The organism is Microbulbifer sp. TB1203 (assembly GCF_030997045.1).
Lineage (GTDB): Bacteria > Pseudomonadota > Gammaproteobacteria > Pseudomonadales > Cellvibrionaceae > Microbulbifer.
The window spans coordinates 3,346,029-3,461,371 of record NZ_CP116899.1 but is presented as its reverse complement, the minus strand read 5'-3'; the positions used below and the strand labels follow the sequence as shown (position 1 = coordinate 3,461,371).

The 115,343-nt window shown below is 62.5% G+C and carries 102 protein-coding genes (2 of these 102 cut by a window edge); 69 read left to right on the top strand and 33 right to left on the bottom strand.

Annotated features, from left to right (window positions below; translation table 11 throughout):
- From PP263_RS14480 to PP263_RS14420, 13 genes are all read left to right on the top strand, one after another.
- Window positions 1-865 carry the 3' portion of a FecR domain-containing protein gene (locus tag PP263_RS14480; RefSeq protein WP_308364302.1) on the top strand. 203 nt of this gene lie to the left of the window's left edge, so the window shows 865 of its 1,068 coding nt (coding positions 204-1,068); its start codon lies beyond the left edge, outside the window; its stop codon occupies window positions 863-865.
- A gap of 364 nt (window positions 866-1,229) precedes the next feature.
- Window positions 1,230-4,370: a TonB-dependent receptor gene (locus tag PP263_RS14475; RefSeq protein WP_308364300.1), complete on the top strand. Its 3,141-nt coding sequence runs from the start codon at window positions 1,230-1,232 to the stop codon at window positions 4,368-4,370.
- A gap of 133 nt (window positions 4,371-4,503) precedes the next feature.
- On the top strand, window positions 4,504-6,051 hold the full coding sequence (locus tag PP263_RS14470; protein WP_308364299.1) for a tryptophan 7-halogenase: 1,548 nt from the start codon (window positions 4,504-4,506) through the stop codon (window positions 6,049-6,051).
- Window positions 6,052-6,080: 29 nt separating this feature from the next.
- Window positions 6,081-6,812: a SapC family protein gene (locus PP263_RS14465; RefSeq protein WP_308364297.1), complete on the top strand. Its 732-nt coding sequence runs from the start codon at window positions 6,081-6,083 to the stop codon at window positions 6,810-6,812.
- 16 nt (window positions 6,813-6,828) lie between these two features.
- Window positions 6,829-7,557: a DUF6445 family protein gene (locus tag PP263_RS14460; RefSeq protein WP_308364296.1), complete on the top strand. Its 729-nt coding sequence runs from the start codon at window positions 6,829-6,831 to the stop codon at window positions 7,555-7,557.
- A 203-nt stretch (window positions 7,558-7,760) separates the two neighbouring features.
- Window positions 7,761-7,988, top strand: coding sequence for a DUF3565 domain-containing protein (locus tag PP263_RS14455; protein WP_308364295.1), 228 nt, complete (start codon window positions 7,761-7,763; stop codon window positions 7,986-7,988).
- 7 nt (window positions 7,989-7,995) lie between these two features.
- Window positions 7,996-8,454, top strand: coding sequence for a YaiI/YqxD family protein (locus PP263_RS14450; protein WP_308364294.1), 459 nt, complete (start codon window positions 7,996-7,998; stop codon window positions 8,452-8,454).
- Window positions 8,455-8,574: 120 nt separating this feature from the next.
- On the top strand, window positions 8,575-9,063 hold the full coding sequence (locus PP263_RS14445; protein WP_308364292.1) for a GNAT family N-acetyltransferase: 489 nt from the start codon (window positions 8,575-8,577) through the stop codon (window positions 9,061-9,063).
- 61 nt (window positions 9,064-9,124) lie between these two features.
- On the top strand, window positions 9,125-9,694 hold the full coding sequence (locus PP263_RS14440) for a GNAT family N-acetyltransferase (RefSeq protein WP_308364290.1): 570 nt from the start codon (window positions 9,125-9,127) through the stop codon (window positions 9,692-9,694).
- 327 nt (window positions 9,695-10,021) lie between these two features.
- Window positions 10,022-10,897: a subclass B3 metallo-beta-lactamase gene (bla, locus tag PP263_RS14435; protein ID WP_308364289.1), complete on the top strand. Its 876-nt coding sequence runs from the start codon at window positions 10,022-10,024 to the stop codon at window positions 10,895-10,897.
- 526 nt (window positions 10,898-11,423) lie between these two features.
- Window positions 11,424-13,127 carry a hypothetical protein gene (locus tag PP263_RS14430; protein ID WP_308364287.1) on the top strand — a complete coding sequence of 568 codons (1,704 nt, stop codon included), beginning with the start codon at window positions 11,424-11,426 and terminating at the stop codon, window positions 13,125-13,127.
- Between the two features lie 145 nt (window positions 13,128-13,272).
- The gene (locus PP263_RS14425) at window positions 13,273-14,841 is read left to right on the top strand and encodes an alkaline phosphatase PhoX (RefSeq protein ID WP_308364286.1); all 1,569 of its coding nucleotides are present in this window, start codon (window positions 13,273-13,275) and stop codon (window positions 14,839-14,841) included.
- A gap of 55 nt (window positions 14,842-14,896) precedes the next feature.
- The gene (locus PP263_RS14420) at window positions 14,897-16,201 is read left to right on the top strand and encodes a glycerophosphodiester phosphodiesterase family protein (protein WP_308364285.1); all 1,305 of its coding nucleotides are present in this window, start codon (window positions 14,897-14,899) and stop codon (window positions 16,199-16,201) included.
- Window positions 16,202-16,426: 225 nt separating this feature from the next.
- Here the strand turns inward: PP263_RS14420 and PP263_RS14415 are convergent, their stop codons facing one another.
- From PP263_RS14415 to PP263_RS14400, 4 genes are all read right to left on the bottom strand, one after another.
- Window positions 16,427-16,723, bottom strand: coding sequence for a LamG domain-containing protein (locus PP263_RS14415; protein ID WP_308364284.1), 297 nt, complete (start codon window positions 16,721-16,723; stop codon window positions 16,427-16,429).
- Window positions 16,724-16,839: 116 nt separating this feature from the next.
- Entirely contained in the window at window positions 16,840-19,434 is a 2,595-nt protein-coding gene (locus tag PP263_RS14410; RefSeq protein WP_308364282.1) for an immunoglobulin-like domain-containing protein, read from the bottom strand.
- Window positions 19,435-19,680: 246 nt separating this feature from the next.
- Window positions 19,681-21,174, bottom strand: a complete 1,494-nt coding sequence (locus tag PP263_RS14405) for a YifB family Mg chelatase-like AAA ATPase (RefSeq protein WP_308364281.1) — start codon at window positions 21,172-21,174, stop codon at window positions 19,681-19,683.
- A gap of 29 nt (window positions 21,175-21,203) precedes the next feature.
- Window positions 21,204-21,452 (bottom strand): accessory factor UbiK family protein, encoded by a 249-nt coding sequence (locus PP263_RS14400; RefSeq protein ID WP_308364280.1) that lies wholly within the window; start codon window positions 21,450-21,452, stop codon window positions 21,204-21,206.
- Between the two features lie 443 nt (window positions 21,453-21,895).
- Between PP263_RS14400 and PP263_RS14395 the strand changes: the two genes are divergently transcribed.
- The 5 genes from PP263_RS14395 to PP263_RS14375 all read left to right on the top strand — a co-directional run bounded on the left by PP263_RS14395 (window position 21,896) and on the right by PP263_RS14375 (window position 25,296).
- Window positions 21,896-22,621: a TorF family putative porin gene (locus PP263_RS14395; protein ID WP_308364279.1), complete on the top strand. Its 726-nt coding sequence runs from the start codon at window positions 21,896-21,898 to the stop codon at window positions 22,619-22,621.
- A 42-nt stretch (window positions 22,622-22,663) separates the two neighbouring features.
- The gene (locus PP263_RS14390) at window positions 22,664-23,002 is read left to right on the top strand and encodes a P-II family nitrogen regulator (protein WP_308364277.1); all 339 of its coding nucleotides are present in this window, start codon (window positions 22,664-22,666) and stop codon (window positions 23,000-23,002) included.
- An 82-nt stretch (window positions 23,003-23,084) separates the two neighbouring features.
- Window positions 23,085-24,344, top strand: coding sequence for an ammonium transporter (locus tag PP263_RS14385; RefSeq protein WP_308364275.1), 1,260 nt, complete (start codon window positions 23,085-23,087; stop codon window positions 24,342-24,344).
- A 79-nt stretch (window positions 24,345-24,423) separates the two neighbouring features.
- A complete protein-coding gene (locus tag PP263_RS14380; protein ID WP_183459087.1) occupies window positions 24,424-24,762 on the top strand; it encodes a P-II family nitrogen regulator in 339 nt (112 codons plus the stop codon).
- A gap of 309 nt (window positions 24,763-25,071) precedes the next feature.
- Complete coding sequence (locus PP263_RS14375; RefSeq protein WP_183459085.1) at window positions 25,072-25,296, top strand: hypothetical protein; 225 nt, start codon at window positions 25,072-25,074, stop codon at window positions 25,294-25,296.
- 121 nt (window positions 25,297-25,417) lie between these two features.
- On the opposite strand, the gene PP263_RS14370 is transcribed toward PP263_RS14375, so the two are convergent.
- Genes PP263_RS14370 through PP263_RS14355 form a run of 4 tightly spaced genes read right to left on the bottom strand, consistent with a single transcriptional unit; the run spans window position 25,418 to window position 28,524 of the window.
- On the bottom strand, window positions 25,418-26,146 hold the full coding sequence (locus tag PP263_RS14370; RefSeq protein ID WP_308364274.1) for a DUF484 family protein: 729 nt from the start codon (window positions 26,144-26,146) through the stop codon (window positions 25,418-25,420).
- A 23-nt stretch (window positions 26,147-26,169) separates the two neighbouring features.
- Entirely contained in the window at window positions 26,170-27,000 is an 831-nt protein-coding gene (gene dapF / locus PP263_RS14365) for a diaminopimelate epimerase (protein WP_308364273.1), read from the bottom strand.
- Between the two features lies 1 nt (window position 27,001).
- Window positions 27,002-28,264: a diaminopimelate decarboxylase gene (gene lysA / locus PP263_RS14360; RefSeq protein WP_308364272.1), complete on the bottom strand. Its 1,263-nt coding sequence runs from the start codon at window positions 28,262-28,264 to the stop codon at window positions 27,002-27,004.
- Window positions 28,261-28,524, bottom strand: a complete 264-nt coding sequence (locus PP263_RS14355; RefSeq protein ID WP_308364270.1) for a lipoprotein — start codon at window positions 28,522-28,524, stop codon at window positions 28,261-28,263. Before PP263_RS14355 ends, lysA begins: the two co-directional genes overlap by 4 nt.
- A gap of 85 nt (window positions 28,525-28,609) precedes the next feature.
- Between PP263_RS14355 and cyaY the strand changes: the two genes are divergently transcribed.
- Window positions 28,610-28,945 carry an iron donor protein CyaY gene (gene cyaY, locus PP263_RS14350; RefSeq protein WP_308364269.1) on the top strand — a complete coding sequence of 112 codons (336 nt, stop codon included), beginning with the start codon at window positions 28,610-28,612 and terminating at the stop codon, window positions 28,943-28,945.
- Between the two features lie 13 nt (window positions 28,946-28,958).
- On the opposite strand, the gene PP263_RS14345 is transcribed toward cyaY, so the two are convergent.
- Entirely contained in the window at window positions 28,959-29,960 is a 1,002-nt protein-coding gene (locus tag PP263_RS14345) for a glycerophosphodiester phosphodiesterase family protein (protein ID WP_308364268.1), read from the bottom strand.
- A gap of 238 nt (window positions 29,961-30,198) precedes the next feature.
- Complete coding sequence (gene argH, locus PP263_RS14340; protein WP_308364266.1) at window positions 30,199-31,608, bottom strand: argininosuccinate lyase; 1,410 nt, start codon at window positions 31,606-31,608, stop codon at window positions 30,199-30,201.
- 91 nt (window positions 31,609-31,699) lie between these two features.
- Here argH and PP263_RS14335 point away from each other — a divergent pair, with 91 nt between their 5' ends.
- Window positions 31,700-32,851 (top strand): histidine kinase, encoded by a 1,152-nt coding sequence (locus PP263_RS14335; protein WP_308364265.1) that lies wholly within the window; start codon window positions 31,700-31,702, stop codon window positions 32,849-32,851.
- The gene (locus tag PP263_RS14330; protein ID WP_308364264.1) at window positions 32,848-33,597 is read left to right on the top strand and encodes a LytTR family DNA-binding domain-containing protein; all 750 of its coding nucleotides are present in this window, start codon (window positions 32,848-32,850) and stop codon (window positions 33,595-33,597) included. Before PP263_RS14335 ends, PP263_RS14330 begins: the two co-directional genes overlap by 4 nt.
- 453 nt (window positions 33,598-34,050) lie before the next feature.
- On the opposite strand, the gene PP263_RS14325 is transcribed toward PP263_RS14330, so the two are convergent.
- From PP263_RS14325 to PP263_RS14300, 6 genes are all read right to left on the bottom strand, one after another.
- Window positions 34,051-34,869, bottom strand: a complete 819-nt coding sequence (locus tag PP263_RS14325; protein WP_308364263.1) for a hypothetical protein — start codon at window positions 34,867-34,869, stop codon at window positions 34,051-34,053.
- 129 nt (window positions 34,870-34,998) lie between these two features.
- Complete coding sequence (locus tag PP263_RS14320) at window positions 34,999-35,613, bottom strand: LysE family translocator (protein ID WP_308364261.1); 615 nt, start codon at window positions 35,611-35,613, stop codon at window positions 34,999-35,001.
- 32 nt (window positions 35,614-35,645) lie between these two features.
- The gene (locus tag PP263_RS14315; RefSeq protein ID WP_308364260.1) at window positions 35,646-36,395 is read right to left on the bottom strand and encodes an SDR family oxidoreductase; all 750 of its coding nucleotides are present in this window, start codon (window positions 36,393-36,395) and stop codon (window positions 35,646-35,648) included.
- Window positions 36,396-36,457: 62 nt separating this feature from the next.
- Entirely contained in the window at window positions 36,458-37,063 is a 606-nt protein-coding gene (locus tag PP263_RS14310) for a hypothetical protein (protein ID WP_308364258.1), read from the bottom strand.
- A 197-nt stretch (window positions 37,064-37,260) separates the two neighbouring features.
- Window positions 37,261-38,412: a PilT/PilU family type 4a pilus ATPase gene (locus tag PP263_RS14305; protein ID WP_308364257.1), complete on the bottom strand. Its 1,152-nt coding sequence runs from the start codon at window positions 38,410-38,412 to the stop codon at window positions 37,261-37,263.
- Between the two features lie 110 nt (window positions 38,413-38,522).
- The gene (locus PP263_RS14300) at window positions 38,523-39,557 is read right to left on the bottom strand and encodes a type IV pilus twitching motility protein PilT (RefSeq protein ID WP_183459060.1); all 1,035 of its coding nucleotides are present in this window, start codon (window positions 39,555-39,557) and stop codon (window positions 38,523-38,525) included.
- An 86-nt stretch (window positions 39,558-39,643) separates the two neighbouring features.
- On the opposite strand from PP263_RS14300, the gene PP263_RS14295 reads away from it, so the two are divergent.
- The 14 genes from PP263_RS14295 to PP263_RS14230 all read left to right on the top strand — a co-directional run bounded on the left by PP263_RS14295 (window position 39,644) and on the right by PP263_RS14230 (window position 53,165).
- Window positions 39,644-40,351, top strand: coding sequence for a YggS family pyridoxal phosphate-dependent enzyme (locus PP263_RS14295; RefSeq protein ID WP_308364256.1), 708 nt, complete (start codon window positions 39,644-39,646; stop codon window positions 40,349-40,351).
- Window positions 40,344-41,171 (top strand): pyrroline-5-carboxylate reductase, encoded by an 828-nt coding sequence (proC, locus tag PP263_RS14290; RefSeq protein ID WP_308364255.1) that lies wholly within the window; start codon window positions 40,344-40,346, stop codon window positions 41,169-41,171. The genes PP263_RS14295 and proC overlap by 8 nt, the downstream gene beginning before the upstream one ends.
- Window positions 41,172-41,324: 153 nt before the next feature.
- Window positions 41,325-41,933, top strand: a complete 609-nt coding sequence (locus PP263_RS14285) for a YggT family protein (protein WP_308364254.1) — start codon at window positions 41,325-41,327, stop codon at window positions 41,931-41,933.
- A gap of 137 nt (window positions 41,934-42,070) precedes the next feature.
- Window positions 42,071-44,038 (top strand): dynamin family protein, encoded by a 1,968-nt coding sequence (locus tag PP263_RS14280; protein WP_308364253.1) that lies wholly within the window; start codon window positions 42,071-42,073, stop codon window positions 44,036-44,038.
- An 88-nt stretch (window positions 44,039-44,126) separates the two neighbouring features.
- Complete coding sequence (locus tag PP263_RS14275) at window positions 44,127-45,305, top strand: homoserine O-acetyltransferase (RefSeq protein ID WP_308364252.1); 1,179 nt, start codon at window positions 44,127-44,129, stop codon at window positions 45,303-45,305.
- Window positions 45,305-45,895 (top strand): methionine biosynthesis protein MetW, encoded by a 591-nt coding sequence (gene metW, locus PP263_RS14270; protein WP_308368617.1) that lies wholly within the window; start codon window positions 45,305-45,307, stop codon window positions 45,893-45,895. The genes PP263_RS14275 and metW overlap by 1 nt, the downstream gene beginning before the upstream one ends.
- Window positions 45,896-45,963: 68 nt before the next feature.
- Complete coding sequence (locus PP263_RS14265; RefSeq protein WP_308364251.1) at window positions 45,964-46,416, top strand: DUF4426 domain-containing protein; 453 nt, start codon at window positions 45,964-45,966, stop codon at window positions 46,414-46,416.
- Window positions 46,417-46,490: 74 nt separating this feature from the next.
- Window positions 46,491-47,105 (top strand): RdgB/HAM1 family non-canonical purine NTP pyrophosphatase, encoded by a 615-nt coding sequence (rdgB, locus tag PP263_RS14260; protein WP_308364250.1) that lies wholly within the window; start codon window positions 46,491-46,493, stop codon window positions 47,103-47,105.
- Window positions 47,098-48,324, top strand: a complete 1,227-nt coding sequence (hemW, locus tag PP263_RS14255; RefSeq protein ID WP_308364249.1) for a radical SAM family heme chaperone HemW — start codon at window positions 47,098-47,100, stop codon at window positions 48,322-48,324. Before rdgB ends, hemW begins: the two co-directional genes overlap by 8 nt.
- Before the next feature lie 100 nt (window positions 48,325-48,424).
- On the top strand, window positions 48,425-48,754 hold the full coding sequence (gene trxA / locus PP263_RS14250; RefSeq protein ID WP_308364248.1) for a thioredoxin TrxA: 330 nt from the start codon (window positions 48,425-48,427) through the stop codon (window positions 48,752-48,754).
- A 375-nt stretch (window positions 48,755-49,129) separates the two neighbouring features.
- Complete coding sequence (gene rho / locus PP263_RS14245; protein WP_183459040.1) at window positions 49,130-50,389, top strand: transcription termination factor Rho; 1,260 nt, start codon at window positions 49,130-49,132, stop codon at window positions 50,387-50,389.
- 218 nt (window positions 50,390-50,607) lie between these two features.
- Window positions 50,608-50,886, top strand: coding sequence for an RNA-binding protein (locus PP263_RS14240; protein WP_183459038.1), 279 nt, complete (start codon window positions 50,608-50,610; stop codon window positions 50,884-50,886).
- A 237-nt stretch (window positions 50,887-51,123) separates the two neighbouring features.
- A complete protein-coding gene (ubiD, locus tag PP263_RS14235) occupies window positions 51,124-52,587 on the top strand; it encodes a 4-hydroxy-3-polyprenylbenzoate decarboxylase (RefSeq protein WP_308364244.1) in 1,464 nt (487 codons plus the stop codon).
- Between the two features lie 92 nt (window positions 52,588-52,679).
- Window positions 52,680-53,165, top strand: coding sequence for a GNAT family N-acetyltransferase (locus PP263_RS14230; protein WP_308364242.1), 486 nt, complete (start codon window positions 52,680-52,682; stop codon window positions 53,163-53,165).
- A gap of 274 nt (window positions 53,166-53,439) precedes the next feature.
- On the opposite strand, the gene PP263_RS14225 is transcribed toward PP263_RS14230, so the two are convergent.
- The 9 genes from PP263_RS14225 to gshB form a co-directional block, all read right to left on the bottom strand.
- On the bottom strand, window positions 53,440-54,450 hold the full coding sequence (locus PP263_RS14225) for an alpha/beta hydrolase (protein ID WP_308364241.1): 1,011 nt from the start codon (window positions 54,448-54,450) through the stop codon (window positions 53,440-53,442).
- A gap of 13 nt (window positions 54,451-54,463) precedes the next feature.
- A complete protein-coding gene (locus tag PP263_RS14220; protein WP_308364240.1) occupies window positions 54,464-55,705 on the bottom strand; it encodes a heme biosynthesis HemY N-terminal domain-containing protein in 1,242 nt (413 codons plus the stop codon).
- Window positions 55,702-57,021 carry a uroporphyrinogen-III C-methyltransferase gene (locus PP263_RS14215; protein WP_308364239.1) on the bottom strand — a complete coding sequence of 440 codons (1,320 nt, stop codon included), beginning with the start codon at window positions 57,019-57,021 and terminating at the stop codon, window positions 55,702-55,704. Before PP263_RS14215 ends, PP263_RS14220 begins: the two co-directional genes overlap by 4 nt.
- Window positions 57,022-57,107: 86 nt before the next feature.
- A complete protein-coding gene (locus PP263_RS14210) occupies window positions 57,108-57,890 on the bottom strand; it encodes a uroporphyrinogen-III synthase (protein ID WP_308364238.1) in 783 nt (260 codons plus the stop codon).
- Window positions 57,887-58,804 (bottom strand): hydroxymethylbilane synthase, encoded by a 918-nt coding sequence (gene hemC, locus PP263_RS14205; RefSeq protein WP_308364236.1) that lies wholly within the window; start codon window positions 58,802-58,804, stop codon window positions 57,887-57,889. Before hemC ends, PP263_RS14210 begins: the two co-directional genes overlap by 4 nt.
- Before the next feature lie 69 nt (window positions 58,805-58,873).
- Window positions 58,874-59,314, bottom strand: a complete 441-nt coding sequence (gene ruvX / locus PP263_RS14200; RefSeq protein WP_308364235.1) for a Holliday junction resolvase RuvX — start codon at window positions 59,312-59,314, stop codon at window positions 58,874-58,876.
- Window positions 59,314-59,898, bottom strand: a complete 585-nt coding sequence (locus tag PP263_RS14195; RefSeq protein WP_308364234.1) for a YqgE/AlgH family protein — start codon at window positions 59,896-59,898, stop codon at window positions 59,314-59,316. The genes ruvX and PP263_RS14195 overlap by 1 nt, the downstream gene beginning before the upstream one ends.
- 25 nt (window positions 59,899-59,923) lie before the next feature.
- On the bottom strand, window positions 59,924-60,832 hold the full coding sequence (locus PP263_RS14190; RefSeq protein WP_308364233.1) for a TonB family protein: 909 nt from the start codon (window positions 60,830-60,832) through the stop codon (window positions 59,924-59,926).
- A 117-nt stretch (window positions 60,833-60,949) separates the two neighbouring features.
- Window positions 60,950-61,906: a glutathione synthase gene (gene gshB, locus PP263_RS14185; protein WP_308364232.1), complete on the bottom strand. Its 957-nt coding sequence runs from the start codon at window positions 61,904-61,906 to the stop codon at window positions 60,950-60,952.
- Between the two features lie 272 nt (window positions 61,907-62,178).
- On the opposite strand from gshB, the gene pilG reads away from it, so the two are divergent.
- From pilG to PP263_RS14155, 6 genes are all read left to right on the top strand, one after another.
- Window positions 62,179-62,574, top strand: a complete 396-nt coding sequence (pilG, locus tag PP263_RS14180; RefSeq protein ID WP_067084389.1) for a twitching motility response regulator PilG — start codon at window positions 62,179-62,181, stop codon at window positions 62,572-62,574.
- Between the two features lie 258 nt (window positions 62,575-62,832).
- A complete protein-coding gene (gene pilH, locus PP263_RS14175) occupies window positions 62,833-63,195 on the top strand; it encodes a twitching motility response regulator PilH (RefSeq protein WP_183459011.1) in 363 nt (120 codons plus the stop codon).
- A gap of 16 nt (window positions 63,196-63,211) precedes the next feature.
- Window positions 63,212-63,754 (top strand): chemotaxis protein CheW, encoded by a 543-nt coding sequence (locus PP263_RS14170; protein ID WP_308364230.1) that lies wholly within the window; start codon window positions 63,212-63,214, stop codon window positions 63,752-63,754.
- Between the two features lie 133 nt (window positions 63,755-63,887).
- Window positions 63,888-66,029, top strand: a complete 2,142-nt coding sequence (locus tag PP263_RS14165) for a methyl-accepting chemotaxis protein (RefSeq protein ID WP_308364229.1) — start codon at window positions 63,888-63,890, stop codon at window positions 66,027-66,029.
- An 88-nt stretch (window positions 66,030-66,117) separates the two neighbouring features.
- Window positions 66,118-72,186 carry an Hpt domain-containing protein gene (locus PP263_RS14160; protein WP_308364227.1) on the top strand — a complete coding sequence of 2,023 codons (6,069 nt, stop codon included), beginning with the start codon at window positions 66,118-66,120 and terminating at the stop codon, window positions 72,184-72,186.
- Between the two features lie 28 nt (window positions 72,187-72,214).
- On the top strand, window positions 72,215-72,697 hold the full coding sequence (locus PP263_RS14155; protein ID WP_308364226.1) for a chemotaxis protein CheW: 483 nt from the start codon (window positions 72,215-72,217) through the stop codon (window positions 72,695-72,697).
- A gap of 58 nt (window positions 72,698-72,755) precedes the next feature.
- On the opposite strand, the gene PP263_RS14150 is transcribed toward PP263_RS14155, so the two are convergent.
- Entirely contained in the window at window positions 72,756-75,407 is a 2,652-nt protein-coding gene (locus PP263_RS14150) for a penicillin-binding protein 1A (protein WP_308364225.1), read from the bottom strand.
- A gap of 146 nt (window positions 75,408-75,553) precedes the next feature.
- Here PP263_RS14150 and PP263_RS14145 point away from each other — a divergent pair, with 146 nt between their 5' ends.
- The 11 genes from PP263_RS14145 (at window position 75,554) to PP263_RS14095 (ending at window position 91,301) form a co-directional block, all read left to right on the top strand.
- Complete coding sequence (locus tag PP263_RS14145) at window positions 75,554-76,630, top strand: pilus assembly protein PilM (protein ID WP_308364224.1); 1,077 nt, start codon at window positions 75,554-75,556, stop codon at window positions 76,628-76,630.
- 1 nt (window position 76,631) lies between these two features.
- Window positions 76,632-77,210, top strand: a complete 579-nt coding sequence (locus tag PP263_RS14140; protein ID WP_308364223.1) for a PilN domain-containing protein — start codon at window positions 76,632-76,634, stop codon at window positions 77,208-77,210.
- Window positions 77,211-77,221: 11 nt separating this feature from the next.
- Window positions 77,222-77,842, top strand: a complete 621-nt coding sequence (locus PP263_RS14135; protein ID WP_308364222.1) for a type 4a pilus biogenesis protein PilO — start codon at window positions 77,222-77,224, stop codon at window positions 77,840-77,842.
- Window positions 77,839-78,366 carry a pilus assembly protein PilP gene (locus PP263_RS14130; protein WP_308364221.1) on the top strand — a complete coding sequence of 176 codons (528 nt, stop codon included), beginning with the start codon at window positions 77,839-77,841 and terminating at the stop codon, window positions 78,364-78,366. Before PP263_RS14135 ends, PP263_RS14130 begins: the two co-directional genes overlap by 4 nt.
- Before the next feature lie 2 nt (window positions 78,367-78,368).
- Window positions 78,369-80,588 (top strand): type IV pilus secretin PilQ, encoded by a 2,220-nt coding sequence (pilQ, locus tag PP263_RS14125; protein ID WP_308364220.1) that lies wholly within the window; start codon window positions 78,369-78,371, stop codon window positions 80,586-80,588.
- On the top strand, window positions 80,588-81,112 hold the full coding sequence (aroK, locus tag PP263_RS14120; protein ID WP_308368616.1) for a shikimate kinase AroK: 525 nt from the start codon (window positions 80,588-80,590) through the stop codon (window positions 81,110-81,112). The genes pilQ and aroK overlap by 1 nt, the downstream gene beginning before the upstream one ends.
- A 52-nt stretch (window positions 81,113-81,164) precedes the next feature.
- Window positions 81,165-82,250 (top strand): 3-dehydroquinate synthase, encoded by a 1,086-nt coding sequence (gene aroB / locus PP263_RS14115; RefSeq protein ID WP_308364219.1) that lies wholly within the window; start codon window positions 81,165-81,167, stop codon window positions 82,248-82,250.
- A gap of 220 nt (window positions 82,251-82,470) precedes the next feature.
- Window positions 82,471-86,922, top strand: a complete 4,452-nt coding sequence (gene gltB, locus PP263_RS14110; RefSeq protein WP_308364217.1) for a glutamate synthase large subunit — start codon at window positions 82,471-82,473, stop codon at window positions 86,920-86,922.
- 57 nt (window positions 86,923-86,979) lie between these two features.
- Window positions 86,980-88,398: an FAD-dependent oxidoreductase gene (locus PP263_RS14105; protein ID WP_308364214.1), complete on the top strand. Its 1,419-nt coding sequence runs from the start codon at window positions 86,980-86,982 to the stop codon at window positions 88,396-88,398.
- A gap of 314 nt (window positions 88,399-88,712) precedes the next feature.
- Window positions 88,713-89,795, top strand: a complete 1,083-nt coding sequence (gene hemE / locus PP263_RS14100; protein WP_308364212.1) for a uroporphyrinogen decarboxylase — start codon at window positions 88,713-88,715, stop codon at window positions 89,793-89,795.
- A gap of 138 nt (window positions 89,796-89,933) precedes the next feature.
- Window positions 89,934-91,301: an HD domain-containing phosphohydrolase gene (locus PP263_RS14095; RefSeq protein ID WP_308364211.1), complete on the top strand. Its 1,368-nt coding sequence runs from the start codon at window positions 89,934-89,936 to the stop codon at window positions 91,299-91,301.
- On the opposite strand, the gene PP263_RS14090 is transcribed toward PP263_RS14095, so the two are convergent.
- On the bottom strand, window positions 91,252-91,659 hold the full coding sequence (locus tag PP263_RS14090) for a hypothetical protein (protein WP_308364209.1): 408 nt from the start codon (window positions 91,657-91,659) through the stop codon (window positions 91,252-91,254). The two genes, PP263_RS14095 and PP263_RS14090, sit on opposite strands and share 50 nt — an antisense overlap.
- 12 nt (window positions 91,660-91,671) lie before the next feature.
- Here PP263_RS14090 and PP263_RS14085 point away from each other — a divergent pair, with 12 nt between their 5' ends.
- A complete protein-coding gene (locus PP263_RS14085) occupies window positions 91,672-91,806 on the top strand; it encodes a hypothetical protein (protein WP_308364207.1) in 135 nt (44 codons plus the stop codon).
- A 301-nt stretch (window positions 91,807-92,107) separates the two neighbouring features.
- On the opposite strand, the gene asd is transcribed toward PP263_RS14085, so the two are convergent.
- The 3 genes from asd to rsgA form a co-directional block, all read right to left on the bottom strand.
- Window positions 92,108-92,959, bottom strand: a complete 852-nt coding sequence (gene asd / locus PP263_RS14080; RefSeq protein ID WP_308364206.1) for an archaetidylserine decarboxylase — start codon at window positions 92,957-92,959, stop codon at window positions 92,108-92,110.
- A gap of 177 nt (window positions 92,960-93,136) precedes the next feature.
- Window positions 93,137-93,940, bottom strand: a complete 804-nt coding sequence (locus PP263_RS14075; protein WP_374693662.1) for a sulfurtransferase — start codon at window positions 93,938-93,940, stop codon at window positions 93,137-93,139.
- A 234-nt stretch (window positions 93,941-94,174) separates the two neighbouring features.
- Window positions 94,175-95,209, bottom strand: a complete 1,035-nt coding sequence (rsgA, locus tag PP263_RS14070; protein WP_308364204.1) for a small ribosomal subunit biogenesis GTPase RsgA — start codon at window positions 95,207-95,209, stop codon at window positions 94,175-94,177.
- Between the two features lie 59 nt (window positions 95,210-95,268).
- Between rsgA and orn the strand changes: the two genes are divergently transcribed.
- The gene (gene orn, locus PP263_RS14065) at window positions 95,269-95,808 is read left to right on the top strand and encodes an oligoribonuclease (RefSeq protein WP_308364202.1); all 540 of its coding nucleotides are present in this window, start codon (window positions 95,269-95,271) and stop codon (window positions 95,806-95,808) included.
- 101 nt (window positions 95,809-95,909) lie between these two features.
- Here the strand turns inward: orn and queG are convergent, their stop codons facing one another.
- Window positions 95,910-97,019 carry a tRNA epoxyqueuosine(34) reductase QueG gene (gene queG, locus PP263_RS14060; RefSeq protein WP_308364201.1) on the bottom strand — a complete coding sequence of 370 codons (1,110 nt, stop codon included), beginning with the start codon at window positions 97,017-97,019 and terminating at the stop codon, window positions 95,910-95,912.
- Window positions 97,020-97,094: 75 nt separating this feature from the next.
- Here queG and PP263_RS14055 point away from each other — a divergent pair, with 75 nt between their 5' ends.
- The 14 genes from PP263_RS14055 to PP263_RS13990 all read left to right on the top strand — a co-directional run bounded on the left by PP263_RS14055 (window position 97,095) and on the right by PP263_RS13990 (window position 112,691).
- Entirely contained in the window at window positions 97,095-98,591 is a 1,497-nt protein-coding gene (locus PP263_RS14055) for an NAD(P)H-hydrate dehydratase (RefSeq protein WP_308364200.1), read from the top strand.
- Window positions 98,591-99,076: a tRNA (adenosine(37)-N6)-threonylcarbamoyltransferase complex ATPase subunit type 1 TsaE gene (gene tsaE, locus PP263_RS14050; protein ID WP_308364199.1), complete on the top strand. Its 486-nt coding sequence runs from the start codon at window positions 98,591-98,593 to the stop codon at window positions 99,074-99,076. Before PP263_RS14055 ends, tsaE begins: the two co-directional genes overlap by 1 nt.
- Before the next feature lie 40 nt (window positions 99,077-99,116).
- Window positions 99,117-100,418 carry an N-acetylmuramoyl-L-alanine amidase gene (locus PP263_RS14045; protein ID WP_308364198.1) on the top strand — a complete coding sequence of 434 codons (1,302 nt, stop codon included), beginning with the start codon at window positions 99,117-99,119 and terminating at the stop codon, window positions 100,416-100,418.
- Between the two features lie 120 nt (window positions 100,419-100,538).
- Window positions 100,539-102,413, top strand: a complete 1,875-nt coding sequence (gene mutL, locus PP263_RS14040; protein WP_308364197.1) for a DNA mismatch repair endonuclease MutL — start codon at window positions 100,539-100,541, stop codon at window positions 102,411-102,413.
- A 100-nt stretch (window positions 102,414-102,513) separates the two neighbouring features.
- Window positions 102,514-103,512, top strand: a complete 999-nt coding sequence (miaA, locus tag PP263_RS14035) for a tRNA (adenosine(37)-N6)-dimethylallyltransferase MiaA (protein WP_308364195.1) — start codon at window positions 102,514-102,516, stop codon at window positions 103,510-103,512.
- Between the two features lie 164 nt (window positions 103,513-103,676).
- Window positions 103,677-103,967 (top strand): RNA chaperone Hfq, encoded by a 291-nt coding sequence (hfq, locus tag PP263_RS14030; protein ID WP_308364194.1) that lies wholly within the window; start codon window positions 103,677-103,679, stop codon window positions 103,965-103,967.
- A gap of 105 nt (window positions 103,968-104,072) precedes the next feature.
- Window positions 104,073-105,377, top strand: a complete 1,305-nt coding sequence (gene hflX / locus PP263_RS14025; protein WP_308364192.1) for a ribosome rescue GTPase HflX — start codon at window positions 104,073-104,075, stop codon at window positions 105,375-105,377.
- A 70-nt stretch (window positions 105,378-105,447) separates the two neighbouring features.
- Window positions 105,448-106,590, top strand: a complete 1,143-nt coding sequence (gene hflK, locus PP263_RS14020; RefSeq protein ID WP_308364190.1) for an FtsH protease activity modulator HflK — start codon at window positions 105,448-105,450, stop codon at window positions 106,588-106,590.
- Window positions 106,591-106,602: 12 nt separating this feature from the next.
- Window positions 106,603-107,475, top strand: coding sequence for a protease modulator HflC (hflC, locus tag PP263_RS14015; protein WP_308364189.1), 873 nt, complete (start codon window positions 106,603-106,605; stop codon window positions 107,473-107,475).
- Window positions 107,476-107,736: 261 nt separating this feature from the next.
- A complete protein-coding gene (locus tag PP263_RS14010) occupies window positions 107,737-107,937 on the top strand; it encodes a DUF2065 domain-containing protein (protein ID WP_308364188.1) in 201 nt (66 codons plus the stop codon).
- A gap of 16 nt (window positions 107,938-107,953) precedes the next feature.
- Window positions 107,954-109,138, top strand: a complete 1,185-nt coding sequence (locus PP263_RS14005; RefSeq protein WP_308364186.1) for an ATP phosphoribosyltransferase regulatory subunit — start codon at window positions 107,954-107,956, stop codon at window positions 109,136-109,138.
- 133 nt (window positions 109,139-109,271) lie between these two features.
- Window positions 109,272-110,594 (top strand): adenylosuccinate synthase, encoded by a 1,323-nt coding sequence (locus tag PP263_RS14000; protein WP_308364185.1) that lies wholly within the window; start codon window positions 109,272-109,274, stop codon window positions 110,592-110,594.
- 169 nt (window positions 110,595-110,763) lie between these two features.
- Window positions 110,764-111,411 carry a hemolysin III family protein gene (locus PP263_RS13995; protein WP_308364184.1) on the top strand — a complete coding sequence of 216 codons (648 nt, stop codon included), beginning with the start codon at window positions 110,764-110,766 and terminating at the stop codon, window positions 111,409-111,411.
- Between the two features lie 83 nt (window positions 111,412-111,494).
- Window positions 111,495-112,691, top strand: coding sequence for a lytic murein transglycosylase (locus PP263_RS13990; RefSeq protein WP_308364183.1), 1,197 nt, complete (start codon window positions 111,495-111,497; stop codon window positions 112,689-112,691).
- Between the two features lie 89 nt (window positions 112,692-112,780).
- Here PP263_RS13990 and PP263_RS13985 read toward each other — a convergent pair whose 3' ends face one another.
- Window positions 112,781-113,797, bottom strand: coding sequence for a succinylglutamate desuccinylase/aspartoacylase family protein (locus PP263_RS13985; RefSeq protein WP_308364182.1), 1,017 nt, complete (start codon window positions 113,795-113,797; stop codon window positions 112,781-112,783).
- A gap of 209 nt (window positions 113,798-114,006) precedes the next feature.
- On the opposite strand from PP263_RS13985, the gene PP263_RS13980 reads away from it, so the two are divergent.
- Entirely contained in the window at window positions 114,007-115,206 is a 1,200-nt protein-coding gene (locus PP263_RS13980; protein ID WP_308364181.1) for a multidrug effflux MFS transporter, read from the top strand.
- A gap of 7 nt (window positions 115,207-115,213) precedes the next feature.
- Here PP263_RS13980 and PP263_RS13975 read toward each other — a convergent pair whose 3' ends face one another.
- Window positions 115,214-115,343: the 3' portion of a DUF6531 domain-containing protein gene (locus tag PP263_RS13975; protein ID WP_308364179.1), read on the bottom strand. It continues 2,993 nt past the right edge of the window; 130 of the gene's 3,123 nt are visible here — the last part of the coding sequence; its start codon lies off the right edge, out of view — the gene reads right to left on this strand; the stop codon is at window positions 115,214-115,216.

Below are 115,343 nucleotides of genomic sequence, written 5' to 3'. Positions count from 1 at the left end.
CCTGTTCCCGCCGCCGGTAGAGAAGAAGCCGTCATTCGGCCGCTGGCTCGCCGCGGCCGCCTCGGTATTGTTGGTGCTGGGTGCGGCGCTGTGGCAGGCTGGCATGCTGACGGGTTCGCCGCCGGTTTCGCGGCTGGCATCCACCGTCAACAAGGTATACGAGACCGCGATCGGCGAGCACTCCACGGTCAACCTGCCGGACGGCTCCGTCCTGGTGCTGAACACCGACAGCCTGGTGCGCGTGCACTACACCCTCACCAGCCGCCTGATCGAGCTGGACCGGGGCGAGATCAATGTCCGGGTGGCCCGCGACAGGCAGCGGCCCCTCAGCGTACTGGCCGCCGGCCGGGTGGTGCAGGCGGTGGGCACCGCCTTCAACGTGCAGCTGCGGCGCGACCGGAGTGTGGAGCTGATCGTCACCGAGGGCAGGGTGCGGGTCGCCGATGGGCAAAATGGGGGCCCCGGCGGTGCGCGCAGCGAGCCGCAGCCGCTGCCCGCCACGGCCACTGCGGTCTCCGGGGGCGAGCGGTTGCTGATGAGCGGGGAGCGCCCGCAACCGGAACAGGTGGAGAGGATCGAGCCGGCGGAGATGGATGCCAGACTGTCCTGGCGCAGCGGCAACCTGGTGTTCCGCGGCGAGCCGCTGGAGCAGGCGGTGGCCGAAATCAGCCGCTACACCTCGGTGAAATTCCGTATCGAGGATGAGCAGCTCAAGGGCGTGCGCGTGGCCGGCCTTTTCCGCACCGGCGATATTAAAGGATTGCTCCGCACCCTGAACGACAATTTTGATATTGCCAACGAGCGTATCGACGAGCAGACGGTGATATTGAGGGCGCGCCGGGATGATCATGAAGAGACGCGTTGAGCCGTATGGAACAACAGTGAAAATTACGGACTGATTCTCAATCGCCCGATAAAGAAAATGGCAAGGTAACTAGTCGCCCTCGGGACTCGGGAAAGAATGCGGGAGCTTGATGCGAAGGCCCTGATGCCGGGAGTCGTTCGAGAAACGATTGCCGATGAGGCTGTTGAACGAACGACTACCGGTAGCGGGGCCGCCCAGGCCTTGGCTTAGTGTCACAGGGATGAGCAGTTACATGGCAACAAAATAATAACCAGATGCATTAAAAACAGTGACCCGATGGCGGAAATTTCCGGCCGAGTCGTCTTCCAACCACGCCGCTGACATTGTGGCGTCCGGGAAAGACGACAGGGCTTTATTTCAGTGTTTGACCTTCAGCCTGCTGATGATGAGTTCCTCATCATTGCTGGCGGATGGCGCTCGCCTACACGAAAAAACTCCCTTCAATATTCCCCGGCAGAGAGCGGACATTGCGCTCACGGAATTTGCCGAGCAGGCCGATGTGACCCTGATCTTTCCCTACGACAAAGTGCGGGAAGTCAGTGCGCAGCGGCTGGTGGGAAGCTACCCGATCGACGAAGCGGTGGAGATTCTGCTTCGGGGTACCGGCCTCAAGGCAATGGTGGGCGACGATGGCCAGCTGACGATAACAGCAGGACATCCCATTGGAGGGTCGAGCACAGTGTATAAAAAGAACAAGTTGTCCAGCGCCATTCTGTCGATCATGGCTTCCATGTTCGGCGCCGGCGCCCAGGCGCAAAGCGATGATGCACAGCAGCCGAGCACCATCGAGGAAGTATCGGTGACCGGCATCCGCGCCAGTCTGCAGCGCGCCATGGATATCAAGCGCGACGGCAGCGGCGTGGTGGACGCCATCTCCGCGGAGGATATCGGCAAATTTCCCGACACCAATGTCGCGGAATCGCTGCAGCGCATCACCGGGGTTTCCATCGACCGCTCCGGCGGCGAGGGCCAATTGATCACCGTGCGCGGCTTCGGCCCGCAGTTCAATACCGTGCTGGTCAACGGCCGCCAGATGGCCACCGAGAACCAGGGCCGGGAGTTCAGCTTCGACACATTGGCCTCGGAGCTGGTGAAGGGCATCGCGGTGCACAAGACCTCCACCGCCCGGATGCAGTCCGGCGGCGTCGGCTCCACGGTGAATGTGACCACCGCGCGGCCGTTCGATTTCAACGGCTTCAAGGTCGCCGGTAGCGTCAAGAGCCTGTACGACGAGAACAGCGAGGAGTCGTCGCCGCAGATTTCCGGCCTGGTGAGTAATACCTTCGCCGATGGAAAGTTCGGTGTGCTGCTGGCGGTTTCCCACCAGGAACGCAGTACCCGCCTGAACCAGGGGCAGACCGACGGCTGGCTCGCCAACGTGCTGGACAACGTGGACCCGGCTGAGATAGACGATTCCGCCAGCCGCTCCGGGAATACCTTTATTCCGCAGAACTTCGACACCAAGGTCACCTTCGAGGAGCGCACCCGCACCGGCGGCAGCCTGGTGCTGCAGTTCGCGCCCACCGACGACCTGGAAGTGACCCTGGACGGCATCTACTCGGATTTCGATATCGAGACCGACGCCACCTCCTTCGGCCACTGGTTCACCGCCGACAACCTGGAAAATATCGTGCTGGACGAGAACGGCACCGCCATCGACCTGTTCCAGGAGGTGGGCCACGCCACCGACTTCCACGCGAAGAAGTTCGACCGCCTCACCAAGACCTCCCAGTACGGCATCAACGCCCAGTGGGCCGCGAGTGACAACCTGAGCCTCAGCTTCGACGCCTCCACCTCCAGTGCCGAGCGCGCCGGCAACAACGGCGGCGAGAACCAGCTTTCGCTGATCGGTTACCTGAACCGCTCGCGGCTGCAGATTCATCCGGGGCAGATACTGCCGCACTCCAGCGAGTTCCAGTCCGCCGACCCCTCCATCAACAATGCCGACGGCGTGCAGGCCGGGGTGAGCGACTACCTGGACCCGAGCAATGGCCGCGCCCACGTGATGCTGCGCCGCGGCTGGGCCACCGACGACCAGGTGGACCAGTACCACATCGACGGCGTCTGGGACGAGGGCAGCAGCAGCGGCCTCACCCGCGCCAGCTTCGGCCTGCTCTACTCCACCCAGACCAAGAGCAACGTGCGCCTCACCGATGAGGCCAACGGCGTGCACTGCACCTTTTGCGGTTACCCGGAGGGTGTCGATATCCCCGACGAATTCCTGTCCGTATTCGACGCCGGCTCCGGCTTCCTCGGCGACGTCAGCGGCAGCGAAAATCTCACCACCCAGTGGCTGGCCCACGACGGCGAGCAGCTGTTTGCCTACCTGGAGAATATTGCCGGGATCAGTTACGACGCGGTGCGCCGCAACAACTCCTACGAGGTGGAGGAAGACATACTCGCCGGCTACCTGGAGCTGGAATTCGCCGGCGAGCTGGCGGGCATGCCGCTGACCGCACACACCGGCGTGCGCGTGGAGAGCACCGACGTCGCCGTAGAGGGCACCGAGTCGCCGCTGGAGCGCCTGGATATTCTCGACCTGACCGAACTGCAGGCGGTAGTGGGTGAAGCCCAGCCCCTCAGCGCCGACTCCAGCTACCACTCAGTGCTGCCGAATATGGACGTGAAGCTGGATATCACCGATTCGCTGGTGGCCCGCTTCGCCGCCTCGCGCAGCCTGACCCGCCCGACCCTGGATCAGCTGTCGCCGGTCACGGTGATCAACACCACCCGCCAGGGCGGCAACCTGCGGTCCAGTTCCGGCAACCAGGAACTGGAGCCCTTCGCCTCCGACAACCTCGACCTGTCCCTGGAGTACTACTACGGCGACAGCAGCTACGTCTCGGTGGGTTACTTCCGCAAGGATGTGGAGAACTTCATTATCAGCACCACCGAGGACCAGACCTTCACCAACAGCGCCGGCGAGCTGGTGACCGACCCGTCCACCGGCGATGTCACCGGCATAGCCCCGGGCGAGGACCCGCAGAACGCGGTGGATCCAAACGACAGCGTGGCGACGTTCACCCTCACCAAGCCGAGCAACGGTGAGAGCGCCCAGGTGGACGGCCTGGAGCTGGCGGTGCAGCACAGTTTCGGCGACACCGGCTTCGGGGTTATCGCCAATGCGACCCTGGTGGACAGCGATGCGGAACTGGATGTTGACGACGTGACCCAGACCTTCGCGCTCACCGGCCTGAGCGACTCCTTCAACCTGGTGGGCTTCTACGAGAAGGGCCCCTTCCAGGCGCGCCTGGCGTGGAACTGGCGCGACGAGTTCCTGCAGTCACTGGTACAGACTGTCAGTGGCGAACCCACGTTCGTCGACGATTACCAGCAGTGGGATATGAGCGCCAGCTACGACATCAACGACAGTGTTTCGATATTCTTCGAGGGCCTGAACCTGACCGAGGAGGTGTTGCTGAAGCACGGGCGCTACGACAACCACTTCCTGTTGGCGGAAGACAGCGGCAGGCGCTTTGCGCTGGGCCTGCGCGCTACCTTTTAAGAGCCGGCAGGGCAATTTGTAGGATGGGCAAAGCGCAGCGTGCCCATCAAGCCCCGGAAGATGGGCACGCTGCGCTTTGCCCATCCTACAACGGAGCAATAGTCTGCTTGATAAATCAATAACGAGATCGGCCATGAACAAACCGACAAAATCCGTGACAGTGGTAGGCGGCGGTACCGCCGGCTGGATCGTCGCCGGGCGCATCGCCGCCATGCACAGCCATGGAGACGACGGCGTGCAGGTCACGCTGATCGAAGCCCCGGGTATTCCCACCGTCGGCGTGGGCGAGGGTACCTGGCCCACCATGCGCAAGACGTTGCGCAAGCTGGGGATTTCCGAGAGCGATTTCCTGCGCAGCTGCGATGCCACCTTCAAGCAGGGCGCCAGGTTTGCGGGCTGGGTCACCGGGGATGCGGAAGACTTTTACTACCACCCGCTGGTACTGCCCCAGGGCTTTCTGAAAATGGACCTTGTTCCCTACTGGCAGCGTTCACTGAAGCCGCAGGGCCAGTCCTTCTCCAACGCGGTCTGTTACCAGGAACAGTTGTGTGAGCGGGGCCTGGCGCCAAAGCAGATGACCACGCCGGAATACACCTCGGTGGCCAACTACGCCTACCACCTGGATGCGGGCAAGTTCGCCGAATTCCTGCAGCGCCACTGCACGCAGAATCTGGGGGTGCGTCACCTGCGGGACGAGGTGCTGTCGGTCAACACCGCCGCCAACGGCGATATCACCTCGCTGAACACGCGCAATTCCGGTGAGTTGCCCGGGGACCTGTTCGTGGACTGCAGCGGTTTTTCCTCGCGCTTGTTGGGTGGCCATTACCAGGTGCCGTTTATCGACCGCAGCGATGTGCTGTTTATCGATCGCGCACTGGCGGTACAGGTGCCCTATGAAAATCCCGACGATCCCATCGCCTGCCACACCATTTCCACCGCCCGGGACGCCGGCTGGATCTGGGATATCGGCCTCACCCGCCGCCGCGGCGTGGGCTACGTATACTCCAGCGGCCACACCACCGGGGAACAGGCGCACCAGCGTCTGCGCGATTATGTGGGGCCGGGGATAGAGAATTTATCCGTGCGCGAGATACCGATCCACAGCGGCCACCGGGAAAAATTCTGGGTCAACAACTGCGTGGCGGTGGGCCTGTCGGCGGGTTTCCTGGAACCCCTGGAAGCCTCTGCACTGGTGCTGGTGGAATTGTCCGCGGAGATGATCGCCGAGCAGCTGCCGGCACACCGCGATGTGATGGATATCACCGCGCGCCGCTTCAATGAAACCTTCCGCTACCGCTGGGACCGCATCGTCGACTTCCTCAAGCTGCACTACCTGCTCAGCAGGCGCGAAGACAGCACTTTCTGGCGCGATAACCGCGACCCGGCATGGGTGCCGGACAGCCTGCGGGAACTGCTGGCCCTGTGGCGCTACCGGCCGCCGGGGGACTGCGATTTCACCAGTAACAACGAAGTGTTTCCGGCGGCCAGCTATCAATATGTGCTCTACGGCATGGGCTTCGAGACGGACGTCGACGGCATGGCGCACCGGCTGCGCGAGGAGCAGGCGGCAGCGGAACACTTCGCCAGTAACCGCAAGGCCACCGAGCGCGCACTGGCCGTACTGCCGAAACACCGGGAATTGCTGGAGCGGATTCACCAGTATGGGTTGCAGGCGATCTGATTCGGTTCATTAAAAAAGAGGCAAGCAATATGGCCAGGCTGGTAGCACTGAACAGCGAACTGCACCGGGACATCCGCATAGATACCGCCGGGATAGAGCGGCAGGCCGCGTCCCTGCGCATGGTGCCGGTGATGCCGAGCGAATTCCTGAAGCTGGCGATCGACTATCCGATAGTGCTGACCAAAAATGCGGAAACCGGCCGCTTTGTCTGCGCCGCGCTGTTTGGTTTTGCCGAAGGGGAAAACCTGTATTGGAACGGGGACCGCTGGCAGTCGCTGTACACGCCGCTGAATATTATCCGGCAGCCGTTTTTTGTCGGCACCGATGAAAACAGCCAGCCGCTGGTGTGTATCGACGAGGACAGTCCCTGCGTGCAGCGGCAACCGGGGCGGGAATCGACGGAGGCACTGTTCGACGATGAGGGCCGCGGCAGCCCCTACCTGGAAAGAATGCAGGGGGTTCTGGGGCAGCTGCTCGACGGGGAAAAACAGAGCGAGGAGCTGGTCCGCTGTCTGCAGGAACTGGAATTGATCACGCCGATGCGCCTGGAAGTGACCTTTGCCAGCGGCGATTTCCGGCGGGTAGAGGGCCTCTACACGGTGGACGAGGAAAAACTCAGGGGGCTTGGCGGCGAGCCACTACAGCAGCTGAGCGCCGCCGGCATGCTCGGCCATATTTACAGCATGCTCACCTCCCTGGGACATATCTATTCGCTGATAGAGCGCAAAAATGCCCGGGAAGCAGCGGTCGCAGAATCCTAGTCGCGGGGCCGCGCAGATGGAAGTCAATTTTCACTGCGCCGCGGTGCCGAAGATCCAGGTGGCCAGCCTGGGCGACGAGCGTCAGCCACTGCTGGTGATCGACGGCTTGGCGGCGGAACCGGAATCGCTGGTGGAATTCGCCGCGGACGCGCCGCCTTTCCGCGCGCGGGGTGGTGACTACTATCCGGGAGTCCGCAAGCCGCTGCCCCAGGCCTACGCGGAGAAGCTGTGCGAGGCGCTCGACCGGGTTCTGCGCGAGGTGTTCGAACTGCCGCCCGGCGCCCGCGCCCAACCGCTGCTGTGCGCGCTGTCCATTGCCACCACGCCACCGCAGCAGCTGCGGCCCATCCAGCGGCTGCCGCACTTCGACACCAGCGACCCGAGCCAGCTGGCAGTGGTGCACTACCTGTGCCCGCCGCAGTTCGGCGGCACCGCTTTCTATCGCCACCGCGCCAGTGGCTTCGAATTTATCGACGGTGAGCGACTGCACGGCTACGCCGCCCAGCTCAAGCGCCAGGTAATGGCCTCGCCGCCGGCGCCGGGTTACCTCGACGGAGACAGCGAACTGTTCGAGCAGATCGCCTGCATCGATGCGTGCTTCAACCGCGCGCTTATCTACCGCGGCAACCAGCTGCACTCCGGCAATATCGATCCCCACTGCGGCCTCAGCGCCGACCCCCGCACCGGCCGCCTGACCGCCACCAGCTTTATCCGCTTCGGTGTCCCCGAAACCCATGAAAACTAATCTTCCCACTGATTGTAGGAGCGGCCCATGGCCGCGATCAGTCTCCGGGATTCTACTGAACTCCGATCGCGGCCATGGGCGGATGGCCGCCCCGCCGCTCCTACAAAAGGGTCATTCCGGCGCGGCGGAACCAGCTCCACATATACATCCCCGCCCCAATTAGCTATAACTGGCCCGACAAACTCCAGCCGGGCCGAGTCCCCATGCAACAACCCATCACCGGCTACCACCGCGACGAAGAAAACCACTGGGTGGCGGAGCTGGCCTGCGGGCACAACCAGCACGTGCGTCACAACCCGCCCTGGACCAACCGGCCCTGGGTCACCAGCGAGTCCGGGCGCAACGCCATGCTCGGCTATTTATTAAACTGCAAGAAATGCGACCAGGGCGCGCCGCCGGATCGCAATGAAGAGAACTGCATCGAGAGGTAGAAAACTGATGGCGAAAATCTGGGTCGATGCCGACGCCTGCCCCGTGGTGATCAAGGAAATCCTGTTCCGTGCCGCCGAGCGCACACAGACGGAAATGACGCTGGTGGCCAACCAGCCGGTGCGTGTACCGCCATCGCGCTTTGTCAAATCGCTACAGGTGAGTTCGGGTTTCGACGTGGCCGACAACGAAATCGTGAAACGCTGCGAGGCCGGCGACCTGGTAATCACCAGCGATATCCCCTTGGCGGCGGAGGTGATCGACAAGGGCGGCGATGCCCTCAACCCCCGCGGCGAGCGCTACTCCAAGGCGAATATCCGCGCTCTGCTGAATATGCGCGATTTTATGGACACCATGCGCGCCAGCGGCGTGCACACCGGTGGCCCCCCGGCACTCAGCCAGAGCGACCGCAAGGCGTTTGCCGACCAGCTGGACCGCTGGCTGGCGGCGAGCCGCAGGAAACCTTGAACTCTATCTTGGATTGAACTCTCATAGACTCGTCATACCGGCGTAGGCCGGTATCCAGCTCGTAGCCCCTGGGTTCCGGCTTGCGCGCCGGAACGACGAAACGCATTGCGGAGGTGCCCCGTGAAAGGCTTTCGACTCGAACCCGCGACGGACAGCCAACTGAAAACCCTGATGACCTGGCTGCCGGACCGCCGCCAGTGCCTGCAGTGGGGTGGGCCGCAGTTCCGCTTCCCGTTTACCGAGCAGACTTTTTTCGAGGACTGCCGCTGGCGGGAGCTGCCCAGCCATGCGTTGGTAAATGCAGAGCGCGAGCTGCTCGGCTTCGGCCAGTACTACGGCCGCCTGGGCCGCTGCCACCTGGGCAGGCTGATCGTCTCGCCGCAACATCGCGGTGCTGGGTTAGGGAGAGCACTGATAGCGAAGCTGGTGCAACAGGGCTGCGGCCAACTGGATGCCAAGGAGTGCTCGCTGTTTGTGCTGAAGGACAACACTCCGGCGCAAAGGCTGTATAAAAAACTCGGCTTCCGGCAGGCCGAGTATCCCGAGCCACACGACTGGCTCGCGGGCTGCGCCTATATGATTGCGCCCTCGGAAAACTTTATTGCGTAGGGTGCGCCGCGCGCACCATCGGAGCAAAGCGGTGCGCGCGGCGCACCCTACATCGAGCAATATGAATAATTTGATTGAACCGCAAACCGACCGCCTGCTGCTACGCCAGTGGCGCGATGAGGACCGCACGCCCTTTGCCGAGTTGAATGCGGACCCGCAGGTAATGGAATACTTCCCCGCAATCCTGAACCGGGCCGCGAGCGATGCCTCTGTGGATCGCCTGAGCGCGCATATCGCCGAACACGGCTGGGGTTTTTGGGCGGTCGAGCGCCGGCAGGACGGAAAATTTATCGGCTTCGTCGGCCTGCAACACGCGCCTCCTGAGTTGCCGTTCTCTCCCTGCGTGGAAATCGGCTGGCGCCTGGCGTCTTCCTATTGGGGGCGCGGCTATGCCAGCGAGGCGGCGAATGCGGCACTTTGCGTTGCATTCGAAGAACTGCAGCTGCGGGAAGTGGTCTCATTCACCGCGTTGCAGAATATCCGCTCGCAGCGGGTAATGCAGCGCTTGGGTATGCGCGAGGACCCGCAAATATTCGAGCATCCCCGAGTTCCGGCCGGCAGCCCGCTGCGTCGCCACTGCCTGTATCGCCTGACTTCGGTCGAGTGGCGGGACAGGGTGGCAGCCGGCTGAGGCCCGGCGCCCACGGGCCGCGACGATACCTCTCTCTGTAGGAGCGGCGGGGCGGCCATCCGCCGTTGGCCGCTATCAGCTTTGCTAGTGGCACATACCGATCGCGGCCAACGGCCGCTCCTACACGGTTTTTTCCAGTCTTCGCGACTGGAAGTTGTTGTGGCACAGCTCCTGGTGACCTGACGGCAAAACGGATTTATTGCAATGAAACAGCAGCGATGGAAAAAATCACCGCGAAGAGGTCTTTGCAAAAATATCGGAGTGGATCGACTCCGCACTGAGCGGCGGTGAAACAAACTGCCCTGAAATCAACACAGGAGTATAAGAATGAAAGCGAAAACCGGGGCCGCAGCCGCGATTATTTCAACGTTGGCTTGTACTGCCCAGGCCGAGAACTTCGCTCCGCTGCCACAACTAAAGGCCTATGAAGTGCCCGCCGAGTGGCGACAGCCGGTGGAGCCGCTGCGCATTGCCGAGCGCACCTGGCAGATCGGTACCGCCGGCCTGAGCGCGATTCTATTGAAGGGAAGCGAGGGTGCCGTTCTGATCGACGGCGGCATGCCCCAGGCCGCCGACCATCTGCTCGCCAATATGCGCGCGCTGAGTGTGGAGCCCGGGGACCTGAAAGTGATCCTGCACAGCCATGCCCACGCCGACCATGTGGGCCCGCTGGCGGCGATCCGGCGCGCCACCGGCGCGCGGGTGGTGAGCAATGCGGAGTCGGCTCAACTGCTGGCCCGCGGCGGCTCCGACGATATTCATTTCGGTGACGGCTTGCTGTTTCCGCCTTTGCAGATCGATCGTCTGCTGCACGACGGCGAGGAGGTGGTCCTCGGCGACCTGCGCCTGAAAGTGGATTTTATCCCCGGCCACACTCCCGGCAGCATGGCGTGGACCTGGCGCGACCGCCGCGGCGGCAAGGTGGTGGATATCGCCTATGTCGACAGCCTCAGCGCACCCGGCTATCGCTTGCTGGATAACCCCCGCTATCCGCGCATCGTCGACGATTACCGCTCCACCTTTGCCAAGGTGCGCGAGCTCCCCTGCGATCTGTTGCTGACCCCGCACCCCGGCGCCAGCGGCTGGGTATACAAAACCGAGGCGGTACAGAGTACGCCCACCAGCTGCCGGGCCTACGCGGATGTGGCAGAGAAGAAACTCGACGAGCAACTGGCGGAGGAGCGCGAAAAAGCGGTGGACTGAATTTGCCGGCACCGCGATTTTGTAGGATGGGCAAAGCGTAGCGTGCCCATCTTCCGAACCCCGATGGGCATCTACGCTTTGCCCATCCTACGCAGCTGTGCAGACGAATGATCGAGGTTCCAAATCAGCACATGCCCAGGCAGCCATCCATGGCGTTATCGCCGGTCCGGCCATCCATGGCAGCTTGTAAAAAATGCGCAGCGAGCAGTGCTCGCTAAACACACATTTTTGCCCCACTAGCAGGCTCCTACAGACGGTGGTGAGTTTCACCCACCGGAGCTGAAAAACGGAGCAAACATCATTCAGCCGAAAGTGCGTCGGCCCCGCACTCAACACTCCGCTAGATCCGGAACCCGTCGATCCTGTTCGCCAGCAGGGAGCGGCCGAGTACTGAACAACCATCCGGCAGATCGCGTAGGCCCAATCCGGTCAACATGACAATTTCATTACCTCGGCTGCACTGTCACAAACTATTAATGCGCGCAGGCTATTTTCGAGGTTGGTAACGAACCGGAAGTCATGTGCCATGCGAGCCCTAACATTCTGGCTGACCTTTTGCTGTGCTTCAGCCATATTCGCGCAAAACTCTGCGGAGCCTGCCGAGGGCGCCGTCATCGGCAAGCCGGCTGCAGACCCAGCCGGTATGCACAAACCTTTGCACGAAGCCATGCTCGAACTATTGCGCAAGAACGATGCTGTGGTGCCTGAAGCACTGGACGTCTATCCCTATACGGCTTTGTATAACCGCGAAGCGATAATCCCACCGCAGTGCTATACCCGCACAGAGGAAAAGCACAACCCCTGCTATGTTTGCCATCAAAATACGATTGCGGAACGCGAGAACAGGATGAGCGACGGTGAGCTGCAGCTTGCCTACAGTTTCAGCGATATAGGCATGACAAATCACTGGCGCAACCTGTTCGAAGATCGCCGGGAAAGGGTCAGCGCAATTAGCGATGAGGAAATCCTCGATTGGATAAACGAGGATAACTATTCGGCCTTGGCGCCACGTCTCAGGGCAGCGGGGTTCGAAGGCTGGATTCCCGATCTCGAGAATCTTGAGCAAGGCGCGGCCGCCTTCGACGAACAGGGCTTGGCGAAGGATGGTAGTGGCTGGGTCGCGTTTAACTACAAACCCCTACCGAGTACCTTTTGGCCGACAAACGGTTCGACCGACGACGTCATGATCCGGTTGCCCGAGGTGTTTCGAACCACATCGGACGGGACACCGTCGAAAGATATTTATAAAGCGAACCTTGCGATACTCGAGGCCAACATCAAGGGCCTGACCGAGGTCACGACACCCCCCATCGACGAACGCGTTATCAAGGCTGACCTCAACGGCGACGAAAAACTCGGGGTGATTAGCCGCATTAACCAACTCTCGGGCTTCGTCGGAGGAGCAGCGAACTACTACTTCCAGCCAGGCCTTTATCCGCTGGACACTGAATTCCTGCACACGGTCCGATACGTCGGCGTGGCGCCCGATGGGGCCATCTCGAATTCCCGGCGCATGAAGGAAGTGCGCTATATGAAGAAAATAGTTATGCCGCCCAAGGCACAGCTCGCGGAGCTTTACCGGGAGGAGCAGTACGCCAAGGATGCCGGCTACCTGCCGGGCTATATCGACCGCCGCGAGCGCGGGCTGGATAACGAGATGGGCTGGGTTATCCAGGGATTTATCGAGGACCGCAAGGGCCGTCTGCGTGCCGCCACCTTCGAGGAAAACATGTTTTGCATGGGTTGTCATACCTCGGTGGGCTCCACAATCGACAAGACTTTCAGCTTCCCCCGCAAGATCGACGGCGCGGACGGCTGGGGCTATATCGATTTGCACGGTATGCCTGATGCGCCGAATAGGGGCGAGAGTAAAGGTGAAATCGCAAACTACTTCGAGCGTATCGGCGGCGGTGACGAATTCCGCAGCAATACGGAAATGCTCGCGCGCTGGTTTAAAAAAGATGGAACGCTCGATGTGGAAAAGCTTGCAAAGGCCAAGGACGTTTACGAGCTGATCACGCCGTCCCGCGAGCGAGCACTGTTGCTGAACAAAGCCTACCGCACGATCGTCGCGGACCAGGATTTTATCTTTGGTCGCGACGCGACGGTGGTGCCGCCGATCAATGTCTACGAACGTATCGACAACGAGACTGCGCCGACATTGCCGGAAAAGTTGTTCTATGAATGGGACATCCGTCTCGATTGGAGTGACGATTCCCCCTCATCCTAGCCGAGGCGCAAGATTTCCTTCATGTCGACGTCATATGGCGGCTGTATAAAACCATCTGACCGTCCTGAGAAATCTGACTGTTTCTCCAGATGCGTCTGCCAAATAAACCCAGAATAAACCCTGCTACCCTAAAAGGAAGGCGCGCATGAACAAGCTCTTATACCCATGCATTATGGGTGGGGTTGCGCTCGCGCTCGCGCAAACCACCATCGCAGCCACCGATATCTACTTCAATCCACTGACCCAGTCCGCGGCCGTTGCGACGCCGGACCACATCAATGAGCTGAACGGCCCCTGGCGGACGCCGTCGGGTTTGAGCCAGGACAACCTCACCGGCTTGGCCGAGGCCGCGGCCGACGTGAATCAGTCGATCGTCCGTATTGAAGGAGCGGGCGTGCAGGCGTCGATGTTCGACATGACCTCGTTTAGCCCGGATGGCCAATACCTGTTTATCCCGCATGAGACGCCGTTTGGCGCGGGCATTTCGCGGTATGACATCGAAAACGACAGCGTCGAGATTATATTTCAAGGCGATTTGGGCGGGATGAACGGCGATTGGTCCAATGACTATGGCGCCTTCGACCCTTCGCTGTGGACGCCAAACAACACCCTGTTTGCCGCTGAGGAGTGGACGGCGGAAGGACGGGTCGTTGAGCTGCTGAATCCGCTCGCCCCGGCGGATCAGATCCAGGCGCGGGAGCTTGAGAGCATCCCCAACGTCGCGCATGAGGGTCTGCGTTTCAGCCTGGATGAAAGGACGCTCTACTTTATCGACGAATGGAACTCGGGTTCGGTCTACAAGCTGGTCTTCAATGACAAGGACGAGTACGAGGCGGGAGGTCAAACCTTCGTGCTCGCGGTTGATGCCTTTGGCGGCGATGCGGCGGCCAACTGGAACGAGGGAATCAATGCTAACGCCACCCGCACGGGAGCTGCGACCTGGGTGCCGATAACGGACGGCGACGGCAATCCCCTGACCGAGACCGATCCGTTCAGAAACGGCCCGACCGACGATCCGCGGTCCAATCCCGATACCCGCGGTGGCCGCGGTGCGGCGGATGAGGTTAACGGCACGCCTTTCGGACGGCCCGAAGACATGGAGATCGGGCGTCTCGCCAACGGCAACGAGGTGATGTACTTCGCGGCCACCTCGGAGCGCACCATTTATTCGATTGAAATGCTTCCGGGCAACGAGGCGATCGTTCGAGTGACCGCAAGCGACGCGGAAACGCCGAAGAATCTTGGCTTTCCTGCGACAACCGGGGTTATGAACTCACCCGATAACCTGGCCCAGGATGCGCTTGGCAATATCTACGTTATTGAGGACTCGCCCAACAGCTCGGATGTCGGCGGGGATATCTGGTTCCTGCGCGATGTGGACAACGACGGTGTAGCCGAATCGGTGGATCATTTTATGAGCAACCAAGTGGGCGGCTCCGAATCCACCGGCATGATCTTTAATCCGGCGCAGCCGACGCAGTTTGTCGTCTCGGTACAGCACCCCGCAAGCACGGATCTGCCCGAAGGCTTTGGTGATGCCATCTGGGTATTCGATCTCGAGGAGATAGTGCCGCCGGCTTGCGACAAGTACGGGGCTCGATACAGCTCGACCTGCTCGCACACCTACGACTTCCGCTTCGTCGAACAGCTTAAGCGCGCAGGCAAGGGTAAGAAGAGGTGGCGCGATCATGGCCGCTGGTTTGGCCGTCATTAACCCAGCAATGGCTATTGCCGGGTAATGACTAAACTCTATTGGAGAAGAAAAACTCATGCGTCAAGTCACCTGTAGTCCGGTCTTGTTTTCCACAGTTGTTGCCATTGTCCTCGGTTCCTCCTTGTCGAGTTCCGCTCTGGCGGAGTATCCAATAGGAAAGCGTGACTGGGGCCGGGGCCACGGCATTCAGCTTGGTCCGCGCCCGCAGTTTCTCGTCAACGACATGACAGAGAGTGCACTCAAGGAGAAGTTGCAGGCTTGCCTGGACAAAAGGCCGAAGCGGACGCGCTTCTCTATCGGCCACCGCGGCGCGCCGTTGCAATTTCCCGAGCACACGCAAGAGTCCTACGAGGCGGGGCATCGTATGGGAGCCGGCATCCTCGAGTGCGATGTGACCTTCACCCGGGATAAAGAACTCGTATGCCGTCACGCGCAAAATGACCTTGCAACCACGACCAACATCCTGCTGACGGATCTCGCCGATACCTGTATTACGCCTTTTACACCGGCGGTGATCGCGGATGACGGCAGCCTGGTATCACCCGCCTCCGCGGAATGTCGCACGAGTGAGATCACGTTGGCCGAGTTCAAATCTTTGCGCGGCAAGATGGATGCGTTCAATCCGCGGGCGCAAACGCCGGAGGAGTTCGTCGGCGGTACGGCGAATTGGCGCACCGATTTATACGCCAGTGCAACCAGCGGCGCGCTGCTGACTCACGCCGAAAGCATCGAGCTGTTCAAGGAGTTGGGCGTGAACATGACCCCCGAGCTAAAGGCGCCGAGTGTGGAGATGCCGTTCGACGGCTTTACGCAGGAAGACTACGCCCAGAAGATGATCGACGAGTACAAGGCGGCCGGTGTCGCCCCCCGCGACGTATGGGTGCAGTCCTTCAACCGGGACGATGTCCTCTATTGGATCGCAAACGAACCCGAGTTCGGTCGACAGGCGGTGTTTCTGGAAGGTGCCGTCAATCCAAGCGAGTTGCCGGGCTTTGTCGAGCTTGCCAATGACCGAGCGAGCGGTATCAATGTTGTAGCGCCGCCGGTATTTGCGCTGCTCACACTGGACGCCGATAACAACATGGTCCCGTCCGAGTATGCACAAAACGTAAAAGCATTAGGTTTCAAGACCATTACCTGGTCTCTGGAGCGCTCCGGAATCCTTGCCGACGGCAACAATGGTTTCTATTACCAGACCATCGACCCGGCCATCTCCCGCGAAGGCGATGTGATGGAAGTCATCGACACCCTGGCTCAGGATGTCGGCGTCATCGGCATTTTCTCCGACTGGCCCGCCACCGTCAGCTTTTATGCAAGCTGCATGAACCTGAAACGGGATCGGACTTATGGAAGACGCTGAAACCGAATGGCGCCAAAATTAAGCAAAGGACGAACTGGCTATACATACAGAGCTTTGCACACTGCGACGTTTAAGTTAACTCGATCGACGATACTTGCCGAGTTGTCGCTCAACTGAATCAAATCACCCTGGCACCTATCGTCTGTCCTTGTGTGAAGTTCGGTTACTGAGGCGCACAGTGCAATCTGACAACGCGGACAGTAACCGAACTTTGAGCATGGATAACTAGGGCGTCGCCATCGTTACCAGATCTTCAATCTCGGTGGCCGTCAGTGCACCGCTGTACAAGCGGACATCATCCGCCCGGCCACCCAGGAAGGGATCAACCTCATACTGGGAGCGGCCCAGCCAGGCTTGATCGAGTACGCCCAACTGGGCCGGCGTCAGCTTAACGCTCTTATTTCGATCGACTTCCTCGCCATTGAGGTACAGCACGAGGGTTTCTCTGGACAGGGTAACGGCCAAGTGCATCCACTCTCCGGCTGCCGGCGCGCCGCCACATACGCGCTCGTCCAGACGCACATGGTCCTTAGTTTCTGCGGTCCCGAGTTTAGGGCGCGCACGGCGCACTCTACGAAGCAGGTTTTTAGAGGTGTCGCGGCGTTATCCGCAACCGCCGCGACCTGTAACCTCGGACCTCATTCAGCCGCCGCGAGTTCGGCGACCTCTTCCGCACTCAACGCACCGCTGTAGATGCGGAATTCGTCGATGCTGCCCTTCAGCAGGGGATCGCCCGAGTACTGCGAACGCCCGAGCCAGTTTTGTTTGGTGGAGGCCCCCAGTTGCATCGGTGTCAGGTCTATGCCCTCGTTGCGGGCCGCTTCCTCACCGTTGATATAGAGGGTGCCGGTGTTGCCCTCCAGGGTAAGGGTCACATGAACCCACTGCCCCGCGGGTACGGTGTTGGCGCAGAGGGATCGGTCACCGTGATAACTGACCTTGGTGATCTTAAAGCAGCTCTGGCCACCCTCGCGCGGCGCAAAGAACATGTAGCGCAGGTCGTCGTCACCGAAATCGAACAGGCGTGTCAGGTTGGTATCCTCGTCCCGATAAATCCAGCCGGCAATACTGAAATCCGTCAGCACTGACACAATGCCTTCGGGGAGGCTTACGTAGTCATCGACACCGTCGAATGCAATCGCATTGCCGACTTTCCCGGGGGCTGATTCGGGATTGCCATGCAGTGTGGCGGTATTGGCTTCACCGGCGGCGCTGGTGACCTGCTCGGTTCCGACCTCATCGAAGGTGTAGTGAACCAGCAATTTCGGGCCGACGTGCACCTCGATCACATTCGAGGGAGCGCTTTCCCCCACTTCAGATACGGCCAGCACCCGGTAATTGTAATCCTCTCCGCGCTGCACATTCGTATCGGTATAGGTCAGCAGTTCGCTCGCATCGATGGTGGCAATGGTGGTATAGGTGGTCCCCGAGCTGTCCGCGCGCTGCAGCAGGTAGTTGTCGGCGCCGGCTGCTCCCCACCAGCTCAACACCACCGACTCGCCGCGCAGTTCGGCATACAGTCCTCGCGGGGCACCGCCGGGATCGACCGGGTCGAGAATTTCCGTCAGCGAGCCCCAGCCCATGCCGTCGCCGGCACCGTCGTATTTCTCGAAGCGGGTTCTTTCCTCCAGCATCCTTTCCGTCCAGGGCGCGGCGATGCCGAGCTTGTTCTGGTAGTGGTTGTAAATAAGTTCCCAGGCTGGCCGTATGCTTCCTCGCGCAATTTCGGAAACCGCGCTCTGGCCATAGCGGGAGCTTCCGCAGTTGGGGCCATAGAAGGTAAAGGGCACCTCCTCGAATACGTTGTAGCGGGCGATATATTCGGAGGTCGCCAGCAGCGCATGATTGTTGTAGGCGAACAGGTCGTCGCCCTGGTTCCAGGCCATCTTGGCGATGGTGCCGTAGAGTGCGACCCCCAGCGTTGTGTGCCCCTGGTCGCGCCCACTTTCCTGGTACTGCCCCATGTTGCCGGGGTGGCGGAAGTACATCAGGTTGTCCAGTGCGCCGTTGCCGCGGCCGCGGTACATATAGTTCAGTGCCTGCTCGTAGATATCCGGGCGGTCGGTAAAAACGCCGATAGCCATCATACTGGCCAGGTTGGCAAGGTCCCAGTTGGCCCAGTAGTTGGAAATACAGGCATCGTTGTGCTCCGTGAGAAAACGCTGATTCATCGGCAGGAAAATGTCGAGGAGCATGCTCTTGACTTGCTCTCTGCCCTCTTCCTCCCAGCCGTCATAGGTGCGCATAATTTCGGCCACGTTGGCCCACTGATAGCCGTAGAGGCCCGAGGCCAGATAGCGGTCGGCGTTACCGGAGATTTTCTGCAGGGTCGAAGACCAGGCATTGAGGAACTTCACGGCAGTATCGCCGTAGGCCGGATCGCCGGAAATCTTCCAGTACAAGGCGTAGGCATAGGCGAAGCGGAGTTCATTGATCAAGCGGCGGAAATTCTGTCCGTCGCCCCCGCGTCGCAGTTCGGTCAAGGGATTGGGGTTTCTGAGGGCCGAGGCGGAGTCGCCCGCCAGGGTGTTCCAGGCATTCACCCAGGTTTCATCCTCTTCCGCGATCTTGTTTCTTATCCGCTCGAAGTCGGCTTCCGAGTGCAGAAGGCCCGGATGCACGAAAGTCCGTACCGGCTGGAAGACCTCTACCGTGCGGGTCACTGTGGCGGAGGCCCCATGCGCATCCGTTACCGAGTAGGTCACTTCATAGCTGCCGACGCTGTTGATGTCGACGGCGGAGGAAATTTCGATTCGGTCAGTCAGGTCGCCGTCTTCGGCATCGGTGGCGCTGGCTCCGGCTTCCTCATAGGTGCCCCCCAAGGGAACCTGAACCTGGGCGCTGCCGTTCAGCAGGATTTGTGGTTCCGAGTTTTGCGGCTCCGCGGTGGCCACCACCTCTACGGTTCGTTCCACCGAAACGCTGGCACCGGCGGAATCTGTGACGGTGTAGGTGATGGTGTAGGTGCCCGCGGTGCTGGTATCCAGGGTGGACTGCGTCTGGATACTGCCGCTGAGATCGCCGTCTTCCACATCCGAGGCGCTCGCGCCCGGATCGGTATAGGTGGAGCCGGCAGTTATCTGCTCCCTGGCGCCCCCACTGAGGATAATGGACGGCGGCTGGTTATTGGCTGCCTCAATATTGAATGTTTGTTCTGAGTCACTGCTTCCCCCGCAGGCGCTGAGCGCCAACGACAAAACCGGTACCAGGCAACGAACGCTGCCGATATTCATACTTCCCCCCTGATGATGTGCTGTTGCCGACGAAGTTTTGTAATCGTTTACGTCGTCTTGTCAGAATATAGTTATTACAGTCGTACCAAAATAGAGTTGTTGGCAAAGTGTGAACTGCTGCAGTTCACGACGCAGGTTCGGCAAAATATTTATCGATGTGACGGCGGGTGCACTGAAATGGCGCGAACGCGGAAATGTGGATGGGTTAAATTTGTTGTGTCGGCGATCGGCTGTGCGCAGTCGCACCTACACATTTGCCGGTATCTGCCGCCGGTCCAGATTGCGATAGGCCAGCGCCTCGGCAATCTGCCCCGCACCGATATTTTCCTCACCGGCGAGGTCGGCCAGGGTGCGCGCGACTTTTAACACGCGGTGATAACTGCGTGCGGAAAGCCCGAGCTGCTCCACCGAGTGCCGCAATAAAGTCTGTTCGCTTTTGCCGAGTGCGCAGAAGCGGTCCAGCTCCGCACCGGCCAACTGCGCGTTGATCATCCCCTGCCTTTGCAGCTGCCGATCCCTTGCCAGCAGCACCCGTTCGCGCACTGTCGCCGAGGATTCCCCCGTGGGCGCGTCCTGCAGCTGTGCGGCGCTCATGCTCGCCACCTCCACCTGCATATCGATGCGGTCCAGCAGCGGGCCGGAGAGTTTGTTGCGGTAGCGATCTATCTGGTCCGGGGTACAGCGGCAGCGGGGCTCGCCCAGGTAGCCGCAGGGGCAGGGGTTCATGGCGCCGACCAACTGGAAATCCGCGGGGAAGGTGACCTGCGCCCGCGCGCGGGAAATACGCACCTCGCCGCTTTCCAGCGGTTCGCGCAGTATCTCCAGGGCGTGGCGGGGGAATTCCGGCATCTCGTCCAGGAAGAGCACGCCGCGGTGAGCCAGGGATATCTCTCCCGGCCGTGGGCTGCTCCCGCCTCCCACCAGGGAAATGGCGGAAGCACTATGATGGGGCGAACGGTAGGGGCGCTGACGCACGGAGGGCAATCCGGCGCTGGAATAAATGGCGGCCACTTCGATCAGTTCCCGCTGCTCCAGCGGCGGCAGTATGCCCGGCAGACGGCTGGCGAGCATGGTCTTGCCGGTGCCCGGGGGCCCGTAGAAGAGCAGGTTGTGGCCGCCGGCGGCGGCCACTTCCAGGGCGCGGCGCGCTTTCAGCTGGCCGCGTACATCCGCCAGGTCGGCGCACAGGGGATCCCGTTCCCCATCGGTAGGTTCCGCGTCCGGCAGCGGCTCGCGGCCGTGCAGTTGCGCGCACACCTGCAGCAGGGTCTCCGCGGCTTTCACTCCGGTGCCGGACAGCGCCGCCTCGCCGGCGGATTCCCGAGGCACCACCAGGGTGCGCCCGGCGTCGCCGCAGGCGATGGCGGCGGGGAGGGCGCCGTTGACCTGACGCAGCTTACCGGTGAGCGCCAGTTCGCCGACAAATTCGTAGCTTTCCAGGGGTTCGCAGGGAACCTGGCCGGAGGCGGCGAGAATACCGATGGCAATCGCCAAGTCGTAGCGGCCGCCCTCCTTGGGCAGGTCCGCCGGCGCCAGGTTGACGGTGATGCGCCGCTGGGGGAATTCGAAGTGGCTGTTGACGAGGGCACTGCGCACCCGGTCGCGGCTCTCACGCACCGCGGCCTCCGGCAGGCCGACAATATGGAAAGCGGGCAGGCCGTTGGCCAGGTGGGTCTCCACGGTGACCAGTGGTGCGGCGACGCCCAGTTGGGCGCGGGTATAGGTGACGGAAAGGCTCAAAATTTCATCCCTGAGGTTTTTCCCCGATTCTAATCGGTGGGAGGGTTCTTTTTCTCCTGCTCCGCGAGTGCCCGCTCCATTATTTCCACCTGGGCCTCCAAACGCGCGAGTTTTTCCCGGGTACGTTGAAGAATCTTCGTCTGGGTGTCGAATTCCTGTTGGGACACCAGGGGCAGTTTGCCCAGGGCAACCGCGAGGGCATCGCGCAGATCGCTGGTGATTACTGCCCCCTGTTGTTGCAGCTCCTGCAATAACTGTTGCAATTTGTCCGCAGCCACGCGCAATCCTCCACTAAAAAAACGTTAATTTATAGCGCAGAATTGTAACCCAGCCCCCTCTGGCACAAAAGCGAGACCATTGTGCGCCCTCTTGGTTCGTCGGCGGTGAATAGCTCACCACTTCGGTGCATTCTTCCGGGGCGAGCTCCATTTTGGTGCACCCTATTTTTGCACGGAAAAAATCCCACCGCCCCCGGCTGCTTCAAATTACACCTATCCCCTTGATTTTTAACCTGATTGCAAAGTTGGCATCAAGCCTGCAGGTATCGGGTTTGCGAGAGGTTGCAAAGCAACCCGAGCGGGCCATCCCAGTAGCAGGGCGAAACAGCTCACAAGGCGGAAGCAGTGTCGGCACTGATACCGTGCAGTGGCGGAGACCTGGGCTGATTGGACCGAATAATAATTATTGACGAGACAATCACACACACCGAGGAGAACGCAAAGTGGGAAAGATCAATAACAGAGCGACCGTTGTAATCGCAAGCAGCGCCCTGGCGTTGGCCATGGCCGCTTCGACTTCCGTTGCCGCAGAGGGCGGTGTCAGCTTCAGCGGCAATGTGGGAGTGACCACCGACTACCGCTTCCGGGGCATTTCCCAGTCCGACAGCGGCCCCGCCGTACAGGGCGGGTTCGACGTGGATTTCGGCAACGGCTTCTACGCGGGAACCTGGGCCTCGCAAGTGGATTTCGGTTACGACGGAACCGATTACGAGGTGGATATTTACGGTGGCTACGCCGGTGAGATCAGCGAGAGCGTGAGCTACGACGTGGGCTACATCTACTATGGCTATTCCGGCGGCAACGACGAGGAATACCAGGAAATCTACGGCAGCGTCAGCATTTCCGACCTGACTTTAGGCCTCGCCTACTCCAACGAATACTGGGCGGAAACCGGCACCTTTTACTATCCGTATGCCGAATACAGCTTCGCCCTGCCGGCGGACCTGTCCCTGGACCTGCACGTCGGCCTGAATGTGCTCGACGAAGATGGCGGCTTCCTGGACGAAGGGGAGGACTCCTACGTGGACTACTCCGTATCCCTGGGCAAGGAATTCGGCGGGCTCGCTTTGAGCGCTTCGGTCGTCGGAACTGACATCAGCGATAGCGAGTGCTTCGATCTCGACTGGTGCGAACCGACCGTACTGGCCACTGCAACCTACAATTGGTAGGAGAACCGGGCCCGCTCGGGCCCCAACTGAGGGGGGAGAACCATGAAACTGGTCACCGCAATCATAAAGCCCTTCAAGCTGGACGCGGTGCGCGATGCGCTGGCGGAAGCCGGTGTCAACGGCATCACCGTGAGTGAGGTAAAGGGTTTCGGCCGGCAGAAGGGGCATACCGAGCTCTATCGCGGAGCCGAGTATGTGGTGGACTTTCTGCCCAAGACCATGCTGCAGATCGCAGTGGACGACAGCCAACTGGACGACGTTCTGGAAGCTGTGGGTTCCGGTGCGCACAGCGGTAAGATCGGCGACGGCAAGATTTTCGTCTCCGAGCTGGAGCAGGTGATTCGAATCCGTACCGGTGAATCCGGGGCGGAAGCCATTTAAGTGGCGAATCAAACCGGGCATTAAACTGCTAACAATTACTAAATTTTTTAATTAACAGACTCGGGACTGAACGGAGCGAAAGATGGAAAATCAAATTTTTCAATTGCAGTACGCAATTGATACGTTTTATTTCCTCGTGTGCGGCGCGCTGGTCATGTGGATGGCGGCGGGCTTCGCCATGCTGGAAGCCGGCTTGGTGCGCTCGAAGAACACCACGGAAATTCTCACCAAGAACGTGGCGCTGTATGCGATTGCCTGCATCATGTATCTGCTGTGCGGCTACCACATCATGTACGACGGCGGTTGGCTGCTGTCCGGGATCGAGGCCTTCGATCTGAACAGCGTACTGGCTGACTCGGCGGAAAACGGTTTCGATGGCGATTCCGTCTACTCCGGTGCTTCCGATTTCTTCTTCCAGGTAGTGTTTGTGGCTACCGCCATGTCCATCGTCTCCGGTGCCGTGGCCGAGCGCATGAAGCTGTGGAGCTTCCTGGTGTTCGCAGTGGTGATGACCGGCCTCATCTACCCGCTGGAAGGCGCCTGGACCTGGGGCAGCCAGAAGGTATTCGGCCTCTACAGCCTTGGCGACCTGGGCTTCTCCGACTTCGCCGGTTCCGGCATCGTGCATATGGCCGGCGCCGCCGCTGCCCTGGCTGGTGTACTGCTGCTGGGCGCGCGCAAGGGCAAGTACGGCCCCAACGGCGAGGTCTTCGCCATCCCCGGCGCCAACCTGCCGCTGGCCACCCTTGGTACCTTCATCCTGTGGATGGGCTGGTTCGGCTTCAACGGTGGTTCCGTACTCAAGCTGGGCGATGCCGCCAATGCGCACTCTGTGGCCATGGTGTTCCTGAACACCAATACCGCCGCTGCCGGTGGCGCCGTTGCTGCACTGATCACCGCGCGCATCCTGTTTGGCAAGGCGGACCTGACCATGCTGCTGAACGGCGCCCTCGCCGGCCTGGTGGCGATCACTGCCGAGCCCTCCACGCCGACACCGCTGCAGGCGACCCTGTTCGGCGCCCTGGGTGGTGTACTGGTGGTCTTCTCCATCGTGAGCCTGGACAAACTGAAGATCGATGATCCGGTGGGCGCCATTTCTGTGCACGGTGTGGTCGGCTTCCTGGGCCTGCTGCTGGTGCCGGTCACCAATGACGGCTCCTCTTTCAGCGGCCAGCTGATCGGTGCCGCCACCATTTTCGTCTGGGTCTTCGCCGCCTCCTTCGCCGTGTGGTTCCTGCTCAAGGCCATCACCGGTATTCGCGTCAGCGAAGAGGAAGAGCAAGAAGGTGTTGACTTGGTGGAATGCGGAATGGAAGCTTACCCGGAATTCATGAGCAAGTGATTGCCTCCATTTGTGGTGGCCGCAGCGCGGCCACCATCGCGGAACGAACCAGGGGCCTAATACCAGGAGATAGTACAAGATGAAATTGATTACGGCTGTGGTAAAGCCCTTCAAGCTGGATGACGTGCGCACTGCGCTGTCCGAGGTGGGCGTGCAGGGCATGACGGTCACCGAGGTGAAAGGCTTCGGCCGCCAGAAGGGACATACGGAACTCTATCGTGGCGCCGAGTATGTGGTGGATTTCCTGCCCAAGGTGAAGCTGGAGCTGGCCGTGGACGACGACATGGTGGACGGCGCCGTGGAGGCCATCACCAAGGCGGCGCAGACCGGCAAGATCGGCGACGGTAAAATCTTTATCACTGCGCTGGAGGAAGTGATCCGCATCCGCACCGGGGAGACCGGCAGCGAAGCGGTGTAACAACCCCCGCCACCTTTCGAGAAAGCCCCGTCAGGGGCTTTTTTGCTATTCCTACCCTCTGATTCCCGCCAATAAATTCCCCATTCGACTGCTGCCTTAGCATAGATCCACACCCCCTGGCGTGGCGCGGAATTCTCCATAGCGAAGTGCGATAACGGCCTCTCCAACCACGACAAAAAACTCTACGGGAAACCCCGGTTTTTACTGGCACCCGGGTGGCCAAGTGCCTATATATTATTCGCCGCGCCCACCGCGGCGGCAGGGGTACTTCCTCTGTAACAGGAGTAGCAGGTTACAGGGTTCAGAGTTATGAAAGACGGTATTGAAGATCAGGGCAAAAACATTCGTGGCAAAGACACCGATGAGTTTGCCGAAGAGCGCAGTATCACTTCCCGCGAGCGGGCCAGGAGCCAGCTGAGCAAGGAGATCGAGGACTTTCTCGCCGCCGGTGGCGCCATCCATGAAGTCGATCCGGAGGTCACCGCCGACCCTCCACGCAAACCCCAGCCCAAGTACGGCAGCCGACCCATTTAAATGCTTTCCCGCTCGCGCCTGTAAGGGTGAACATGGGTTCGCCCTTACAGGTATGCCTGGGACCGGTTCACAGTCAATAGAGACAGCCCGCGGTGCGTCAGCGCGGCGCGCAGATGCGTGGCTAGGCGGCGAGCAGTTTCGGCAGCAGGCGCTCGAGCACTTCGCCGATGTAGGAGAGGAACAGGGTGCCCAGGCTGGAACGGTAGTGCTGTGGGTCGGTGGAGCCGACGGCGAGGATGCCCAGTTGGTTGGCCAGCGGGATCACCGCGGCGGAGGCCACTCTGTCCGCTTCCCCGCCGAACAGGTATTCCTTTTCCGCCGGCCGCAGTACACCGCAAACCGTGCGGCCGTTGCGCAGTATGGCGCCGATAGCGGTTTCCGCGCTGGCGCGCGGGCTGGTGCGCACATCGCCCAGGGAGCGGTGCCCCGCGGGCAGGGGGGCGAACAGGGTGAGGGTGGTGGTGTCAACGCCGAAGTCTTCGCGGAAGCTGCGGTAGAGGACCGCCCCAGCCTCGGCCACATTCTCCGCCTCCAGCAGCGCCAGGATCAGGCGGCGGCTGTGCAGGAACAGCTGGTCGTTCTCGCGGGCGTTGTGCAGCAGCTGGTCGAGACGCTGGCGCATCTCGATATTGCGCTCGCGCAGCAGGTTGGTCTGATGGGTCATCAGCGAGACGGTCTTGCCGTTTTCCCGCGGTAGCTTGATGGTTTCCAACAGCTCCAGGTGTTCGACGAAGAAGTCCGGGTTCTGGATCAGGTAGCGGGCCACCTGGCGGGCGAGCAGCTTCTTGCTGCGCTGGGTCTCCTGGTCGCCGGCGGCACTCGCGGGGGTGGCTTCGCTGTGTTCCGTCATCTTGTCCTAGTCGTCCGGTGCGGTTAGAGGATGATCTGCCCGTGGTACACGGTGGTGGCGGGCCCGGTCATGGTAACCGGCTGCTCCGGTCCACTCCAGTGGATTGTCAGCGTGCCCCCGGGCAGCCGCACTCGCACGGTGTCGTCCACCAGGCCGCGCTGGTGCGCGGAGACCACCGCCGCGCAGGCGCCGGTACCGCAGGCGCGGGTCTCGCCCACGCCCCGCTCGAACACCCGCAGCCTGGCTTCGGTGCGGGAATCCACCTGCAGGAAACCCGCATTGACCCGCTGGGGGAAGCGCTCGTGGGTTTCGATTTTGGGACCCAGCGTATTCACCGGCGCCTGTTCCACGTCATCCACCAGCAGCACGGCATGGGGATTGCCCATGGATACCGCGCCGATGGTGTAGACCTCGCCGTCCACCTCCAGCGGGTAGGTGTCGGCATAGCGGTCGGCAATAAAGGGGATCTGTTCCGGCTCCAGGGCGGGTACGCCCATGTCCACGCTGACCTGGTCGCCCTCGAGCAGGTTCAGTTGCAGGATGCCGCCCGCGGTCTCCACCACCAGTTGGCGTTTGCCGGTGAGGCGGCGCTCGCGCACAAAGCGGGCGAAGCAGCGGGCGCCGTTGCCGCAGTTCTCCACCTCGCCGCCGTCGGCGTTGTAGATGCGGTAGCGGAAGTCCGCGTCCGGGGTCCGCGGCGGCTCCACCACCAGTACCTGGTCGCAACCCACCCCGAAGTGGCGGTCCGCCAGGCGGCGGATCTTTTCCGGCGACAGCTTGATGCGCTGGCTGATGCCGTCGAGCATCACGAAGTCGTTGCCGAGGCCGTGCATCTTGGTGAATTTAACGCGCATGCTATTTCTCCGGCTCTCTTTCCGGAACCGGGCTCTCGCCGCGCACCAGGTCCGCCAGGGTCTCCCGCGCGCGTACCAGGTAGGTCCTGTCGCCGTCCACGAGCACTTCCGCGGCCCGCGGACGGGAATTGTAGTTCGAACTCATGCTGAAACCGTAGGCGCCGGCGGACAGCATGGCCAGCAGTTGCCCCTGCTGCAGCGCCAACTGGCGGTGCTTGCCGAGGAAGTCGCCGGTCTCGCACACCGGGCCCACGATATCCCAGCTCTCGCTTTCGCCGCTGTCCGGAGCCACCGGGACTATGTCCTGCCACGCCTGGTACAGGGCCGGGCGCAGGTTGTCGTTCATGGCCGCGTCGACGATGGCGAAGTTGTGTTCCTCGGCGCGCTTCAGGTATTCCACCCGGGTGAGCAGAAGGCCGCCGTTGGCGGAGATGGAGCGGCCCGGCTCCAGCACCAGGCCCAGTGGGCGATCGCCCAGGCGCTCTTTCACCGCGCCCAGGTAGTCGCTTACCGGTGGCGGCTCCTCGCCGCGGTAGCGCACGCCGAGGCCGCCGCCCAGATCCAGGTGTTCCAGCGCTATGCCCTCCGCGGTCAGCTGATCCACCAGCAGTAGCAGCCGGTCGAGGGCGTCGAGGAAGGGCGCCAGTTCGGTGAGCTGCGAGCCGATATGGCAGTCCACACCGATCACCTTCAGGTGGCGCGACTGTGCCGCGCGGCGGTAGGTGTCCACCGCCGTGTCGATGGCGATACCGAATTTGTTTTCCCGGAGGCCGGTGGAGATATAGGGGTGGGTTTTGGCATCCACATCCGGATTGACCCGCAATGACACCGGCGCGGTGGTGCCCATCTCCGCGGCCACCGCATCCAGGCGCTCCAGCTCCGCTTCCGATTCCACGTTGAAGCAGTGAACCCCTACTTCCAGCGCGCGGCGCATTTCCGCGGCGGTCTTGCCCACCCCGGAGAAAACGACCTTCGACGGGTCGCCGCCGGCCAGCAGCACCCGTTCCAGCTCGCCGCCGGAAACGATATCGAAGCCCGAACCCAGCTGCGCCAGCAGCGACAGAATGCCCAGGTTGCTGTTGGCCTTGACCGCGTAACAGATCAGCCCGGGATGCTCGCCCAGGGCGTCGGCGTAGGCGCGGAACTGGCGCTCGAAATGCGCGCGGCTGTAGACGTAGGTGGGGGTGCCGAAGCGCTCGGCGATCTGCTCCAGGGGGACTTCTTCGGCCCACAGGCTGCCGCCCCGATAATTGAACTCACTCATTTTTCCGGCGCGGGCTCCTCTTCGCTATAGTCGTCGGCGCCGGTGGTTTGCGGCAGGGGTTCTTCCTCTCTCTCACCTTCCTCTTCTTTTCCGTTGCTTTCAATGGGCGCGAGAGCGGGAGCAGTGGACGCAGGAGCGGCGATCGGCTGCGCCGGCGCCGCGGCGTCCTGGGGCAGATAGAGTGGACCTTTTTGCCCGCAGGCGCCCAGCGGCCCGAAGGCGGCGAGGAGCAACAGGAGGAGAGGGATTTTTCGGGGCATGCGCAACATCCTGCGGTCAGATCGTCAAAGCCTGCTAGTATAACGGCCTCCCCTCCTCAACACAGTACGACAGAAGCAACAAATTATGAGCCAGGCGGAATACGACGCGGCGGTAGAGCGCACCCTGATCGCTATCGAGGATGCGCTGGACAACTGCGAGTGGGATATCGACTACGAGCGCGCCGACGCGGTGCTCACCCTGACTCTGGAGGACAACGGCAGTCAGGTGATCCTCTCGCGCCAGTCCGCCAACCGCGAGCTATGGGTGGCGGCCAGGTCCGGCGGCTATCATCTCAGCTTCGACAATTCCGAAAACAAGCCCGGCTGGAAGTGCACCACCACCGGCGAGGATCTGCCGACGCTGCTGGACCGGGTACTCTCTGAACAGATGGGCGAGCCGGTTTCCCTGGGGCTGCAATAGCCCCGCCCCACGGTCACTCTGCGGAGGTGCGCGCGAACTTCTGTTTCGCGTAGGGGCCGATGACCTCGATTTTCTCCACCCAGAGAGCGCCGCGGTAATCTGCCGGCAGAAAGTCGATTTCCTCCGGCTTGTAGATGCCGTGAACGCCCCGCTTCTGGTTGCGGTAGTCCAGCACCATAATCAGGCTGCCCGCGTCTTCCATACGTTGGATAAACCGGTCGGGCCAGCCCCAGAGTGCCCAGTGCCAGGTATTGGGCGCGATGACCGCGCCCTTGCGGCAGGCTTCCGGCACATAGCCGCTCCAGCCCAGCAGCAGGTAGCGATAGGTGCACTCCTTCACGCTTTCCCGGCTGAACAGCCAGGCGTCCGGGCGCAGCTTGCGCAGTGTTTCCATCGGCTTTGGGGCGCCGTAGGCGAGCAGCGGGCCCTTGAGGGGCAGGCCGCGTTGGCGGAGATACTCGTCGAGCTTCTTCGCCTCTCTGCGACTGCCGCTCTTGATATTGATCAGGAAATGCCTGTCGGGGAAGCGCCGGAAGACTTCTTCCAGGGTGGGCATCAGTCCCACGCCTTTGCCGCGGAAGGGATAGGTCTCGCCGCCGTCGAAGGTGTAGCCGTAGCCGATGTCCAGGGTCTTCAGATATTCCATGGAGTGCTCGCGGGTGAAGCCGTGGCCTTCGGTGCGGCAGTCCAGGTCTACGTCGTGGAAGACTGCGAACTCGCCGTCCGTGGTGGCATACACATCGATTTCGACGATGTCAGCCCCGTAGTCAAAAGCCGCCTCCATGGAGGCGAGGGTGTTTTCCAGATAGTCGTGCTCGGACTCGTAGATACGCACTGCGGTGCACTCGTCGCGGCCGAGGTCCTTGCGGTCGTAGGTCTGATAGACCCCGCGGTGGGAGATGAGGGTGGGCTTGCCCGGGCGCTTCTCCGCCAGCCAGGAGGCGTTCAGCAGGTAGATAAGGGCGAGTGCGATTGCCGGGGCGGCAATCCAGGCCGCGCGAGATTTCCGTTGCATTGATTTTTCCCTCTGTTGCATCAGGGGCAATTTTAGCAAGGGGGTATCGAGTAATCGGGGCGGTAAAAAGATAAGTTGTGGCGAAATATGGCGGGCGGCTCCGCGGTTTCCCCCATTCATCTAATGCCTGTGGAGGAGCCTGCTTGCAGGCGAAGGCGAGACGGAGCTCCGAACTTTCACGAGGCACATCCCGGTGCCTCGCCCTTCGGTCGACTGCAGGCAGGCTCCTACAGTGCGCTTAACGCGCTGCGATCAGCTGTTTCGCCCGCGCACAGGCCGCGCGCACCTGCTTCGGCGCGGTGCCGCCGATATGATCCCGCGCGGCTACCGAGCCCTCCAGGGTCAGCACGTCGAATACATCCCCTTGGATCACGTCGGAGAATTTGCGCAGCTCGTCCAGGCTCAATTCCGCCAGGTCCTTTTGCTGTTTGATCGCGTAGGCCACTGACAGGCCGACAATCTCATGGGCATCGCGGAAGGCCACGCCTTTGCGCACCAGGTAGTCCGCCAGGTCGGTGGCGGTGGAGAAGCCTTTTGCCGCGGCGGCCAGCATATTTTCCTTTTTCGCCTTCAGCGCCGGCACCATATCGGCGAAGGCGCGCAGGCAGTCGAGGGCGGTGTCGGCGGCGTCGAACAGCGGCTCCTTGTCCTCCTGGTTGTCCTTGTTGTAGGCCAGCGGCTGGCTCTTCATCAGCGTGAGCAGGGCGATCAGGTGGCCGTTGACGCGGCCGGTCTTGCCGCGCACCAGTTCCGGCACGTCCGGGTTTTTCTTCTGCGGCATGATCGAGGAGCCGGTGCAGAAGCGGTCCGGCAGGTCGATAAAGTCGAACTGGCTGGAGGTCCACAGCACCAGCTCCTCGCTGGCGCGGCTGAGGTGCGTCAGCAGCAGCGCGGCGAAAGCGCAGAACTCGATGGCGAAATCCCGGTCGCTCACGGAATCCAGGGAGTTTTCCGTGGGCGCATCGAAGCCGAGCAGTTCGGCGGTGCGCGCGCGGTCGATCGGATAGCTGGTGCCCGCCAGCGCGGCGGCGCCCAGAGGGGAGCGGTTGACCCGTTTGCGGCAATCCGTCAGTCGCTCGTAGTCGCGGGCCAGCATTTCGTTCCAGGCCAACAGGTGATGGCCGAAGGTCACCGGCTGCGCCGACTGCAGATGGGTGAAGCCGGGCATGATGGTGTCCGCCTCCCGCTCCGCCAGTTCCACCAGGCCCGTTTGCAGACGGGTGAGTTCGGCGGCGATCTGGTCGATGCGCCCGCGCAGCCACAGGCGTATGTCAGTAGCGACCTGGTCGTTGCGCGAGCGGCCGGTGTGCAGCTTCTTGCCGGTGGCGCCGATGCGGTCGGTCAGGCGCGCCTCGATATTCATGTGCACGTCTTCCAACTGCACCGACCAGAGGAATTCGCCGGCCTCTATATCCGCGGCGATCGCCTTGAGGCCGTCGGCGATCTGCCGGTATTCATCTGTGGTGAGCACGCCCACTTCCGACAACATCTGCGCGTGGGCCAGGGAGCCCTGGATATCCTCCAGCGCCATGCGCTGATCGAAGGTCACCGAGGCGGTGAACCTTTCCACGAAGGCATCGGTAGCTTCACTAAAGCGGCCGCCCCAGAGTTTTGACGCGGGATTGGGGGAGGGTTTGTCGTTGCTCATGGTTTCCCTGACAGCTGAGTGGGTGAAAGGCCGGGGCGGTTGGTGGTATCTTCCCGGACTCACTTCGGGAAAATCAAGAATAACAAGCGGTATGTCTTCTCCACACCCGGCGGAGCCGGCGGGCATTATAGCGCAGCAAATTCGCAAGATTGCCGCAACCGGCAAAGATTCTGCGCGCGCGTCTGATCTGTCCAACCCGCATACCCCCTTCCTGCCGGACCTGTGCAGTGTCTCGGCGCTGGCAGCGCTGGTGCTGATGGGAGAGCTGCTGGCCCTCGTCCTGGTGCTGGCAGTGGACGGTCTGCGCCAGTTCGACTGGCAGCGCCTGGGCCTGGTGTCGCTCACCGTGCAGTGGGTGGTGTTGCCGGCAGCGGCGCTGTTGTGCCGCCTGCGCCCGCTGCTCGCGCAGCTGTCCCACAAACTGGCCGGCGGCCTCAGTTTCGCAGCGGTGCTGGGGGTGGTGCTGGCGGTGATGGCGGCCCAGCAGTGGTGGCTGGCCGGCCTCTCCCAATCCCCCTTCGATTACTGGCAGTGGCTCGGCAACTGCCTGCTCGGCGCCATCTGCGCAGGGGTGGTGCTGCGCTATGCCTATGTGCAGCAGCAGTTGCACAACCAGCAGCAGGCGGAACTGGGCGCACGCATCCAGGCGCTGCAGTCGCGCATCCGCCCCCACTTCCTGTTCAACAGCATGAACAGTCTGGCCAGCCTCATCGCTGTAGATCCGGTCCGCGCCGAGCGCCTGGTGGAAGACCTGTCGGCGCTGTTCCGCGCCAGCCTGGCGGATCCCAGACTGGTGCCGCTGGAGCAGGAGCTGGCGCTATCGAAGCGCTATATGGAAATAGAGAGTCTGCGCCTGGGGGAACGGCTGCGCCAGCGCTGGCAAATCGCCGACGGCCTCGGGCACACCGAAGTGCCCGCCATGCTGCTGCAGCCGCTGCTGGAAAATGCGGTGCTGCACGGCGTGGCGCGGCTGCGCGAGGGTGGGGAGATCGCGGTGCAACTGGGGGTGGCGGATGGCCAATTACAGTTGGTCATCGAAAACCCGTTGCCGGAGGGGGAGCCCTCCGAGTCGAACCCTGCACACAACGGTATCGCCATGGAAAATATCCGCCAGCGCCTGATCGCCCACTACGGCAGCCGCTACCATTTCGCCGCCGGGCGGGAGGGCGGGCGCTACCGGGTGGAGTTGCGCCTGCCCATGACAGAACGGGTCAAACAGCCACAGACGGAGACCGTGCTGTGAATCCTCTTACGGTATTGATTGTCGACGATGAACCCCTGGCCCGCGCGCGCCTGACGCGACAGCTGCAGGCGCTGGACGGCTGCGAACTGCTCGGCGAGGCCGGCGACGCCCGCGCGGCGCTGGAGCAGGTGGAAAAGCTGGACCCGGACCTGGTGCTGCTGGATATCGAAATGCCCGGGGACAACGGCCTGGAGCTGGCTCGCCAGCTCTCCGAGTTGCCCGAGCCCCCGGGGCTGATTTTCTGTACCGCCCACGACGAATTTGCGCTGCCGGCCTTTGCCACCGCCGCCGTCGGCTACCTCCTCAAGCCGGTCACCGGCGAGCAACTGGCCGCGGCGATCGCCAAGGCCCGCAGCCTCAGCAAGCCGCAACTGAAAGCCGCTGCTGCAGTGGAGGAAACCGCGCCGGGCGGGCGCCGCCAGATCAAAGCGGTCAGTCGCCGCGGGGTACAGCTGGTTGCAGTGGACGGCATCCGCTGTTTTATCGCCGACAGCAAGTACGTGGTCGCCCACCACGACCGGGGCGAGACGATTCTCGACGAGTCGCTGAAGGAGCTGGAAAAGGAATTTGGCGGGCGCTTTGTACGGGTGCACCGCAATGCGCTGGTGGCGGTGGAGTTTATTTGCGGATTGCGCCGGGACGGCAACAACTACCGGGTGGAACTCGGCGGTGTCGATGAACAGCCACTGGTCAGCCGTCGGCTGTTGGCAGGGGTAAAAGAATTGCTTGCGGAGCTTTATGAATAAAAATACCAGCGGGAGATTGTCAGTGCCTTGACCCCATAATGGATTATTTATTCTACAACACGCTGCGAAGCCTTCTCGCTATTTCTGTAAGTGGCAAGAAGTTATAGCTATGCCCCACAAAATGCAGGGCATGAGAGTGTCAATTTTCGACTGACTCTGACGGGGGCATATTTCTAGCGCGTCGATTCTTCATCACTGTTCGTTATTGATCTTGGCAGCCCTATATACACGAAAAGCGAAATCCAATTCGCGATAGGTATAAAAGAAACTACTAATGCAGTCCAAATGTTGTAATTTTTTGCTCTGGCTAAAATGGTATTGACTACTGCAATGCCAATAGCTTGAACAGCTAACGTCAACCAAATTGGAGAGACTGTCCCCTCCCTCATCCATTCTAGAATAAACATAACTATAATTGCGCTCCCTGATAAAGATATTCGGCCTTCTTGCTACTCACTTCAGGTCCACCATGGTGATTTTTATATTGCCGCCACCGCTGCCGCCACCATAAGAGATATCTACAATTTTAATTCCGTAAACGCTTGCTCGGTCAAGGAAAGCTTGCATGTTTTGCTCGGATGAAAAGGTGTATTCTCCAGCAAATCCCTGTCCTGCATCAGCGATGATATTTTTGTCGGTATCTTGTGAACTGTTTGGAATATATTTAAGTGTAAGTGTGGCCTCTTGAGTTTTGGATGTCCTCATGAGCAGGGTGCTGCCGTCTTCAAACTTGAATAGCAGCTCAATTCCCTCTAACGCGCTGACGCCGAAAGTTCCTGCGAGAATGGACGTTAGGTTGGTTGTCCAATAGGTGGTTGGGAGATTGTCATGTACCCACTGGTCCAGTGCAGCACGATTGCTAGTATTCCTGGCGACGTCCCATGCGCTGCTAAATCCGCTTTCTTTGGGAACCTCAATAACACTTTGCGCAGCGACAACCATAGGGCTAGATTGAGAATCTGCGACAACTTTTTTAACGCTGGTTGGAAGTGATAGAGAATAAATGTTCCACTGCGGAATTAGTTCGCCATTCGTATCAAATTTATAAAACCCTTTGATTTTCCAGCCATAAACCTGCCCTGTATTGAAGTTAGCTACGTACACATTTTCCTCTATTCCGCGGATGGTCAACTCAGACTCAAGCTTGTTTAATGCTCGCTTGAGGAATGACGAACTTGTAATGCATTGATTGCAAGTCAAGTACTCTGAGGCAAAAGAAGTGCTTGAAAAAAAGAGGATGAAAAAAGGAAAAAGAAAAGCCGATACTCTCATTTACTGTTGTTCCTTAACATTTACTGTTGTTCCTTAACATTTATTGGATGTAACGCCACATTGCCAGTGAGGTATAACTGACAGCGGGCTGAATCTAGATGGAATAAAGCTAATTGTCAATGCTTGCTTTCAAGCCTTTGCCGCCAAAACGGCCCCGCCGCCTATAAGCACGCTGCCGCCAATCAGATTGACGGAACGGCTCGATGTCGATTTGCTTAGCAGGGTACTGGCCCTTGCCGCCAGGTACGCGTAGCCGAGCATGACACCGCCGACCGATAACGTTGTAACCAGCAGTATCGCGAATATTTCCGGGATAGAAAGGGCGGCCATGTCCAGGAAAGTGGGGAAAAAGCTCACGTAAAACAGTATGGCTTTCGGGTTGCTAAGGGTGGTGAGCAGGCCGATCAGCAGGTTGGACAGGTAAGACGTTTCCCTGACTTCCTCAATTTTCCCCACTCCCGACGGCGACCTGATCAGTTTGATACCCAGCCATATCAGGTAGGCAGCGCCGAGATATTTTATGGCCGTAAATACGCCGCCCATGGTCTCGGCAATAATGATCAGGCCGGACAGGCAAAGTAGAATAAATACATAGTCTCCCATCACTATCCCGAGCGCGGTCACAGCGCCGTGGGAAAAACCCGACGTCATGGACCGCGCAACCACGGCGACAACGCCCGGCCCGGGAATGATTGCCAGAAGCAGCATGGCGCTGAACAGGGCCAGTGCACTGGTGATAGACATGGCTCTTCCCTCAGTTGTTGAATGTTCCCGGCTTATCTGCCACCGGCGACATCGATAAACGAGCCGGTAATATAGGACGCCTCCTCACTGAGCAACCAGCCGATGGCCGCGGCCACTTCCTCCGGACGGCCGCCGCGGCCGAGGGGAATGCTCGCTTTCACCCGCTCGATTCGGTCCGGCTCGCCACCGTCGGCGTGCATTTCGGTGTCAATAAATCCGGGCCTGACGCCGTTTACCCGAATACCCTCATCCGCAACTTCCTTGCTAAGGCCGATGGTCAGTGTATCCACGGCTCCCTTTGTTGCGGCGTAGTCGATATATTCGTTGGGTGCACCTATGCGGCTGGCCGCCGATGAAACATTGACGATAGCGCCGCCGTTGCCGCCGTATGCGGTCGACATACGCCTGATGGCCTCGCGGCAGCAGAGCAGTGTGCCGGTGACATTGGTGCGCAAAAGCCGGTTGATCCGCTCCGCGGTCATATTTTCCACGCGGGTCTGGGGCAATAGCATACCGGCGTTGTTGACCAGTGCGGTTACCGGACCCAGCTGTCGGTCCAGCTCCGCGAACAGCTGCTCTATGTCCGATTCCTCAGAAATATCCGCCCGCACCGCAATGATCCTTGCACCGGATGCGCTCAGCTCATCGACCAGCGCCTCGGCGGTCTGTTTGCGCTCGCGATAGCTGATACAGAGGTCGTAGCCCCGGCGAGCCAGCAGGCGCGCAGTGGCGGCGCCTATGCCGCGGCTGCCGCCGGTAATCAGCGCGGCTCTCTTTTCCATGCTCATTTATTCCGGGCGCAAATAGAGATGTTCAACACATTTCGCAAGTCTGGATTTCCTGGCTAAATAAACTCGAGATCTAAATTAACGTAAATAGTTTCAACTGATCCATCTGAGCCTTTATGGATCCTAATTTCGTGAGATGGAAAGACATATTTATTGAAGTCATCCCGTCGGCCTTCACAGCATTGCTTGATAGCTAAGTCATCACGAGAAACCTTGACATTCCCGTTTGTTATTTTGATATCCCATAAGTCGATATCTGCGGAGTCTACAGTTTTAAATGCCGTGACAGCTTTGTTGAATTTATCGTCAATGCAAATGCTACCTATGCATCGCGGCAGTGGGGTGCTGGGCTTTCGGCAGATCGCCTTGGGCTGATTGGACTCTGCTGGCTTCTTTTCAAAAGAGAGGTTTCTAATTAAAAGTCCGGAAACTACACGCCTGCTATCCGGAAGTCTCCTGTTTGATGTATAGTCTTCAATGAAAAAGGTGACTTCTATGTCTTCTTTATCAGAGTAGCAGACCTCTTTAGGGTGGAGATATTCTCCAGGTGGGTCGAAAACTTCTACGGTTCCAAATTTTTCAAACAGTTCTTCTGTAATTGTGTTCTGCAAAGAGATATCGGCATAGGAGAGAAATGCAGATAATTCACTCTCTATTGCCAATGTGCGACATGAAAGGCATATCAGGAAAACGGTCGGAAGGATTTTCCTCACCGGATTTTGTCCTCCTTCTCCTTGGGTGACAAGGCGACGGAAACTGCTTTTCCGCTGCGAATATCAGGTTTCTACGCAATTTAGAAACGTGGCGCTCTGGTCTGAGGGCACACTTTAGATACAAGTGTGCCCTGTCTGTAGTCGGGTTAGTACAGCTGCGGCCCGCCATCTCCATACTCCGAATCATTCTGCAGGCTCAGCTCTCCCGCCGCGCTGTTCAGGTACTCGGCGTCGGATTCGGACTTGAGCTTGATCATCAGGCGCAGGTCGTTGGCGGAGTCGGCGTGGGCGAGGGCGTCTTCGTAGGTGATCTCGCCGCGATCGTAGAGTTCGTACAGGGCCTGGTCGAAGGTCTGCATGCCCTGCTCGTTGGAGCGTTTCATCAGCTCCTTCAGCTTGTGCACCTCGCCCTTGCGGATCAGGTCGGAGGCCAGCGGGGTGTTGATCATGATTTCCAGGCAGGCGCGGCGCCCGTCGCCATCGGGGGTGGGCACCAGCTGCTGAGCGACCATGGCTTTGAGGTTGAGCGACAAATCCATCCACAGCTGGCTGTGCCTGTCAGCGGGGAAGAAGTGGATGATGCGGTCCAGGGCCTGGTTGGCGTTGTTGGCGTGCAGGGTGCACAGGCACAGGTGGCCGGTTTCCGCGAAGGCGATGGCGTGGTCCATGGTCTCGCGGGTGCGCACCTCGCCGATCAGGATCACGTCCGGAGCCTGGCGCAGGGTGTTCTTCAGAGCGACCTCGAAGGACTCGGTATCCAGTCCCACCTCGCGCTGGGTGACAATGCAGCCGCGGTGCTGGTGCACGAATTCAATCGGGTCCTCGATGGAAATGATATGCCCTTTAGAATTTTCATTGCGGTGGCCGATCATGGAGGCGAGCGAGGTGGATTTACCGGTACCGGTGGCGCCCACGAAGATGATCAGCCCGCGCTTGGTCATCGACAACTCTTTGAGAATTTCCGGAAGGCCCAGGCCGTCGATGGTGGGAATCTTGGTCTCGATGCGGCGCAGCACCATGCCCACCAGGTTGCGCTGGAAAAACGCGGAGACCCGGAAACGGCCCACGTTGCGCACAGCTATGGCGAAGTTGAGTTCCTTTTTCTCCGCGAATTCCTTGCGCTGTCGCTCGTTCATGATGCCCACCACCAGTTCGCGGGCCTTTTCCGGGGTGAGGGAGGAGCTGCTGGCGGGCACGACTTTGCCGTGCACCTTGATGGATGGTGGCACGCCGGCGGTGATAAACAGGTCGGATGCACCTTTCTCTACGACCAGTTGTAACAGTCTTTCTATTTCCATTGCTCTACCACCGAATTATGTTTCGGGCCGCTGGCTTGGCCCTCTCCCCCAACCCCTCTCCCGCAAGCGGGCGAGGGGAGCTATTCTTTCGAGACCCGAGCCCCGGTTTTTTAAAAGTTCTCCGGCATCTTGGCTTTTTCACGCGCCACTTCGCGGGCGATTACACGCCGATCCACCAGGTCCTGCAGGCACTGGTCCATGGTCTGCATACCCACGTTGGCGCCGGTCTGGATGGCGGAGTACATCTGCGCGATCTTGTCCTCGCGGATAAGGTTTCGGATCGCCGGAGTACCGCGCATGATTTCGTGGGCTGCCACGCGGCCGCCGCCGTTTTTCTTGAGCAGGGTCTGGGAGATCACCGCCTGCAGGGATTCCGAGAGCATGGAGCGCACCATCGCCTTTTCCTGCGCGGGGAACACGTCCACCACCCGGTCGATGGTCTTGGCGGCGGAAGTGGTGTGCAGGGTGCCGAACACCAGGTGGCCGGTTTCCGCCGCGGTGAGGGCCAGGCGGATGGTTTCCAGGTCGCGCATCTCGCCCACCAGGATGATGTCCGGGTCTTCCCGCAGGGCCGAGCGCAACGCCTCGGCGAAGCCGTGGGTGTCGCGGTGCACTTCGCGCTGGTTCACCAGGCATTTCTTGGATTCGTGCACGAATTCGATCGGGTCCTCGACGGTGAGGATGTGTTCGTACTTGTTGTCGTTGATGTAGTCGATCATCGCCGCCAGGCTGGTGGATTTGCCGGAACCGGTGGGGCCGGTGACCAGCACCAGGCCGCGGGGGGTGTCGGAGATCTGGCGGAACACCTGGCCCATGCCCAGGTCGTCCATGGTCAATACCTTGGAGGGAATGGTCCGGAACACCGCGCCGGCGCCGCGATTGTGGTTGAAGGCGTTCACCCGGAAGCGCGCCACGCCGGGCACCTCGAAGGAGAAGTCGGTCTCCAGAAACTCCTCGTAATCCTTGCGCTGCTTGTCGTTCATGATCTCGTAGATCAGCGCGTGCACCTGCTTGTGTTCCATGGACGGCAGGTTGATGCGACGCACATCGCCGTCCACGCGGATCATCGGCGGCAAGCCGGCGGAGAGGTGCAAGTCGGAGGCGTTCTGCTTGGCGCTGAAGGCGAGGAGTTCTGTGATATCCATACTGCTACCTTTATTGTTCTCTCTACCTTATGGTTCCGGGGCCTATCGCGTAGAATCTGCAGCCCTTTCCACAAGCGAACTAGTATATGCGCAAAGCGGAGGTTGCCGAAAATCTGAATCGCGTGCGTGAGCGGATCGTCACAAGTTGCGCCGCCTGCGGCCGCGATCCCGAAGGGGTAACCCTGCTGGCGGTGTCCAAGACCCGCCCGGCGGAGGACCTGCGCGCCGCCTATGCCGCCGGCCAGCGGCACTTCGGCGAGAATTACCTGCAGGAGGCGCTGGCCAAACAGGCGGAACTGGAAGACCTGGATATCTGTTGGCATTTCATCGGCCCGCTGCAATCGAACAAGACCCGGGCAGTGGCGGAGCAGTTTCACTGGCTGCACAGCGTGGAGCGGCTAAAAATTGCCCAAAGACTGTCGGCGCAACGGCCGGCGGATATGCCGCCGCTGAATATCTGTCTGCAGGTGAATATCGACGGTGAGGAGAGCAAGTCCGGAATCGCGCCCGCGGGGGTCCCCGAACTGGCGGCGGCGGTGGCCGGGCTGCCCAACCTCAAGCTCCGCGGGCTGATGGCCATCCCCGCGCCGCGGAAGTCGGCGGAAGTGCAGCGCCGCCCCTTTGCGCAGCTGGCGGAACTGTTGCAGCGATTGCGCGCTCAACTGCCGGATCAGCCGCTGGACACCCTGTCCATGGGGATGTCCGGCGATATGGAAGTGGCGATCGAGTGCGGCGCCACGATTGTGCGTATCGGCACGGATATTTTTGGACGTCGGGAGGCTAAAATTGACTGAAGCTCGAATGGTATTTGTCGGCGGTGCCGGGAATATGGCCAGCGCGGTGATCGAGGGCCTGCTGGCGGACGGCTACCCGGCCGAACAGATAGTCGCCACCGGCCGCGACGAAGGGAAGTTGCAGGAGTTTGCCGGCCGCACCGGAGTGCAGGTGACGACAGACAACGAAACGGCCGTTGCCGGGGCGGATATCCTGGTGCTTTCGGTAAAGCCCCAGGCGATGAAGAATCTGTGCGAATCCCTGGGCGAAGTGGTGGCGCGGCGCAGGCCACTGATAGTCACCCTGGCCGCGGGCATCCCCCTGGCAGCCTACCGGCGCTGGCTGGGCGCGGGTGTGCCGGTCGTGCGCGCCATGTCCAACACGCCGGCGCTGGTGCGCACCGGTGCCACCGGGCTCTATGCCGCCGGTGATGTGAGCGAAACCCAGCGCGGGCAGGCGCAGCGTATCGCCGAGGCGGTAGGGATCGCCCTGTGGGTGGACAGGGAATCCGATATCGACCTGGTGACCGCGGTATCCGGGTCCGGCCCGGCGTATTATTTCCTGTTTATGGAAGCGATGATCGAGGCGGCGCAAAAGGCCGGCATGGCGCGCGCCGACGCCGAGCGGCTCACCTTGCAAACCGCCCTGGGTGCGGCCAAACTGGCCGCGGCCAGCGATGTGGATGTGGGCCAGCTGCGGCGCAATGTGATGTCCCCCGGCGGCACCACCGAGCGCGCGATCCAGTGCTTCCAGAGCGGCGGCCTGGAACAGCTGGTGGAGAAGGCCATGGGTGACTGCGCGGCGCGCGCGGCGGAGATGGCGCGGGAGCTGGATCGATAGAAATTCCGGACGAAAACTCTGATTAACGTCATTCCGGCGAAAGCCGGAATCCAGAAACCCTCGATTCCTCTGGACCCCGGCCTACGCCGGGGCGACGAAATGGACTTGTTCAAAGTTCCTAAGTTCGACGGGGATTATTTTTAAGGACTGGCAATGGTCAACACCTTCAGCAATATCGGCGTCTTCCTGTTCGCCACTCTGGGAATCCTCTACCTGTTCGCGGTGCTGCTGCGCTTTATGCTGCAGCTGGCGCGGGCGGATTTTTACAACCCGATCTCCCAGGGCATCGTCAAAGTTACCAATCCGCCGCTGCTGCCCCTGCGCAAAGTGGTGCCGGGGCTGTTCGGTGTCGATATGGCGTCGGTGGTGCTGGCGCTGCTGGTGGGTTGGGTGATGATCCTCGGCAGTGGCCTGCTCGCAGGGCTGGGGCTGATCAACCCTCTCTCCGCACTGTTGTGGTCGCTGCTCGGCTGCCTGTCGACGGTGGTGGCCGTGGTGTTCGTGGGGCTGCTGATCTCCATCGTCTTCAGCTGGATAGCACCGCACAGCGGCCACCCGGCGCTGATGTTGTTGCGCCAACTGCTGGAGCCTTTCTGCGCGCCGGTGCGCCGGCTGATCCCGCCCCTGGGGGTGATCGATATCAGCCCGATTTTCGTGTTCATCCTGCTCACGGTGGTGGACAAACTGTTGCTCGGTTTCGCGCAGATGGCCAATATGCCCGCCTTCGTGTATGGCTTGTTTTGGCATATTCCAGGCTTTTAATTCATCCCGCCTCGGGGTTCCGCGCACTGGGTCGCAAATCTTGCCGCCCGGAACCTCTATAATCGCCGGAATCGGCCGACAGCTGGCAATAGCTGGCCGGTTTCATTTAATGCAGTAAATAACAAGAACACCATTACATGGAAGACGCCATCTTGCGCCAGCATATCGCCGAATACGACCGCTGGAAAAAAAACCTCGACCAACAGTTCGCAGCATTCAACGGCTGGCTCGAGGCGCATTTCCCCAATTCCGCCGGTGCCCGCCAGGTGGTCCAGCAGGCCCGGGCGCTGCTCGCCGAGGACCAGTTCACCCTGGCCCTGGTGGGGGAATTCTCCCGTGGCAAGACCGAACTGATCAACGCGCTGCTGGCTCACACCTACGGCAAGCGGCTGCTGCCGTCCAAGCCCGGGCGCACCACCATGTGCCCCACGGAAATCTTCAGCGACGGCGGTGAGCAGGCCAGCCTGCGCCTGCTGCCCATCGAGACCCTGGCCACCAACACCAGCCTGGAGAGCTTCCGCCGCATTCCGCAGAAGTGGGTGACACACCACTTCGACGCCGACGATGCCGAGGCCACCCGGGAGGCGCTGCTCAAGGTGGCGGCCTGCAAATCGGTGACCCCGGAGGAGGCGGCCCGCTACGGTTTCGACCGCCGCCATCTGGACGGCAAGGGCAACCTGGTGCAGATACCCGCGTGGCGCTACGCGCTGATCTGCCTGCCGCACCCGCTGCTCGCCCAGGGCCTGCGCATTATCGACACCCCCGGGCTCAACGCCCTGGGCAACGAGCCGGAACTGACCCTGAGCACCCTGCCCAGCGCCCAGGCGGTGGCCTTTCTGCTGTCCGCGGACGCCGGCGTCAGCGGCACCGACCTGAATATGTGGGAGACCCACCTGGTACCTCTGCGCGAACATCGCGGCACAGCGGTGATGGCCCTGTTGAACAAAATCGATGTTCTGTGGGGTGACCCGGACGAGGACCCGGAGCAGCTGCTGCGGCTGATGCGCGCCCAGGTGGGCAAACTGCTGGCGCTGCCACGGGAGAGCGTGGTGGGGGTGTCGGCCAAGCAGGCCCTGCTGGCGCGCCAGCAGCAGAATCCGGAGCTGTTGCAGCAGAGCCAGTTTGCCAACTTCGAGAGGCTGCTGGTGCAGCGCCTGATGGAGCACCGCCAGAAAGTGGCGGAGCACCGTTCCCTGCACCAGGCATTGACCCTGATGGCGGACACCCGCGACCTGCTCAAGCGCCGTCTCAACAGTGGCCGCTCCGCGCTCAGTCATCTGCAGCGCAACAGCACCACCAGCGTCGAGCAGCTGACCGAGCTGGCGCAGCTGCAGCAGACGGTGCGGGAGCAACACAAGGCCTGCCACCAGGAGCTGCTGACCCTGAAATCCAGCCAGCGCATGCTGGCTCGCCAGCGCGCCTCGCTGCTGGCGCCGGTGTCCAGCCAGCAGCTGCAGCTGCTGATCGACGAAACCAGCCGCGCCCTGCACGAGCGCTGGACGCCGCTGGGTTTGGCCAGGGCCATCGACGGCTTTATGGAGGGAGTGGACCACCAGATGGCCAACCTGGAGCGGGAAGTGGTGCAGGCCAACCGCCTGGTGGATGCCATCTTCGAGCGCTCCTCCCTGAAGAACCTGAATGCCTGGGAGCAGCACCTCAATATCCACAGCTTCCGCATAGCCCTGCGCGGCCTGCACCGCCAGGCGGCACAGCTGCGCCGCTCCCCGCAACTGCTGCTGGCGCGGCGCGACCGCCTCACCGAGCGCTTTCTCGCCACCCTGGCCAGCGAGGTGGGGCGCCTCTACAGCCAGCTGATCTCCGCCGCCGACGGCTGGCTGGACCAGGCGCTGGAGCCGCTCAAGCAACATGTTCAGTACCAGAAGCACCTGCTCAACCGCCACCTGATCAAGCTCACCGAGCTGAAGCAGAAGACCCAGGTCAAGCGCACCGATCTGCGCGCGCTGGAGGAGGAAGTGCTGCGCAACAACGCCGCACTGGTCGCCCTCGAAGAGATGCTTACCCAGAGTACCTCCGCCCCGCAGCCGCTGGCCCCGGCGCCGCGGGCGAGCAACGTCACCCCGCTGAAGGCGCCCGCCAACAGCTGATTGTGCCCGCGATCACCGGCGCCGCCACTTTCGGCCGGCGCCGCTTTTCCCGTACACTTCCCGTCCTTTCAGTTTTGTGGATCGATTCGTGCCGTCGGAAACTGCCAGCCGCCCCAGCGAACCTCTGCCCGCCGACTCGGTGGGTGTAGTCGCGCCCCGCAGCCATACCTTCAGTGAGCCGTTGAGACTGGCCTGCGGCCGCAGCCTGGGGGACTACACCCTGGTATACGAGACCTACGGCGAACTGAATGCGGACAAAAGCAATGCGGTGCTGATCTGCCACGCGCTCTCCGGTCACCACCACGCCGCCGGTTACCACCGCGCGGAGGATCGTCGTCCAGGCTGGTGGGATCACTATATCGGCCCCGGCAAGCCCATCGATACCGACAAGTTCTTCGTGGTGTCCCTGAACAACCTGGGAGGCTGCCACGGCTCCACAGGCCCCGCATCCACCAACCCGCAGAGCGGCCTGCCCTGGGGGCCGGACTTCCCGCCGCTGCGGGTGCGGGACTGGGTGCACAGCCAGGCGCGGCTCGCGGATCTGCTGGGAATCGAACAGTGGGCCGCGGTGGTGGGCGGCAGCCTGGGGGGCATGCAGGCCATGCGCTGGGCGCTGGAGTACCCGCAGCGGCTGCGCCATGCGGTGGTGATCGCCTCGGCGATGAAGCTGTCCGCGCAGAATATCGCCTTCAATGAGACTGCCCGCCAAGCCATCACCTCGGACCCGGATTTCTGCGGCGGCCGCTACCTGGAAGAGGGCAAGCTGCCCCGGCGCGGCCTGGCGGTGGCGCGGATGATCGGCCATATCACTTATTTGTCCGATGACGGCCTGGGCAGGAAATTCGGCCGCGAGCTGCGCTCGGGTACTTTCCGCCAGGGTGTGGAAGAGCAGGTGGAGTTCCAGGTACAGAGCTATCTGCGCCACCAGGGGGACACCTTCTCCGCCAGCTTCGACCCCAACACCTATATCCTGATGACCCGGGCGCTGGACTACTTCGATCTGGCGCGGGAGTACGGCGACGATCCGGTGGCGGCCTTCTCCCACGCGAAGTGCAAATTCCTGCTGGTGTCCTTCACCTCCGACTGGCGTTTCGCCCCGGAGCGCTCGCGGGAAATCACCGCTGCACTGATGCACGCGAATGTGCCGGTGAGCTACGCGGAGATCGACAGCCCCATGGGGCACGACGCCTTTTTGCTGCCAAATGAGCGCTACCGGCGGGTGTTCGCCGCCTATATGGACAGCGTGGCAGCGGAGACGAAGATATGATGCGAGTCGACCTGGACGTGATCCAGAACTGGATAGCCCCCCGAACCCGCGTGCTCGACCTGGGTTGCGGCGACGGCATGCTTTTGCGGCAACTGGCCGACAACAAGCAGGTGAGCGGCTACGGCCTGGAGATCGATCCCGAGCAGATAGAACTGTGCGTGGCGAATGGCGTCAGCGTCGTGGAGCAGAACCTGGACGCCGGCCTGGGCAATTTCGCCGACGGCAGCTTCGACACCGTGGTGATGACCCAGGCGCTGCAGACCCTGCGCCAGCCGCACCTGGTGGTGCGCGAGATGCTGCGCGTGGGGCGCGAGTGCATCATCACCTTCCCCAATTTCGGGCAGTGGAAGGCGCGCTGGCACCTGGCGTTCTCCGGGCGTATGCCGGTGTCGGATTTATTACCCTACGAGTGGTACGACACGCCCAATATTCACTTTTGTACTTTCCGCGATTTCGAGGTGCTGTGCCGGGAGAACAGCTGGACTATCCTGCACCGCCAGGTAGTATCCGAAACGGCTGTGGGTCGCGCTTTCAAGGATTTTCTTCCCAACCTGTTCGGGGAGACGGCGATCTACCACCTGACTCGCTAAACTTTTGCCTAGGGGTGCCCAGATCTGGCCGCCACGAGGGGCCCATGAACGATAACAGGAGGTGAAGCGTGAAACGTATCCTAGCCGCAGCTGCCGCGGTGGCGCTGTTGTTCTGGTCTGTGAGCGCTGCTGCGCAGGAGGCCAAGGTCATCAAGAGCTACGAGGATTTCGGTGAGTACCGGGTGATCTACTCGGTATTCAACAGCGAGTTTATCAAGCCGGAGATAGCGCAGCGCTACCGGCTGGTGCGGGCCAAGGACCGGGCATTCGTGAATATTTCGGTGGTGAAGAAAGAGGGCGGCGCCCACGGCCTGCCCGCCGAGGTGTCCGGCAGGGCCACCAACCTGATCCAGCAGTCGCGGCCGCTGGAGTTTATAGAGATTCGCGAGGGCGACGCGGCCTATTACCTGGCGCCGCTGCGCTTCGATAACGAAGAGAACCTCAACTTCACTGTCTCCGTGACGCTGCCCAACGGCGACAAGGAGGAGGTGACTTTCCAGCGTAAACTGGAAAAAGACTGAGTATTCCCATCTGGGGACGGGCTGCAGCTGGGCAAAACGGCGGTCCTGTCGTTTTGGAGAGACAGAGAAAATCATTGAACAGAGTTGTATTGGCCAGCGGCAATGCCGGCAAGCTGAACGAGTTTTCCCAGTTGTTTACCAACTGGCAGATCCAGGTGGTGCCCCAGTCCGAATTTCAGGTGCCGGAGGTCGAGGAGACCGGCCTCAGCTTTATTGAGAACGCCCTGATCAAGGCGCGCCACGCCAGTCGAATCAGCGGCCTGCCGGCGCTGGCGGACGACTCCGGGCTGGCGGTGGACGCGCTGGACGGCGCCCCGGGCATCTACTCCGCGCGCTATGCCGGCGAGGGCGCCAGCGACGCGGACAACAACCACAAGCTGCTGCAGATGCTGGCCGACGTGCCCGAAGCCGAGCGCACCGCCAGTTTTCACTGTGCGCTGGCCTTTGTGCGCCGCTACGACGACCCCGTGCCGCTGGTGTGCATTGCGCGCTGGTGCGGGCGCATACTGGAAGAGCCCGCGGGCGAACAGGGTTTCGGCTACGACCCGTTGTTCTATGTGGAGTCCGAGGGCATGTCCTCCGCGCAGCTGCCGCGGGAAGTGAAAAACCGAATCAGCCACCGCGGCCAGGCGGTGCAGGCGTTTGCCACTCTGTGGCGCGAGCAGATGCAGTGTCCCGGTCGTGAATAAACTGCAGCTGCCGCCGCTCAGTCTCTATGTGCATATTCCCTGGTGTGTGCGCAAATGTCCCTATTGCGACTTTAACTCTCACCAGGCAGCCGCAGGCGCTCACCAGGTGGACGACGGGCTGCCCGAGGCGGAGTATGTGGCGCAACTAAAGCGCGACCTGCACAGCCAACTGCCCTCGGGCCAGGGGCGCCGGCTGGTGTCGATCTTCTTCGGCGGCGGCACCCCCAGCCTGTTCTCCCCAGCGGCCATCGGCGCCGTGCTGGAGACGGCGGAAAGGGAGGTGGGGTTCGCCGAGGGTATCGAGATCACCCTGGAGGCCAATCCGGGCACTTTCGAACAGGAGAAGTTTGCCGGTTACCGCGCCGCCGGGGTCAACCGCCTGTCCATCGGCGTGCAGAGTTTCGATCCGCAGCAACTGCACAATCTGGGGCGCATCCACACCGGCGACGAGGCAGTCGAGGCGCTGGGCATGGCGCGCCGCGCCGGGTTCGACAATATCAACCTGGACCTGATGCACGGCCTGCCAAAACAGACCGGGGAGCAGGCGCTGGCGGACCTGCGCCGCGCGGTGGAACTGGAGCCGGAACATATCTCCTGGTACCAGCTCACCATCGAGCCCAACACCGCCTTCTACAATGCGCCGCCACCCACTCCCGGCTCCGCTCGTATCGCCGCCATGCAGGCCGGTGGCCGCGAATACCTGGCGGAGCAGGGCTATGGGCGCTACGAAGTATCCGCCTACAGCCGGCCCGGACTGGCGGCCAGGCACAACCTGAATTATTGGTCTTTTGGCGACTATCTCGGCATCGGTGCCGGGGCCCACGGAAAGGTTACGCTGCCGGGCGAAGGGAAACTGGTGCGCAGTCGCCGCACCCGCGCGCCGCGCGACTACCTGGCGCTGCCTGAGGAAACTGCCGGCGCATTGGCGCCGCCCCGCGCTGAAGCCATCGCCCGGGATGAACTGCCGGTGGAATTCCTGATGAATGCGCTGCGCCTGGTGGACGGGGTGCCGCGGGAAACTTTCCCGGCGTACACCGGTCTCTCCCTTGCGGTGCTCGAACAGCGGTGGCCGGGGCTGCGGGCGATGGAGCTGGTGCAGCCCCTGGAGAGACGCATCGCGGCCAGCGCCTTTGGTTTCGACTATCTGGACGAGATACTGCAGCGTTTTCTAGTGTTAACAGACCCTGGCCTTGAAAGCCGCCGGCGCAATCCCCACTAAGGGGGAAGCCAATACCTTGCGGGGGCGGGCAGGCAGTCCTTATCATGTCTGAATACACCCGCGGACCGGGTCAAAGTAACTGTAAGAACAGGAAGCCAATATGAGCGAGCATGCAATCGTCAACGTGACTGACGCCGAATTCGAGGCCGAAGTAATCAAGGCCGAGGGGCCGGTGCTGGTGGATTTCTGGGCGACCTGGTGCGGCCCCTGCAAGATGATTGCTCCGGTGCTGGACGACTTGGCGAACCACTACGGCGACAAGCTGAAGATCTGCAAGGTCGACGTCGACGCCAACAAGGAGACCCCGGCCAAGTACAACGTGCGTGGCATCCCCACCCTGCTGCTGTTCAAGGGCGGCAATGTGGAGGGCACCAAAGTGGGCGCCCTGTCTCGCGCCCAGCTGACCGAGTTTATCGACAGCCAGCTTTAGGCTGCGGTCGCGACCATCCTGCAGAGGGCAAATAAATTTCCTTTGCAGGATGGCAAACTGCCGTTATACTGCCTAGTATTCTTGTAATCCAGACGAAGCAAGCACCGATTCTTAAACCGAGCTGAACAAAGTCGCCCCTCCACACGGTAGCCGTGTAGACCACTCCGGCGCACAAACTCCTCGAATCGAACTTATCCGTAGCAATTGGCTATAGCTGCCGGACGGGCAGTGCAACATGTGAGTTTGTCCTGGTGCGAGAGTCGAATGCGGCACCACAGTGGCGTGGGCAACAGCGGAATCAATTAAACCCCCTCCCCATGAATATCCGGCGCGTCCGCGCCAACTGACAACAGAAACCTTAATAAAGCAATTGGTATGAATCTTTCCGAATTAAAAACCAAACCCATTGAAGAATTGATTGAAATCGCCAAAGGCATGGGCCTCGAAAACCTGGCCCGGTCGCGCAAACAGGATATTATCTTCAATATCCTCAAGCGCCACGCCAAGAGCGGAGAAGACATATACGGCGACGGCGTATTGGAAATCCTTCAGGACGGTTTTGGTTTTTTACGCTCCGCCGATTCCTCCTATCTGGCGGGCCCGGACGATATCTATGTGTCCCCCAGCCAGATACGCCGGTTTAACCTGCGCACCGGCGATTCCATATCCGGCAAGATCCGCCCGCCAAAAGAGGGCGAGCGCTATTTCGCACTGCTCAAGGTCAGCGAGATCAATTTCGACAAGCCGGAAAATGCCCGCAACAAGATCCTGTTCGAAAACCTCACCCCCCTGTTTCCCAACGACCGACTGACCCTGGAATGCGGCAACGGCTCCTCCGAGGACCTGATCGGCCGCATCATTGACCTGGTGGCGCCCATCGGCAAGGGTCAGCGGGGGTTGATCGTGGCGCCGCCGAAGGCGGGCAAGACCATCATGTTGCAGAACATCGCCCAGGCGATCACCCGCAACAGCCCGGAGTGCCACCTGATCGTGCTGCTGATCGACGAGCGCCCGGAGGAAGTAACCGAAATGCAGCGCTCCGTGCGCGGCGAAGTGGTGGCCTCCACCTTCGACGAGCCGCCGGCGCGCCACGTACAAGTGGCGGAAATGGTCATCGAAAAGGCCAAGCGCCTGGTGGAGCACAAGAAGGACGTGGTGATCCTGCTGGACTCCATCACCCGCCTGGCGCGCGCCTACAACACGACGGTGCCCTCCTCCGGCAAGGTGCTCACCGGCGGTGTGGACGCCCATGCCCTGGAGCGCCCCAAGCGCTTCTTCGGTGCCGCGCGCAACATCGAGGAGGGTGGCAGTCTGTCCATTATCGCCACCGCGCTGGTCGACACCGGGTCTAAAATGGATGAGGTGATCTTCGAAGAGTTCAAGGGCACCGGCAATATGGAACTGCAGCTGGATCGCAAAATCGCTGAGAAGCGTGTCTACCCGGCGATCAATGTACGCCGTTCCGGCACCCGCCGCGAGGAACTGCTGATGCCCGAGGGCGAGCTGCAGCGGGTTTGGATCCTGCGCAAGCTGCTGCACGATATGGAAGATGTGGCATCCACCGAGTTTCTGGTGGACAGGCTGAAGGACTTCAAGACCAACGACGAATTCTTCCTGTCCATGAAGCGAAAGTAACGGGGCTATTTGCGCCGAATTGTATTGAAAAGGTAAGCCGTTAAGCATATAAAGGCCCACATTGCGGCGCTGGATATGCACAACGCCCGACCGAATTGGCCTCAGGCGGCCCGCAAGCCGCCTGAATCAACAAAGGCCAATCTCAGATGGATGATCTGGTGGAGCTGGTTATTCATTTGTGACTGCACGACAGCCCACATACCTAGTGAGAACTTTTTGTGAATATCTATATTGGAAATCTGGCCTACGGCGTTACCTCTGATGACCTGAACGAAGCTTTCGGTGCATTCGGGGAAATCTCTCGGGCTACTGTTATTACCGACCGTGAGACTGGCCGTTCTAAAGGTTTCGGTTTCGTAGAAATGCCGAACGACGACGAAGCGCGCAAAGCGATCGAAGAGATGAACGACAAGCCGCTGTCCGGCCGTAACATCCGCGTCAATGAAGCCAAGCCTCGGGAAGATCGTTCAGACCGTCCGCGTCGTCCCCGCTTCTAAGCCATCCGGCTTAGCTGACCCCGGCTAAAACAGTTTCAACGACCCGTAGCGCCAGCTGCGGGTCGCTTTTGAGGTCCCGCCGTTGCACCCCAGCACTGCCAGGGTGTGGTTGGTGTGGGCCGCTCCCCCCTTTGCGTTTGCTGAACGCTGGCCAAGTGCTTCCTGCGCTTTGGTATCCCATTTTGTCTCTCCTGCTTTACACTGCGCACTGACATTCCCCCTGCTGCCAGGAAATGTATGAAATACAAAGACTTGCGCGATTTTATCCGAATGCTGGAAAAGCGCGGATTACTCAAGCGTATCCGACACCCGGTGGACCCCAAACTGGAAATCACCGAAATTGCCGACCGGGTGCTGCGCGCCGGCGGTCCCGCACTGCTGTTTGAAAACCCCATCGGCTTTGACACCCCGGTACTCGCCAACCTGTTCGGCACTCCCGAGCGGGTAGCCCTGGGCATGGGGCGCGAAAGCGTCGGCGAGCTGCGCGAAGTGGGCGAACTGCTGGCCTTTCTCAAGGAGCCGGCACCGCCGGAGAGCCTGCGCGATGCCTGGGAAAAACTGCCGGTCTTCCGGCAGGTGTTGAACATGGGTCCGAAAGTGGTGGGCAAAGCCGCCTGCCAGCAGATGGAGCAGAGCGGCGACCAGGTGGATCTCACCAAACTGCCCATCCAGACCTGCTGGCCCGGTGATGTGGCGCCACTGATCACCTGGCCGTTGGTGATCACCCGCGGCCCGGAGAAGAAGCGCCAGAACCTGGGCATCTACCGTATGCAGCTTCTGGGCAGGAATCGCCTGATCATGCGCTGGCTCTCCCACCGCGGCGGCGCTCTGGATTTCCGCGACTGGTGCAGCCGCCACCCCGGCGAACCCTTTCCGGTGGCGGTGGCTTTGGGCGCGGACCCCGCCACCATTCTCGGCGCCGTTACCCCGGTGCCCGATACCCTGTCCGAGTACGCCTTTGCTGGCCTGTTGCGAGGGGACAAGACCGAAGTAACCGGGGCCACCCTCAGCGACCTGCAGGTGCCGGCGAGCGCCGAGTATGTACTGGAGGGTTTTATCCATCAGGGCGACACCGCCGACGAAGGGCCCTATGGTGACCACACCGGCTACTACAACGAAGTGGACCGCTTCCCGGTATTCACCGTGGAAAAAATCACCCACCGCAAAGACCCCATTTATCACAGCACCTACACCGGCCGCCCGCCGGACGAACCGGCGGTGCTGGGCGAGGCGCTGAACGAAGTGTTCGTGCCCATACTGCAAAAACAGTTTCCGGAAATTACCGACTTCTATCTGCCGCCGGAGGGTTGCTCCTACCGCCTCGCGGTGGTCACCATGAAAAAGCAGTACCCGGGCCACGCCAAGCGGGTGATGATGGGGGTCTGGTCCTTCCTGCGCCAGTTTATGTATACCAAGTTCGTGATCGTCACCGACGACGACGTCAACGCCCGCGATTGGAAAGATGTGATCTGGGCCATGACCACACGCATGGACCCGGCGCGGGATACGGTGATGGTGGAGAACACGCCGATCGACTACCTGGACTTTGCCTCCCCGGTATCCGGCCTGGGTTCCAAGATCGGCTTCGATGCCACCAATAAATGGCCGGGGGAAACCACCCGGGAGTGGGGTGAGCCCATCACCAGGGACCCCGAAGTGGTGAAAAAGATAGATGAAATTTGGTCCCAGTTGGATTTGTAGGGAGCCGAGGAATATTGTTCCTCCGGAACCCGAACTTCCTATCTGTCTTGGGCTCTGGTGAGAAAATACAGGTGCAAAGCGGAGAGCCATCGATGTCGGAACTTGTAATAAGAGCGGCCACTGCGGACGACGTGCCGCTGATTCTCAGGTTTATCAGGGAATTGGCCATCTACGAGAAAGCGGAGCAGGAGGTAGTGGCAACGGAGCGGTTGATCGAAGGATCCTTGTTCAGTGCCTCCTCCACCGCCCACGCGCTGATCTGTGAGAATGGCGGGCAGCCGGTGGGCTTTGCGGTCTATTTCTTCAATTATTCCACCTGGCTGGGCCGCAATGGCCTCTACCTGGAAGATCTCTACGTCACCCCCGAGGCGAGGGGTTGTGGCGCCGGCAAGGCGCTGCTCAAGCACCTGGCGAGAATCGCCGTCGACAGGGGCTGCGGCAGGTTCGAGTGGAGCGTGCTCGACTGGAATGAGCCGGCGATCAAATTTTACGAATCACTGGGCGCCAGGCCGCAGAGTGAATGGGTTGGGTATCGACTGACGGGGCGGGCACTGCTCGACCTGGCCGAATCCGAATAACCGCAGATACTACCGGGTCGGAAGGAATGGATACCCCTCTCCCGGGACACGGGCTGGGCGCCCCCCTTAAATACATCCCTGTACGCTCGTAATCGGCATCCCTGCCTCATACGGTCCCGGGAGAGGAGGATCCTTCTCTTCCGCCTTAAATTAGTAACAGAAACCAAGAGTAATCGAGCACTGTTTCGAACCCGAGCCGCTGTAGCCAAGCTGGCGGTCTGAGTAACCAGTGAAATAAAGTGGTGCAGCTGTCTTCGGCCGCACCGGAGCGCGTTTACTCTCGCAGGAAATTCCGCAAGCTTTCGATATAGGGGTCGAAGGCTTCGAACTGCGGTATGTGCCCGACGTTGTCCAGTTCCACCAGGGTGGTGTTTGGAATCGCCTCCGCGGTCTTTTTCCCCAACTGGTCGTAGCGGCCCAGGGTTTTCTGTACGGAAGCCGGTGCGCGGTCCCTGCCGATTGCGGTGCGGTCGCGGGTGCCGATTATCAGCAGGGTGGGGACGCGGATATCCGGAAATTCGTAGAGCACCGGCTGGGTAAAGACCATGTCCGACGTCAGTGCATCCACGACGGCGATTTTGTCCGAATCCGGGCCCGCGGCCCAGCCGGCCTGGATTGCCAGTAGCGGCTCGTAGGCCTCCCGCCACTGGTCGTCGAAATAGGCCCGGGTCATATAGCGTTTTATTTTTTCCGGCGTCTGCGCGCGTTCCGCGGCTATGGCCCGGTCCAGGGGCTGATAGGGCACGGAGCGCTTCCAGTCCTCCAGGCCGATGGGGTTGATCAGCACCAGCCTGTCCACCCGCTCCGGGTACATCAGCGCGAAGCGGCTGGCGAGCATGCCGCCCATGGAGTGGCCGGCCACGGCAACCCTATCCAGCTTCAGGTGATCCAGCAGGGCTCCGGTGTGATCGGCAAGGGCCTGGAAGCTGTACTGGAAGCGCGTCGGTTTGCTCGATTTGCCAAAGCCGATCTGGTCCGGTGCGATTACACGGTATCCGGCCTCGCTCAGGGCTTTGATGGTGTCGCGCCAATAGGCACCGGAGAAATTCTTGCCGTGCAGCAGCAGTACTGTGCCCCTGGCTTTCTGCTTCCGAGCGGGAGGAACATCCATATAGGCCATAGCCAGGGGCTGCTGTTGGCTTGCCAGCGGGAACTGTTTTACTGGATAAGGGTATTGGTAATCGCTCAGCATCGCATCCCTGGGGGTGACCTCGACTTCCGCCAGTGCGGGCAGGGCGGCGGATAGCAACACCAGTGCAATACATGGGATTTTCGGTAATCGCATAGTTGAAGTCCGGTCAGCTATGGGCTCTCAGCAGCGGGCTCTCATGCCCGGGCAGTGGCAGCAGCGGCAGGTCCGCCACGGCTTGTATCAACCCCTCCTTGTACAGCTTTCCCGCCTTCTCTTTTTCCCCCAGTGCGTACAACAGCCTCGCCAGCTCAGCGGAGGTGGCGGGGTCGGAGCGCAGCAGCAGGCTTTTTTCGAAGTACTGCCGCGCCTTGCCCCAGAGTTCATTGCGCAGGCACAGGCGACCCAGGCAGGTGAGCAGATCGGCGTTCTCGCCGTACTCCTTCAGCCAGCCGTCGGCGACTACCAACTGGGCGTTGGCGTCGGCGCCGGTGAGGCAGCCGTAGAGCCGGGCCATGTCTCCGCGCCACTCGCGGTTGAGCACCCAGTGCAACTGCTTTTCCGCTTCTTCGTCCTGGCCGATCTGATGCAGCAGCTCCCCGTAGAGGCAGCGCAGGTCCATATTGCGCTGCCAGCGGCTGCTGAGGCTGTTCCAGGTTTCGCGCAGCTTGTCCCGGTCGCGGCGGCTGGCGGCTTCGCCCAACTGGTGCTGATAGACCTCCAGTTCCAGCTGCTGCAATTCCTCCTCGGGCATATTGGCGTGCTTTTCCAGTTCCGGGAGCAGTTCGCGCAGGCCTTTCCAGTCCCCCAGGCGGTAGTAGGCCTGCCTGAGGAGCTGCAGCAGGGCGGGGTGTTTGGGTTCCACCTGCTTGGCGCGCTCCAGGCTGGCGATGCACTGTTCATAGTGCTTGTCCAGCAGTTGCATACGCGCCTGGCTCAGGGCCACCGCCAACTGGGTGTCGTCGCCGCTGGCCTCGGCCTTGGCGAGCAGCTCGTTGGCCTCGTCGCGGTAGCCCAGCTCGAAGGCGCTGCGGGCGGCGGCAAGGTAGTTGATCAGAGGGGCTTCGGAGCGGGGGGCGGATTTGAGCAACTGGCGGCGGGCGCGGGCCCAGTTGCCCTCCATAAACTCCACCAGCCCGTTGGTGAGGCGCCGCCGCGCCACCCGGGAGCGCCCGAAGCGGATGCGGCTGACACCGCCGCCGATGCCGCGCAGCAGGCTGCGCACCAGCCAGACCACCAGGAACAGCGCGAGCGCTCCGAATACGATTGCGCCCACCGCCACCCAGAGGTTCATCTCGATATGTTTGCCGCCCACGGCGAGCACCATGTAGCCGGGGTAGCTGCGCATCATCTCGGCGAGAAAGGCGCCGAACAGCAGCAGCGTCAGCGCGGAAAACAGAAAGCGTTTCACAGTATCTCGTCTCCTGCCGTGTTCGGGGTCTCTGTTTCCGGGGAGCCAGTCTCTTCGCTGTCGCTGTTGCCGCCGGCCGGGGTTGCCGGTGGCCGCTGTGGAGCGGCCTTGTGCAGCCGCTCGATATAGTTGTGCAGCGCGCTTTGCGAGGCGCTCAGGCTGGGCAGTTCGACGGTCACCGGTTGCTGCGCCAGTTCCTGCAGTTCCCGCGCCAGCACCTGGCGCCGGTGGTTGTCGGTACCGTATTCGAGCAGCAGCTGGCGCGCGCGCGCCAGGGAGTCCTTGTACACGGTGTCGTCTTCGCGCAGCAGGGCCAGCTCCGCCTGTTCCATGTTCAGGCGCAGATTCTGGCGGAAGCGCGCCTCGCTCTGCGGCGACAGCAGCACCGGATCGATATCGGCGTCGCGGATGCGGTAGGAGTTGCGCATGAACTGGGTGAAGTTCTGCCAACTGCGCTCCCAGACCGGGAGTTTTTCCCCGCCGGCGGGTGATGGTGTCTCCTCTTCGGCGGCGTCCTGTTTGGCCAGGTCGAATTCAGGCCGGATGTCCACTTGCATCAGTTGTTCTTCCAGCGCGCGCAGGCGCAGGTAGAGCCCTTCGCGGTCGATGTTTTCCACCAGCTTGAGGGCGGTTAGGTCGCTGGCCAACTGCTGGCGCACGCCGTAGAGGTCGGGAAGGTTGACGTCGCGCAGTATCTCATCCGCCTCTTCCACCAGGCCGAGGGCGGCGCGGCTGTCGCGCTCCATCAGCAGGCGCTGATTAGCCAGGCGCAGCAGGTAATCCGCTTCCGCCAGTTGCCAGTCCTGGCGGCCGATATTGCCCAGTTCCCCCAGCCGATTGCCCTGGGCGGTGACACTGCGCTGCAGTTCCGCCAGCTGTTGTTGCAGTTGGCGGATGGTATTGCCCTGTTGACGCAACTGGTTGCGCAGGGCGGCGGAGTCCTGCGGCGGTGCTGTGGTGGCGGGCGGGGTGTCTTGCGGTTGCGGCGGTTCCCGGGGCGCCAGCGGCTCGGCGGCGGGGGGCTCCTCGCGGTCGACGCCGGCGGTTTGCCGGTCCCGCCCGGGGAGGAAATCCAGATATTGCGCCAGCCGCTCTTGCACCTGCGGCCAGTTGAGCCAGCCCCAGGTACCGGCCGCCCCGAGCAGGGCGAGGAGCAGCAGCCACAGCCAGGCTCTGCCGCCCCCGCGCTTTCGGGCCGCTTTGGCGGTGCCCTTGCCCTGTTGGGCTTTGGCAAAGTTGCTTTTCGGCTGCGGTTTTCCGGCGGCCTCCGGCGGATTTTGCGACTTGTCGGCGTTTGTGGATTTCTCGTCAGTCATGGCTGGGCGGGCAAGTGGAAAATGTCGTCAAATTATAGCGACTGGCGACACGCTTTATACGAAGTGCGGCGCCCTTTTGAAACTTTTTACCGCAGCCTGTCGGCGAGGCCGGTACGCAGGGCTTCGAGCATGGCGCTGTCGCCGGCATTCCGCGCCCCGTGGATCCGGGAAAAGCCCAGCCCCCGGGCCTGCTCGGCCACCCGCCGGCTGGGGCAGACCAGCAGCGCGTTGCGCAGGGATTCGCGACCGGACTGTCCGATGCACTGCGCCAGGTTGGCGAGGGTCTCGCCGCTGTGCACGCTGATGGCATCCGGCTGCTGTGCGTAGGCGGCGAGCTGCTGCGGAGCGTCTGGGGGCAGGAGGCGGCGGTAGAGTTCGCAGTAGTCGACGCGGGCGCCGCGGTCGCGCAGCGTTTCTCCGATCAGTGTGCGCCCGCCGTAGCCGCGGAATATCAGCGCGCGCTGGCCGGCGATGTCGCGCAGGGCGGGCAGTGCCAGCAGCGCCTCGGAATCCATGGTGTCGTCGTCCGCCTCCACCGCGACGCCGCGTTCGCGCAGCGCGCGCGCGGTGGCTGCGCCGATGGCGTAATAGCGCGGCCCCTTCGGCAGTTGTGGCCAGTAGCCCTCGATCCAGTCGAAGCCTATCCGGACCGCGTTTTGTGACACGAAGATCGCGTGATCCGCGAGGTCGAAATCCAGGATTTGGTTCTTGATCGCCTGTTGTTCCGGGCCACTGTCGATCGCCTCAATGGCCAGCATGGGAATGTTGTCCACTGTGGCACCGGCGGCTTCCAGCTGCGCGCGCCAGCCCCGGGACTGATGCGCGGGGCGGGTGGTCAGTATGCGCCGGCCGCGCAGTTCCCCGCTCACAGGGCCGCGAGAATCCTGTCGGCACCGGAGGCGAGCAGTTCCTCTGCCAGCGCGGTGCCCATGGCCTCGCCGTCCTCCTCCGGGCCGCGGGTCTCGGCGCGCACCAGTGTCTCGCCGTCGGGGCTGCCCACCAGGCCGCGCAGGTGCAGTTCGCCGCTGTCGAGTTCGGCATAACTGCCGATGGGGATCTGGCAGCTGCCGTCCAGGCGTTTGACCAGGGCGCGCTCCGCTGCCAGGCGCGCGGCGGTGGCGCGGTGGTGCAGCGGCTGCAGCAGGGCCTCCAATTCCGGGTCGCGGCGGCACTCGATGCCCACCGCGCCCTGGCCGCCGGCGGGCAGGGAGATTTCCGGGGGCAGGGTGGTGCGGATGCGCTCGTGCATTTCCAGGCGCAACAGGCCAGCGGCGGCGAGGATGATCGCGTCGAACTCGCCGCCGTCCATCTTCGCCAGCCGGGTGTTGACGTTGCCGCGCAGGAAGTGCACCTGCAGGTCCGGGCGCCGCGCCAGCAGCTGGCACTGGCGGCGCAGGCTGGAGGTGCCCACTACCGCACCCTGCGGCAGCTCGTCCAGGCTGGCGTAGTGATTGCTCACAAATGCGTCGCGGGGATCTTCGCGCTCGCAGATCACCGGCAGGTGCAGGCCGTCGGGAAATTCCATCGGCACGTCCTTCATGGAGTGCACGGCGATATCCGCGTGTCCGTCGAGCATGGCTTTCTCCAGCTCTTTCACGAACAGGCCCTTGCCGCCGACCTTGGCCAGGGGAATATCCAGCATCTGATCGCCGCGGCTGGTGAGCGGCAGCAGTTCGATTTGCAGTGACGGGTGCTGTTGCTGCAGCCGGTCCTTGACGAAATTGGCCTGCCAGAGGGCCAGGGCACTCTCGCGGGTGGCGATGCGGATGCGGGTGATGGGCATAGGGCGTCGGTCGATTTGGAAGTGGCTGGGAATTTTAACAGATGGTGATGGATGACCGGGGACTGTCTGTCATCTGTTCTCTGACTTCTGTCCTCTGGAGCGCAGCCAGTCCTCCAGAAAAATACGCGCGGCGATGGAATCCACAGGATCTTTGGCGTAGTTCCCGCGGTGGCCCCGCTCGCGCGCCTCTTCCTTGGCGGCCCGGGTGCTGAGGCGTTCGTCGACATACTCCACCGGCAGGCCGCTGCGCCCGTGGAGCCGCTGGCCGAATTTGCGCGCGCGCGCGGAGAGTTCACTCTCGCTGCCGTCCATATTCAGCGGCAGGCCCACCAGCAGGGTTTGCGGCTGCCATTCGGCGATCAGGCGCAGGACTTTGTCCCAGTCCGGCGCGCCGTCTTTCGCTGGGAGCGGCGGTAGTTCGCGGGCGCCGCCGGTCAGGCTCTGGCCGAAGGCGATGCCGATGGAGCGGGTGCCGAAGTCGAAGGCGAGGGCGGTGGTGGCGTCGCTCATCAGGCGTGGCCGGACTGGGAGCCGATGCCGGTCATGTCGATGCCGTGGCGCGCGGCGGCGGTGTGCCAGCGCTTTTGCCACGGGGTGGCGAAGAGAACTTCCGGCTCCGCCGGCAGGGTCAGCCAGGCGTTTTCCGTCAGCTCCTCCTCGAGTTGGCCCGGGCCCCAGCCGGCGTAGCCCAGGGCCACCAGCACGTCGTCGGGGCCGCGGCCGGCGGCGAGGGATTCGAGGATGTCTTTGGAGGCGGTGAGACTGATGTCCTCGGAGACTTCCAGGGTGGAATCGAACCGCGCGCCGGCGCCGTGCAGGACGAAGCCCTGCTCCGGTGCCACCGGGCCGCCCAGCATCACTATCTCTTCGCCGCGCAGGCTGGCGTCGTCCAGGGAGAGCTGTTCGAACACCTCTCTCCAGGACACTTTGCTGGGGGCGTTGATTACGATACCCATGGTGCCTTCGGGGGTGTGCTCGCAGACGAAGGTGATGGTCTGCCGGAAACGCGGGTCCTGCATCCCCGGCATGGCCAGCAGGAACTGGCCGCGCAGGCTGGAGTGGGTGAGGTCGCTATCGATGCTGGTGGTATGCATATTGTCAGTCTAGGTTCAAGCCAGCCTAACCGCGTCCGGGAGCTTCGCCGGCGTCGGTGGAGAAGCCGGTCATTTCGAAGTGCCAGGTGCGGATGATCTCCAGGCGGTCCGCTTCCCTGCGGATTTCCGCCGGAAAGGGTTCGAAGGGCGCCGCCAGGCGCACTATCTGCTGGGCGGCATCGTCGAGTATACGTTCGCCGGAGGACTCCAGTATCACCACTTCCTCCACCGCGCCGGTGGGCAGCAGGCGCACCATCATGCGCAGGCTGCCGGTAATCTGCCGCTGCAGGGCCTCCTCGGGGAAATTGTCGTTGCCCACCGCCTCCACCTTCTGCCGCCAGCTGTGCAGGTAGGCGGCATCGGCGGAGGCCTTGGTGGCCACAGAGGTGAGGCGGCGCACGCGCGGGCGCTGGGCGATGGTCTGGCGGATCTTGTCCAGCCGTGCCTGCAGGCTTGCGATCTCGGGGTTGGAATGCGGCAGGTCGCTGGGGGCATCGCCGCGCTTTTCCTCGGAGGGTTTGTCTTCTGCGGGCAGCTCCGGTGCCTGCTGGGAGCTCTCGCCGATGGTGGTTACCAACTGCCGGCGCTGTTCCGCGGGGCGGGCGGCCTGCTGCTGCGGCAGGGGATTGACCTCGCGCACGACGGTGTCGGCGATTTCCGCGCGGCGGTTGCTGGAGAGTTCCCTGGGGGTGTCGGCAGTGCCGCTGGCCTGCTGGTTGTGCTGGGCCAGATAGTCGGCATCCTCGGGGGCCGCGGCAGTGTGGTGTTGCGCCAGGGTAACTTCCAGGGTGGGCGGTGCCTGCCGACCTTCGGGCGCGGCAAAAGCCACGCCGAAAATCACCAGCGCGTGGAAAGCGCAGGCGAGAAACAGGGCGAACGCGAAGCGGTCCTGTTGGGCGGCCTGTTGTCGAGTGGTGCCGGCGGTCGAATTCATTTTTTCGTTATTGGTTATTCAAGTGTCGGCATTCGGCGCGGAGCCTGGAGAGTTCAAGACGCCTGAAACCCGAGACTTGATTGTTTACTGCTCAATTCCCAATAAGGGTTCGCCAGTTTACCTTTTTTGTTGCAGCCGGTCTGTGATGGCGCTCATCAGCAGGCCGCCGATATCGGTGCCGTAAGCGGCGTCGATTTCGCGCACACAAGTAGGGCTGGTGACATTGATTTCGGTGAGGTAGTCGCCGATCACGTCCAGACCCACGAACAACAGCCCCTTTTCTTTCAAAGCCGGTGCCACCCGCTCGGCGATCTGGCGGTCGCGCTCCGACAGCGGGCGGGCCTCGCCGCGGCCACCGGCCGCCAGGTTGCCCCGGGTCTCGCCGGCTTCGGGGATGCGCGCCAGGCAGTAGGGCACCGGTTCGCCGTCCACCATCAGAATGCGCTTGTCGCCGTTCTTGATCTCCGGGATATAGCGCTGCCCCATGATCTGCTTCCGGCCGCGGTCGGTGAGCATTTCCAGTATCGCCCCCAGATTGGCGCCATCGGATTTGCAGTGGAAGACGCCGGTGCCGCCCATCCCATCCAGGGGTTTAAAGATCACGTCTTCATGGCTGGCGTGGAAGGCGCGCAACCGCTGCATGTTGCGGCTGACGATCAGCGGCGGGCAGCAGTCGGGGAACTCCGTGGCGAAAATTTTCTCGTTGCAATCGCGCAGTGCCTGCGGGCTGTTTACCACCAGTGCGCCTTCGCGCTCCGCGGCCTCCAGTATATAGGTGGAATAGATATATTCGTTGTCGAAGGGCGGATCCACCCGCATCAGCAGTACGTCCAGCTCTCCCAGCGGCATCTCCGCCGCTTCTCTCAGGGCGAACCAGCGCTCGGCATCGTCGAACACCTGCAGCGGGCACCCCCAGCCCATGGCCCGCCCGCCGTCCAGGTAGAGACCGTCCTGCTCAAAATAAAACAGGTCGAAACCACTGCGCTGTGCGGCCTGTAACAGCGCCAGGGTGGTGTCTTTCTTAAAATGAATCTTGGCGATGGGGTCCATCACCACGCCGAGGGAGTAACTCATATTCGTGTCCGTGCCAGCCAGAAGGGTGGATTAAAGTAAAAGCTGTCCGCCGCTGGCGCAACTATTTACGCAGATCGTCCCGGTGGCGATTATTTGTACTGCTGTACCCTTCGCATCCTGGCTCCGGTAGATTCACTTTGGGTTCTGTGATAAAAGTTCCCCCTGATGTGCGACCTCGGCCTGCCGAGGCGTCCAGACCCCGCAAGCGGTTGAAGAAAAGGCGCGCTTAAAGCCGTGTCCGAAAATAAGTAAACAGGGGATTCAACAACACTATGGAGCTCAACTGGGAAAGCCTGACGGTGATGGTGATCGACGACAGTAAGACGATTCGCCGCACCGCCGAGACGCTGCTGCAAAAAGCGGGGTGTACGGTGGTTACCGCGACGGACGGTTTTGATGCCTTGGCAAAAATCGCCGATTCGCGGCCGGATATTATCTTTGTCGATATCATGATGCCGCGCCTGGATGGCTATCAAACCTGCGCGCTGATCAAAAACAACAGCGAATTCCGCTCGACGCCGGTGGTGATGTTGTCGAGCAAGGACGGTTTGTTTGACAAGGCCAAGGGTCGGGTGGTCGGTTGTGATCAATATCTGACCAAGCCGTTCAGCAAGAGCGAGCTGTTGGGTGCGATCTCGGCTCACGCCAAGCCGCATCACGCGGCGTGATCGGCGCAGTTCGGGTTTTCGCTGTGACTTTGTTAACACCGGTGGCGTAGAATAGGTGCCGGTGCCGGCTGAACATTTGTCGTGGTGCTAGACAAAGTTCGCCCGGTGCGGAGTGATTTTCGCGGATAACGAAATCTTTTAAGGGTGTGCGGTCGGTGCCAGCTTCGGTGTGGGCCCGGTCCGCCGACAATGACAACAAACCTTTGCAGGCGCCCACTCTTGGGTGTTTCTGCGGACAATAAATGTCGCGGGGAGCAAATGGCAAGAGTATTAATCGTTGACGACTCGCCAACAGAAACTCACAAACTGACTACCATGCTGGAAAAGAACGGCCACGCCGTGATCGCCGCCACCAACGGCGAAAACGGGGTCGATGTCGCGCGCCAGCAAAAGCCCGATGTCATTCTGATGGACATCGTGATGCCCGGCCTCAACGGCTTCCAGGCCACGCGCCAGTTGAGCAAGGACGGCGACACCAGCGGGATTCCGATCATTATCGTCACCACCAAGGACCAGGACACCGATCGCGTCTGGGGCATGCGCCAGGGGGCCCGCGCCTACCTGACCAAGCCGGTGGAAGAGAGCCGGTTGCTCGGTGCCATTGAGGAGGTGTTGGCCTAGGCCAGCTGCAAACTCAGTGCAGTCAAAACAGTCTCCCTATCTCGCCCTGGTCGATATCGCCAACCGTGCCAAGACGCAGGCGGCGGGCCTGCCCGGGCGGCAGGAGATCAAGCCCTACTGGACCGGTATCGGCTTCTCCCTTCTGGGCCATCGCTTCGTCGCCTCTATGGAGGCGGTGGTGGAATTGCTCGAAGTCCCCCAGTACACCTTTATTCCCGGGGCCCAGCCCTGGGTGCGCGGTGTGGCCAATGTGCGCGGCCGCCTGCTGCCGCTGTTTGACTTGGCGGCTTTTTTCGGCGGCGGCCTCAGAGGGCCCAGGCAGCGCCGTCGCGTGCTGGTGGTGGAGCACGGGAAAATTTACGCGGGGCTGATCGTCGACGAGCTGCACGGTATGCAGCACCTGGCACTCGAATACGCCAAGCGCGCCCCGGGTGACCTGATGGAGCCCTTTGCACCGATGGTCAACGGCCAGTTTGCGCTGCAGCAGGAGCGCTGGCTGGTGTTCGACATGCAGGCGCTCATTAACGATTTCCAGTTTATGGATGCCGCGGCCCAGTAAGCCGCGGCTTCCGGTTTTTCTCTTCCGGGGAATCTGCGGCGGCCCCGCCGGTGAGGGTCGTTGCGGAAAGAGCGTTTAACCAAGTAGTGATAAAAAGAATTGGCCTGATCCTCAGGTCCGCCAGGAGTAAACTATGAAAACAGGCTCCCAGAGTTCCTCTTCCGCGCTGCGCAGTAACCCGGCAGCGCTGTTTATGGGTCTGCTGGTACTCGCCACACTGGCGGGGCTGATTGTCAGTATCTACCTGGTGCAGACCCAGGGCGACCGCGATAAAGAGTACCTGCAGCAGGTGGCGGAGCTCCGCGCGCTGTCATACCAGGTGGTGTCGCTCGGTCCGGAGGCCACCGCGGGTGACGAAGAAGCCTTCGACGAGCTGCAAAAAGTGGTCGGGGAAATGTCCGGGATCTGGAACCGGCTGCAGGGCGCCGATGCCGGCACCCGCCGTGCGCTGGAGCAGGAACTGGCGAATTACGCCCAGATCTGGCGTCAGGTGCGCGAACAGGCGGACACCATCCTCGGCAACAAGGACACCATCATCTTCCTCAACGATGTGGCCAGTACCCTGAACGATTCTCTGCCGGAACTGCAGGCGGAGCACAACAACATCGTGGAAATCCTGCTGGCCAACAGCGCCCCGGCGAACCAGATCGAACAAGCGCAGCTGCAGGTATGGCGCGCGGAGCGCATCGGGCGGAACATCGACAAGATGCTGCAGGGCGGTGAAGACGCCGAAGCCGCCGCGGACCAGTTCAATACCGACGCCAGCCTGTTCGGTAAAGTGGTGGAAGGCATGAAGGGCGGCGACGTGGTGATGGGTATCTCCCGCGTGACCGACCCGGAGGCGCGCCAGTCGCTGGATGAGATCACCGAGCTGTTCGAATTCGTGAGCTCCTCCGTGCGCGAGATCTTCGAGGCCACCCCGGCACTGTTCGCCACCCGCCAGGCGGCGGACGGCATCCTGACCTCTTCGCCGCGGTTGCTGGAATCCCTGAACGCCCTCAACGACCACATCGTCAACCTGTCCGGCGAGCGCCAGCCCAACAACCAGACCATCATGATCATCACCGGTGTGTTCGTGATGCTGATCTTCGGCATGATGATCATGGCCTTCTCCGGTACCCGCCGCAGCCTGAAGGAGGAGTCCGAGACCAACGAGCGCAACCAGCAGGCAATTATGCAGCTGCTGGACGAACTGGCCGATCTCGCCGACGGTGACCTGACCACCTCGGCCACGGTGACCGAAGCCTTTACCGGTGCAATCGCGGACTCCATCAACTACACCATCGACCAGTTGCGGGTGCTGGTGTCGCGGATCACCGGCGCGGCCCAGGAAGTATCCGGCCTGTCCCAGGAAACCCAGCAGACAGCACTCCACCTGGCCGAGGCCTCCGAGCACCAGGCACAGGAAATTGCCGGGGCGTCCGCGGCAGTTAACGAAATGGCCGTGACTATCGACCAGGTATCCGCCAACGCCGCCGAATCGGCCCAGGTGGCGGAGCGCTCGGTGCAGATCGCGAGTAACGGCGCCAAGGTGGTACAGAACACCATCAAGGGCATGGACACCATTCGCGAGCAGATCCAGGACACGTCCAAGCGGATCAAGCGGCTGGGTGAATCCTCCCAGGAGATCGGCGATATCGTGAGTCTGATTAACGACATTGCCGACCAGACCAACATCCTCGCCTTGAACGCTGCCATCCAGGCGAGCATGGCCGGCGACGCGGGCCGCGGCTTCGCGGTGGTAGCGGACGAGGTACAGCGACTTGCGGAACGCTCAGCCGCGGCGACCAAACAGATCGAAGGCCTGGTAAAAGCGATTCAGTCGGACACCAATGAAGCGGTGGTCTCGATGGAGCAGACCACCACCGAAGTGGTGCGCGGTGCCCGCCTGGCCCAGGACGCCGGTGTTGCCCTGGAAGAGATCGAGGGCGTATCCACCAACCTGGCCGCCCTGATTCAGAACATCTCCAATGCCGCCCGTCAGCAGGCGTCTTCCGCCGGCCATATCTCCAACACGATGAACGTGATTCAGGAGATTACCTCGCAGACCTCCGCCGGTACCCAGGCCACGGCCCAGTCCATTGGTAATCTGGCCAAAACCGCCAACGCCCTGCGTGAATCCGTCGCCGGCTTCAAGCTGCCCAGCGAGGAAGGCGTCGAAGAAAACGGCGAGCTGTACGATGTGGAGCTACCGGAAATGGCCGGAGAGGACTTCTCGCTGCTGGATGGCGAAGAACTCTCTGTCGAGGAGCGTGAGGACCGGGCCCTGGCCTGATTCGGCGGGGAAATTCAAGGTGCATGGATGGTGCCCCTCTACGGGTGCTTTTGCGCCGGCGTACAGATTGCATTACTGAGGACTTGCCGTGAGTCACGACAATCCCAATTTTCTGGCCCTGGACTGGCTGACGGGTGAGATCAACGAGACGCTGGCGCAGGCGCGCCAGCAGTTGGAGTCCTTCGCCTCCGATTCGTCCGACAAGGCGCCGTTGCAGAACTGCCTGGAGCTGATCCACCAGGTGCATGGCAGTCTGCATATGGCCGAGCTCACCGGCGCCGCCATGCTCGCCGAGGAGATGGAGCAGTTGGTGCAGGCACTGGCCGCCGGCGAAGTGGAAAACACCGACGAGACGCGCGAGTTCCTGATGCGCGCGCTGCTCGAACTGCCGCTCTACCTGGACAAGGTGGCCTTCCAGCGCCGTGACAACGCGGTGCTGCTGCTGCCGCTGCTCAACGACCTGCGCGCGGTGCGCCGAGAGCGCCTGATTACCGAAGGCGGGCTCTTCTCTCCCGACCTGTCCTCTCTGGAACGGGTGTCCGGCAAGCGCCAGCCCCTGCTCGCCAACGAAGTCGCTCTCCAGGAACTGGTGGGCAAGCTGCGCAAAATCTACCACGTCGCCGCCGCCGGGCTGATACGCGACGTGAACAGCGGCGAGAGCCTCGCCTACCTGATCAAGGTCGGCGAAAAGATGTCGCTGCTCTACAGCGGCAGCCTGCGCCAGCCCCTGTGGCAGGTACTGCTGGGCCTGTTCGAGGCTATCGGCGAACACCGCCTCACCGTAATGCCGGCATTGCGCCAGTTGCTGCGCCGTGTCGACGTGGAATTCCGCCTGCTGGCCGGCCGCGGCGCGCCGGTGCTGGACGCCCCGCTGGATCACAGCCTGGTGCGCAACCTGCTGTTCTACGTCTACCTGAGCGGGCCCAACGGCGCGCGTTGCAAGTCACTCTACGACACTTTCGCCCTGGACAAGGCCGTCCCGGGCACGCCGCGCCCGGATACCGAGGACGCCCTGGCCATGGGCCCCGAGGCCCTGGGTACCGCGGTGGCCGCCCTGCGGGAGGAGCTGCACTCGGTGCGCGAGGCCCTCGAGCCCGGCACCGCCGGTGCCGAGCACCCGCCGCTCTCCGATACCGCCGCGGTCGCCAAGCGGCTGGCGGACACCCTCGGCGTACTGGGGCTGGAGAGCCAGCGCAACCGCGCGCGGGGTATCTACGAGTACCTGCGCGATGCCTCCCGCGGCGAGAACACCGATGAGCTGCTGATGCAGGCCGCCGGGGAACTGGTGCAATTGGACGCCAGTCTCGCCGCTGCTGTAACCCGGGACAGAAAAATGGACAGCGGCGAGCCGCTGATGGGCGACGCCACTGAGACTGTGCTGCGCGAGGCGCGCATCGGCCTGGAAGCGGTCAAGGAATCGGTGGTGGAATATATCGCCAGCCACTGGGATATCAGTTACCTGAGCCGCGTACCGGAGCGCCTCCAGGAGGTATGTGGCGGCCTGGATATGGTGGGCTATCGCCGCGCCGGTGAGATAGTGAGTGCCTGCAAACGCTATATCAGCCAGCAGTTGATCGATGCTGCCGAGCAGCCGGAGTGGAAGCTGCTCGACACCCTCGCGGATGCCATCACCAGCGTCGAGTATTACCTGGAACGCCGCGCCGATGGCATAGAAGACGCCGATATGCTGCTGGCTCTGGCAGAAGACAGCGTTGCGACCCTGGGTTTTGCGGTTGCCGGCGCGGCCGCACCGGCGGAGAAAAAAGCCGAAGCTGAAAGACCTGCGGAGGAAAGCGCTACAGAGGGAAGCGCTGTTGATGCGGAGCCTGCTGTCGGGGATGCTGAGGCCGCCGTGCTGGATGGTTTCTCGCTCGATTTCACGCCCGAGCCGGAAACTGCTGAAACCCAGAGCGTCGAAACGCAAATCCTCGAAGCACCGCCCGCAGAAATGGAAACCGCCGAAATGCGGTCCGCCGGCGATGAGACGTGGGAAGAGTCCCCCGCTGCCGCCGAGGCACTGCAAGTGCCGGAAGCTCGCGAGGAGGACAACTGGTTTTCCGGTGAGGAGAGTTCGGAGACAACCGTGGCTGCGGAGGCCGCTCCCGCACCGGCCGCGACCGCGATTGATGATGACGACAGTCTGATCGACGACGAGATTGTCGAGATATTCCTTGAAGAGGCGGCCGAGGTGCTGGAGACCATCGGTCTTTATTTCCCCCAGTGGGCCGCCAACTTTTCCGATCAAGATGCGCTGGTGGAATTCCGCCGCGGCTTTCACACCCTGAAGGGCTCCGGGCGCATGGTCGAGGCGCTGGAAATCGGTGAGCTGGCCTGGGCGGTGGAGAATATGCTCAACCGCGTTATCGACGACACGGTCAAGCCCCAGCGCGCCCACGCGGAACTGGTGGATCAGGTGCGGCAAAAACTGCCGTCGATGATCGAGGGTTTCCGCCTGGGCAGTGGCGATCCGGAGCCGGATCGTACCGCGCAACTGGAGGATTGGGCCCAGCAGCTTTCCCGCGGCGAGGTGCCCGCGGAACTGGCGCGGCCGGCGGCGGAGCCGCAACGGGCGCCCGCAGTGGAGCCGGACAGGACCGCGGAGAGCCTGGAGGACAGGGACCAACTGTGGGAAATTTTTGCCCAGGAGGCGGAGACCCACTTGGTGGTTGTGGACGAGTTTCTCGCCGAAATGCGCGAGGCGGCGCCCCTCTACGGCGTTCCATCGGATCCCCTGCACCGCGCTCTGCACACCCTCAAGGGCTCCGCCCATATGGCCGAGGTCAAACCGGTGGCGCAGCTGGTGGCGCCGCTGGAGCGCTTTGCCAAGGAACTGCGCACCTACCGGGTGCCCATCGATGCGGATATTTACGAACTGATCGGAGACGGTGCCGACTATGTGCGCGGTGTCCTCGAACAGATTTACACCGGCGAGCCCCTGGGGCTGGACCGGGCCGAGCAGTTCCTCGCCCGTGTGGCGGAGTTGCAGGAGCGCGCTGTCGGCCACCTGATCCGGGAGCGCGAGGCCAACGAACCCCGCGCGGTAGACCCGCAACTGCTGGCGGTGATCATGGCCGATGGCATGAAGGTGCTGCTGGACGCGGATCAGATGTTGAATCAGTGGCGCAGCCGCCCCGGGGACAAGTCTCTGCTGGAGCCGGTGGCGGAGGAGCTGGATATATTGCAAGAGGCGGCCGGCCGGGCGCAGCTTCCCACCCTGGCGGAGTTGGCGGGGCTGTTGCTGGCTGTGTACCGCAAGGTGATCGGCGGTCAACTGGAAGAGGAGCCGGCCCTGTGGGCCGCGCTGGAGCAGGGTCATAACGAACTGTTGGACCTGGTGGACGCAGTGGCCGCGACCCAGGATTTGCCCGAAGTCAGCGAGGCGGTGGGCGAAGCGCTGCGCTCGCTGGCTCAGGGAGAGAGCGATGTCTCCGCCGACGATGACTACGACCTTGCGGAACTGGGTATCGACAGCGCGGAACTGCCGGTCGTAGAGGAGCTACCCGTAAGCCCGGCTGTCACGGATGCTGATGATGATTTCGGCGAATTGGGCTTTGATGACCTGCTCGCCGCAGAGCGGGTGGCCCAGTCCGCCGGCGAACCGCGGCTGGAGGAAAGCGAAACCATCGCCGAAGCCCCGGAGGCGGATCAGCCACTGCGGGAACAGCCGGCCGCCGGTCCCGGCGCCGAGTTGCAGGCGCTGCTGGCGGACGTGGACCCGGACGTGGTCGAGGTCTTTATGGAAGAAGCCGGCGACCTGGTGGACGAGTTGGAAGAGCTGATCCAGGGCTGGGAGCAGGCGCCGGGAGACAGCGGTCAGGCGGAGGCCCTCAAGCGGGTACTGCACACCTTCAAGGGCGGCGCACGCATGGCCGCGCTGATGGGGCTCGGCGAAGTGGCGCACCGTTTCGAGACGGTTATCGAGGGGATGCGCGGTGACGCCGAGCCCCCGGCGGAATTCTTTGCCGACGCCCACGCCATCTACGACCGTATCGCCGCCGGCGTGGAAACAGTGCGCGCCTGGATGGCCGGGGAGCAGTTGGATGCCTTTGCCCAACTGCTGAGCACCCGCTGGGCGGACGAGCAGCTGGCGGACAGCGCCGAGCCGGCGATCTATGGTTCCGAACCGGAGTCCCAGAACGCGGACGGCGCCGAGGCGGCGCCGGAACCGCCGGTGGACGCCACGCCGCCAGCGGAGGAGGCGGTTCCCGCCCAACTGCCGGAAGTTGCGGCGGAAACTGCCGGCAACGTGCTGCCGTTCATTCGCAAGAAAGGTACCCCCGGCGAGCGCGACGCGACCCCGGGCCGCGGCCAGCCGCAGGAAATGGTGCGGGTGGCGGCGGAACTGCTGGAAGAGCTGGTCAACCTGGCCGGCGAGACATCCATTTCCCGCGGGCGCCTGGAAGAACAGGTGAGCGAATTCGGCCTGGCGCTGGAGGAAATGGACGCGACCCTGTTCCGTCTCAATGAACAGCTGCGCCGGCTGGATATGGAGACCGAGGCGCAGATCCTTTTCCGTCAGGAACAGCTGGCGGAACAGGACGACAATTTCGATCCGCTGGAGATGGACCGCTACTCGTCCATCCAGCAGCTGTCCCGTTCCCTGCTGGAATCCACCTCCGACCTGCTGGAGCTGCGCGCCACCCTGGGCAACAAGGCCCGGGACACCGAGACGCTGCTGCTGCAACAGTCGCGGGTGAACACCGAGTTGCAGGAGGGCCTCATGCGCAGTCGCATGGTGCCCTTCTCGCGCCTGGTGCCGCGCCTGCGCCGTATCGTGCGCCAGGTAAGTGCGGAACTGAACAAGCAGGTGGACCTGGTGTTCTCCAACGTGGAGGGCGAACTGGACCGCTCCATGCTCGAACGCATGGTGGCGCCGCTGGAGCATATGCTGCGCAACGCCGTGGACCACGGTATCGAGACCCCGCAGGAGCGGGCGCGAGCCGGCAAGCCGGAGCGCGGCCGGATCAATGTGGCGCTGGAGCGGGAGGGCAGTGAGGTAGTGCTCACTATCAGCGATGACGGTGCCGGCATCAATCTGATGAAGGTGCGCCAGAAGGCGGTGGAAAGTGGCCTGATGCGCCCGGACGCGGAGCTGTCCAACAACGAGATTCTGCAGTTTATCCTGCAGGCGGGCTTCAGTACCGCCGACAAGGTGACCCAGATTTCCGGTCGCGGCGTGGGTATGGACGTGGTGTCCGCGGAGATCAAGCAGATCGGCGGCACCGTGAGTATCAGTTCGCAGACCGGCCTGGGCACCGAGTTTGTGGTGCGCCTGCCGTTTACCGTATCGGTCAACCGCGCGCTGATGGTGCGCGTGGGCGATGACCTGTTCGCGTTGCCGCTAAACACCATCGAGGGCATAGTGCGCCTCAGTCCCTTCGAGCTGGAGCACTACTACCGCAACAGCGAAGCGCGCTTCGAGTACGCCGGTGAGCCCTATCGAGTGAATTATTTCGGTACCCTTCTGCAATCGCAGGCGCAGCCCAAACTGAGCCTGGAGGATATGCAGTTGCCGGTACTGCTGGTCCGCTCCGAGGGCCACGCCATGGCGCTGCAGGTGGACGCGATCATGGGCAGCCGCGAAATCGTGGTGAAAAGCCTGGGGCCGCAGTTCGCCGGCGTGCAGGGAGTTTCCGGAGCCACGGTCACCGGCGACGGCACCGTGGTGGTAATCCTCGATCCGCACGCGCTGCTGCGCCGGCAGGCCGCCCAGTTGGCGCGTCCAGAGATGGCTCTCCTGTCGTCGGAACCCCAGCCGGAACCGGCTGCGGAGGAGCGCCAGCAGCGGGTGATGGTGGTGGACGACTCGGTTACCGTGCGCAAGGTCACCACGCGTTTCCTGGAGCGCGAGGGCTACCTGGTGAGTACCGCCAAGGACGGGCAGGACGCGGTGATCCAGCTGCAGGATATCCTCCCCGACGTGATCCTGCTGGATATCGAAATGCCGCGTATGGACGGTTTCGAGGTGGCGCGGCATATCCGCTCCAGCAGCCGCCTGCGCGATATTCCCATCGTGATGATCACCTCGCGCACCGGCAAGAAGCACCGTGATCACGCCCTGTCCCTGGGGGTAAATCACTACCTGGGCAAGCCCTACCAGGAGGAGGTGCTACTGGCGGCAATCCGTGAATACACTTCCGAGCCGGCGGTCGGCTAAACCAACGATAAAGCAGAGAGTGTTGGCGATGAGTGGAATTAAAGCGCTGCCGGTGGATATCCCCCAGGAGGTGAGCAGCCTGCTGCTGCCACTGGCGGACGGCCAGCTGCTGGTACCTGTGGACACCCTGTCGGAGGTGATCGCAATACAGACCCCGGTGGCGGCCTACGACGCCCCGGATTGGTACCTCGGGGAACTCAACTGGCGCGAGCAGCGCCTGCCACTGATGTCCTTTGAAATGATGCGCGGGCAGTCCTTGCCGGCTATGCACGGAAGCTGCCGTATCGCGATCCTCTGCAGTGGTAATCCCGGCGGGCGGTTGCCTTTTTTTGCCCTGGTACTGCAGGGCACGCCCCGGCTGGTACGGGTGACCCCGGACGAGCTCGCGGGGCGGGAGCGGGACTGCAGCCAGGGGGAATTGATGCATGTGGCGCTGTCCGGCGAGGAGGCAGTGATTCCGGACCTGGGTGCGCTGGAGCACGCCTGCCTGGCGTATCGCGACGGCCGCTGACCCCGTCTTAGTGCCGTGTCGCGTATGGGGGCGAGCTTGTGTTCGCCCCTAATGGTATCTAAAACAATTCTTCTGGCAGGGACTCTCCCGACCGCTCCCCTTCACTATCCTCTTCGTCGTCACCATACGCTTGGTACGCACTGTAGGTCTCGCGGCCGGGCACCCGGTTGGCGCGGAAGATCTCAAATATGCCACCGCGGGAGGTGCGCAGGCCGGTGCGCGGATTGATGCGTACGGTCACTATGCCGTCCGGTTGCGGCAGGTGGCGCTCCGGCAGTCCCTCCAGGGCGGTGGACATGAAATCGATCCAGATGGGAAGGGCGGCTGTGCCGCCGTATTCGGTCTTGCCCAGTTCGCCGTTGGAGTCGAAACCCACCCAGGCGCTGGTCGCCAGGTAGGAACTGTAGCCGGAGAACCAAGAGTCGCGCGGGCCGTTGGTGGTACCCGTCTTGCCGGCGATATCGCCGCGTTTCATCACCAAGGCCTTGCGGCCGGTACCCCTCTTGATGACGTCTTTAAGAATAGAATCCATGATGTAGGCGGTCTCAGGGGATATGGCGCGGGGCGCCCGGGGGCGCCCCTGTTGCGTGGCGTCGCTGCGTAGCGGATTGACCGGCAGGCGGCGCAGTTCCAGCGGCTCCTCCCCCTCTTCCAGTATCTCGGCTTCCACCTGCGCATCCGCGAGATTCACTGGCTCCAGAGGCAGCGTTTCGCTGCCGTCGGCCGGACAGTCGCGGCACACGGTGAGCGGCAGCGCCTGGTAGACCACCTCACCATTCACATCCAGCACCCGGTCCACCAGGTAGGGCTCCACCCGGTAGCCGCCGTTGGCGAAGGCAGCGTAACCGCGGGCCACTTCCAGTGGGGTCAGCGCCGAGCTGCCCAGGGCGATGGTCAGGTTGCGGGCCAGTTTGCTGCGCTCGAAGCCGAAGCGCTCCACAAAGCCCAGTGCATAGTCGATGCCCAGTGCCTGTAGCAGGCGGATGGAGACCAGGTTGCGGGACATGTACAGCGCTTTGCGCAGGCGGACAGGGCCGAGGAATTCGCCGCTGGCGTTTTCCGGGCGCCACACATCCTGCAGGTTTGTTTCCTCAAAGATGATTGGCGCGTCATTGATGATGCTGGCTGCGGTATAGCCTTTCTCTATAGCCGCGGAGTAGATAAACGGCTTGAAGTTGGAGCCCGGCTGGCGCGCCGCCTGGGTGACGCGGTTGAAGTGGCTCTGGTGGAAGTCATAGCCGCCGACAAGCGCGCGAATAGCGCCGTCCTCCGGGGCCAGGGAGACCAGCGCGCCCTGGGCCTCCGGTACCTGAGTCAGGTGCCATTCCTCGCGCACCTGGGGTTCCACCACCGGCGCGATAGCGCCCTCTTCGCCGGGGTCGGCAAAGGGGTCGGAGGCCAATTGTTCCCCGCCCTCCAGGATGGGGGCCTGGTCGCCGGGTTCTTCGGGGCTTATCTCCACGCGGCGCAGGCGGATCACGTCGCCGGGAGCGAACATCTCCTCGGCGGACTTGAGGCGCGGTCCGCGGGCGTTTTCCGAAAGGTAGGGGCGGATGGAGGACAAGCCGTTTTCCCATAGCACCTCCACCACGCGGCGGTCGCGCAGTTGCACCCGCAGGCGCTGCGGCTCCACCGCGGTCACCACCGCCGGCTGCAGGCCGCCGAGCACCGGGATCTCCTTGAGCAGGTCCACTAACTGGTCGCTGTCCTGCAGCAGTGCGGCGTCCAGGCGCTGCTCCGGACCGCGGTAGCCGTGGCGGGCGTCGTAGGTTTCCAGGCCTTTTTGCAGGGCGTCGCGCGCGGCCGCCTGTAATTTGCTGTCCACCGTAGTGATCACCTGGTAACCGTCGGTGTAGGCGGCATCGCCAAACAGTTCGACGGCTTCCTTGCGTGCCATCTCCGCGACATAGGGGGCGTAGAGATCCAGATCGCGACCGTGGTAGCTGGCGGTAACCGGGGCGGTGATGGAATTTTTGTAGTCATCCTGGTCGATGTAGCCCAATTCCAGCATGCGCTTGAGGATCCAGTTGCGGCGTACTAGCGCGCGGGTGGGATTGGCGATAGGGTTGTAGGCGGAGGGGGCCTTGGGCAGGCCCGCCATCATCGCCCACTGGGCCAGGTTGAGTTCATCGATGCCGCGGCCATAATAGACGTGGGCCGCGGCCTGGAAGCCGTAGGCTCGGTTGCCGAGGAAGATTTTATTGATGTAAAGCTCGAGAATATCGTCTTTGTTCAGTTCTTGTTCGATCTGCAGCGACAGCAGTATCTCGTTAAACTTGCGCACGAAGCGTTGCTCGCGGCTGAGAAAAAAGTTGCGCGCGACCTGCATGGTGAGGGTGCTGCCACCGGACTGAATGGAGCCGCTTTGCAATAATTGTGACGCAGCTCTCACTAAGCCTTTAATCGATACGCCGTTGTGGGAGTAAAATCCTGCATCCTCCGCGGCCAGGACGGCCTTCACGAACAGCTCGGGCGTTTGCTCGATAGTGATGGGGTTGCGCCGCTTCTCGCCGAATTCCCCAATCAGCTTCATATCCCGGGAGTAGACCCGCAGCGGCGTCTGCAGGCGGATGTCGCGCAGGCTCTCCACCGATGGCAGGCCGGGCTTGAGATACAGGTAGATGCTGGCAAAGGCCATGGCGGCGGCGGCGATTCCCGCCGTGCCGAGCCAAAGTAGCGAGAGTAGGCGGTTGCGGGTCTTTTCAGTCATGAGTTGCTTCTGGCTTACGTCTGAATCGGAGCAGATTAACAATTATACGAAGATTGTGCGCTGTTACCTATGCAAAAGGCGGTTGCAGCTGTAATTTAAAGTGCTATAACATCAAACCTTCATAACCCACGGAAAAGATAAGAAAAATGGGGATGCTCCCTTTTCTCAACAAGGGCCCGAAGGCCATGCTGGGGCTGGATATCAGCTCCACTGCGGTCAAGTTGCTGGAGCTCTCCCGCAGCGGCGACAAGTATCGGGTCGAATGTTACGCGGTCGAGCCCCTGCCTCCCAATGCGGTAGTGGACAAAAACATCAACGATGTTGCCGCCACCGCGGAAGCCATTCGCAAGGTGGTGCGCCGCTCCAAGACGCGCCTGCGTCAGGCTGCGGTGGCGGTGTCCGGCTCCGCGGTGATCACCAAGACCCTGGAAATGCCCGCCGATCTTTCCGAAGACGCACTTGAGGCGCAGATCGCCCTGGAGGCGGATCAGTACATTCCCTACCCGCTGGATGAAGTGAATCTCGACTTCGAGGTGCAGGGCCCTTCGGAAAAAGGCGAAGGCCAGGTGGAGGTGCTGCTGGCCGCATGCCGCAGTGAGAATGTCGAACAGCGGGTTTCCGCGCTGACCGACGCCGAACTGCAGGCCGGGGTGGTGGATGTGGAAGCCTACGCCATCGAGCGCGCTTACACCCTGCTGGAACGTCAGTTCCCCCCCCAGGAACAACTGGTGGTGGCCGTCATCGATATCGGCGCCACCATGAGCGCGCTCTCGGTGCTGGTGGACGGCAAAACGGTGTACACCCGCGAGCAGCTGTTCGGGGGTCGCCAGCTTACCGACGAGATCCAGCGCCGCTACGGTCTGTCCTCGGAAGAGGCGGGGCTGGCCAAGCGACAGGGCGGCAGCGGCCTGCCGGACGACTATTACCCGGAGGTGCTGGAGCCCTTCCGCGATGCCGTGGTGCAGCAGGTCACCCGCTCGCTGCAGTTCTTCTACTCCTCCACTTCCTACAGCGATGTGGATTACATATTGCTCGGCGGCGGCGTTGCGGCCATGGACGGGCTGGTGGAACTGGTGGGGCAGAAGCTCAACAAACCCACGATTGTCGCCAATCCCTTTCAGGATATGACAGTGGCCTCACGAGTCAATCGCCAGGCGCTGGCCAACGAGGCGCCGGCGCTGATGATCGCCGCCGGCCTGGCGATGCGCGAGCGGGAGTACTGAGATGGCCAAGATCAACCTACTTCCCTGGCGCCAGGAATATCGCGCACAGAAGCAGAAGGAATTCCAACAGGTGGCGGTGCTGGTGGTCATGGCCGCCTGCTTCGCGACTTTCATGTGGATGAAAACCGTCGACGCACAGATTTCAAACCAGAACGAGCGCAATCAGATACTGCAGACGGAAATAGCCGCGCTCGACAAGAAAGTGCGCGAAATCAAAGACCTGAAAAAGCGCCGCCAGGAACTGATCGACCGCATGCGGGTTATCCAGGAGCTGCAGGGCAACCGCCCGCTGTCGGTGCGCTACTTCGACGAGATGGTGCGCAGTGCACCCGAGGGGTTGTGGCTCACCAGCCTGAAACGCAGCGGCAACACCATGCAGGTCTCCGGGGTGGCTGAGTCCAACAACCGGGTGTCGTCCTTCATGCGCAACCTGGACCAGTCGGAGTGGTATCAGGAGCCCAACCTGACCGGCGTGACCGCGAAGCCCGAATTCGGCGAACAGGCCAGCGCTTTCCAGATGACTGTCAGTGTGAGCGGGCGCAAAAAAGAAGAAGACGAACAACAAGGCGCGGATAATTAAGAGGCCTGGCCATGGCGCTAGAGGATACGCTCAAACAATTGAATCAACTCGATATCAACGATATCGATTTTTCCCGTGTCGGAGTCTGGCCCCTGGCGGGGCGGGTGGCCCTGCTGTTGCTGATTGCGGCGGCTTTGGTCGGCGGGGGCTACTGGTTCCTGATCAAGGACCGCTATCAGCAACTGGAGTTCGCCGTCAACAAGGAGCAGGAGCTGTTTACGCAGTTCGAGAAAAAATCCTTTGAGGCGGCGAATCTGGATGCCTACCGGGAACAGCTGGCGGAAATGGAGGAGACCTTCGGCGCCCTGCTCAAGCAGTTGCCCAAGGACACCGAAGTGCCCGGGCTGCTCGAGGATATCGACGAATACGGCCGCGGTAGCGGGCTCACCATCCAGAAAGTAGCGCTGGAAGATGAGCAGGTGGGTGAGTTCTATGTCGAGCTGCCCATCCGTATCGAAGTGGAGGGGGGCTATCACGAGTTCGGCGCCTTTGTCAGTGGTATTGCCGGTATGCCCAGGATAGTGACCTTGCACGATTTCGAGATCCAGACCGGCAAAGACGGTGGCGCGCTGCTCAGTATGACCATCAATGCCAAGACCTATCGTTACAAAGAGCAGGGGGAGGAGGGATGAAGAAGTACTTCGCTCTGATACCGGTTCTGCTGGCCGTCGCGGGCTGCAGCCTGGACGGCAGCCACAGCGATTTGCGCAAGAAAATGGCCGCGATTGAGCACCAGCCCAAAGGGCAGATTGAGCCCATCCCGACATTTACCCCCTACAGCCCCTATGTCTACAGCGCCGCCGCGCTGCGCAGCCCCTTTAGCCGGCCGGTGCTGGAGGAAGACCAGCGCCTGGTGGGGCGCAGGCTGGATGTGGCACCCGACCTGAACCGGCAGCGTCAACTGCTGGAGAGGTTCAACTTCGACGCTCTTTCCATGGTGGGTACCCTCTCCCGCGGTGGCCAAGTGTGGGCGCTGATCGACGACAGCGAGGGCGGCATTCACCGCATCACCATCGGCAACTACCTGGGTAAAAACCACGGGCGGGTGGTCGGCGCCAGCGCCAGTAAAATCGACGTGTTGGAAATAGTACCGGATGGCACCGGTGGCTGGATCGAAAGGCCGCGGGCGCTGACTTTGGAAGAGAAGGACAACTGATAATGATTAACAGGCAACTCGCCAAAGTGTTGGCTTTCGGCAAGACATTGCTGTTTATTCTGGCTCTGCTGCCGCCGGCGCTGCAGGCCCAGGTCAACAAACTCAACGATATCCAGTTCTCCGAGCTGCCCGGCGGCCGGCTGCAGCTGCGGCTGTCCTTTACCGATATCCCACCGGAGCCCACCGGCTATACCATCGAGCAGCCGGCGCGTATCGTGATGGATTTTGCCGGGGTGGAGAGCGCCCTGCCGGAGAAAAAATACTCTTTGGGAGTGGGCAGTGCGCGCAGTGCAGTGGTGGTGTCCGGTGAGGGCCGCACGCGCCTGATCATCAACCTGGACCAGTTGCCGGTATATACCAGCGAGCGCAAAGGCAACCAGGTGGTATTGGAGGTGGGCGCCGATGCGGCTGCCACTGCGTCGGTGACGGCTACCCCCGCGCCTGCGGCCACCGCAGCACACAGCGGCGGGCTCGACCTGGGCGGGCAGGAACGTTTCCGCGCGGCCAGCGGTGTCGCTATTCGCAATGTGGATTTTCGCCGCGGCGACGCCGGAGAGGGCAAGGTGATCGTCAGCCTTACGGACCCGGCGGTGAATATCGACGTGGAGCGCCGCAAGGGCAAGATATACCTGACTTTCCTCGGCGCGGAACTGCCGGAGTCCCTGCGCCAGCGCCTGGATGTCACCGACTTCGCCACCCCGGTCAACTCCATTACCGTGGACTACGACGGTCGCAACACGGTGATCGCGGTAGACCCCTCAAATACCGATTACGACTACCTGGCCTACCAGGCGGATACCGAGTATGTGCTGAGCGTCAAGCCGCTCACCGTGGCGGAAATTCGCGAAAAGGAAAAGGAATTCCAGTTCACCGGTGAAAAGTTGTCGCTGAATTTCCAGGACATCGAAGTGCGCTCGGTACTGCAGCTGATCGCCGATTTCACCGATCTCAACCTGGTTGCAAGTGACACTGTGTCCGGCCGCATCACCCTGCGTTTGGACGGTGTGCCCTGGGACCAGGCGCTGGATCTGATCCTCCGTGCCAAGGGCCTGGACAAGCGACAGGAAGGCAAGGTGATCATGGTGGCGCCGGCGGCGGAAATCGCCGAGCGCGAGCGGCAGGAACTGGAGACGCGGCAGCAGCTGCAGGAACTGGCCCCGCTGCGCACCGAGTATATCCAGATTCGCTACGCCGACGCCCGCGAACTGTTTACCCTGTTTGCGGGAGATCGACAGCAGGGCGGCGGAGGTTTCAATCAGGGCAATTTCGCCGGCGGCCAGCGCGATGCCGATCAGCGCAGTATCCTGTCCTCCCGCGGCAGCGCCATCGTGGATGAACGCACTAATACGATTATCCTCACCGATACCGAGGACAAGATTATCCAGTTCCGGGAGCTGATTGATGCGATTGACATCCCCATCCGCCAGGTGATGATCGAAGCGCGGATTGTTATTGCCAACACCGACTTCCAGAGAGAGCTCGGTGTGCGCTGGGATTATGTAGAAGACCACGATATCGACGACGATAAAATCGGCATAGGATCCGGTAGACAGGTGGGGCTCCCTGTAAGAGGGGATGGTTCGGGACCGGATGTGGAATCGCCGTCCAGCGTTCACAGTCCTGTATTGGTGGACCTCGGGGTAGCCGATCGGGCCGGCAGCATCGCCTATGCGATCCTGAAAGAGAATTTTTATCTGGGCCTGGAACTCTCCGCGCTGGAGGATATGGGCAAGGCGGAAATTGTCTCCCAACCGAAAGTGGTTACCGGTGACAAGCAGGAGGCCAATATCGAGTCCGGTGTGGAAATTCCCTATGTGGAGGCGACCTCCTCCGGCGCCGCTTCGGTAACCTTCCGCGAGGCGGTGCTGAAACTGAATGTCACCCCGCAGATCACCCCGGACAACAATATTATTATGGAGCTGGATATCGACCAGAACAGTGTGGGCGAACTGGTTACCAATATCACAACGGGCGGTACCATTCCCTCTATTAACGTTAATACCCTGCAGACCAAGGTGCTGGTCCGCAACGGTGAAACCATTGTGCTCGGGGGAATTTTCGAGAGTCAGGTGATCGAAGGAGAAACCAAGGTGCCGCTGCTGGGCGATATCCCCTTCCTGGGGCATCTGTTCAAGACCACCCTGCGCCAGGATGACAAACGCGAAATGCTGATCTTTATCACCCCCCGCATCATGGAAGACGAACTTTTCTTCTCCAAGTGATCAACCGCTCCATCTTCCTTGTCGGCCCCATGGGGGCCGGCAAGTCCACCATCGGCAGGCTGCTGGCGACGCAGCTGGAGCTTCCTTTTGCCGATTCCGACAAGGTGCTGGAAGAGCGCACCGGCGCCGATATTCCCTGGATTTTCGACGTAGAGGGCGAGGCTGGATTCCGCCGGCGCGAGAGCGAGGTGCTGAGGGATCTCTGCCGGGGGCAGCCGCAGGTGGTGGCCACCGGCGGCGGGATCGTGCTGCTTCCGGAGAACCGTGAGCAACTGCGCCAGTACGGTCTGGTGGTTTATCTCCAGGCGAGTGTGGAGCAATTGCTGGAACGGACTTCGAAAAGCAGCAACCGCCCGCTGCTGCGGGTGGCGGACCCGCGTGCGCGCATTATCGAACTGGTGCGGGAGCGGGATCCCCTCTACCGCGAGGTGGCGGACATCATCTGTGACACAGACGACTGCACCCCCAAGCAGGCCGCGTCCATGGTGGCCGAGCGCCTGACCCAGGATCCGTCCTTTAAATAACCTCTATCCTCCTTGTGCTAAAGTGCGCCCTTCAGTTGAAGGGAGAGAAACCATGCACTGCCTGAATGTGGAACTGGGGGAACGCAGCTATCCCATCGTGATCGGTTCGCAACTGCTGGGGGACCCCCAGTACCTGCTGCCCTATATCCGCGGCAAACAAGTCTGTGTAGTGACCAATGAGACCGTGGCCCCTCTCTACCTCGAGCGGCTGCTCGGGGGCCTGGCGGACTTCGAGCAGGTGGATACCCTGGTGTTGCCGGACGGCGAGGCTTTTAAAACCCTGGACACCCTGGAACGCATCTTTGACCGCCTGCTGGAGAAACGCCACAACCGCAGCACCACCCTGATCGCCCTGGGCGGCGGTGTGATCGGCGATATGACCGGTTTCGCCGCCGCCTGCTACCAGCGCGGCGTGGACTTCGTACAGATTCCCACCACCCTGCTGGCACAAGTGGACTCATCCGTGGGAGGCAAAACCGGCGTCAACCACCCCCTGGGCAAGAATATGATCGGTGCCTTCTACCAGCCCAGGGTGGTACTCGCGGACATGGATACCCTGGCCACCCTGCCGGACCGCGAGCTGTCCGCCGGCATCGCCGAAGTGATCAAGTACGGCCTGATCTGCGATGCCCCCTTCTTCAGTTGGCTGGAGGAACATATGCCGAAGCTGATGGCGCGGGATCCCCAGGCCCTGGCCTACGCGGTGAACCGCTGCTGCCGGGACAAGGCGGCGGTGGTAGCGGAGGACGAGCGGGAATCTGCCAGACGGGCCATACTGAATTTCGGTCATACCTTCGGTCACGCCATCGAGGCGGTACAGGGTTACGGCAACTGGTTGCACGGGGAGGCGGTGGCTGCGGGTATGGTCATGGCCGCCGAGCTGTCGCGTATCCGCGGCACCATCGACGGAGAACTGGTGGCGCGAATCCGCGCCCTGCTGGCCGCTGCGCAGCTGCCTCAGGCATCGCCCGAAGGGATGACAGTACGGGAGTATCTGGAGGCCATGGCGGTGGACAAGAAGGTGCTGGACGGTCGCCTGCGCCTGGTGCTGTTGCGCAGTCTGGGGGATGCCCAGATCTGCGATGACACGCCGCTGAAACAGCTGGAGGAGGCGCTGAAAATCTGTGGCGCCGAGTGACCAACCCCTCGCGAAACGGGCAAATCTGAGGACTATTTGGCAATAGTGATCACAAAAAGAAGATAAGTCGGTTTTGGTGCCCATGGGCAGAAGATAAATCTGGGAAATATTGCAATTCCAGGGGGGCGCCAGTAATATTGCGCGCCCGCCGGGGAAAACCCGGCAAAAAACAACGTCGAAGAAGCCCGCTTGCGGGCTTTTTTTAACTGTGAGGAAGTCTATGGGTAGCAGCGGCCTATATCGGTTGGATGAGTTCAAAGACAACTGTGGCTTCGGTTTGATCGCGCACTTGAAGGGCGAGACCAGCCACAAGTTGCTGCAGACGGCGATCGAGTCGCTGACCTGTATGACTCACCGCGGGGGCATCGCCGCCGACGGCAAGACCGGTGACGGCTGCGGCCTGCTGCTGCAAAAACCCGACGCTTTTCTGCGCGCGGAAGCAAAAGCGCACTGTGGCGCCGAACTGACCGATCAATACGCCGTGGGTTCGATTATGCTGCCGCTGGACGAGGCGGACGCGCGAAAAGCCCGCGATACCCTCTGCCGCGAGTTAGAGGCCCAAGGACTGCGGATTGCCGGCTGGCGCCCGGTGCCCACCGAGCCCGAGTGCCTCGGTCCCATCGCCCGGCAAACCCTGCCGCACTTTGAACAGCTGCTGGTCAACGACGCCGAGGAACCCCTGGGAGAGGCGAAATTCAACGCGCGGCTGTTCGTCGCCCGGCGCAGGGCGGAGCAGCAGTTGGGGGAGGGCGTGTATATCGCCAGCCTGTCCACAGGAGTGCTCTCCTACAAGGGGCTGATGATCCCGGCGGACCTGCCGAAATTTTTCCCCGACCTGGCGGATCCGAGAATGGAGACCGCCATCTGTGTGTTTCACCAGCGCTTTTCCACCAACACCATGCCGCTCTGGCCGCTGGCGCAGCCCTTCCGGCTGCTGGCGCACAACGGCGAGATCAACACCATCACCGGCAACCGCAACTGGTCGGTGGCGCGCACGCCCAAGTTCGCCAGCCCGCTGATTCCGGAACTGGCCGAACTGGCACCGCTGGTCAACCGCGAGGGATCCGATTCCTCCAGCCTGGACAATATGCTGGAGATGCTGACTGCCGGAGGCATGGAACTGCATCGCGCCGTGCGTATGCTGGTACCGCCCGCCTGGCAGAACGTAGAGGACATGGATCCGGACCTGCGCGCCTTCTACGAATACATTTCCATGCATATGGAGCCCTGGGACGGGCCCGCTGGCCTGGTGATGACCGATGGCCGCTACGCGGTGTGCACCCTGGACCGCAACGGCCTGCGCCCATCCCGCTGGGTGATCACCAAAGATGATCTCATCACCGTGGCCTCGGAAGTGGGCGTGTACGGCTACAAGCCCGAAGATGTGGTGGCCAAAGGCCGCCTGGGCCCGGGGCAGATGCTGTCGGTGGACACTCGCGAAGGTGTGCTGATGCACACCCGTGATATCGACGACATGCTCAAGCGTTCACAGCCCTATAAGCAGTGGCTGAAGGAAAAGGCGCGGCGCATCCGCTCCACCCTGGTCACCGCGCCGGTGGATAACAATTTTTCCTTCGAGCAGTTCAAGGTCTACCAGAAGCTGTTCAGCTCCTCCCTGGAGGAGCGCAACAATGTGGTGCGGCCGATGGCCGAGGCCGGCCAGGAAGCGGTGGGCTCCATGGGCGACGATACCCCCATGGCGGTGCTTTCGCGCCACAACCGCTGTCTGTACGACTACTTCCGCCAGCAGTTCGCGCAGGTGACCAACCCGCCCATCGACCCGCTGCGGGAGACGGTGGTGATGTCTCTTGAGACCTGCCTGGGGCGGGAGAAAACCGTTTTCGAGGAGACCCCCGAGCACGCGGATCGCGTGATCCTGGCCTCGCCGGTGCTCTCCCATATGAAGTACACCGCGCTGCTGGAGCTGGACAGGCCCGGCTTCGAGTCGAAGATATTCGACCTCAACTACGACCCGGCGCAGCTGGATCTCGAGGCGGCGATCAAAAAACTCTGCGCCGATGTGGAGGCCGCGGTGCGCGGCGGATCGGTCATCATCGTGCTGTCCGATCGCGAAATCGCCGCCGACAAACTGCCCATCGACGCCCTGCTGGCCACCGGCGCGGTGCATCACCACCTGGTGCACGCCGGCCTGCGCTGCGACTCAAACATCGTCGTGGACACCGCCAGCGCCCGTGACGCCCACCAGTTGGCCTGCCTGATCGGTGTGGGCGCCACCGCGGTGCACCCGTATTTCTCCTACAGCATCATCAACCACCTGATCGACACCGGTGAACTGTTGCTGGATGCGGCAGAAGCGCAGAAAAACTACCGCAAAGGCATTATTAAAGGGCTGCTCAAGATCCTCTCCAAGATGGGCATCTCCACCGTGGCCTCCTACCGCGGCGCGCTGCTGTTTGAGCTGGTGGGCCTGGATCGCAACGTTGTCGACCGGTGTTTCCCCGGCGCGCCCAGCCGTATTCAGGGCGCCGGCTTTGCCGAACTGCAGAGCGATATGGCGGCGCGCGCATCCCTGGCCTGGAAGCCGCGCAAGCCGGTGTCACCCGGCGGCCTGCACAAGTTCGTCTGGGGCCAGGAATACCACACCTTCAACCCGGATGTGGTGAACACCCTGCGCCGCGCCGCGCGCACCGGCGACTACGCGGTATGGCGCGACTACGCCGCGCTGGTGAACCGGCGCCCGGTGGCCACCCTGCGCGACCTGCTGGATTTCAAAGACGGTATCCAGCCGATTCCGCTGGAGGAAGTGGAACCGGCGGAAAATATTCTGCGCCGCTTTGACTCCGCGGCCATGTCCCTGGGGGCGCTGTCCCCGGAGGCCCACGAATCCCTGGCCCAGGCCATGAACCGCCTGGGCGGCCGCTCCAACAGCGGCGAGGGCGGCGAGGACCCCGCGCGCTTCGGCACCGACAAGGTGTCCAAGATCAAGCAGGTGGCCTCCGGTCGCTTCGGCGTCACCCCGCACTACCTGGTCAACGCCGAGGTGTTGCAGATCAAGGTTGCCCAGGGTGCCAAGCCCGGCGAGGGCGGCCAGCTGCCCGGCGGCAAGGTGAACGAACTGATTGCGCGGCTGCGTTACTCGGTGCCCGGTGTCACCCTGATCTCGCCGCCGCCGCACCACGATATCTATTCCATCGAGGACTTAGCGCAGCTGATCTTCGATTTGAAACAGGTCAATCCGGATGCCCTGGTATCGGTGAAGCTGGTGTCCCGCCCGGGAGTGGGCACCATCGCCGCCGGCGTGGCCAAGGCCTACGCCGACCTGATCACCATCTCCGGCTACGACGGTGGTACCGCCGCCAGCCCCATTACTTCCATCCGCTACGCCGGCTCCCCATGGGAGCTGGGCTTGGCGGAGACCCACCAGACCCTGCGCGCCAACGACCTGCGCGACAAGGTGCGGGTGCAGACCGACGGCGGCCTCAAATCCGGCCTGGACGTGGTCAAGGCGGCGATCCTCGGCGCTGAGAGCTTCGGCTTCGGCACCGCGCCCATGGTGGCGCTGGGCTGTAAATACCTGCGCATCTGCCACCTGAACAACTGCGCCACCGGCGTCGCCACCCAGAACCAGGACCTGCGCGACGAGCACTACATCGGCACTGCGGAGATGGCGATGAACTTCTTCCGCTTCGTGGCGGAGGAGACCCGCGAGTGGATGGCGAGTCTGGGCGTGCGCACCATCGAGGAACTGGTGGGCCGCGTCGACCTGCTGCGCGCTTTGGATGGGGAGACGGAGAAGCAGAAGAAGCTGGACCTGGCCCCGCTGCTGCACACCGATGCATTGCTCGACAGCAAGCCCCAGACCTGCCAGCGGCCTAAGAACGAACCCTGGGACAAGGGCGAGTTGGCCGAGCGTATGGTGGCGGATCTGCTGCCGGCGATCGAGAACCTGTCCGGCGGCGAATACGCCTACCGGGTCACCAACTGCGACAGATCCATCGGCGCGCGCCTGTCCGGCGAGATCGCCAAGCGCCACGGCAACCAGGGCATGGCAGACGCACCCGTAAAACTGCGCCTCACCGGCGTCGCCGGTCAGTCCTTCGGGGTGTGGAACGCCGGCGGCCTGGAAATGTACCTGGAGGGTGATGCCAACGACTATGTGGGCAAGGGTATGGCCGGCGGCAAGCTGGTGATCCGCCCCCCGCAAAACAGTGCCTTCGCCTCTCAGGACACCAGCATTGTGGGCAACACCTGCCTTTATGGCGCCACCGGCGGCAAACTGTTTGCCGCCGGCCGTGCCGGTGAGCGCTTCGGCGTGCGCAACTCCGGCGCCTTTGCGGTGGTGGAGGGCGCCGGCGACCACTGCTGCGAATATATGACCGGCGGCATGATCGCTGTGCTGGGCAGCACCGGGGTCAACTTCGGCGCCGGAATGACCGGCGGCTTTGCCTATGTGCTGGACCTGAAGCGCAACTTCTTCGACAAGTGCAACCACGAGTTGATCGAACTGCGCCGTATCAGCAGCGAAACCCTGGAGTCCTACCAGAGCCACCTGCGCCAGGTTATCGAGGAGTTCGCCGCGGAAACCGGCAGCGAATGGGGCGCGGAGTTGCTGGACAACTTCGACGACTACCTGAGCAAGTTCTGGCTGGTGAAACCCAAGGCCGCCAGCCTGGCCGGCCTGCTCGCGGACGTGCGCAAGCGCGGCGAATAGCGGTAGCGGCACGTTCGAGCGGTAGCGATGAAGATTAAGAGCAGGGGTGAATGAGTTATGAAAGAAAGACTGAGCAACGATTTCCAGTTTATCGACGTGGGCCGGGTCGACCCGCCGAAAAAAGACATCATTACCCGCACCAACGAATTCGTAGAGGTCTACCAGCCTTTCGGTGAGCGCCAGGTGGCCAGCCAGGCACACCGCTGCCTGGACTGCGGCAATCCCTACTGCGAGACCGGTTGCCCAGTGCACAACTATATCCCCAACTGGCTGAAGCTGGTGACCGACGGCAATGTCATGGAGGCGGCCGAGCTGTGCCACCAGACCAACACCCTGCCGGAAGTCTGCGGTCGCGTCTGCCCGCAGGACCGCCTGTGCGAGGGCGCCTGCACCCTGAACGACGGCTTCGGCGCGGTGACCATCGGCAGTGCGGAGAAGTACATCACCGACACCGCTTTCGCTCTCGGCTGGCGTCCGGACCTGAGTCATGTGCAAAAGACCGACAAGCGCGTGGCGGTGATCGGTGCCGGCCCCGCCGGCCTCGGCTGCGCCGACGTACTGGTGCGCAACGGCGTGCAGCCGGTGGTATTCGATAAATACCCGGAAATCGGCGGCCTGATCACCTTCGGCATTCCCGAGTTCAAGCTGGAAAAATCGGTGATGCAGCTGCGCCGGCAGATATTTACCGATATGGGAATCGAGTTCTGCCTCAACACCGAAGTGGGCGTGGACATCAGTTTCGAAGAACTGCTCAACGACTACGACGCGGTGTTTATGGGCATGGGCACCTACAACTATATGAAGGGCGGCTTCCCCGGCGAGGACCTGCCCGGCGTGCACGACGCATTGCCCTTCCTGGTGGCCAACGTCAATCGCAATATGGGCTGGGAAAAGAATCCCGAGGAATTTATTTCCGTCGAGGGTAAGCGCGTGGTGGTGCTGGGCGGCGGTGACACCGCCATGGACTGCAACCGCAGTTCTATCCGCCTGGGCGCGAGGAGCGTCACCTGTGCCTACCGCCGCGACGAGGAAAACATGCCCGGCTCCCGCCGGGAGGTGGCCAACGCGAAGGAAGAAGGGGTGAAGTTCCTGTTCAATCGCCAGCCGGTGGAGATTGTCGGCGACGACGCTGTGAGCGGCGTCAAGGTGGTCACCACCCAGTTGGGCGAACCGGATGAAAACGGCCGCCGCCGTCCACAAGTGGTGCCCGGCTCCGAGGAGATCATCCCCGCGGATATCGTTCTGGTGGCCTTCGGTTTCCGCCCCAGTCCCCCTGAGTGGCTGGCGGGGCACGATGTCGAGATCGCCGATTGGGGCGGTGTGGTGGCGCCGGAGAAGCAGCAGTTCAAATTCCAGACCAGCAACGAAAAGGTCTTTGCCGGCGGCGATATGGTGCGCGGCTCCGACCTCGTGGTCACCGCCATCTGGGAAGGCCGCCAAGCTGCTGAGGGCATCCTCGACTACCTCGACGTCTAGCCCCGGGACCGCGGAGCTCCAGCTCCGCTTCTCCCCTCTCCCGCTTGCGGGAGAGGGGCCGGGGGAGAGGGTGCCTGAATAAGAACTCCGTGGCGGCCCCACTGCCGGGGACTCTTTGCGGGACACGCCGTGAATACATCCCTGTAGGCTTGTCCGCGAGGTCCCTCTCGCAGACAGTCCCGCAAAGAGTCCCCGGCAGCGGGGCCTTCGCGTCAAGCTCATTGCTTTGATCGAACTATCCTTGCCCCTCTCTTACTTAGCCCCTCGGTCCTCTGTACAATAGCCGCCTTTTTAGCCAGCCCGTTGTGCAGTCCATGCCCGAATCCAAGCCCTCCGAACTGAAAAACGACCGCTTCCTCCGCGCCCTGCAGCGCCAGCCAGTAGACCGCACCCCCGTGTGGATGATGCGCCAGGCGGGCCGTTATCTGCCGGAGTACCGCGCCAGCCGGGCCAGGGCGGGCAGTTTTCTGGATCTGTGCCGCAACACCGAGCTGGCCTGCGAGGTCACCCTGCAGCCGCTGGAGCGCTACCCGCTGGACGCGGCCATTCTGTTTTCGGACATTCTCACCATTCCCGATGCGATGGGCCTGGGCCTCTATTTTGAGGAAGGCGAGGGCCCAAAATTCCGCAAGCCGCTACGCACCGCCGCGGATATCGAGGCACTGGAGGTGGTGGACAGTGAGCGGCAGCTGGATTACGTGATGAACGCGGTGTCCACCATCCGCCGCGAGCTGAACGGCCGGGTGCCGCTGATCGGCTTTTCCGGCAGTCCCTGGACCCTCGCCACCTACATGGTGGAGGGCGGCTCCAGCCGGGATTTCGCCCGCTGCAAGGAGATGCTCTACAGCCGCCCCGAGCTGATGCACCAGTTGTTGTCGGTGCTGGCGGATTCGGTAACCGATTACCTGAATGCGCAGATCCGCGCCGGCGCCCAGGCGGTGCAGATCTTCGATACCTGGGGGGGCGCCCTCAGCCACTCCGCCTACCGCGAGTTCTCCCTGCAATATATGGCGCGTATCCTGCAGGGCCTGATCAAGGAGGCGGACGGCCGCCCGGTGCCGGCGATCCTGTTTACCAAGGGCGGCGGCCAGTGGCTGGAGGCGATGGCGGACACCGGCGCCAGTGCCCTGGGGCTGGACTGGACTACTGATTTGCGCGGCGCCCGCGCCCGGGTTGGCGACAGGGTGGCACTGCAGGGCAACCTGGACCCGGCGGTGCTGTTGGCGGAGCCGGCGCGCATCCGCGCCGAGGTGGCCGCGGTGCTGGAATCCTACGGCCGGGGTCCGGGGCATATCTTCAATCTGGGTCACGGTATCACGCCGCAGGTGGATCCGGAGCACGCGCGGGTGATGATCGAGGCAGTATTGGAACTGTCGCCCCAGTACCACTCCAAATAGAGACAGGTGGCAATTTGTTTTTGTGACTTTGTTCACATTTTTACCGTGTGCCGATAGCCATACCGCCGTGTTATAAATGAGCCCGGTGGAGCTTCACTTCTGCTTCCCTCCCTACCCACCTTATCCGGCGGTAACAGCGTGGCGATTGAACAGGCGAAAGTCTTGGTAGAGGACCTGCAGCGCGGCATGTTCGTGTCCCGGCTCGACCGGCCGTGGACGCGCACTCCCTTTGTTTTGCAAGGCTTCTATATTCGCGACCTGGAGGAAATCCGCCAGCTGCAGAAATTTTGCCGCTTCGTTTACGTGGACGTGATCAAGAGCGTCGGCGATGTGGGGGTCAGGCTGCGCCGGCTGAGTCGCACTGATGTCCCCAGGGGAAATTCTGCCACCGAGGGAACGCGCAACCGCCGCCCCGCCCCGGTCATTCCCTGCCGCCCGGTGCAGGTTTCCCACGATACCTACCCGGCTCCCGCGCCGGTGCAGAGCGAGGCCGGCAATGCCCGCAGTCTGCACCGGCAGATATTGAGCGGTATGGATCAGGTGATGGCGCAGATTCGCAGCGACGGGCCGCTGCCACTGAAACAGATCAATAAAGTGGTGGAAGATCTTGTGGAGAGCGTGCTGCGCAGCCCCGACGCCTTCGCCTGGCTGGCGCGGGTGCGGGAGAAGGACGAGCATACCTACAGCCACTCGGTGCGCGCCAGTATCTGGTCGCTGGTATTCGGCCGCCATATCGGCCTGCGCCGCCGCGAACTGACGCAGTTGGCGACGGCCACACTGCTCAAGGACGTGGGCAAGCTGCGTCTCAGCCCCGAGGTGCTGCGGGCGGCGAAGCGGGAGCCACGGGCCGAGCTGGAATACCGCAGGTTCGTCGACCACAGCGTGCAAATGCTGTCGGCGGATGCGGATATGGATTCCCAGGTACTCGATATCGTCCACTGCCATTGTGAACGGCACGACGGCAGCGGCTACCCCCGCGGGCTGCGCGGCGACCGGATTCCGGTGCTGGCGCGCATGTGCGGCATCGTTACCTACTACGACGAAATCACCAATCCCCGCGGAGTGGAATCCCCGGCCGCACCGTCCCGGGCGGTGACGCAGCTGTACGACCGGCGGGGTATTGCCTTCAACGAGCAGTTGACGGTGGAGTTTATCCAGTCCATCGGCCTCTATCCCACCGGTACCCAGGTGGAGCTCTCCACCGGCGAAGTGGCGGTGGTGGTGGAGCAGACCTATCAGCGGCGCCTGAAGCCGAAAGTGATGGTGGTGCTGGACCGGGACAAGCGGCCGCTGCCGGAGGCCCGGTTGTTCGATATGGCCGCGGACGACGATCGCAGGCAAAAGCTGATCGAGCGCGGCAAACTCGCTCCCTGCGATGGGGTCACTATCGTGCAGGACCTGGAGCCCAGCCGCTTCCCCCAGGTGGATGTGGCCGCTGTGCGCGATGGCTATCTGGTCAGCCGGCAGCGGTTGCCGAATTTCCTCTCCCGCCTGCTGAAACGCTGAGGGGTCGCACCAGCAGCGTCAGCAGTGCCGACAGGAGCACCAGTGCGGCCAGCAGGCCCGCGAGCGCTTCGACGCTAATTCCCCGATCCAGCAGTACGCCCGCCACCAGCGGTGACACCGCCGTCGCCAATACCATCGCCGCCTGGGAGACGGAGCGGATAGCTCCCAGGTGGCGACTGCCGTAGCGCTCCGGCCAGAGGGCGCCGCCGGCGGTGCCTGTGCCTGCCTGGGTGATGCCGAGCAGGGTCAGGTAGGCATAGGGCACCCAGCCGTCCCCGCGCAGAGACAGCAACAGCAGGCCGGCAATCATCGGCATCAGCGCCAGGGCAGAGGCGAGCGTGGCGCCGCTGTAAATCATGCCGTAGTGAGCGTGGCTGAGGGAAAACTCGGCGCGCAGCGCAATGCCGAAAATCGAGATAAAAAATGTCTGGCCGAAACCGGATGCGGCTACGGCGAGCAGGGCGAAAAAGGCGAGATTTCCGTTGTGGCGAATAAAAGCGGGTAACGAGGCTGTAGAAAAACTCCGGCCTTTCGTTCTGGTTATATTTTGCCCAGAAAATCGCGCTCCTACGTGAATTCTGGACCTGTTTTGTATGGCGAAAAGCATTTCAGAGCACTCTCCGCACGAAAAATTTGCCACTTCAAGAAGTGCTCGAGTTTTTCTACAGCCTGAACATCGGTCGCAGTGGCTGTTGGTCGGTGAGCCGGGGTGTGAATTACAGCCCGGGCTCGAAAGAGTAGTTGCCCCGCCCCGCTTGCGGGACGCTTTTGACGGGATCAGTGGGTAGGGTGCGCCGTGCGCACCACTAAATCAGGTCGCCGAGGTGTTGCCCCATCTTCACCTGGCTCTCCGCCTGTAGCGTTTCCAGCCAGCGAACCCGGTCGGCGCCAAACAGCAGGATCACCGTGGAGCCCAGTTTGAAGCGGCCCATCTCCTCGCCTTTTTCAAGGTGAACCGGCGTATTGTCGTCGTAATTGGTGGTGCGCACCTGGCGCTTGTGCGGGGTCACCAGCCCGGCCCATACGGTTTCGATACTGGCCACAATCATCGCGCCCACAAGAATCACGGCCATGGGGCCGACAGCGGTGTCGAACAGGCACACCACCCGCTCGTTGCGCGAGAAGAGCCGCGGTACATTTTTCGCGGTCACGGTATTGACCGAAAACAATTGGCCCGGCACATAGGTCATGCTCTTCAGGGTACCGGCAATCGGCATATGTACCCGGTGGTAATCCTTCGGCGACAGGTACACGGTGGCGAAGTGGCCGCCGGTAAACTTTGCCGCGGTGCCCGTATCGCCGCCCACCAGCTCCAGCAGGCTGAAATCGTGGCCTTTGGCCTGGAAGATGCGCCCGTTGTGAATTTCCCCCAACTGGCTGACTCCGCCGTCTGCGGGGCAGGCGAGGGCGCTTTCCCCTTCGACGATCGGGCGTGCGCTCTCTTTCAGGGCGCGGGTAAAGAATTCGTTGAAACTCCGGTAGGCGGTGCAGTCCGGCTGCTCTGCCTCGGTCATATCCACATCGTATTTGCCCACGAACCAGCGGGTGAAGGGATCCTTGATCGCCTTGATGCGGGTTTCCGCCAGCCAGCCGGCGGCGCGGGACAGGGCCCGTTGCGGGGCCAGGTATTGCAGTGTGGTAAACAGTTTGGGGTGCATAGAGTTAGTGTGATCCGTTTAAATTCTACTTTGTTCATGTAGCTGCTCGCCTCCCCTACCGCGTAGGAGAGGGCGGTGGCGGCTCTGACTCAATTATTCTTTTCGAGTCCCGAGTCCCGAGTCCCGAGTCCCGAGTCCCGAGTCCCGAGTCCCGAGTCCCGAGTCCCGAGTCCCGTTTTATTGTTCAACCGGTGTGTCCGGCAGATTTCCCCACTCACTCCAGGAGCCGGGATAGGCGCGGATATCGAAGCCGAGGGATTTGCCCACCAGCCAGGTGAAACCGGAGCGGTGATGACTCTGGCAGTGGGTGACGATTTTGTGGCTGCCATCGATGCCGAGTCCGGCGAGAAATTCGCGCGCATCGGTGCGGATGCGCAGGTCCCGCTGCGGGTCCATTAGCCAGGTCCACTCGCAGTTGACCGCGCCGGGAATATGGCCGCCCTTCAGCGCCTGCGCCCGCTCGCCGCGGTATTCCTCCGGCGAGCGCGCGTCCCACACGAGAAAATCCTCATCGTTCAAGTGCCGCTTTATTTCCTCCGCCTCCATAAGCGGTGTGGTGTCGACATCGATGTCGATATCGCTTGGCTCGGATTGCACCGGTTCATTTGACAGCGGCAGTCCGGCGCCGCGCCAGGCGTGCATGCCGCCGTTGAGAAAGCTGTAGTCTCTGTGGCCGATCACTTCCAGGGTCCACAGAAAGCGCCCGGCCCAGCCGCCGCCCTCGTCGTCGAAGGCGACCACATGGTGCGACCGGCGCAGACCCAGGGCGCGGAATACCTCCATTAGTCGCTCTTGGTCCGGCAGCTTGCCCGGCGCCGGCGGCGTGCCCGCCATCAGAGCCTGAAACGGCAGGTGCAGCGCGCCGGGAATATGCCCAGCGGCGTAGTTCTGTGCGGAGCTCAGGTCCACCAGCAATAAATCCTCGCGCTCCAGCTGCGCGGCCAGTTCCTCTGGCTCAATAATCAGGGGCAGTTCACTCAAAATTATTTCTCCGATTCCAGGCAATCCATCTAATAATTAAATAGTTCTCCTGAACTATTTAATTGTCGTATCGCCAAAGTTGGCGCACAAAAACGCTGGGAGCGATTTTGGTCAGCTTTAGCTGACCCGCAGGGTGAAGCCCAAGGACGGGCTTCACAATTGCGCGGACTTGCTGACTTTGGCGATACTCGCATTGGCCTGCGGCCAATGTCGGCACTTCCGTGTGCCGAAGCATTAACCTTCCAGGTTAATGCTATTGCGCAAATGCAGAAAACTGTCCATGCGCCGCTCACTGATTTCCCCGCGCAGCAGTGCCGCGCTGATGGCGCAGCCGGGTTCACCCTGGTGGCGGCAGTCGCGGAAGCGACAGTGTCCGATAAACGGGCGGAATTCCACAAAGCCCTCCAGCAGTTGCGCTTCGCTCATATGCCAGAGGCCGAACTCGCGGATGCCGGGGGAGTCTATCAGATCGCCGCCGCTGGGCAGGTGGAAGAGTTCCGCGGCGGTGGTGGTGTGGGTGCCTTTCTGGGTCGCCGGGGAGAGTTCGCCGGTGCGCGCCCCGGCGGAGGGCAGCAGCGCGTTGATCAGTGAGGACTTGCCAACCCCGGACTGGCCCACGAACACGCTGGTGCCCCGGGCCAGGGTTTCCAGCAGTTGCGGCAACCCCTCGCCAGTGCGGGTGGACAGGCGCAACACCGGGTAACCCAGGCCGGGATAGGGCTGCAGCAGGTCGGTTAGCGCCGCCTCATTGTCTCTGTCGATCAGGTCGATCTTGTTGAGCAGCAGCATCGGCGCTATGCCGGTGGCTTCGGCGGCCACCAGGTAGCGGTCGATGGCGTTGGCGTAGGGTTCGGGGTAGGGGGCGATCACGATCAGTATGCGGTCGATATTGGCGGCTACGGTCTTGAGTTCACCATAGCGATCCGGCCGCTGCAGCTCCGAGTGGCGCGCCAGGCGCGCACCCACCACGCCGCAGCCGCCGCTGGCCCCGCCGGTTGCCGGGCACCAGGCCACCCGGTCGCCGGTGACCAGGGTCTCGATATTGGCGCGCAGGTGGCAGCGTTGGCGCAGCTCGGGGTCGGCGTCGCTTTCCACCAGCACCTGGGTGCCGTAGTTGGCGATTACCAACCCGGTCTGCTCCGGCCCCAGGTCGCCTTCCTCCGCGAACTGCTCGGTGCCCTCCGTGCGCTTGCGCGCGCGCGCCTCCCGCTCCTGCTGGATCTTGGCGATACGCCACTGCTGGCGCCGGTTCAATTTGCGTTTACTCATAGTTGGCGGATTATACAGCGATACGGTAACTTGCTCTGACTTGCTACAAGGAGGCCCCCGTGGATCAGAACAATTTGATCTGGATCGACCTGGAGATGACCGGTCTCGATCCGGAAAAAGAGCGCATCATCGAGATCGCCACCATCGTCACCGACTCGCGCCTGAACGTCCTCGCCGAGGGGCCGGCGATGGTGGTTCACCAGAGCGACGCGCTGCTCGCGGCGATGGACGACTGGAACACCGAGCAGCACGGCGGCTCCGGGCTGGTGGCGCGGGTGAAGGAATCGCACATCTCCGAGCGGGAGGCGGAGCGGGAGACCCTGGAGTTTCTGCGCCACTGGGTGCCGGAGGGCGCCTCGCCCATGTGCGGCAACTCCATCGGCCAGGACCGCCGCTTCCTGGTGAAGTATATGCCGCAGCTGGAAAACTACTTCCACTACCGCAACCTGGACGTGAGCACGGTCAAGGAACTGGCGCGGCGCTGGCGCCCGGATGTGCTGGAGGGGGTGAAGAAGGAGAGCCGGCACCTGGCGCTGGACGATATCCGCGATTCCATCGAGGAACTGAAACACTACCGGGAGCATTTTTTCCGGGTGTAATAATCCGGGGCTTGGATATTTGCACCCTGTAGGAGCGGCCCATGGCCGCGATCGGAGGAGCTACGAAGCAATGCCGATCGTGGCCATGGGCCGCTCCTACACTAACCACTAATCACTCGCCTCACCTTGCGCCTGCGCCGCCGCCCGCTGCGCAGCCGCACCAGGGCCCACTCGATATGCTCCGCCACCAGCGGTGTCGCCCCCGGCAGCGCATTCTCCAGTTCCGCAATCACCTCCGCAGTCGCTTCACCATTACCCAGCGCCACCGCCAGGTTGCGCTGCCAGCGCTCGTAGCCGATACGCCTTATCGCCGAGCCCTCGGTCCTGCGCAGGAACTCCTCCTCGCTCCAGCGGAATAATTGCAGCAGGTCGCCGTCGTCCAGGCCGTGGCGCGGGTGGAAATCCCCTTCGGCGGTGGGTTTGGCGAATTTGTTCCAGGGGCAGATGATCTGGCAGTCGTCGCAGCCGAAGACCCGGTTGCCCATGGGTTCGCGGAATTCCTCGGGAATCGCGCCCTTGTTCTCGATGGTGAGATAGGAAATACAGCGGCGCGCGTCCAGCTGATAGGGGCCGACAAAGGCATCGGTGGGGCAGACCTTGAGGCAGGCGGTGCAGTCGCCGCATTGGTTTGGTTCTTCGCTCCCGTCCACCGGCAGCGCCAGGTTGGTGTAGATCTCGCCGAGGAAAAACCAGGAGCCGGCGCCGGAGTTGATCACCATACAGTTCTTGCCGATCCAGCCCAGTCCCGCTTTTTCCGCCAGCGCGCGCTCCATCACCGGGGCGCTGTCGGTGAAGGCGCGGCCGGCGGATTCGATGCCGTGTTCCTCGCACCAGTCGTCGATTTTCTGCGCCAGTTGCGCGAGGCGCTTGCGGATCAGCTTGTGGTAGTCCCGCCCGGTGGCGTAGCGGGACACATAGGCCTTGCTGGAATCCTTCAACACCCGCACCGGCTGGGTATCCGGCGGCAGGTAGTCGAGCCGCGCGCTGATCGCGCGCAGGGTGCCCGGCTGCAGCAGCTCCGGCCGCCAGCGCTTTTCCCCGTGGGCGCCCATCCACCCCATATCGCCGTTGTAGCCCGCCGCCAGCCACTCGCGCAGGCGCTCGCCGTGCCGCTCCAGGTGGCAGTCGGTGATGCCGATCTGTTGGAAACCCAGCTCGCGGCCCCAGATTTTAATCTGGGCCGCCAGCTCGGGGAGTTGGGAAGCTGTCATCGAGTGTTTAAGCGAGGAGCGGTATAATTTCGCCCATTTTGCCACAGATTACTTTTTAACCGTATCGGGAGCCCCATGCATATCCAGCCCTCCGCCCCGCCACAACCCCTGTACAGCGCAGAATCGGTGCGGGAACTCGACCGCCGGGCGATGGCGGCGCTGGACATTCCCGCCATCGCACTAATGAAGCGCGCCGGCCGTGCCGCCTTTGCCGAGCTTCAGCGGCGCTGGCCGGAAGCGAAGCGGCTGCAGGTATTTTGCGGCGGCGGCAACAACGGCGGTGACGGCTATGTGATCGCCGCGCTGGCGGCACAGAAGCAGATACCGGTGACCGTCTACGCCTGCGTCGCGCCGGACGAGCTGAAGGGCGACGCGCTGGAGGCCAGCCGCTTCGCCGGGCGCGAGGGCGCCCACATCGTGACCTCCCTGCTGGAAATGGATGCGGACGACGGCGATACCGTCATCGTGGATGCGCTGCTGGGCACTGGTTTTGAGGGACCGCTGCGCGAAAATGTGGCCGCCGCGGTGGAGCGGATCAACCGCGCCACAGGCCCTGTGCTGGCGGTGGATATCCCCTCCGGTCTCAGCGCCGATACCGGCGCCGCGGAGCAGGCGGTGCGAGCGGATGCCACCGTCACCTTTATCGGCCGCAAGTTTGGTCTCCACTGTGGTCGCGGCCCCGCGCTCTGCGGCGAGGTGGTATTCGAGAGCCTGGGCGCGCCGGACAGTGTGTACGGCGATTTACAGCCCCTGGTTCGGCGCTACGACAGCGACAGCCTGGCGCGGCTGCCGCGGCGCGCGGCGGACAGTTACAAAAACCAGTACGGCCATATCCTGATCGTCGGCGGTGACAGCGGTTTTGGCGGCGCCGCGCTGATGGCGGCGGAGTCGGCGGCCCGCGCCGGCGCCGGCCTTATCTCCCTGGCCACGCGACCGGAGCACCTGCCCGCGGCGCTCACCCGCTGCCCGGAAGTAATGGCCCGCCCAGTGATCTCCGGCCAGGAACTGGAGCCGCTGCTGGAATCCCCCGACGTGATCGCCGTGGGCCCCGGCCTCGGCCGCGCGCCCTGGGGAGAGCAATTGCTGGCTCGCGCCGGGCGCGCGCAGGCGCCCATGGTGCTGGATGCGGATGCATTGAATATTCTCGCCGGCGGCAGGGTGCTGGCGGGCCTGAAGCGGGACGACTGGGTGCTCACCCCTCACGTGGGCGAGGCCGCGCGGCTGTTGGATTGCGACACGGCTGAAGTTCTCGCGGACCCCCGCGCGGCGGCGATTGCAATTCAGCAGAAATTCAGCGGCGTGGTGATACTAAAGGGCGCCGGTACCCTGATCGCCCACGCCGGTGGCGTGGACCTGATCAACAGCGGCAACCCGGGCATGGCCTCCGGCGGTATGGGCGATCTGCTTACCGGCGTCGTCGCCGCGCTGATTGGCCAGGGAATGGACATCGTAGAGGCGGCGCGGCTGGCGGTATGGCTGCATGGCGAGGCGGGCAACTGCGCGGCGGAAGACGGTCAGCGCGGCCTGCTGGCCACCGACCTGTTGCCCTGGGTGCGGCGCCTGGTGGATTGATGACAGTGGAACTGAAGTTGCAACTGGCGGACGAAGAGGCGACCGTGGCCGCGGGCGAGGCACTGGGCCGCGCCTGCCTGGCAACCGGCCTGCGGGACAGTCTGGTGGTGTTTCTACACGGACAGCTGGGCGCAGGCAAAACCACCTTCTGCCGCGGTGTACTGCGTGCCTTCGGCCACCGGGGGTCGGTCAAGAGCCCCACCTACACCCTGGTGGAGCCCTACGAGCTGGGTGCGCAGCGGGTCTTCCATTTCGACCTGTACCGCCTGGGGGATGCCGAGGAACTGGAGTTTATGGGGGTGCGGGACTACTTCACCCCGCACAGCCTGAGCCTGGTGGAGTGGCCGGAGCGCGGCGCCGGTGTGCTGCCGGACGCGGACCTGCTGGCGGAACTGGAGGTGGCCGGCCGCGGCCGGCAACTGCATCTGCGAACGCAATCGGAGGCCGGTTCGACCGTCCTGGCGGCGGTGCAAAAGTTGCTATAAAAGTTGCCATATAAAAGAGTTGCAAAGGAATAGCGGAACAATGATCAGGGCTTTAACTCTCGCGCTGTCGGTGTTCTTTACCCTCGCGGCGCAGGCCGCGACGGAAGTGGAAGGGGTGCGCCTGTGGCGCGCGCCGGACCACACGCGCCTGGTGTTCGACCTGAGCGGGCCCGCGGAACACAAGCTGTTCACCCTGAGCGGTCCCCACCGGGTGGTGATCGATGTGGAGGGCACCAGCCTGGGCGCGCAGTTGGATGAACTGCAACTGGAAGGCACCCCCATCGAGCGCCTGCGCCACGGCCGCCACAACAAAAAAGACCTACGCGTGGTATTGGACCTCAAGCAACAGGTCAAGCCGCGCAGCTTTGCCCTGCGCCGCCACGAGCAGTTGCCGGACCGGCTCGTGATCGATCTCTACGACCAGGTGCAGAGCGAGGAAAAGACTCTGCAGCAGGTGAGCCGGGAGCGGGATATCGTGATCGCCATCGACGCCGGCCACGGCGGCGAGGACCCGGGAGCGCTGGGCCCCGGTGGCCTGCGCGAGAAGGATGTGGTGCTGGCGATCAGCAAGGCGCTGCACAAAAGCATCGGCCAAAAACGCGGCTTCTCCGCCAAGCTGGTGCGCACCGGTGACTACTACATTCCACACATCGATCGGGTGAGGAAAGGCCGCGAGCTGCGCGCCGATCTTTTTGTCTCCATCCACGCGGACGCCTTCCACAACAAGAATGCCCGCGGTGCCGGCGTCTACGCGGTGTCCTCCCGCGGCGCCACCAGTGAGACGGCGCGCTTCCTGGCCCAGCGGGAGAACGAGTCCGACCTGATCGGCGGTGCCGGCAGCCTGAACCTGGGCGACAAGGACGACACCCTGGCCGGCGTACTCCTGGACCTGTCCATGACCGCCACCATGAACGCCAGCCTGGATATCGGTGCCAGCGTACTGGACGCCATTGGCGGTTTTACCCATCTGCACAAAAAACGGGTGGAGCAGGCCAACTTTGCCGTGCTGCGCTCGCCGGACGTACCCTCGATCCTGGTGGAGACCGGTTTCATTACCAACCCCCAGGAAGCGCGGCGCCTGCGCGACCCGGATTTCCAGCGCCAACTGGCGGAAAAACTCAGCGAGGGTATAGTGGCGCACTTCACCGCGCGCCCGCCGGTTGGCAGCTGGCTGTCCGCCAACCGCGACAAGGTGGATCGCCGCCACACCATTGCTCGCGGCGACACTCTCTCCGGCATCGCCGCGCGATACAATGTCTCCGTTGGCTCGCTGAAAGAGGCCAACGGTATAGACAGCACGGTGATTCGTGTGGGGCAGACCCTGACCATCCCGTCCGGCTGAAGGGTTGGTCTCTGAATACGAAAAATGCCGTAGGAGCGGGCCATGCCCGCGAACAGAGTTCGATCGCGGGCATGGCCCGCTCCTACAGGGGCTGTTCCCGCTAACTTGTTTGTAATTTTTATGTCCGACAAAATCCGGCAATTATCCCCCCGTCTCGCCAACCAGATCGCCGCCGGCGAAGTGGTGGAGCGACCTGCGTCAGTAATCAAGGAACTGCTGGAAAACAGTCTCGATGCCGGTGCCACGCGGCTGGAAGTGGATATCGACAGCGGCGGTATCAAGCGCATCCGGATACGCGATAACGGCAAGGGCATCGACAAGGAAGACCTGGCCCTGGCCCTGGCCCGCCACGCCACCTCCAAGATCCACGCACTGGAGGATCTGGAGTCGGTGGCTACCCTGGGTTTTCGCGGTGAGGCGCTGGCCAGTATTTCCTCAGTGGCGCGCCTGCAGCTGACCAGCAGCCGCGACGAATCCGGCAAGGGCTGGCAGGTCAGCGCGGAGGGCCGCGAGATGCAGGCGCAGCTGGCCCCGGCGGCGCACCCTCGCGGCACCACCGTGGATGTGCGCGATCTCTTCTTCAATACCCCGGCGCGGCGCAAGTTCCTGCGCACCGAGAAAACCGAATTCAACCGCATCGACGACACCGTCAAACGCTTGGCGCTGTCCCGTTTCGACGTGTCCATCAGCCTGCGCCACAATGGCAAGGGAGTGCACAACCTGCGCGCCGGCAGAGGGCGTGTGGAGATGGAGCGGCGCGTGGCGCAGCTGTGCGGCCCGGCGTTTATGCAGAACGCGCTGCATATCGACGTGGAGCGCAACGGCCTGCGCCTGTGGGGCTGGGTGGCGGAACCGGCGTTCTCCCGCTCCCAGGCGGACCTGCAGTTCTTTTACGTCAACGGCCGCGCCATCCGCGACAAGGTGGTGAGCCACGCGGTGCGCCGCGCCTTTGCCGACGTGCTCTACCACGGCCGCCATCCGGCGTTCGTGCTCTACCTGGAACTGGACCCGGCCTCGGTGGACGTGAACGTGCACCCCACCAAGCACGAGGTGCGCTTTCGCGACAGCCGGCTGGTGCACGACTTCCTGTTCGGTTCCCTCCACCGGGCGCTGGCGGACGTCAGGCCCGGGCAGCGGGAGGAGCGCGAACAGCCGGAAACCGAAACCGTCAGCGGTATCGCCGCCGGCGAATTCGCCGGCCAGCAGAAAATGCCGCTGTCTTCCCGACCTTCGCCGGGGGATCTGCAGCAGCAGATGCAGAATTACGGCACTCTGCATCAGCCATACACCGGGGTGGCCGAAGCTGCACCTCCGGCCTTCTCGCAATCGGGCGTTGCGGCGCAGCGCCCGCCGAGCTGGAGCTCGGTCCCGGGCAGCTCCGCGCTCCCGCCTGAAACCGGCGAAGAGGGAACGCCGCCCCTCGGCTACGCCCTGGCCCAGCTCCACGGCATCTACATCCTGGCCCAGAACGAGCAGGGCCTGATCGTGGTGGATATGCATGCGGCCCACGAGCGTATCGTCTACGAACAGATGAAGGCCGCCCACGCCGGCGGCGGTGTTCGCGCGCAGCCGCTGCTGGTGCCGGTTAGCCTCGCGGTAAGCCAGCGCGAGGCGGACTGCTTCGAGGAGCGCAGCGAGGTGTTTACGTCGCTGGGCTTTGTGTTGCAGCGGGCCGGACCGGAAACCCTTCTGGTGCGCCAAGTGCCGACGATGCTGCACGGTGCGCCGGTGGAACAGCTGGTGCGCGACGTGCTCTCGGACCTGTTGGCCCAGGGCGGCAGCGACCGCATCGGCGAGCGCATCAACGAGATACTGTCCACCATGGCCTGCCACGGCTCAGTACGCGCCAACCGCCGCCTGACCGTGCCGGAGATGAATGCCCTGTTGCGGGATATGGAGCGCACAGAGCGCAGTGGCCAGTGCAACCACGGCCGGCCGACCTGGACGCAGGTAAAGCTGACGGATATGGACAAGTGGTTTATGCGGGGGCAGTGAATAATGCGGAATGATGACAAATTTGTCAGGAATAAATTTGCATAGCCGAAGGCTACCCGCGAAGCGGGTGGAGCACAGGGATGTGCTCCATGAATGCGGAATGCGGAATGGTGGTGAGGAAGAGGATTCCGCATTCCGCATTCCGCATTCCGCATTGCCGCAGGCCATTTTCCTGATGGGGCCGACGGCATCAGGCAAGACCGACCTGGCCATGGCGCTCGCCGACCATCTGCCGGTGGAGCTGATCAGTGTGGACTCGGCACAGGTCTACCGCGGGTTGGATATCGGTGCCGCCAAGCCTTCGGCGGAAGAGCTGGCGCGCCATCCCCACCGGCTGATCGATATCTGCGATCCCGGTGAGGCCTATTCCGCCGGCCGCTTCCGAGAGGACGCGCTGGCGGCCATGGCGGAAATTACGGCGGCGGGAAAAATTCCACTGCTGGTGGGGGGAACCATGCTGTATTTTCGCGCTCTATTGCACGGCATGGCGGAGTTACCCACAGCCGATCCCGCGGTGCGAGCGGAAATCGAGGCGCGCGCGGCGAAGGAGGGTTGGCCGGCGCTGCACCGGGAGTTGGCGCAGGTGGATCCGGACTTGGCCGCCGAACTGCACCCCAATCACTCGGTGCGTATCGAGCGCGGCCTGGAAGTTTACCGGTTGACCGGCAAGCCCCTCTCGCAGCTGCGCCGCGAACAGCACCGGGAATCGGTGGCCGGGCGCTACCAGTTGAGGCAGCTGGCCCTGCTGCCGCGGGACCGGGCCCTGCTGCACGAGCGCATCGCCCGGCGCTTCCGGCGTATGCTGGAGGAGGGCCTGGTGGAGGAGGTGGCGGCGCTGCGCGACCGCGGCGACCTGCATCCGGACCTGCCGGCGATCCGCGCGGTGGGCTATCGCCAGGTGTGGCAGTACCTGGAGGATGAAATCGGCTATGACGAGATGGTTGAGGCGGGAATCGCCGCCACCCGCCAGTTGGCCAAACGCCAGCTGACCTGGCTGCGCCGCTGGCCGGACCTGGCGGGTGTTTACGCGCAGGAGCCCGACGGCCGAGTGCGCAAAAATGACGAAATATTGGCGGAAGCCTTGAAATTTCTCACCTGAGCAGCCATAACGTCTGTGGGCGAGACCTACTCAGTCAGTTTTTCACGAGTCCGGCAACTTCCGGCTCTTTTTTGTACGCATTCAACCAATCTGCTTGGCTCGCGGCTTGCGCGGGCACGGTTATTGACTGCACAACGCGCTTTATTTTGACAAGGAGAAAAAAGATGTCAAAAGGGCACAGCTTACAAGACCCTTACCTTAACGTACTGCGCAAAGAGCGCATCCCGGTTTCAATCTATCTGGTTAACGGCATCAAGCTTCAGGGGCAAATAGAATCTTTTGATCAGTTTGTGGTTCTGCTGAAAAACACCGTCAGCCAAATGGTATACAAACACGCCATCTCCACTGTAGTGCCGTCCCGTGCGGTGCGCGTGCCGCTGCTCAACCCGGCGGCACAGCAGGGGGCCGGCATGGAGGGCCAGGGGGACGGTGGCGAGCGGGAAACCTTCGGCTGATCCCATCGCAACCCGACACCTCCCGGCTGGGGGCCAGTGGACAGAGGCCAAACGGCCATCTGTCTGCCGGCCCCTGCCTCCCGCCTTCTGAAACGAGAGTTACCTTTGTTTTTTGACCGACCGGAATCCGGAGAGCTCGCGGTGCTGGTGCACCTGGAGCTGTCCGCTGTCGATAGTCCAGACGATCCGCGTGAATTCGAGGAACTGGCCCTGTCCGCCGGCGCCGATCCCGTGGCCTTTATCTTCGGCCAGCGCTCCGCGCCGGACCCCAAGTCTTTTGTCGGCCGCGGCAAGCTGGAGGAAATCCAGGGGGCAGTAGAGGAGCACGGCGCTGAACTGGTGATCTTCGACCACAGCCTGTCCCCCAGCCAGGAACGCAATCTCGAAAGAGAGCTGCGCTGCCGGGTGCTGGACCGCACCGGGCTGATTCTGGATATCTTCGCCCAGCGCGCCCGCACCCACGAGGGCAAGCTGCAGGTGGAGCTGGCGCAACTGCGCCATATGGCCACCCGCCTGGTTCGCGGCTGGACTCACCTGGAGCGGCAGAAGGGCGGTATCGGCCTGCGCGGTCCCGGCGAGACCCAGTTGGAAACCGACCGCCGGCTACTGCGCGCGCGCATCGATTCCATTGAGAAGAAGCTGGAAAAGGTGCGTCGCCAGCGCGAGCAGGGCCGTCGAGCCCGCTCCCGGGCCGAGGTGGCCACCGTCTCTCTGGTGGGCTATACCAACGCCGGCAAGTCCACCCTGTTCAACCGCCTTACCGACGCGGATGTCTATGTGCGCGACCAGCTGTTTGCCACCCTGGACCCCACTATGCGCCGGGTGGAGCTGCCCAGTGTCGGCGCGATGATCCTGGCGGACACCGTGGGCTTCGTTTCCCACCTGCCGCACCGACTGGTGCAGGCGTTCCGGGCCACCCTGGAGGAGGCCGCCAGCGCGACCCTGCTGCTGCACGTAGTGGACGCCTCGGCGGAGGACCGGCTACATCTGATGGAAGAGGTACAGAATGTGCTGGCGGAAATCGACGCCGGCGACCTGCCGCAACTGGTGGTGTATAACAAAATAGATCTGCTCGAAGACAGTGAGCCGCGCATAGAGCGGGACGACCGCGGAGTGCCCCGCGCCGTGTGGCTGTCCGCCGCCAGCGGTGCGGGCTGCGACCTCCTGATCGAGGCCGTCGCCGAGCGCCTGGGCGAGCAGATGGTGAGCGGGCTGCTGGTGACCCGCCCGCAGCAGTCGCGCCTGCGGGCGCAGCTGTATGAGATCAACGCGGTGCAAAATGAGCATTTCCGCGACAATGGCGACTGCGAGCTGCAACTGCTGCTGCCCCGCAGCGACCTGCAGCGCCTGCTGGCGCCCTATGCCGGTGGGGACGAGGGGCCGCGTTGGCAGCCCGAGGAACGGCCGTAATTCCGTGCTGAACAATGCTAGAATCTCGCCTCGAGCGATAAAGGTTAACGATCAGAGTTGGAGTATCTAAATGGCCTGGAACGAACCGGGTGGTAACAACAAGGATCCCTGGGGCGGTGGCAACCGCAAAGGGGGTGGCCCGCCGGACCTGGATGAGTTGTTGCGCAAGCTGCAGCAGAAGCTGAACAGCCTGTTCGGTGGTGGTCCCGGCTCAGGCGCCGGCGACCAGGGCAGGTTTCCCTGGATGCTGGTGATCATCGTGCTGGCGGTGCTCTATGGCCTGCTGGGCTTCTACCAGGTCAACGCCAACCAGGCCGCGGTGGTACTGCGCCTGGGCAAATACCACACCACCGAGACCGCCGGCCTGCACTGGAATCCACCGTTGGTCGACAGCGTCACCAAGGTGAATATGACCGAGGTGCGCACCGAGCGCACCACCGGGCAGATGCTCACCGAGGATGCCAATATCGTCGACGTGGTGCTCACCGTGCAGTGGCATGTCGACAATGCGGAGTCCTATGTGCTGCGCGTGCGCGATCCGCTGAAGAGTCTGCAGGAGGCCACCGACAGCGCCCTGCGCCACGTGGTGGGCTCCACCAGCCTCAACGGGGTCATTTCCCAGAAGCGTACCGAGGTGTCCGCCGACACCGAAAAGCGCCTGCAGGATTACCTGGATCTCTACCAGACCGGCATCCGCATCGATGTGGTCAACCTCACCGACGCCAAGGCGCCGCGGGAAGTACAGGATGCCTTCGACGATGTCACCAAGGCGCGCGAGGACGAGGTGCGCCTGCAGAACGAAGCCCAGGCCTACGCCAACCAGGTGATTCCGGTGGCCCGCGGTCAGGCGCAGCGGATCATCGAGGAGGCCGAAGCGTACAAATCCCGTGTGGTGGAGAGCGCGCGCGGTGAAGCGGTGCGCTTCGAGAAGCTGCTCGCCGAATACGAGCGCGCCCCTCAGGTCACCCGCGAGCGCCTGTACCTGGACGCGGTAGAGCAGGTGATGGCCAGCGCCTCGAAAGTGATGGTCGACGTGGAGGGGGGCAACAACATGATGTACCTGCCCCTGGATAAGCTGGGCCGGGAGAGCGGCGCCCAGGCCGTGCAGGGCAGGGAAGTATCACCGGTAGTGATCGACGAGATCTACCAGCGGGTGGTCGACCGCCTGCGCACCGAGGCCGCCAACAGCCGCCGCAGCCAGAATGTCCGCTAAGGGGGTGAGGGAATGAACAACAGAACACTGGTTATTGTTGCCGCGCTGCTGCTCGCAGTGCTGGCGATCTCCTCCAGCGCCTTTGTGGTCAAGGAAACCGAAAAGGCGGTGCTGCTGAGGTTTGGTGAACTGGTCCGCACCGACTACGAGCCCGGCCTCTACTTTAAGCTTCCGCTGGTGCACGAACTGCGCAAGTTCGACGCGCGTATCCAGACGGTGGATTCCAGCCCGGTGCGCATGTTGAACATGGAAAACAAGTTCATGATGGTGGACTCCTACGCCAAGTACCGCATCTTCGACGTGGCGCGCTTCTACGTCGCCACCCGCGGCGACCAGAGCAATGCAGTGCGCCTGCTGGCGGAGCAGATCAACGACCGCCTGCGCAACCAGTTCGGCGTGCGCGACCTGCACGAGGTGGTCAGCGGCCAGCGGGACCAGTTGATGGCGGATATCACCAAGAACCTCAACGAGGTGGCGCAGACGAACCTGGGGGTGGAGGTGATTGACGTGCGCGTGAAGCGTATCGACCTGCCGCCGGAGGTGTCCGAGTCGGTGTTCCAGCGCATGCGCGCCGGGCGGGAACTGGAGGCCCGCGACCACCGCGCCAAGGGTGAGGAGGCCAGTGAGCGCATCCGTGCCGATGCCGATCGCCAGAAGGTGGTGATCCAGGCCGAGGCCTATCGCCAATCGGAGGAGATCCGCGGTGCCGGCGACGCGGAAGCCGCGGCCATTTATGCGGGAGCCTTTAACAAGAACCCGGAGTTCTACCGCTTCACCCGCAGCCTTCAGGCCTACAAGTCGTCCTTCAACGATAAGTCGGACATGCTGCTGGTGGATCCGGAGAGCGAGTTCTTCCGCTACCTGAAGGACCCTGAGGGCAGGTAGCTTTTTGCGGGGATCCGGGACCGCGGAGCTCCAACTCCGCGCGCGGGCCGAAACCCCTACCTCCCCGCAAACACTTGATGGTAAAATCACGCAAACCGGGCCGCCGCCCGGTTTTTTAATGTGGGCCATCCAGGACCCTCACCCTGTGGACAGCCTGCGGCTGTTCAGAACGGCAATCCCCGCCGTTTTGTTGTGGGGCGGAATCCGCCCTGTGCTGCCGGTACCTGGGGGATCTGGCCGAAAGTGCCCCGGCGCTTTTGTGTGTGGGACGAGACCGTGTGGGAAGAACTGGCGCGGGCGTTTTGCCTGCTGCTGATAATCGAGGGGCTGCTGCCCTTCCTCTATCCCGAGCGCTGGCGCCGATTGGTGCAGCGGCTGGCGACTGTGGACAACCGCAGCCTGCGCACCGCGGGACTGGTCTGCATGCTGGCCGGCCTGGCCCTCCTCTACTTACTGCGTTGATGACAGCTTTTTCACTATGACCCGAGCCGATCGCTGGATGCTGCCGGATGGCATCGCGGAAATCCTCCCCGCCGATGCCGTGCAGATAGAAACCCTGCGCCGCCGCCTGCTGGACCTCTACCACAGCTGGGGTTACGAACTGGTTATTCCACCCATGGTGGAGTTCACCGATTCCCTGCTGGTTGGCATGGGCCGCGAACTGGAACTCAGCACCTTCAAGGTCACCGACCAGTTGTCAGGCCGCACCCTCGGCATCCGCGCGGACATCACTCCCCAGGCCGCGCGCATCGACGCCCACAGTTTCCCACGCGCCGGCGCCAATCGCCTCTGCTACGCCGGACAGGTACTGCACACCCGTCCGCGCACCCCGCTGGGCTCGCGCGCGCCCATCCAGATCGGAGCGGAACTCTACGGTGTGGAAAGTCTGGGGGCGGACCTCGAAGTCATCTCCCTGATGCTGGAGAGCCTGCTCGCCGCCGGCGTGCAGCAGATTCACCTGGACCTCGGCCATGTGGCCATCTACCGCAGCCTGGCACAGGTGGCGGGGCTGGATGAGGAGCAGTGGCGGGAGCTGTTCGCCCTGCTGCAGAGCAAGGCCAGCGCCGATATCCAGCGCTGGGTGGCCGACAATGTCAGCGAGCCCCGCGCGGCGGCCTGGCTGCGCGAACTGCCGAGGCTGGCCGGCGGCCGCGAATGCCTGGCGCACGCGCGAGAACTCTTCGACGGCGCCCCGGCCCCCCTCGGCCAGGCGCTGGCGGACCTGCAGCGCGTTGCGGACTCCCTGGTCCAGCGCTACCCCGCGGTGGAACTGTTTTTCGATTTGAGCGAAGTACGCGGTTACGACTACGAAACCGGTTTGGTGTTCGCCGCCTACACTCCCGGCCACGGCCAGGCGCTGGCCAATGGCGGCCGCTACAATGGCATCGGCGCGGTGTTCGGCCGCGAGCGGGCGGCCACCGGGTTCAGTACCGACCTTGTGGCGCTCAACACCCTGGGCAGGGAAGCTGGACCCGAGGCCGGGGCCATACTGGCACCGGCGGGTGACGGCGAGGCTCTGTGGTGCGCGGTGGAAAAACTGCGCCGCCAGGGTGAGGTGGTGATCGGTGCGCTGCCGGACGGTGCCGAGGGCGAACTGCTCGCCCGCTGCGACCGGGAGCTGGTACTGGAAAATGGCGACTGGGTGGTGAAGCCGCGCGGCTGACACAGCCGGGATTTATTGAGCTTTGTAGGAGCGGCCGTTGGCCGCGATCGACTCTTTCGAGTAAACCTGAACCCGATCGCGGCCAACGGCCGCTCCTACAGTGGAATTTGAGTTAACGACGAGATTCGCGTAAATGGGCAAGAATGTAGTGGTGCTGGGCACTCAGTGGGGCGATGAGGGCAAGGGCAAGATCGTCGACCTGCTGACGGAAAAAGTGGCGCTGGTGGTGCGCTTCCAGGGCGGCCACAACGCCGGTCACACCCTGGTGATCGACGGCGAGAAGACCGTGCTGCACCTGATCCCCTCCGGCGTGCTGCGCCCCGGCGTCACCTGCCTGATCGGCAACGGGGTGGTGCTCTCGCCGGAGGCCCTGATTGCGGAAATGACCGAGCTGGAAGCCAAGGGCGTGCCGGTGCGCGAGCGCCTGCGCCTGTCCCCGGCCTGCCCGCTGATCCTGCCGGTGCATGTGGCCCTGGACAAGGCGCGGGAAAAGGCCCGCGGCAGCAAGGCCATCGGCACCACCGGCCGGGGCATAGGTCCCGCCTACGAGGACAAAGTGGCCCGCCGCGGCCTGCGGCTGGGGGACCTGTGCAACTGGGATAACTTCTGCGAACAGCTGAAAGAACTGCTCGAATACCACAATTTCTCCCTCACCCAGTACTACAAAGTGGACCCGGTGGACTACGACGCTATGATCGCCGAGGCAGCGGCGTGGCGCGACCAGTTGGTGCCGATGATCTCCGATGTGGCGGACATGCTGCACTGCGCCCGCGAGCGCGGCGAACATATCCTCTTCGAGGGCGCCCAGGGCTCCCTGCTGGATATCGACCACGGCACCTACCCCTTTGTGACCTCCTCCAACACCACCGCCGGGGGCACTGCCACCGGCTCCGGTTTCGGCCCCCTGTACCTGGACTATGTGCTGGGGATCACCAAGGCCTACACCACCCGTGTCGGCGGCGGTCCTTTTCCGACCGAGCTGGGCTGTGACGTGGGCCGCCACCTGGGCGAAAAGGGCCACGAGTTCGGCGCCACCACCGGCCGCCAGCGCCGCACCGGCTGGTTCGATGCGGTGGCGGTTCGCCACGCGATCAGAATCAACAGTATCTCCGGCCTGTGCCTGACCAAACTGGACGTGCTGGACGGGTTGCCGGAAGTGAAGATATGCACCGGCTACCGCAACAGCGCCGGCGAGGAAGTACCAGTGCCCTTCGACGCCGCCGGCTGGGAAGGCGTGGAGCCGGAGTACGAAGTGATGCCCGGTTGGAGCGAAAGCACTTTCGGCGTGCGCCGCGAGGCGGAACTGCCGCAGCCCGCGCGCGACTATATCGCCCGCATCGAGGAGCTCGTGGGCGCGCCTATCGATATCATCTCCACCGGCCCGGATCGCAACGAAACCATCGTGCGCGAATCCTCGGCGCTGTGTGAAATGGGCATTCACAATCCCAGCCTGTGAATTCGCGGTCTCGATAAGGGCTTGCACCCGGCCCTCCGGGTGCGGATGATAATGGACCAGTTTTAGGCAATCGGTCACTTCGGCGCTCCGTTTCACGCCCGGTGAACTTTTGTCACAAGGCCGTACCACACACTCGATGGTGCGGAATTTCAGGTCCGGGAGTTATTCCATGTCGTCCACCACCACCGCCCGCTACAGTTTCGCCGAAGAGGTCGCCAACAGTGTCACCCACGGGGTGGGTGCGCTACTGGCCATCGCCGGGCTGGGCGTGCTCTGTGCCTACGCCGCATTGCGCGGCGACACCTGGCATATCGTCAGCAGCAGCGTCTACGCGGCCACGCTGATCCTCTGTTTCGGCGCCTCCACGCTGTACCACAGTGTCACCCACGAGCGCGCCAAGCAGGTGCTGCGCACCCTGGATCACTCCTCTATCTTCCTGCTGATCGCCGGCACCTACACGCCCTTTACCCTGGTTACCCTGCGCGGGCCCTGGGGCTGGTGGCTGTTCGGTATTATTTGGGGGCTGGCGCTGGTGGGACTGGTGATTCAGTTCACCCCGCTGAAGAAAGTACGCGCGCTGTCCGTGACCCTGAGCGCGCTGATGGGCTGGGTGGTGATCGCGGCTATCAAGCCGCTGATGGACAGTCTGGAAACCGGCGGCCTCTGGCTGCTGGTGCTGGGCGGTCTCTGCTACACTGGCGGCATCGCCTTTTACCTGTGGCGCAGCCTGCGCTTCCACCACGCCATCTGGCATCTGTTCGTACTCGCCGGTGGCGTGCTGCACTTTTTTGCGGTGCTGTTCTATGTGATTCCCTGACCGCGTCACAACCCCGGCGACTTTGCCTTTTCGCCGGCGCCGTTCCGTCCTACTCTTGAGCGAGCCCTTTTGAAGGAGTCGCTATGTTCCCCTCCCGAGAGTTTCGCCGCCTGTCGCTGGTTTTCCTGGCCACCTTCTTCCTGTTGGCCGCCGATCAGGGATTTCAGGACTGGATCAAGGAATTTCGCAAGACCGCGATTGCCAGCGGCATTTCCGGCGAGACCTATGATCGCGCTTTCGAGGGCATCACTGCACCGGACCCGTGGGTACTGGAAAAGGCCCGCTACCAGCCGGAATTTGTCGCGCCGGTGTGGCAGTACTTCGACAACCGGGTGCAAAAGCGCGCGATTATGCGCGGGCGCGAGGAAAAGCAAAGGCTGCAGCCCTGGCTGAACAGGATCGAACAGCGCTTCGGGGTGAACCCGAACATCCTGCTGGCCATCTGGTCAGTGGAGTCCAGTTACGGGGACGTACTGGGCAATGAAAAGGTGATGCGCAATGTGATCCGCTCCCTGGCCACCCTGGCCTATGCCGATCCCAAGCGCGGGAAATTCGCCCGCACCCAGCTGCTCGCGGCGCTGAAGATTCTGCAGAGCGGCGATATCGACAAGACCCACCTCACCGGCTCCTGGGCCGGCGCCATGGGGCACACCCAGTTTATTCCCACCAGCTACCAGGCCTATGCGGTGGATATGGACGGCGACGGCAAGCGGGACATCTGGAACTCGGTGCCGGATGCGCTGGCCACTGCCGCCAGCCTGCTGGAGAAAAACGGCTGGCGGCGGGGGCGGACCTGGGGCTATGAGGTCACCATTCCCGAGCGCAAGCTGCCCGCGGGCACGCTCACCATCGCCGAGTGGGAAAAGCTCGGGGTGAAACGGGTCCGCGGCCAGCGGTTTCCGCGCAGGGATGACAGAGCGGAACTCAAACTGCCCGATGGCCGCGGCGGTCCCGCGTTCCTGATGATCAAGAATTTCTTCGTCCTCAAGCGCTACAACAACTCGGATCGCTACGCTACAGCTATCGGCCTGCTCGCCGACCGGATCGGTGGCGCTCCCGGGCTGGTACACGACTGGCAACGCCCCTTTACCCCCATCGACAGCGCGGAGACCGAGGAGCTGCAGCGGTTGCTGAAGCAAAAAGGTTTTTATGAGGGCGAGATAGACGGCAAGGTGGGCCCCGGCACCCGGGGTGCAATCAAAGAATTCGAGAAGAGCATCGGCGTGGAGGTGCAGGGCTATCCGGGCAGGGAGGTGCTGGAACAGCTGCGCAAGAACTAATTACCTGTAGGAGCGGCCGTTGGCCGTGATCACCCGTGGAATAGTTCACCGGAGATCGCGGATCAGCGGCAGATTTTTTTATCGCCAGATCAGAAATTCTCATCCGGCAACAGGCTGTCCTGCAGCATCCCCAGGCTCTCCGCCACCTCGTGGGGCTCGTGAAAGTAGGCGATGTGATACATGGCCTCACCCTCCTGCACCAGCGGAATATTCTGCCGGCCGATAATGATTCCATCCGCATCGCACAGCACCCGGTCCAGTTCGCAGCCATAGAGATCGGCGATGGTGGCCAGCAGATCGCCCTTGCGCACGTGATCGCCAAGCGATTTCCTGTGGTTGACGATGCCGCTGACGCTGGCGCGCAGCCAGCCGCTGCGACGGGCGACATAGGGTTCGATGGAGTGGCGCGCGCGGCCCCGGGGCAGCATGCGCAAGTGACGCAGCACATTGAGGATGCCTTTTACTCCGGCGCGGATGCACAGTTCGTCGAAGCGCAGCGCTTCGCCCGCCTCGTACAGGAGAATGCGCACGCCCAGGTCCGCCGCCGCGTGGCGCAGGGAGCCGTCGCGCAGGGTGGAATTCAGCAGGACCGGCACGCCGAAGGCGTTGGCCATGGCCCGGGTTTCCCCGTCGTCCAGGTTGGCGCGGATCTGTGGCAGGTTGCTGCGGTGCAGAGCGCCGGTGTGCAGGTCGATGCCGTACTCGCACTTGGAGACGACCTCGTCGAGAAACACGTGGGCCATGCGCGCCGCCAGCGAGCCCTTGGCGGAACCCGGGAATGAGCGGTTGAGGTCGCGCCGGTCCGGCAGATAGCGGGATTGTTCCAGCACGCCGTACACGTTGACCACCGGCACCGCGATCAGGGTGCCGCGCAGGGATTTGAGTGCGCGGCTGTTGATCAGGCGACTGATAATCTCCACGCCGTTGAGTTCATCCCCATGGATCGCCGCGCACACGAACATACAGGGGCCGGATTTCCCACCCCGATGCACATGGACCGGGATCGCCATTTCGGTGTCCGTGTACAGGCGCACCACCGGCAGGTCGATGCGCCGGGTCTCACCGGGGGCAACCGTTACACCGCCAATCCTGAATTCATCTGTCATGGTCGTCCCGAAAAATCCTCTCGTCCTGTAAGGGCAGCCGCTGGCCGCGCTGGGGTCAGTTTAGCGGCCGCGCCCCTGTTAGAATCAATTTTTGTCCCGGCCTTGCCGGGCATTTTTGTAACTCAAGTTCGGAGTTCAGTTCCGGCTTCTGCCATCGACAGGTGCCTCAAACTCCGAAACTTGAGTTGTAATGGAAGCAAGTAGTCAGTATGAAACCCGAATTTATCAAGATGGCCCTTATCCTCGGGCTTTTGAGTTGTGTCGGCCCCTTCGCCATCGATATGTATTTGCCGGCCATGCCGGCGATGGCTGAGGATTTCGGTGTGCCGGTCGCCGCTTCCCAGCTGACACTGATGTCCTTCTTCATCGCCTTCGGTGTCTGCCAGCTGTTTTACGGTCCGGCCTCGGACATGTTCGGGCGTAAACCACCGCTGTATTTCGGGCTGGCGCTGTTCGGTATCACCTCGGTGGCCTGCGCCTTTGCGCCCAGTATCGAGTGGCTGATCGCGCTGCGCTTCGCGCAGGGCGTCGGCGCCGCCTCGGTGATGTCCATCCCCCGGGCGATTATCCGCGACCGCTACACCGGCACCGAGGCCACGCGACTGATGACCACGGTGATGCTGGTGATTTCCATATCGCCGATGCTGGCGCCGCTGGTGGGCAGTGCGCTGATGGCGCCGTTCGGTTGGCCGGCGGTGTTTATCGCGGTGGCGGTCGCCACTGCCGTGAGCCTGGTGTTGACTGCCACGGTGCTGCCGGAGACGCTTAAGCCCACCGACCGGGTGCCCTTCCAGTTCGGTGCGATGATGCGCGCCTTCGCCACGCTGTTTCGCGACCCTGGCTATATGGGGCTCACGCTGATCGGTGGCATGGGCATGGCGAGCTTTTTCGCCTTCCTCGCCACCGCGTCCTTTCTCTATACCGGACACTATGGCCTCACACCGACCCAGTTCAGCCTCGCCTTCGCGCTGAACGCCCTGGGTTTTTTCACCTCCAGCCAGTTTGCCGCCAACCTGGGCGAGCGCTTCGGTTCCGTCGCGGTGGTCAAATGGGCGGTTGGCGGTTTTGCCACCGGTGCCTCCCTGCTCTGTGTGCTCTTCGCCGCCGGCTTCGACAGTTTCCCGCTGCTGGTGGGCATGCTGTTGGTGACCAATTCCTTCCTCGGCCTGGTGATTCCCACTTCGATGGTGCTGTCCCTCGACGACCATGGCCCCATCGCCGGCACCGCGGCCGCGCTCGGCGGTACACTGCAGATGGTGCTCGGCGCCCTGGCGATCGCGATCGTCAGCCGGGTGTTCGACGGCAGTCCGCTACCGCTGCTGGCCACCATCGCCACCTGCGCGCTGATCGCGCTGGCGCTGTCGGTGCTGACCCTGCGCGGCGCGGCGCGGGCGGCGGCGCAGGCCTAGGGCGCGATCAGGCGGGCTGGAGTAGCGGTTTGGCTATCTCCGTCTCCCGCCGCACCTCGCGGCGACGGTTTCCCGGGGGGAGGGCGGGAGCGCACGCGTTCAGCCAGATTTTCAGCTGCGGGTGCCAATATCCCCGC

Bases quoted from the DNA above. Each gene is read 5' to 3' on its own strand.
- PP263_RS14045 (WP_308364198.1), top strand. From the start codon at position 99,117: ATGATCAGGGCTTTAACTCTCGCGCTGTCGGTGTTCTTTACCCTCGCG.
- bla (WP_308364289.1), top strand. From the start codon at position 10,022: ATGAAAGCGAAAACCGGGGCCGCAGCCGCGATTATTTCAACGTTGGCT.
- hemE (WP_308364212.1), top strand. From the start codon at position 88,713: ATGCCCGAATCCAAGCCCTCCGAACTGAAAAACGACCGCTTCCTCCGC.
- lysA (WP_308364272.1), bottom strand. From the start codon at position 28,264: ATGAGTGAGTTCAATTATCGGGGCGGCAGCCTGTGGGCCGAAGAAGTC.
- hflK (WP_308364190.1), top strand. From the start codon at position 105,448: ATGGCCTGGAACGAACCGGGTGGTAACAACAAGGATCCCTGGGGCGGT.
- PP263_RS13985 (WP_308364182.1), bottom strand. From the start codon at position 113,797: ATGACAGATGAATTCAGGATTGGCGGTGTAACGGTTGCCCCCGGTGAG.
- argH (WP_308364266.1), bottom strand. From the start codon at position 31,608: ATGAGCAACGACAAACCCTCCCCCAATCCCGCGTCAAAACTCTGGGGC.
- PP263_RS14140 (WP_308364223.1), top strand. From the start codon at position 76,632: ATGGCCAAGATCAACCTACTTCCCTGGCGCCAGGAATATCGCGCACAG.
- PP263_RS14410 (WP_308364282.1), bottom strand. From the start codon at position 19,434: ATGAATATCGGCAGCGTTCGTTGCCTGGTACCGGTTTTGTCGTTGGCG.
- PP263_RS14355 (WP_308364270.1), bottom strand. From the start codon at position 28,524: ATGCCCCGAAAAATCCCTCTCCTCCTGTTGCTCCTCGCCGCCTTCGGG.
- PP263_RS14370 (WP_308364274.1), bottom strand. From the start codon at position 26,146: ATGACGGAACACAGCGAAGCCACCCCCGCGAGTGCCGCCGGCGACCAG.
- trxA (WP_308364248.1), top strand. From the start codon at position 48,425: ATGAGCGAGCATGCAATCGTCAACGTGACTGACGCCGAATTCGAGGCC.
- PP263_RS14190 (WP_308364233.1), bottom strand. From the start codon at position 60,832: ATGAATTCGACCGCCGGCACCACTCGACAACAGGCCGCCCAACAGGAC.
- PP263_RS14215 (WP_308364239.1), bottom strand. From the start codon at position 57,021: ATGACTGACGAGAAATCCACAAACGCCGACAAGTCGCAAAATCCGCCG.
- gshB (WP_308364232.1), bottom strand. From the start codon at position 61,906: ATGAGTTACTCCCTCGGCGTGGTGATGGACCCCATCGCCAAGATTCAT.
- pilQ (WP_308364220.1), top strand. From the start codon at position 78,369: ATGATTAACAGGCAACTCGCCAAAGTGTTGGCTTTCGGCAAGACATTG.
- PP263_RS14280 (WP_308364253.1), top strand. From the start codon at position 42,071: ATGGAAGACGCCATCTTGCGCCAGCATATCGCCGAATACGACCGCTGG.
- PP263_RS14305 (WP_308364257.1), bottom strand. From the start codon at position 38,412: ATGGAAATAGAAAGACTGTTACAACTGGTCGTAGAGAAAGGTGCATCC.
- PP263_RS14420 (WP_308364285.1), top strand. From the start codon at position 14,897: ATGCGTCAAGTCACCTGTAGTCCGGTCTTGTTTTCCACAGTTGTTGCC.
- PP263_RS14455 (WP_308364295.1), top strand. From the start codon at position 7,761: ATGCAACAACCCATCACCGGCTACCACCGCGACGAAGAAAACCACTGG.
- PP263_RS14345 (WP_308364268.1), bottom strand. From the start codon at position 29,960: ATGCAACGGAAATCTCGCGCGGCCTGGATTGCCGCCCCGGCAATCGCA.
- pilG (WP_067084389.1), top strand. From the start codon at position 62,179: ATGGAGCTCAACTGGGAAAGCCTGACGGTGATGGTGATCGACGACAGT.
- ruvX (WP_308364235.1), bottom strand. From the start codon at position 59,314: ATGAGCGACGCCACCACCGCCCTCGCCTTCGACTTCGGCACCCGCTCC.
- cyaY (WP_308364269.1), top strand. From the start codon at position 28,610: ATGAGCCAGGCGGAATACGACGCGGCGGTAGAGCGCACCCTGATCGCT.
- dapF (WP_308364273.1), bottom strand. From the start codon at position 27,000: ATGCGCGTTAAATTCACCAAGATGCACGGCCTCGGCAACGACTTCGTG.
- mutL (WP_308364197.1), top strand. From the start codon at position 100,539: ATGTCCGACAAAATCCGGCAATTATCCCCCCGTCTCGCCAACCAGATC.
- PP263_RS14390 (WP_308364277.1), top strand. From the start codon at position 22,664: ATGAAACTGGTCACCGCAATCATAAAGCCCTTCAAGCTGGACGCGGTG.
- PP263_RS14285 (WP_308364254.1), top strand. From the start codon at position 41,325: ATGGTCAACACCTTCAGCAATATCGGCGTCTTCCTGTTCGCCACTCTG.
- miaA (WP_308364195.1), top strand. From the start codon at position 102,514: ATGCGGAATGGTGGTGAGGAAGAGGATTCCGCATTCCGCATTCCGCAT.
- PP263_RS14105 (WP_308364214.1), top strand. From the start codon at position 86,980: ATGAAAGAAAGACTGAGCAACGATTTCCAGTTTATCGACGTGGGCCGG.
- PP263_RS14230 (WP_308364242.1), top strand. From the start codon at position 52,680: ATGTCGGAACTTGTAATAAGAGCGGCCACTGCGGACGACGTGCCGCTG.
- pilH (WP_183459011.1), top strand. From the start codon at position 62,833: ATGGCAAGAGTATTAATCGTTGACGACTCGCCAACAGAAACTCACAAA.
- hemC (WP_308364236.1), bottom strand. From the start codon at position 58,804: ATGCCCATCACCCGCATCCGCATCGCCACCCGCGAGAGTGCCCTGGCC.
- aroB (WP_308364219.1), top strand. From the start codon at position 81,165: ATGCACTGCCTGAATGTGGAACTGGGGGAACGCAGCTATCCCATCGTG.
- PP263_RS14005 (WP_308364186.1), top strand. From the start codon at position 107,954: ATGACCCGAGCCGATCGCTGGATGCTGCCGGATGGCATCGCGGAAATC.
- tsaE (WP_308364199.1), top strand. From the start codon at position 98,591: ATGACAGTGGAACTGAAGTTGCAACTGGCGGACGAAGAGGCGACCGTG.
- queG (WP_308364201.1), bottom strand. From the start codon at position 97,019: ATGACAGCTTCCCAACTCCCCGAGCTGGCGGCCCAGATTAAAATCTGG.
- PP263_RS14135 (WP_308364222.1), top strand. From the start codon at position 77,222: ATGGCGCTAGAGGATACGCTCAAACAATTGAATCAACTCGATATCAAC.
- PP263_RS14470 (WP_308364299.1), top strand. From the start codon at position 4,504: ATGAACAAACCGACAAAATCCGTGACAGTGGTAGGCGGCGGTACCGCC.
- metW (WP_308368617.1), top strand. From the start codon at position 45,305: ATGCGAGTCGACCTGGACGTGATCCAGAACTGGATAGCCCCCCGAACC.
- PP263_RS14385 (WP_308364275.1), top strand. From the start codon at position 23,085: ATGGAAAATCAAATTTTTCAATTGCAGTACGCAATTGATACGTTTTAT.
- rho (WP_183459040.1), top strand. From the start codon at position 49,130: ATGAATCTTTCCGAATTAAAAACCAAACCCATTGAAGAATTGATTGAA.
- PP263_RS14460 (WP_308364296.1), top strand. From the start codon at position 6,829: ATGGAAGTCAATTTTCACTGCGCCGCGGTGCCGAAGATCCAGGTGGCC.
- PP263_RS13980 (WP_308364181.1), top strand. From the start codon at position 114,007: ATGAAACCCGAATTTATCAAGATGGCCCTTATCCTCGGGCTTTTGAGT.
- PP263_RS14130 (WP_308364221.1), top strand. From the start codon at position 77,839: ATGAAGAAGTACTTCGCTCTGATACCGGTTCTGCTGGCCGTCGCGGGC.
- PP263_RS14440 (WP_308364290.1), top strand. From the start codon at position 9,125: ATGAATAATTTGATTGAACCGCAAACCGACCGCCTGCTGCTACGCCAG.
- PP263_RS14425 (WP_308364286.1), top strand. From the start codon at position 13,273: ATGAACAAGCTCTTATACCCATGCATTATGGGTGGGGTTGCGCTCGCG.
- PP263_RS14465 (WP_308364297.1), top strand. From the start codon at position 6,081: ATGGCCAGGCTGGTAGCACTGAACAGCGAACTGCACCGGGACATCCGC.
- PP263_RS14335 (WP_308364265.1), top strand. From the start codon at position 31,700: ATGTCTTCTCCACACCCGGCGGAGCCGGCGGGCATTATAGCGCAGCAA.
- PP263_RS14320 (WP_308364261.1), bottom strand. From the start codon at position 35,613: ATGTCTATCACCAGTGCACTGGCCCTGTTCAGCGCCATGCTGCTTCTG.
- PP263_RS13990 (WP_308364183.1), top strand. From the start codon at position 111,495: ATGTTCCCCTCCCGAGAGTTTCGCCGCCTGTCGCTGGTTTTCCTGGCC.
- PP263_RS14090 (WP_308364209.1), bottom strand. From the start codon at position 91,659: ATGATTTACAGCGGCGCCACGCTCGCCTCTGCCCTGGCGCTGATGCCG.
- PP263_RS14165 (WP_308364229.1), top strand. From the start codon at position 63,888: ATGAAAACAGGCTCCCAGAGTTCCTCTTCCGCGCTGCGCAGTAACCCG.
- PP263_RS14375 (WP_183459085.1), top strand. From the start codon at position 25,072: ATGAAAGACGGTATTGAAGATCAGGGCAAAAACATTCGTGGCAAAGAC.
- PP263_RS14430 (WP_308364287.1), top strand. From the start codon at position 11,424: ATGCGAGCCCTAACATTCTGGCTGACCTTTTGCTGTGCTTCAGCCATA.
- PP263_RS14155 (WP_308364226.1), top strand. From the start codon at position 72,215: ATGAGTGGAATTAAAGCGCTGCCGGTGGATATCCCCCAGGAGGTGAGC.
- PP263_RS14225 (WP_308364241.1), bottom strand. From the start codon at position 54,450: ATGCGATTACCGAAAATCCCATGTATTGCACTGGTGTTGCTATCCGCC.
- PP263_RS14055 (WP_308364200.1), top strand. From the start codon at position 97,095: ATGCATATCCAGCCCTCCGCCCCGCCACAACCCCTGTACAGCGCAGAA.
- PP263_RS14295 (WP_308364256.1), top strand. From the start codon at position 39,644: ATGCGCAAAGCGGAGGTTGCCGAAAATCTGAATCGCGTGCGTGAGCGG.
- PP263_RS14325 (WP_308364263.1), bottom strand. From the start codon at position 34,869: ATGAGAGTATCGGCTTTTCTTTTTCCTTTTTTCATCCTCTTTTTTTCA.
- PP263_RS14380 (WP_183459087.1), top strand. From the start codon at position 24,424: ATGAAATTGATTACGGCTGTGGTAAAGCCCTTCAAGCTGGATGACGTG.
- hflC (WP_308364189.1), top strand. From the start codon at position 106,603: ATGAACAACAGAACACTGGTTATTGTTGCCGCGCTGCTGCTCGCAGTG.
- asd (WP_308364206.1), bottom strand. From the start codon at position 92,959: ATGCACCCCAAACTGTTTACCACACTGCAATACCTGGCCCCGCAACGG.
- PP263_RS14195 (WP_308364234.1), bottom strand. From the start codon at position 59,898: ATGCATACCACCAGCATCGATAGCGACCTCACCCACTCCAGCCTGCGC.
- PP263_RS14450 (WP_308364294.1), top strand. From the start codon at position 7,996: ATGGCGAAAATCTGGGTCGATGCCGACGCCTGCCCCGTGGTGATCAAG.
- ubiD (WP_308364244.1), top strand. From the start codon at position 51,124: ATGAAATACAAAGACTTGCGCGATTTTATCCGAATGCTGGAAAAGCGC.
- PP263_RS14000 (WP_308364185.1), top strand. From the start codon at position 109,272: ATGGGCAAGAATGTAGTGGTGCTGGGCACTCAGTGGGGCGATGAGGGC.
- rsgA (WP_308364204.1), bottom strand. From the start codon at position 95,209: ATGAGTAAACGCAAATTGAACCGGCGCCAGCAGTGGCGTATCGCCAAG.
- PP263_RS14150 (WP_308364225.1), bottom strand. From the start codon at position 75,407: ATGACTGAAAAGACCCGCAACCGCCTACTCTCGCTACTTTGGCTCGGC.
- PP263_RS13995 (WP_308364184.1), top strand. From the start codon at position 110,764: ATGTCGTCCACCACCACCGCCCGCTACAGTTTCGCCGAAGAGGTCGCC.
- hfq (WP_308364194.1), top strand. From the start codon at position 103,677: ATGTCAAAAGGGCACAGCTTACAAGACCCTTACCTTAACGTACTGCGC.
- PP263_RS14145 (WP_308364224.1), top strand. From the start codon at position 75,554: ATGGGGATGCTCCCTTTTCTCAACAAGGGCCCGAAGGCCATGCTGGGG.
- gltB (WP_308364217.1), top strand. From the start codon at position 82,471: ATGGGTAGCAGCGGCCTATATCGGTTGGATGAGTTCAAAGACAACTGT.
- PP263_RS14315 (WP_308364260.1), bottom strand. From the start codon at position 36,395: ATGGAAAAGAGAGCCGCGCTGATTACCGGCGGCAGCCGCGGCATAGGC.
- PP263_RS14300 (WP_183459060.1), bottom strand. From the start codon at position 39,557: ATGGATATCACAGAACTCCTCGCCTTCAGCGCCAAGCAGAACGCCTCC.